Source organism: Sphingomonas sp. 22176 (genome assembly GCF_052045505.1).
Taxonomy (GTDB): domain Bacteria; phylum Pseudomonadota; class Alphaproteobacteria; order Sphingomonadales; family Sphingomonadaceae; genus Sphingomonas.
In genome coordinates, this window is record NZ_JBQEPL010000002.1 from 561710 (window position 1) to 677052 (window position 115343).

Here is a 115343-nt window from a genome sequence, read left to right on the forward strand (position 1 = left end):
GGGCTGCCCTCGCATCTCGACGTGGCGGCGCCGGCATTGGAGCGGCGTGGCCTGCGCGGCACCTTCTACGTCACCTGGGACAATATCGTCGACCGGGTCGGCGATTGGGAGAAGATGCCGGCGCGCGGCCATGAGCTCGGCGCACACACCGTGCACCATCCATGCAACATTGGTCCGCTCACGCCGCAGACCTATGCCGAGAAGGAGTTCCTGTCGCTGGAGGCCTGGCTCGACAAGGTGGCGGGCCCGGCGCGGCCGCATGATTTCGCCTATCCGTGCGACGTCACCAACCTCGGCCCCGGCAGCGCGAGTGCGGAGCGGACACGCTACGAGGCACTGCTCAAACGGCTGGGCATGATCAGCGCGCGCAACAGCGAGGGGCCGCCCAACCCGGCGACCTGGGTGCGGCGGCACCCGTATCGCCTGCAGGCGCTCGCGATCGGCTATGACGCGCAGTCGCTCGACGTGTTCAACTATCTCCAGCTGGCGCGGCACGAGCGGCGCTGGGCGATCCTGGTATTCCACCAGGTCGGCGCCGGGCCGGAGAGCGACGGCGCGGTGACTGCGGCGCAGCACGAGGCGCTGCTCGACATGGTGCTGGCGAGCGGGCTCGCGATCCGCACCGTGGGCGAACAGATGCGCCGTCTCGTTTTGGGCTGATCGGCGCGCATGCTTGCGCATCCGAAACCATGGATGGGCGTTTGACGGCCGATGAACGGTCGCTCCAGCGCAGGTTCAGCCTGGAACGGGCAGAAGCTGCGGCAAGGGGGCAGAAACTGAGGAGCTGTCATGTCCGATCTGTGGAAACGCCCCGCCATGCTTTCGGTGAGCGTGCTCGCCGTGGCGCTGGCCGCCTGCAGCCCGGGAACGCCGGCGCAGCAGGCGAATAGCAACGCATCGATGGCCAATATGGCCGATGCCCTGCCGGCGCTGCCGGCGGCGGTGCCGCTGCAGCCTGGCGCCGCGACGTCGCTCGCCTCGGCGCCGCCGGCCGCGGCTCTCCCTGCAACGCGGCGGGTGCGGGTGGCGCAGGTTGCCCAGCGTAGCGACGCCTATGCCTATCTCGATCGCGCCGAGGGCGTCGCCCATGCCATCGGCGACGCGCCGCCCGATTATGCCTATGACGACGGCCGCGTCTCGCCCTGGGTGTGGCAGACCAGCGTCGGCGACCGCCGCTATGCCGAGCCGGTCGACGGCGGCTATCGTTACTATTACTATCAGGCCGGCGCGGACCAGCCCTATCTCGTTCGCGATCCCGACTACAGCTATGCCTATTCGGGCGACGATCTGGTCGCGGTCTATGACGCGGGCGGCGACCTGCTGCCGGCGAACGCCTATGTTGGCCGCGCGGACATCGCCTCGCGCTATTATGACCGCGCGGAATATCTCTACCAGCTGTCGGCACAGCGCGAGCATCGCGGCGTGGTTGCGGCCAATTGGGCGGCGCGGCGCGCGGAGATCGCCGCTGCCAACGCGCAATGGGCCGAGGCGCAGGCGCGACAGGCCGAATGGCAGGCCTATCGCCAGGCGCATGCCGCGCAGGAACAGGCGGTCTGGCAGCAGGAACGTCAGCGCCGTGCCTATGCCGCCCAGCGCTTTGCCGCGTGGCAGAGCCAGGGCTTCCGTACCCCGGCACCGCAGCCGGTCGCCTATGTGCAGCCGCAGCCGCAGCCGCAGCCCCAGCGCGGTTGGCTGCCCAACTGGTTCGGCGGCGATCGCCAGGCCGAGGCACAGCGCCAGCAGCAACAGATCCGCGCCCAGCAGATCGCCCAGCAGCAGGCGGCGCAGCGCCAGGCCCAGCAGATGGCGGCGCAGCGGCAGGCACAGGCACAGGCCCAGCAGCGGCTCGCTTTCCAGCAACAGGCGCAGCAGCGCGCGAACCTGCAGGCACAGCAGCGCCAGCTCGCCGAGCAGCAGGCCCGGCAGCGTCAGGCGCAGCAGCAGCTCGCCCAGCGTCAGGCACAACAGCGGGGCGCACAGGCGCAGGCACAACAGGCTGCCCAGCAGCGGATGCGCCAGCAGGCGGCCGAGCAGCAGCGTGTCCGGCAGGCGGCGGCGCAGCGCGTGCAGCAGCAACAACAGGCCCAGCAACGGTCGCGCGAAGCGGCGGCGGAGCGCCAGCGTCAGGCGCAAGCTGCGCAGCAGCGCGCACGGGCGCAGATGGCGCAGCGCCAACAGGTCCAGCAGCAGGCGCAGCAACGCGCCCGCCAACAGGCCGCCCAGCGCGAACTGGCGCAGCAACAAGCGCAGGCGCGCGCCCGCGAGCAGCAGGCGGTGCGCGCCCAGGCCGAGCAGCGACAGCAGGCACAGGCGCGCCAGCAGGCGCAAGCCCGGGTACAGCTGGCGCAGCAGCAACGTGCCCAGGCTGCGGCGCGGGCGGAGCAGGCGCGGCCGCATCCGGAGCCGCAGCGTCCCGCCCGGCCGGAGCATCCGCGCGATCCGCACCAAGGCTGATCGCACGCGGGGAGGGCCGCCGTTTTCGGCGGCCCCGCTCGGTTCAGGCCTTGACGGTCAGTTCGTCGAGTGCCCGCGGCTCGTGCATGGGGCAGCCGTTGAACCGGCCACGATAGTCCGCCGAGAATTTGTACGGTTCCTTGCGGGCGCGGTTGACCCCGCCGAGCGGCTGGTGCGCGGCAAGGCCGTGCCAGGGCGCGAAGGACAGCCGGTCCTCGATCTTCTCGCTCTCGCCATATACCCAGCCGACCTGCGGCTCGACCTGGAGCGTCGCGACGGTGCGATAGGGGCTTTCGTCCTCGTCCCAGGCAACCGAGGCATCCTCGACCGGCATCTTCTCCAGATCGGTGCACAGCTGCACGCGCAGTTCCCAGGTGCCGCCCTGTTCGGCGAGCAGCTCGTTTACCGCTTCGCGGATCGCGTCGGGACGGCCGGTGGCGTTGATCGTATCCTCGGCAAAGTCCTTGATGCCCGACACCGGCACCAGCTGGAACTTGGCGATATGGTCGCCGTAGCGATAGGGCGTCTGGCTGTAATAGGTGGCGCCCAGCGGGTGCACGGGCCTGGCGCCGCCAAGGCTGCTCAGCAGCGCCGACTTGCCGCCGACCGCCTCGATCGCGGCTTCGAAGCTGCGCAGCACCGCGGACAGCAGCTTCTTCGCGCCTTCGGCCTTGTCGGTGGTGCCGGCGAGCAGCTTGAGATTGCCGAGGAATTTCTTGGCGTCCGGGGCGGCGAAGGCGGGTGCGTTGACCATCACGAAGTCCTGCGTCGTGTCGCCCTCGCTGCCCGGCAGGCGTTCGCCTTCGACGCCCAGCACCTTGAGCGCGGCGCCGCGGGGCAGGCGGATCGAATCGTCGAGGATGTCGCCGGCATTGGTGGAGAAGCGCAGGATCGCTTCATGGCTGCCCGGCGTCGCGAACAGGCCCTGGGCGAGTTCGGGCGGCAGGTCGTCGGCAATCGTGAAGGTGCCGCGCGCGAGGCCGTGCCCCTTGGCATGCACCGAGCGGACGGCGTGTTGATAGTCCTCGGAGGTGGTGTCGAGGATCTTCTTAAACTGTTCCTTCAGCCCGGCGATCGTCTCCGCCTCGTCGGGCTGCGGCTGTTCGACGGACGGCGAGAAACGGACGGGCTGCGACATGAGAATTTCCCTTCGAAAGTTCGAAGGGTTTCAACCGTTCGCCCGATCTGCCGTTCCGTCGGCGGTGCTCAGTGGAGCAGCAGGCTTTCCAGTTCGGCGGTGATCGCCTCGCGGCGCGCTTGCGCGTTGAGCGCGAGGCCGCCTTCGTCCCAGTTGATCAGCGCATCGCCCATCGCCAGCGTCGCGTCGGGAGCGACGGTGAGGCTCAGCTTGCGGCGATCCTTGGACTGGCGATCGACGATCTTGGCCTCGATGTCCTCGACCAGATCGGGGTGGACGCGCACCTGGAGTTCGGTGCCACGCGCCACCTGGCCGAGCACCCGGCCGATCGCCGCGTCGATCGCTTCGCCGGGGGCGCGCTCGATCGCACGCGCGGCGATATGGTCGGCGGCGGCGAGCGCGACTTCGGTCGCCTCGCTGGTCACGCGCTCGGCGATTTCGGTGAATTGGGCGTCGATCACCTCGATACCGGCGTGCAGCGCATCGACGGCGCTGAGCAGCGCCACTTCGCGCTCGGCGCGCGCCTGGGCGAGCCCCGCCTCGAAGCCCTCGGCACGGGCGCGGTCGATCACTGCCTGCTGATCGGCCTTGAGCAGCGCGATCTCGGCGCGCAGCGCGGCCAGCTCGATCAGCGCGTCCTCGTTGACCAGCTTCTTGTCCGGCACAGGGGCCGAAAACACACGGTCGAAGGCGAAACGTTCGACATGGATGCTCATGCTGCCATGCTCCTCAGATAATCATCGCGTCGTCGGACTTGGGATCGACCAGCAGGATTTCGCCGCGATCGGCAAGGTCCTTGGCCAGGCGAACGAGGCTCGACTGGGCCTCTTCGCAATCACGTGCGCGCACCGGGCCCATGCCGGACATATCCTCGCGCATCAGCTTGGCGGCGCGCTCGGTCATCGCGTTGAAGAACATCTGCTTCAACTGATCCGGAGCGCCCTTCAGCGCCAGCGCCATCTCGCGCTTGTCGGCATTGCGGACGATCGAGGCGATCGCCGGCGGCAGCAGGTTGGCGAGATCCTCGAAGGTGAACATCAGCGCGCGGATGCGTTCGGCGCTATCCGGCGCCTTGGCGTCGAGCGCGGTGAGCATCGCTTCCTCGGTCGAGCGGTCGAGCGAGTTGAACAGCTCGGCCATGCTCTCGTGCGGGTCGCGCTTCTGCGAGCGGGAGAGGTTGGTCATGAACTCGGTCTTGAGCGTCTGCTCGACCTGGTTGATGACTTCCTTCTGCACCGTGTCCATCCGCAGCATACGCATGATCACGTCCACCGCGAACTCGCGCGGCAGCTCGGCCAGCACGCGCGCGGCATGGTCGGGGCGCAGCTTGGAAAGGATGACCGCGACGGTCTGCGGATATTCCTGCTTGAGCGCACCCGCCAGCACGGTTTCGGAGACGTTGGACAGCTTGTCCCACATCGTCCGGCCCGAGGGACCACGGATATCCTCCATGATCTCCTTCACTTTGTCGTTCGGCAGGATGCCGGCGAGCAGGCGTTCGGTGGTTTCGTAGCTGCCGTGGAGCGAGGCCATGCTCGCCACTTCGCCGGTGAACTGGACGAGCAGATATTCGACGACGACGCTGGGGATGCGCCCCAGGCTGGAGATCGTCGAGGACAGCTCCTTGATCTCGTCGGTGGAAAGCTGGTCCCAGATCGGGGCGCCATGTTCCTTGCCGAGCGCGAGCATCAGCGCGGCCGCGCGCTGCGGCCCCGAGAATTTCTTCAGTTCGGGCGGTTCACCCACCGTGGCGACAGAAGCCATGCTCATCCCTGCAGAAAATGGTCCGCGCGCACCCGCAAGGCCGCGCTCTCCTCTATTATAGAAGTAAATGGGGCAGGGACGGATCGGATCATGGTTAATTTAACGGCAAACCTTATCGGACTGAGCGTGCTCACCGGGCAGGATGCGTTCTCCGCGGCCGCCAGTTCGATGCCGACCTTCGAGAGCAAGGCGGTGAAGACCGCCAAGGCACTGTTCGATACCGTCCCCACCGTCGCCCCCTGGAAGGATCCGGCCGGCACGGCCACCTCGTCGCAGCTCACCTCGATCCTGGCCGCACGCACGCTGATCCAGCCGGCGACCAGCGACAGCGCCGGCGACCTGTTGCCGGACGACGTGAAGACCACCTTCACCGCCTACAAGGCGCTCGACAGTCTGCGCGTGCTGGCCGAGGCCGCTGCCGACAAGACGACGTCGGATGCGCAGCGCGCCCAATATCAGAAGGCCTTCTCCAAGGGGATGACAGACCTTCAGAATTACCTGGTCGCCTCTCCCTCGGACAAGGTGAACCTCTCGTTCGGCAAGGCGGCCACCACGGTCAAGACAAGCGAACTCGCCGCCACGGCGCTCTATGAGACCGCCGGCAAGCCGCTGGTGAAGAAGTCGGACGACCCGCTGCCCGGGCTCACCGGCAACGAACAGTTCGTCGTCAGCATCAAGCGCGGCACCCAGTCGCAGAGCTTCAACGTCGATCTGTCTACCGGACCCCAGCCGCCGACGATCAATTCGGTGGCGGCGGCGCTCAACGCGCAGATCAGTTCGGTACCCGCCTACAAGGCCGACGGCACCGTACTGACCGACAGCAAGGGTGACACGGTCAGCAAGTGGCACGCCCGTTTTCAGCCAGAGTACAAGGACGGGATGTGGAGCCTGAACCTTGAGACGCCGGACGGACTCGAGCAGGTAAGTCTCGCCCAGGCGGGGGCCAAGGATTCACTGGTCGTCACCACTGGCCAGACCCCGCTCGATTCGCCCACCTCCACCCAGGTGTTCCGCCTCAACGACCCCGCCGGCGACAACACCAAGGTCAATATGGGCTCGATCCAGGCGCTGGATCGCCAGGGCACCGCCCAGAACGTGGCCGCGAAAAAAACCACCAATGTAACGACCACCGTGGATGGACCGGACGGCAAGCCGAAGCTGCAGACGACCCAGACCAACAACGCCTATGCCAGCACCACGGCGGCAGCCAGCGTCACCGATGCGCAGGGCTTCAGCTATGTGGTCGGCACCACCAAGGGCGACCTCGGCACCAATCTTTCCAACGGCAACGACAATCTGTTCCTCACCAAGATGGACAGCGCCGGCAAGGTCGTGTGGCAGCGCAACCTGGGTGCCAGCGGCACCGCCACCGGTGCGTCGGTATCGCTGGGGCAGGACGGCAGCGTGGTCGTCGCCGGTACGGTGACCGGCAGCTTCAACGGCATCACCGCCGATGGCGACATGGCCGTGGCCAAATATGCCACGAACGGCGACGAGCAGTTTTCCACGCTGGTCGTGTCCAAGGACGCCGACACGGCCCGTGCCGTCACGGTAGGCGCGGACGGGTCGGTCTTCGTTGCCGGCCGCGTCGCGAACAAGGATGGCGGCGACGCGATGGTCGTGCGGATCGATTCCACCGGCAAGATCGCCGAACGCCGCACCATCGATACCGGCGGCAGCGACACGATCAGCAGCCTGGCGACCGACAAGGACGGCAATCTGCTCGCGCTCATGTCCAGCCAAGGCGTGTCGAGCGTGATGAAGCTGCAGGCGAATTCACTGTCGACCACGCTGGGCAGCATCAGCCTCGGCACCGCCGATGCGCGCGCGCTGGCGGTGGCAGCGGACGGCACGATCGCAGTGGGTGGCGCCACCAGCAGCGCGATCGCCGGCACCCAGGCGAACGGCATGAGCGGCGGCCGCGACGGCTTCGTCACGCGCATCGATTCGGGCCTTTCCAGCGCCACTACCACCTATGTCGGCACCGGCGAGGACGACCAGATCGACAGCATCGCCTTCATGGGCGACAAGATCTATGCGGGCGGTCGCACGACCGGGGATCTGGGTGCGCCGCGTCGGGGCCCTGTCGACGGCTTCGTTACCCAGATCGATGCGGGGACCGGCGCGGTCGGCACCACCACCCAGTTCGGTCAGGCGCAGACCCGGACCGAGCCGGTGCGAGTGGCGGCGGATCTCGGCGGCGACACTGCTCTGGGTGCGCTGGGCTTCAACCGCGGCGTGCTTAACCCCACCGTCTCGGACAAGGTCACCACCCAGACGACGCTGCGCCCCGGCGACTATTTCTCGATCAAGGCCGACAATCTTTCCGTTCGCCGCGTGACGATCGAGAAGGACGATACGCTGAAGACCATTGCCGATCGCATCCAGAGCATGATCGGCGCGTCCAAGGGCACGGTGACGGCGACGACGGTGGACGGCGTACAATCGCTGCGCATCTCGATGAAGCAGGGCCATGAGCTGGAACTGCTCGCCGGCAGTGCGGACGCCGATGCGCTCTCCAAGCTCGGCCTGGAGCCGCAGCGCCTCGTCAACGCAGCGGCGGTGGTGGGCACGGCGCCCAAGGTGAAGCCGGGCGGCTCCTTCGGCCTCGAGCTGAACGAATCGCTGAGCCTCGCCTCGATCGACAACGCCAAGGCGGCGCTGGGCAAGATCAAAGATGCGATCTCGATGACCCAGACCGCCTATCGCTCTCTATATTGGGATGACAGCAAGGCGGCCTTTGTCGACGGCAGCAACGCGCCCAAATCGAGCAAGCCCGGTGCTTCCACCGCGGTCGAGCAGGCCCAGCTGAAAAATTACCAGGCGGCGCTGTCGCGGCTGCAGTCCGGCTCTAGTACCGCCACAAGCCTGTTGGGATTCTGAACCATGTCCGAGATGCCGACCATCTTCTCCGCGATCCAGATGCGGATGCAGAATCTGTCGCAGCGCCAGCAGGTGATTGCGCAGAATCTGGCGAACAGCGAAACGCCCGGCTACAAGTCGCGCGACGTGTCCGAGCCGAATTTCGGCGATCTGCTACAGGGTGCCGGGGGCATCAGCGTCGCCAAGCCGCGCGTCGAGCTGACCGGCACGATGAAGAATCTGGGCGCTGTGCAGCCGGTGGGCAGCGGCCTGGTGTTTGACAAGGACGTCACCGAGACCAAACCGGACGGCAACAACGTCACGCTGGAAGACCAGCTGCTCAAGATGGGCAAGGTGCAGGCCGATTTCAGCGCGATGACCAACATCTACCGCAAGCAGATGGTGCTGCTGAAGACCGCGCTGGGGAAGGGCGGGGGCTGACGCCTTCCGCGCCGTCCCGAGGACGACAAAAAGGGCCGCGAGCGGATGCTCGCGGCCCTTTCCGTTTGTACGCCGTGGCGTGCGATCAGGCGATCGCGACGCGCGCGGTACGGCGGCGACGCAGTGCGCCACCTGCCATGCCGAAGCCGGCGATCATCAGGCCCCACGCGGCCGGTTCGGGAACCGGTGCGAAGTCCAGCTGTGCGCTGTAGCCATAGTCCTTGGTCTTGGTGTTCTTCATCACCACCGTCAGCAGCTGCGGCGTGTTCGACGGGTTCACCGCGAACGAATACACGTCGCCCTTGGTGATGCCGGTCAGCGTCACGCCGCCGAACGACAGGCTCACCAGGTCGAGATAGAAGGACGAGATGCTGACGTGCAGCTCGCCCGGCGCCTTCAGCGTGAGCGCGAAGGACTGGGTCGCGGTCGTCTTCTTGGCGACCTTGACGTTGTTCCAGCCACCACCGAAGCCGTCGAAGCTGCAAACAGCAGCCGCGGAATCGACGCAAACGACCGTGGTCGCCTGCGCGGTGCCTGCCATGGTAAGAGCGCTGGCCGCCGTCGCAGCCGCGATCATCAGAGTCTTGAGCTTGTTCATCCACACCTCCCTAGAGCATACACAGCCGCTGGGAGCTGCTCGATGTTTCGAGACAGGTGACCCTCTTCTTCCCAAACGCGCTGTTCTTTTCTTTATAAACGAACGCGTGGAATTTGCCACTATATAGTTAACTGGAAGTACACCATTTATAAGGTGCTGTAAATCAACGAGTTAGGCGGCATTATTGGGGTGTTTCGGCGTTTCGCGACCTTGAAACGCCGCGGAAATATTCCGCGACGCAGCGTGGATCAGAGCGTAGGCCGAATCAAAAATACCTTCACAAACGTGCATTTACGGAGATGGGCGCAGGCGCGTCCATGCCGTAAAGACCGCCGCATGCGCTGTACGTCGTGCTGCGGCTGCCGGTAAGGCGCTGTGCCTCCGCCGCAATTGCTGCCATCATTTCTGAAGACAATTCGATCTGGCGGGACAATATTCGGGAGTTGACGACAGACGCGTCCCGCAGTGCGCGGCTTGCCTCCGACAATTGTTCGCGCGCATCCGGCTCCAGCGTCTCCAGCCAGTCTTCCGGATTCTCGCGCTTCAGCCGCGCGATTTCCGCTTCGATGCGGCCGGCGAGCCGCAACTTGGCATCGGCGATCTCGCCGAGTTCGCGAATGTAGGGCGTGCGAGCCAAACGTTCGCTCTCCTCCTCCATCAAAGCGGTAAGGGAAAGCATCGCATCGACGAGCTGCGTGATCATTTCTGTCCTTGCTGAAGCTTGAGGATCTGGTCGACGACGGCCGGCGCGAGGCCGATTCCGCCGCGGCGCGCCATGGCGGCGCCGAGCTTCTCGGCAAGTACGCCGCGGAAGATCTCTTCGCCGTTACCACCGCTAAACTGTTCGTCTTGTTGAACACTTTGCATCATGAGCTGGGTCATCTGGCCCAGAAACACGCTTTCGAATTCCTGCGCGGTCTTGGCGCTCTTCGGATCCACCTTGGGCAGCGGCTTGGCCGGGGCGGTCGCCCCGGCAAGGGCTGCCTGGGGCAGGGGCGTCGCGTCGGTCATCACTGCACCTCGATTTCGGCCTGGAGCGCGCCAGCCGTCTTGATCGCCTGGAGGATGGTGATCAGGTCGCGCGGCGAGACGCCGAGCGTGTTGAGTCCGCTCACCAGCGCCTTCAACGACGAGCCGTTGATCACGGCGAGGCTGGCGCCATTGCCGTCGTTCACCTGCACCTGGGTGCGCGGCACCGTCGTTGTCTGGCCCTGCGAGAAGGGCGCGGGCTGCGAGACCTGCGGGGTTTCGGTGACCGAGATGGTCAGGCCGCCCTGCGCGATCGCGACCGGCGTGATCCGCACGTCGCTGTTCATCACCACCGTGCCCGACGCTTCGTTGATCACGACCTTTGCGGGCTGGTCCACCTTCACCTCGAGGTCGCCGACCTGGGTGACTAGGTCGATCACCGATCCGGCGAACTGGTTGGTCGGGCGCAACTCTACCGTGGCGGGATCGAGCATCTGCGCGGCGCCGGGATAGCGGCCGTTGATCGCGCGGGCGATGCGGTCGGCGGTCGAGAAGTCCGGGTTCTTCAGCGCGAGCTTGAGGCTGTTGGCCGAGCGCAGCTGATAGGGCACCTCGCGCTCGACGATCGCACCGCCGGCGATCCGCGCCGAGGTGGTCACGCCGCGGCTGACGTTCGCCGCCGCACCCTGCGCCTTGAAGCCGGACACCGCCACCGGGCCCTGGGCCACGGCATAGATCTCGCCGTCGAGCGCGCGCAGCGACGAGGCGATCAGCGTGCCGCCTTGGAGGCTGGTCGCATCGCCGAGTGCGGAGACCTGCACGTCGATCCGCGAACCGGAGCGCGAGAAAGGCGGCATGGTCGCGGTGATCGAGACGGCGGCGACATTCTGCGTGCGCATCTGCGTGCCGCGAATGTTAACGCCCATCCGCTCGAGCATCGACTGCATCGATTCCTCGGTGAAGGGGGCATTGCGGATACGGTCGCCGGTGCCGGCGAGGCCGACCACGAGGCCATAGCCAACCAGCTGGTTTTCACGGACATTTTCGACGTCGACGATGTCCTTGATCCGGGTCTGGGCCATCGCCTGGGGCGCGCCAAAACAGGCCAGCGCGAGCGCCAGGAACGATGCGGAGAGACGATACATAAACCTCTCGGGCCAAGTGGAAAATTAACGCTACTCATCTTATAGGAAGAGGAGAGCCAACAAGGCTCGCGAGGGTCTGATTTCGTGCGTATCGACAGCCTGTCACCGATGATGGCGCGCAACCTGCTGGCGGCGTTGCCCAAATCTGTGCCCAGCCTGGCGAGCCGCCTCGACGAACAGGTTGCCGCAGCCCCGCATCCGCAGTCCGTGCCGGGCACCCTGCCTGCTACCAGCGTGCAGATGCTGGTGGCGATCGCCGCCAACAATCCCCTCGCCGAACGCCGCCGCAAACAGGCGCGCGACGTGGAGCGCGGCATCGACGCGCTCGACCGGCTGCACAAGGAACTGGTGGCGGGCGCCCCGAACGTCACGCGGCTGCGCGAGATCGTCGAATGGGCGGAAACGGTGCCGACTCCGGCGGAGCCCGAACTCGCCGCGCTGATGCGCGATATCGATGTGCGGGTGCGCGTCGAACTGGCCAAGCTCGACATCCAGGTCTGAAGCCAAATCTTACCCTGTAAGCGCCTGTCTGACGCTGTGGCTATTTGCTGCGGCGCAGTAAAATTCCGCCTCTTGCTGCCGTCAAACGCCTTGTCCGATCCCGCTACTTGGATCGCGCGCGCCGATCAGGTACAGCATGGTTAACAAGAGGGGATGTGTCATGAAGGCTTGCGCGCGATTTTTTGCGTTTATTTCCCTGTGTCTGGCGCCCGTGGCCGCTGAGGCGGGGCCGACCTATTCGGGGCTGTACGTCTTCGGCGACAGTCTGGTGGACTCGGGGAACCTCAATCTTGCCAGCGGAGGGGCGTATGCCAGCGCCAATGACGGCTATTTCGGTGGCCGTTTCTCGAACGGGCTTAACTATGCCGACTATCTGAGCCTGGCGATCACCGGCCATGCGGCAACGCCGCTCTACGCCGGCGGCACGAACCTGGCCTTTGGCGGTGCCACCGCGCAGACGGTGCCGGGCGAGCGCACCCCGAGCTTTCTCGCCCAGGTCGGCCTATATGCGAACCGCGTCGGCGCGCCGATCGACGGCAACGCCCTGGTGCTGCTCAATTTCGGCGGCAACGACGTGCGCGATACGAGCCTGACCGGCGGTCCGGTCAGCTTTCTCCCGGCGCTGACCGACTTCGACGATGCGGTGACCGCGCTCTACGGTCTCGGCGCGCGCCACTTCCTGATCGTCGGCGCGCCGGATGTCGGCCTGCTGCCGGACTCGGTCGCGAACGTCGGCGGCGTCACGGGCAGGCTCGACGAACTGTCGGCGCGTTCGCGGCAGATCAGCGAGGCCTTGCGGCAGATGGCGGCCGGGATCGGCAGCCAGCCGGGCCTCACCGCCGACTTCTTCGACCTGTTCGCGACCGAGCACGACCTGCTCGACTCGCCGTCGTCCTTCGGCCTGCCGGACACGCTGAACACGACGACGCCGTGCCAGATCCTCGGTGGCGGATCGCCGCAGCTCGCGAACTGCAGCAATGCGCTCTATTTCGACGAAATCCACCCAACCACGCAGGTCCATCAGGCAATCGCGGACACAATGATCCGCCAGCTGGGAATCAGCGCGGTGCCGGAAGGCGAGACCTGGGTGCTGCTGATCGTCGGCTTCGCCGGGGTGGGCGCCGTGCTGCGGCGCCGGCGGGCATCGATCGCGCTGGCGTGAGGGCAGGGGCCGCCGCCGCTCAGCGCGGCGGCTGCACCTCGCTCAGCCAGGCGGAGAGCTCGGCATAGGGAATCATCTCGATGAAGGCGACGCCGGCGGAGTCGCCTTCGGCCCAGCGGACGGTGCAGCTGCGCGGGCTCAGGCCAGGGACTACCAGCGTCATCACCCGATCGAGATCGGGCTGGTTCGACAGCCGTACCCGGGCACCGCTCTGCGAGATGTTTTCCATCGCCACGGCATGCGACACGCCGTTGCAGACGAGCCGGGCGTTGCCGGCAATGGCGAAGCGCGGCGCGCGCGGCACCGCGCGGCGCAGCCGTGCGGCGGGGGAACTGCCCTTGGCCGCCGCGAGGACGTCCTCGACGTCGATCGCCTCGTGGAACTGCACGCCGGCGCGCCCTTCGCTGATCCACATGATCTTGCCCTCGAGCACGGGACCGCCGCGCAGCTCGACGACGATCCGGTCGGCTTCGTGCAAGGGAAGGGGGCATTCCAGCATCATGCCGGTGGCGGAGATGTTGCGAACGCGGCACAGTTGTTCGCCCGTCCCGGCGCAGATCAGCTTGCCCACCATCAGCGTCGTCACCGTGCGCGGAGCACGTTCGGCCCAGGGAGCGGGATCGCTGCTGTCGTGATCAAACTGATGTTCGGCTGCGCCCACGGCGTACTTCTCCCCGTTCGACTGCAAACCGGCAGTCCCTATGCATATTATAGGATGAACGGACGTTCAGCTTCGCATCGGTAGTCGTACGAATATTTGGGGCGACGATCAGGCGGGGTTGGCGTTGGTCACCGCGATCTTGCGCACGACCTTGGGGCCGAAGGCTTCGGTGGCCGAGGTGTTGACCAGCTTCCGGAAGCCTTCCAAGTCCGGCAGCATGCCGTCGGGGCCCGCCGCCATCGGGGTGCGATAGGTGCGCATGTTGATGGCGTGGAGCAGCAGCGGCATGCGCTGGGTGACGAACTCGGTCTTGGCCTCATCGACCTCGAGCTGCACTTCCATCGAGGCGTAGCCGGCGAGATGGCCGTCCGGGAAGACGAGCGGCACCAGCACCTTGCCGGTGGGCACGAACTTGCCGGGCTCTTCCTTCTCCTCGGCCTTGGCTTCCTGCTTGGGGGCGCCGATGCCGAGCATCTTCACCATCGCATAGGCAGTGCCCCCGCCGGCGGCGAGGCCGGCGATCAGCGCGACGATGAGGAACAGCAGTTTCTTCACGATCCGCCCTTCAGAACTTGAAGCTGGAGTCACTCGGCAGCGCCGAGGTCTGGCCCTTGAGGACGATGCTGATGCGGCGGTTCTCGGCGCGGTTGGGCTGGTCCGGATAGACCGGCTGGGTGGCGCCCATCGCGACGACTTCGGCGAAGCGATCGGGCGTCACGCCGCCGGCGACCAGCGCCGAGCGGGCGGCCAGGGCGCGCTGCCCGGAGAGCAGCCAGTTGGCGTCGCTCTGCCCGCCGGCACCATCGGTATGGCCCTCGATCGCGATCTGCGCGCCCACGGTCGAGATCTTCTTCGCCAGCTTGGTGAGCAGCGTGCGCGCATAGGGATTGAGCTCGGCGGTGTTCGACTTGAACATCGGCTGCTGGTCGGTGTCCATCAGCGTGATGCGCAGACCCTGCCGGTCCTGCTGGACGTCGACATTCTTCTTGCCCTGCGACTGCGGCGTCGCTTCCAGCGCCACCATCAGTTCGGAGGCCATGACCCGCATCGACGCGGGCACATCGGCGGTGCCGCCGCGCGCGGAGCCGGCCGTCGTCACCTCGAAGGTCGGCTGGCCCTTGGCGGCGCTGGGGTCTGCCTCGGAACGGCGGGTCGGGCCGCCGGCACCTGGCGCGGAGTTGGTGACGGGGGTCGAAGGACCGCTATCGGCCACGGTGGGCGAGAAATATTTGGCGAGGCCCTTCAGCCGGTCCTTGTCCGGATTGGCGAGCAGCCACAGCAGCATGAAGAAGGCCATCATCGCCGTCACGAAGTCGGCATAGGCCACCTTCCACGCGCCGCCATGGTGCGCGGCCGCGCTCTTCTTGATCTTCTTGACGATGATCGGCCGAACGTCCCCCCCGCGGGCCATGTTACTGACCCTTCAGCGCGTTGCGCAGGCGTTCCTGGACGGCGCCGAGACGGACATGGCTGATCGCCGAGAGCGAATCCTCGCCGCCCGCGATCCGGTCCAGCAGGTTCACGCACTCGTCGGCGTGCTGGATCAGATAGTCGAACGCCTGGAGCTGCTCGAGATAATTGGCGGCGAAATGCTCATCGCAGACGAGCACTTCGGCCAGGCCTTCCAGCTTTTTGCTGATTTCGCGGATCTCGCCGGCCATGACGCTGTGCAGCACGCCCGCGAAGGGGTCGTAGCCGGGCAGGGCTTGGGGGTTCGACGGTTCCGACATGGGCAGGCACGACATCAGAAAAGCTCCAATTCTCCGTCGGGGGCGGCAACAGGCAGGGGGGCGACCGGACGTTCCTGGACACGCTCCGCTACCTTGGTGCAGCGGCTTTTGCCTTCGTGCGGCAGGAACTCGACCTTGCGGGCGAGCGTGCCACCGAGATCGCAATGCGCGATCGAGATACCTTCGGTCTCCATGAACCGGCGGGCAAAGGCGCCGTTGGAGGCGCCGATGTTCCCCAGTCCGGAGATGATGTTGGCACCACCGTACAGATGGGCCTGCAGCCGCTGGCGCGAGGCGCCCTTGGCCATCATGCTGTTGATCAGAAGTTCCATCGCATGCACGCCGTAGCGCGCCATGTCCGAGCTCGAGACCTTGTGGTCCGCGCCCGGCTCCCCGAGCAGGAAGTGGTTCATGCCTCCGACCTTGGCGACCGGGTCGTAGAGGCATGCGGCAACGCAGCTCCCGAGCAAGGTCGAAATCATGACATGGGGCTCCGCGATTACCGCGTTCTCGCCCTGTACGATGGAAACTCTGCGCATATCAGGTCAGCTCACCGAAAACGCGTTCGATCTTTTCTTTCAGCGCGGCGGGCGCGAAAGGCTTGACGACATAATTGTTCACGCCCAGCGCCGCCGCCTTCTGGACGACCTCGCGGTCGGACGAACCGGTGAGCATGATGAACACGGTCTTGCCGATCACCGGATCGGCGCGAACCGCCTCCAGGAACTGCAGCCCGTCCATCTCAGGCATGTTGTAGTCGGAGATGACCAGGTGGACGCGGTCGCTCTTGATCGACGAGAGCGCTTCCGGCGCGCTGGCCTTGTCGCGAACGTCCTTGAACCCCAGGTCCTGCAGCGCACGACGGATCATCGCCCGCATACTGGTCTGATCATCAACGACCATCACCTTGATTTGTGATGCAGCGGGCATTGTTATGCGCTCCCAACCTTAACCGTTTCTCGACAAGCTTTCAGGATGGCCTCCGGCATCGCCGACAGGCCGACCTCCCTCTCCACCGCACCCGCTTCCTTGGCGGCGCGGGGCATGCCCCACACCACGCAGGTTTCCTTGGTCTGTCCAAGCGTGCGGGCACCGGCCCGACGCATTTCCAGCAGGCCCTGCGCACCGTCGCTGCCCATCCCCGTGAGGATGACGCCGACGGCACCGGCACCCAGTTTGGCGACCGACCGGAACAGCACGTCCACCGAAGGACGATGGCCGGTAACCGGATCTGCCGCGATCAATTTGATCCGGCCATTGGCACCGCCCTGAAGTTCCATGTGTCGTTCGCCTCCAGGAGCAATATAGACGGTTCCTGGGGTGACCTGGGCACCATCCGTAGCTTCCACTACGTTGACCCGGCACTCGGCGTTAAGACGCTGCGCGAAGCTGCGCGTGAAGGTCGCCGGCATGTGCTGCACGATCAGGATCGGCGGCGAATCTTCCGGCAGCGCCGGCAGCAGCGAGAACAACGCTTCCACGCCGCCCGTCGACGAGCCGATCGCGATCATCTGGCCCGCGGCACCGCCGCCGGCAGCGCCGACGCTGGGCTGTGCGGGCAGGCGCTGCGGACCGGCGCGGGCAACCGACCGGGCCGCGCTCTTCACCTTCTCGCACAGCAGGCCGGCATCGCGCTCGATGTCCTCGGGCGTGCCGCTCGGCTTGGTGACATAGTCGACCGCGCCGAGGCGCAGCGCCTCGATCGTCACTTCCGCACCGCGGGCGGTGAGGGTGGAGCACATCACCACCGGCATTGGCCGGAGGCGCATGATGCGCTCGAGGAACGACAGGCCGTCCATGCCCGGCATTTCGACGTCGAGCGTCAGAACGTCGGGGTTGAGCGCCTTGATCATGTCGCGCGCCGCGAACGGCTCCGGCGCCATGCCGACCACTTCGATCTCGGGGTCGGCCGAAAGCATGCGCTTCAACGTCGCGCGCATCGATGCGCTGTCGTCGACGATGAGCGTTCGGACTGGTTTCATGCCCATTACTCCGGCTTCTGATAAATAGTGTGCCCGCACGAGCGCATCTTGCCCGCGGCCGGGCCGATCAGCCGTTCCGAGTGACCGATATACAGGAAGCTCCCCCGGGCGAGCTGCTCGACAAAGCGATGCTCCAGCTCTTCCTTTGCGGGATCTCCGAAATAGATCATGACGTTACGGCAGAAAATCACATCATAGGCGGCCTTGAGGGGCCACGGTTCGAACAGGTTCAATACTTTCGCGGTGACCATCTGCCGGGCTTCGTCGGCCATCACGAAGCCGCCTTGCGTCGGCTTCATCCAGGTCGAGCGATACGGCTCGGGCACCCCCGCGGCGACATTCTCCGCGTAGACCCCGCGCTGCACCGATTCGACCACATGCGGGGCGATATCGGTGGCGAGCAGGCGCACGTCGGCGTTGCGCAACCACGAGGCGCTGCTGCGGCTGGGCCCCAGCAGGCACATCGCGATCGTGTAGACCTCCTCCCCCGACGAGCAGCCCGCCGACCAGATCCGGATCGGACCCTGCTTCCGCTGGAGCGTGGGAATCACGGTCTCGCGGAAATGGTCGAAATGGTGCGGCTCGCGGAAGAAGTGCGTGTGGTTGGTGGTCAGCGCCACCACCATCGCGGCGCGTTCTTCCGCATCGCTGTGCACGAGGTCCACATAGTCGCTGAAGCGGTTGAGGCCGAACTTGCGCAGCCGGCGCGCGAGGCGCGACTGGACGAGGGTGGTCTTCGCCTCGCTGAGCGAGATGCGGGCATCGTCGTACATGATCGCGGCGATGGCCTGGAAATCGCGCGGCGTAAGCTCCGCGTTCTGGCCTGGTGCCATCGCGTTCCCGGCGCCGGCGGACGCCGTGGCGGCGCCACCGGCGGCGCTCATGCTGCGAGATCCAGGTGCTTGGTCAGGCTGAGCGCGTTGAGATCGAGCAGCAGGACCATGCTGCCATTCTCGTCGCGCGTGCCGTCCTTGGCGCGGGTGGCGATGCGGACGAGCCCTGCGATCACGCTTTCCTCCAGCGCGGTCTCGACCGCCGGTGCCGGCTGGATCTCGCCCACGTTGATGCCCACGATGTCGTTGACCTCGTCGACCAGGAAGCCCGCCTGCTTGCCCATGATGTTGACCACCAGGATGCACGAGCGCGCATGCAGCTGGCTCGGCTCCCAGCCCAGGCGCTCGGCCAGGCCGACCACCGGGATCACGTTGCCGCGCAGGTTGGTCACGCCCTTGACGAAGCTGGGCACGTTGGGGAGCGGCGTCGGCTCGTCCCATTCGCGGATTTCGATGAGCGCGCTCATGTCGATCCCGAAGATCTGCTTGGCCAGCGAGAAGGTTACGATCTTGCGATCATTGGCGGTGTCGGGGGTGCTCATGCTGCCAGTCCTTTGGGCGTGAAACGGGTGGGCGAGGAAACCAGCGCCTCGATGTCGAGGATCAAGGCGATCGAGCCGTCACCGAGGATGGTTGCGCCACCCAGGCCGCGGATCGGATGCAGGTTCTGATCCAGGCTCTTGATCACCACTTCGCGGCGGTCATCGATGGTGTCGACGACGAGGCCGACCTTGCCCGAGCTTTCGCTCTCGACGATCACCACGAGGGAGTCCTCGATGTTGCGGTCGTCGTTGAGGCCGAAGATCTCGGTCGCACGCTTCACCGGCAGATACTCGCCGCGCATGTCGATCACCTCGTGGTCGGGCGCGGTGCGCTTCACCTGGCCGGGCTCGGGCTGGATCGTCTCCAGCACGTGCGTCAGCGGGAGGACGAAGCGCTGGCCGGCGAGCCGCACGATCATGCCGTCCAGAATGGCCAGCGTGAGCGGGAGGATCATCGTGAAGGTCGTGCCTTCGCCCGGCACCGAGTGGATCTCGACGCGGCCGCCCAGGGCTTCCACGTTCGAACGCACCACGTCCATGCCCACGCCGCGGCCCGAGATGTTCGAGATCTTCTCCGCGGTGGAGAAGCCCGGGGCGCAGATCAGCTGGTCGATTTCCTCGTTCGTCAGCACCGCATCGGCGGTGATGATGCCCTTTTCGATCGCCTTGGCGCGGACGCGCTCGCGGTTGATGCCGCGGCCATTGTCCGCGACGCGAACGAAGATCCGGGCGCCCTTCTGCTCGGCCGACAGCTTGATCGTGCCGGCGGGGTCCTTGCCCGCCGCGATCCGCTCCTCGGCGCTTTCCAGACCATGGTCCGCGGCGTTGCGGATCATGTGGGTCAGCGGATCGCCGATCTTCTCGATCACGCCCTTGTCGACTTCGGTCGTTTCACCGATCGTCTCGAGGTTGATCTGCTTGCCGGTTTCCACCGAAAGGTCGCGGAGCATGCGCGGCACGCGGCTGAAGGCCTGCCGGATCGGCTGGGCGCGCAGCGACATGACGTTGTCCTGGATCTGCCGGGTGAGGCGGGCCAGTTCGGGCAGTTCGACGCGCTGGCGATCGGCCGGCGACAGCCGGTCGGCCAGGATCGAGTTGCGGATCACCAGCTCGCCGACCAGGTTGAGCAGCAGGTCGAGCTTGACGAGGTCCACGCGGATGGTCTGCGCGGCTTCGTTGACCGGCTTGGCCGGACCGCCGCCGCCAGCACCCGCACCACCGCCACCGGGGCCACCGGGCGTGCCGCCGCCACCGGCCGGCGGGGTCCCCGCCGCGGCAGGAGCGGGCGCGGCTTCAGGCGCCGCCGCCACGGGTGCAGGTGCCGGCGCCGGTGCAGGCGTTGCCGGGGCAGGGCCCAGATCCATGAAGTCGTCGACCGTTGCCGTCACCGGCACGAACGGGATCTCGTCGCCGTCCATCTCGGCCTCGGCCGCGCCCTCGGGCAGGGCCGCGTCTTCGCTGTCGCGCTTGATCTCGATCACCGAATCCGGCGCGACGAAATCGAAGCAGTCCGAGAGGTCGCTTTCCGGCAGCTCGGCCGGGGCGTGGATCACCCAGGTGAGGTAGCTGTCTTCCGGATCGATCTCGCGCAGCGACGGAAGCGTGCTGGTGTCGACCGAGACGACACGCGCGCCCAGGCCCTCCAGCTCGCGCACCGTCAGCAGCGGCTCACCGGCATTGGCGAGCGCGGCGCGGGACGGCTTGAAGCGTACGGTCCAGCCGCCGGACTCGTCCGGGCCGTTCAGATCGTCGAGCGACACGCCAACCGGGCGGAAGCCGAACTCGTCTTCCTCTTCCTCCATCGCCGGCGCAGGGGCCGGGGCGGCGGGAGCGGGGGCTGCCGCGGCAGGCGCGGCCGCAGCCGGCGCATCGCCGTCCGGCACGCCCTTGTTGGCGAGCACCTGTTCGAGCGCGCTCAGCGCGGCGCCGTCGTTCGGCCGGGACGCATTGCCCTTGGCCGCTTCGACATGGTCCGCCAGCACGTCGAACGAGCTCAGCATCACGCGGATTACGCCAGGCGTGGGGAAGATCTTCCCGGCACGCACTTCGTCGAGCACGTTCTCGAACTTGTGCGCGAAGGCGGTCAGATCCGAATGGCCGAAGGCACCGGCGCCACCCTTGATCGAGTGGATCGCGCGGAACACACCGGCAATGGTTTCGCCGGACAGATCGCCCGACTGCATCGCCGACAGCCCTTCTTCAGCCGTCGTGAGGCCTTCAGTGCACTCTTCGAAGAAGATTGCCTGGATATCGTCGAATTCGTCGCTCACGGGCAGACGCGGCGGATCGCCGCCCCCAGCTTGGTGGCCTCGAAGGGCTTGGTGATCCAGCCGGTGGCACCGGCGGAGCGGGCGCGCTGCTTCTTCTCGTCCGAGAATTCGGTCGACAGCACCAGGATCGGCACGCCCTTGAATTCGGGAACCTGGCGCACGGCCTCGATCAGCTCGAACCCGTCCATCTTCGGCATGTTGATGTCGGTGATGAGCAGGTCGGGCTTGACCTCGTGCATGCGCTCCAGGCCATGCTGCCCGTCGTTCGCGCTCTCGATGCGAAAGCCCTGCGAGGTCAGCGACGTCTTGAGCAGCATGCGCATGCTCGCGGAGTCATCGACGGTAAGGATCAGCTTGGTCACAGAAGTTCTCCGGTATCAATGCCGACCGCCGCTGCGAGCTGGCAACGGTTCACACGATCGGTGAAGGCAGTGCTGGGGTTGAGGATGGTGAAGGCCTTGCCGAGTTTGTCGGCTTCGGCCTTGGCTGCGACGAGCAGCTGCAGCACCGCCTGGCCGACACTCTCGACTTGCGAGGCATCGATCTCGACCGGAGCGTCGCCGTCGACCGCCTGGATGAGGCGGGTTTGAAGATCCGCGGCCGTCACGGTCGTACCGTGTGCGGGGAGCGCAAGCGCGTTGTCCGCGCCGGCCTCAAGCGGTGGCAGGGGAAAGTCCATTTTTGGCCTCGTCGAGAGCGGTTTCGAGTTGCTGGAAGCTCGGCGCGAACGCGGTGGGCGTCATGCGACGGGCGATTTCGATCGCGACCTGCACCGGCTGGTTCTGGGCATAGGCAACGATGGCGGTCTTCACGATCGTGAAGGGCTGGGAGTCGGCTTCGATCGTCTCGAGCAGCTTGCCGGCGAGCGGCGCAACCACGCAGTAGGACAGAAGCACGCCGAGGAAGGTACCGACGAGCGCGCCGCCGATCATCGCGCCGAGGATCTCGGTCGGCTGATCGATCGAGCCCATGGTCTTGATGACGCCGAGCACCGCCGCGACGATGCCGATGGCGGGCAGGCCGTCGGCCATCAGCTGCAGCGAGTGCTGCGGATGGGTTTCCTCGTGATGATGCTTTTCGATGTCCGCTTCCATCGCGGATTCCAGCTGGTGCGGATCCTCGAAGTTGACGGTCATCATCCGCAGATAGTCGCAGAGGAACTCGATCAGGTGATGGTCCTTCAGCAGCCGCGGATACGGCTTGAAGAGATCGCTTTCCTCCGGCTTGTCGAGGTGCGGCTCGATGCCGGTGGCGCCGCTCTTCTTGAACAGCGTCAGCAGGGTGAACATCAGCGTCAGCAGGTCGGTATAGTCGCTGGCCTTCCAGCGACCGCCCTTGAACGCGCGCATGATGCCGGCACCGGCCTTCTTCACCGTCGGCATCGAGTTGCCGACGATGAAGGCGCCGATCGCGGCACCGCCGATCGCCATCAACTCGTGCGGCATCGCTTCGGCGATGATGCCGAATTTGCCGCCCGACATGATGAAACTGCCGAACACGCAACCGAGAATGATGACGAAACCAACAGCGTTCAGCATGGCGGGCTCAAATTCTTTCCCTGGATCTTTCCAGAATTATAGGACGGTTTCGGGCCGCGCGGGCCTTCTGGGAAACTGCTTAGGCGGAAAGGCGGTCGCGCTCGCGATCCTGCCATTCGATGACCTTCAGGTAGTTACGCAGCCGGTTCTGCTCGAGCGACGCGAGCAGGGCGTTGTCGTGCCACGGAAACACCACGTCGGTGACCGCTTCGGCCCAGGGCGCGGAAGCGTCGAACAGGATGCCCATGCCGAAAACCGCCGGCACATGCGCGTAGGCGAGCTTCTGGCCGGCGGCGCGGCCCTGCTCGAGGAAATCCTCCACGGCGGTCAGCACGCCGTTGCGCGGGCCGCCCTCGTGCAATGCCCAGGCGAAGTGACCGTCGCCGCGGAAGCCCTCGCCGGGCGGCAGCAGATCCGCGCGGCCGAGCGTGCAGCCGCGATCGGTGCTGTACGGATGGCGGTGCTCGGCGGGGATCCGCTCGGGCGCGTAATACATGTCGCGGCGGCCGGTGGGCCAGCTCACGTCGTGCAGGAAGGCGAGCAGCGGGCGCTGGTCGCGCTGCGCCAGCGCGTTGGCGAGACGCAGCTCGTTGAACACCGTGTAGTAGTTATGGTCGCCGTCGATCACCCAGGCGTCGATGTTCGCCATCGTCGGGATCGCCTCCAGGCTCGGCAGCGGCACGTGGCGAACCTCCGGCGTCTGGTCCGCCCAGTCGAGGAATGCCTGTTTGGGCGCCGGATCGATGCTGGTCAGCGAGCCGCCGACCACCCGCGTATAGGCGGCGAGATGCTGGCTCGTTCCACCGAATTCGGCGCCGACTTCCGCGATGTGCCGCACCTCGGCCGCCTGGAGCGCGCCGAGCATGATGTCCCAGAACTCGGTCATCGAATGGATAAGAAGGTTCGTCATGCGTGTGCAGCCTGTGCATTCGAGAGAGCGGGGGCAGCCGACGCTGCGGCGGCCTGTCGATGGGCGATGGGGCGGAAGACCAGCGCCAGCATCATCGGCCGGTCGTCGGCGCGGGGCGGTGGGGGCACCATCATGAAGGAGAATTCGTCGGCGCAGTGGAACAGGTGCGGTGCAATCTGCTGCATGCCTTCCAGCGAGGGCAGCGCCTCGACTTCGTCGAGCCCCGCCCGCTGCAAATCCGACAGGAACCGCTCGACCGGCATGAACACGGCGCTTTCCACCTGCACCCAGTCGAACAGCTGGCCGAACTGCACGCCCACCGAGAAGCGGCAGTCGCCGATCGGGATCGCCGCCAGATAATAGCCGTCATGCGTCGGCGTGGCGGTGACGTTGCCGGTCGAGACGTTGACACCGTCGGCAACGATCAAGGGCAGCGAAATCGAGCTGTCGACGAAATCGGCATATTTCATCGGCATGCCGAACCGCTTCTGGGTGAGCAGGGTAAGCTTCACCGGCAAGCCTTCGCCGTCCAGCTCCGCCGGCAGATACATCCGCTCGCTGCCCTTCATGTAGAACAGCCCGCGCTGGCGCAGCCCGCGCCGGGAGATCGCCGGATCGAACAGCGCGACCGTATCGTCGACGCCTTCGTTGATGTCGTGTTCGAACTCCGCGAGCACCGCCAGTTCCTGCTTCATCGGCAGGTACATCAGGCGACCGAGCACCGCGGCCGCGGCGTGGCGCCACAGCGGCATCTCGTCCACCTCAGTACCACGCAGCCGCGCCGCCGCCTGCTCGCGTTCGAAGCGCAGCGTGCCTTCCTGGATGCGTTCGCGGGTCGCGCTCTGGCGGCCCTTGATGCTGTTGGCCTGGCGGATGGGGGTGCCGTCGGCCTCGAAGTCGACGGTCGAGCCTTGGGCCGCGGTGCAGATCTGCTCCAGCACGGCGACGTTGGCGGCGAACGCCTCCAGCGTGTGGCAGTCATAATCTGCCTCGCTGATCAGGCCCTTCTTGTCGCAGCCGGTGCTAAACTGCTCGCGCAGCAGCAGATAGCGCCCGGCGACGTGCACGCCGAGGCGGTCGCGCAGCAGCGAGTCCACCGCGTTCTGCACCGATCCGTTATAGCCGAGATCGACCAGCATCAGCGTGTCGCCCGGCTGCGGATCGACCGCGCGGCGGACATGCGCGATCAGCCGGTCGGCAAAGCCCTGACCTGCCTTGATGATCTGCTTCACCCGCTGCGGCTTGCGGACTTCCGCGAGGAAGGCGATCAGGCGCGTCCGGTCCTTGGGCAGGCCGTTCAGCAGAACCTTTGCCTCCTGCTTCGGCAGCAGCAGCTGGTGGGCGATCTTCTCCGGCGTGGAGCCGATTTCGAACTGCACATGGCGCTCAACCGCTTCCGCGTCGGTGAGCGAGGCGGCGACCGCGGTGAAGCGGCTGATCTCCACGGCACGGCCGGCATGGTCCGGCTGCGCGATCTGGTGGATCCGCATCGGCAGCAGGCCGTCGCGCATCATGAACAGCCAGTGGACGGTGCCGCCGCGTTCGGCCTGCAGCGCCGCTGCCTCCTGCTGGAGCCAGCGCTCATAGGCGTGGAAGATCGGGCCCATCACCGAAAAGCCCAGCGCTTGCGCCGGATCTTGGATCTGCGGCTCGCCCAGGGCGAGTGCTGCGCGGTGCGGCTGCTGCGCGGCGATCGTTTCCGGCAGGCGCAGGTGCAGCATGGCACTGACCGACGATTCCAGGCGCAGGCGCTGTTCGGTCTGCTCGGCGAACTGCTTGAGGTGCAGCGTCTGCACGCCGAACTTGGCGACGCCGTCGACGTCTGCCTTGAAGTTGTCTCCGATGTGCAGGATCGTCTGCGGCGCGCATTTCAGCGCCTTGAGCACGTCCGCATACAGTCCTTCGGACTTGGACTTGTGGTAGGTCGACGAGCAGAAGACGCGGTCGATCATGTTCGCCACCTCGGCGCCGGCGGCGCGCGCGATCAGGTCGCGCAGCTGCTTCGGATCGAGATAGGTGTCGGATACGATGATCACGCCGATGCCGCGGCGCTTGGCCTCGCGGATCAGCGCGACGGTGGGCTCAAATGCGAAACAGTGCCGCGCTTCGGCATCGAGTTCGTGCGCGACGGCAGCGGCGATCTCGGCCTTACGCGCATTCGGGTACATCTCGCGGTAGATCTGCTCGATCGTCACTTCCTTGTGGCGATGCTGGACCAGCGCGGCAGTGCGCGCGCGCGATTCCGCCCATTGCCGCTGCAGCACCGTCATGCCCGGCAGCGCGCCGAAAATGTCGATGGGGGCGTGGCTGTCGCGCCACAGCAGGGTATCGAAGCAGTCGAGCGATAGCAGCTTGACGTTTGCTCGCCCGTCAAACGCGGACGGCAAAGCATGCGGAAGGATGAAGTCGGTCACGGCACTGTCCCTGGAAAGCGTCCGCACCGAGGGGACGCAGGAATCTTATAGGAAGACGGCGGACCAACCCGGCAAAATCTTCCTACAATGGCGGCAGGAGCAAAGGAGCGACAATGACGATCAATGCTTATCAGGCTGCCCGGAGCCGGGCCGAGACCCCGCGTGCTGCGGAACTGCGGCTGATGCGCGAGATCACCGGGGAAATGCACACCGCACATGAAGCCGGCTTGAAGGGCGCGCTGTTGATGCCGTCGCTGTATCGCAACCGCGAGATGTGGACCGCATTCATGACCGACTGCGGTGCCCGCGGGAACAACCTGCCGGTGGAACTGCGCGCCAAGATCATCTCGCTGGGCCTGTGGGTCGATCGCTTCACCAGCGACGTCGTAGCCGGGCGTGAGTCGATCGGAGAGCTGATCCAGGTGAACCGCACGATCATGGAGGGTCTGGGCTTTCTGGACCGTGCGCCGGTGCCGCAGGCGGCCGCCGCCGCCTGATCCCTCGTTGCAGCGCAGACCGAAACGGCCCCGGAGCGATCCTCCGGGGCTTTTTCGTGTCCAGGGGGCGGCGGGGTAGGGGCGCGCATCGGGCTAAGGACCACTGTCCTTGCAGCGACGGCGGCAATCCAGCCGCCTGTGCGATCGCGGAAAGAGTCTGCCGCCAGGGCCTAGGGCCTTGGCCGTCGTGGGAATGCCACGTCGGTCCGGGATAGGCGATTGCCATGGATCGAGGGTGATCCGAACCTCGAAGCTTCGCAACGCATCGCAGGTGCCTAGCGAGGGCAGGGGCTACGTCCCGCCGGAAGCAGGCGCAAAAATGGGCGCCGCGGCATGGCCGGGCGCCCATTTTTTGGTGCGAGGGGCGTCAGGCGATCAGAACGACTTCCAATCGTCCGCACCTGCCGAGGCGGTTGCCGCCGGGGTCGCCATCGGCTTGACCGGCGAGACATAGCCGCTGCCCGACGCCTTTGCTGGGCTCTTGGCGCGGCTGGCGATCGGTTTGCTGCGGGTCCCGGCGGGCGTGCGCGCGCCGACGCTGCTCTTGCCGATGTTGAAGCGCTCGGCCTGCTCGGCCAGCGAGGCCACTTCGGAGGTGAGGTTGCGCGCGGCGGCCGAGGTTTCCTCCACCATCGCGGCGTTCTGCTGGGTCGACTGGTCCATCGTGCCGATCGTGTCCGAAATCTCGGAGATGGCCGAGGACTGTGCCTTGTTGTCGCTGGCAATGCGGCCGAGCAGCTGGTGCACCTCGCCGACGTCGCTCGAGATGTTGGACAGCGCGCCGTCCACCTTCTCGACCATGCCCACCGCGGTGACGATGTCGGCCTGGGTGGCGGTCAGCTGGTCGCGGGCGCGACCGGCCTCTTCCTCCGCCCGCATTGCGAGCGCCGAGACGAGGTCTGCGACGACCGCGAAGCCGCGGCCGGCCTCACCGGCGCGGCCCGCTTCCACTGCGGCGTTCATCGCGAGAACGCGGGTCTGGAAGGCGATCTTGTCGAGGCCCTCGATGACGCTGTCGATGCCCTTGGCGCTGTCCGCGACGCGGGTCATCGCCTGCACGGCTTCGTCGGCGGTGCTGCGGCCCGACGAGACGACGCTGATCGCTTGGTCGGCGCGCTGCACCGTGCCGCTGGCCGCGGTGGCCGTGGCCTTCAGCCGGTGGTCCATCTGGGTAACGGCGGCGGCGGTCTCCTCGAGCGCGGCGGCATTGGCTTCGGTACGGCGAGCGAGGTCTTCGCTGGCCTGGGCGATTTCGCTCGACCCGGTGCGAATACGATGGGTGGACGCGGTTACCGATCCGATCAGCTCGCGCAGCGACGCGAGCGCTTCGTTCAGGTTCGCCTTGAGCTCGGCATAGGTAGCGGGGAAGTCCGCGGTGACGTCGGCCGTCAGGTCGCCCTGGGCCACGCGCACCAGGCTCTCGCGGACGGTGTTGGTCACCATCTGCTGCTCGGCGGCGGCGCGCGCGTCGATCTGCGCGCGCTCCTGGGCGGAGAGGCGGAACTGCTCGACGGCGCGGGCGATCTCGCCCAGTTCGTCGCCGCGGCCCAGGCTCGGCACCGAGGCCGAACCACCTTCGGCGAGCGTCTTGGTGACGCGCGCGAGCGCCGCCATCGGCTGGGCGATGGTGCGGTTGATCACCAGCCACACCACGCTGAGCGCGGCGATCGAAATCAGCGAGAGGCCGATCGTCAGGACCAGCGCCGTGAAGGCAGAGGAATTGCCGCGCGCATTGGCTTCCTCGGACGCCTTGCGCAGTGCATCCAGGATCTTCTGCGCCTGGTCGAGCGCGTCGTGCGAGCGCTCCTTGCCCTCGCCCTTGATCAGCTTGAGCCCGGCGCCCTTGTCGACCAGGTCCGCCGCGAAGGTACGGCGGTTGGTGTCGTCGAGCTGCGCCTTAATCGACGTCATCCGCGCAATGTCACTGGCCATGGACGGATCGGCGACGGCGGCGAAGCCCTTGAGGTCCTTGTCGAGCTCGTCCGAGGCGGCGTCGAGGCGCTTCTGCAGCTTGGCGCGCTCCTCGTCGGTCAGCGCATTGTAGTGACTGTAGACGATGATCCGCATTTCTTTGATGTCGCTGATCACGTCGCTCATGTTCGACATGCCGGCGACGCTGACCTCGACATGCTTGCGCGCGATGCTGGTGAGATCGCGATTGGACATCCAGCCGTTGATGGCGAGGCCGACCAGCAGCAGGCCGAGGAAGCTGAAGGCTGCCAGCATCTTTTTGGTGAGCGGCCAATCATCGAGAAATGCGAACATGTGGCGTTCCATACGCAGGCTCCGACCTTGAATCGAAGCGGTTAAGGCGTGCCGCGAGAAGCGACGTGGTCCACATTATAGGCTGCTTTTCAGACGCTCCGGGCTGCGACGATTACGAATGGACGGTCAGCTACTTCCGGAAAACTCCTGGTACGCGCTCGCGCTCAGCCGAAACGGGGCTGCGCCTTCCTATAAATGCAACAAATAAAGGGCAGCAGGAGCGCGCACGTGTACGGCATTCGGAATGGTGAAAATTCGTTGCGCGGGGTTTGCTTTGCGCTGCTTCTCGTGTCCGGCACCGCACACGCGCAGACAAAACCGCCGGCGCCGGCACCTGCTGGTCCCAAGTTGAGCATCGAGGGCAGCATCCGCGCCCGGATGGAAGGCATTGACGGCCAATTCCGCCCCAAGGTGGACAACAGCATCGCCTTCGCGTCGCTGCGCACGCTGGTCGCCGCCAAGCTCGATTGGGGCGATCTGAACGTCACCGGCGAGTTGCTGGACGCCCGCGGCTATGGCGAGGGGCACAACAGCTCAGTCAAGGCGAGCGACGTCAACACGGTGGAGCCGCTCCAGGCGTTCGTCAGCTACAAGCTGCACAATGTTTTCGGCAAGAAGGACAGCCTTACCGCGCTGGCCGGCCGCTTCACCATGACCTTCGGCGCCCAGCGCCTGGTCGCGCGAGCGGATTTCGGCAACACCTTCCCTTCCTATCTGGGCGGTCGGGTCGAGTATCGGACCAAGAACAAGGACGAGTTGGTTCTGTTTTGGACCCATCCGATCGACGCGCTGCCCAATTCGCCCGACGGGATTTTCGACAACAAGGTCGAGCTGGATCACGTCCATACCGGGACCGTGTTCTACGGCGCGGATGGCAACCTGGCCGATATCGGTCACAAGCTGAGCATCGGCGGCTATATCTATCGCCTCGCCGAGCAGGATCGTCCCGGCTATCAAACGCGTGATCGCCGGCTGGTGACATTCGGTCTTCGCCTCCGCCGCGCGCCGGCCAAGGGCAAGTTCGACGTCGAGGGCGAAGCCGCGCTGCAGCGGGGTGAGACGCGTGTCACCAACGCGGTGACCGACCGCAAGGACCTGCCAGTCCGCGCCGGCTTCGTTCATATCGAGGGCGGCTACACCATGTCCACCAAATGGGCGCCGCGCATCTCCGGCTTCTTCGACTATGGCAGCGGCGATGGCGCCAACCCGGCCTATGGACGGTTCGATTCGCTGTATGGTGCGCGCCGAGCCGATTACGGTCCCGCCTCGCTGTTCGGCCCGGTCGGACTGGCCAACCTTGTCTCGCCGGGCTTGCGGATCGAGGCCAAGCCGTCCAAGCGGCTCGACCTGATGGGCGCCGTACGCGGCCTGTGGCTGGCCGATCGCACCGATACCTTCGCCTTCACCAGCGTGCGCGACAAGACCGGCGCCTCGGGCCGCCATGCCGGTACCGAAGTGGAAGTGCGGGTCCGCCGCTCGCTTATCCCCGATCGGCTGCGGGCCGAGGTCGGCGCGGCCTACCTGGCCAAGGGCCGCTTCCTCACCGTCGCGCCGAACGCGCCGCACAGCGGCGACGCGCGCTACGGCTATGCCGATCTGGTGTTCAAGTTCTGATCGTCGAAGGACCGGACCAAATCGATACCTGTGGCCATCCGCCACGATCAGGAATATGGTCGGGCACGAGTGCGTAACAAAGGTTGATAGCGATGGTGCTCAACATGCTGGTGATATTGATGGTCCGCGAGGCCAGCCTGCGCAGCATGCTCGCCGCGCGACTGGCGCTTTCGGGCATTGATGTAGTGAGCATGGAGCAGGTGGATGCAGGTCGCATCACCCGGCTGGGCGGCACCGCGCCGGTGCTGGTCGCCGATGCGGCTGCCACGGAGGACCATCCCGGCGGCCTCGCCGCGCTGGTGGCCGATCCGCTGTGGCACCGGCTGATCGTTCTGGGTGGTGACCAGGCGGTGACGGCGCCGCATCTGCACCATGTCACCGCCGAGGAACCCGCCGCCGCCATCGCCGCCTTGCTGCGCGATGGCGGGGCAGTCCACTAGCTTACCCCTTGGGGAACAGCCCCGCGGCGAAGGCGATTCGCAGCGCTTCGGACAGGCTGCGGACTTCCAGCTTCTCCATCAGATTGGCGCGGTAGATCTCCACCGTGCGCGGGCTGATATCGAGTTCATAGGCGATGATCTTGTTCGATCGCCCTTCGATCAGCCCCTTCAGCACGTCAGTCTCGCGCGGCGAAAGCTTGGCGATCTTGCTTTCGGCAGTCGCGGTGCGCGCGGCGGCCTCGCCATCCTCTTCCAGCTTCGAGAAGGCCTGGTCGATCACCTTGAGCAGGAATTCGGCCTCATAGGGCTTTTCGATGAAGTCCAGCGCGCCGGCCTTCATCGCCTGCACCGCAAGGCCGACATTGCCCTGACCGGTGAGAACGATCGGCACGAACGTAGGCGAGCGATCGAGTTTCAGCAGCACATCGAGCCCGCTCGAGCCCGGCATGTGGAAATCGAGCAGCACCACGCCCGGATCCAGCTCGGCCTCCTGTTCCAGAAACGCATCGCCCGAGCGATAGCCGCGCACAATCAGATCCGGGCGGACCGAGAGCAGGCTGTGCAAGGAAGCGCGGACGGCATCGTCGTCATCGACGATGTAAATCGTTCGGGTCATTATTCTTCACCTTCTTCGATACCAGGCAAGGTAAAGCGAAACGACGCGCCGCCCCCCGGCGCGTTTTCCGCACTTAGCATCCCCCCATGGCCTTCGATAATGCGTTTGCTGATCGAAAGTCCAATGCCCATTCCGCCTGCACCTCCCTTTGTCGTGCTGAACCGCGAAAAAAGAGTTTCCAAGACATGTTCGGGGAGGCCTGGTCCGCTATCCGTAACTGTGATCGCTATCATCTGGTCTGGCAGCTTCTCGGACGTGATCGTGATCTGTCGATCATCAGGCTCGACAAGTTTTAATGCCTGCACGGCATTGCGCAACAGGTTAACGAGAACTTGCTGTACCTGGATGCGATCGGCCAGGATGAAGCGCGCGGCGGGGTCCAGGTGGAAGCTCACCCGCAGGTTGAAATGGCCGGTGCCGACCAGCACCAGCTCCACCGCGTCGCGCACCGTGCGCTCCACCGACTCTACCCGCATCTCCACTTCGCCGCGCGCGACGAAGGCGCGCAGCCGGCGGATGATCTCGCCGGCGCGCTGGGTCTGCTCGGAGCCCATGCGCAGCAGGTCGGTGACCCGGGGGGCGCCTTCGCCGCGCTCGATCAGCATGCGGGCGGCGGCCAGGAAGTTGGCGGTGGCGCTCAGCGGCTGGTTCAGCTCGTGCGCGAGGTCGGCGGCCATCTCGCTCATCGCGCTCTGCCGCGAGACGTGCGCGATTTCGTTGTTGAGCTCGCTGAGGCGCTGCTCGGTGGCGACGCGCTCGGTGAGATCGCGGACGAACACCGTGATCAGGAGATGCCCGTCGCTGCGCGCGGCACCGGCGCGCATCTCGGCCGGAAAGCGCCGCCCGTCGGCAGTCTGGGCGGTGCCGACCAGCACTTCGCCGACCAGGCCGTCGCCGGTCTGGACGAAGCGTTGCAGCACTTCCTGATCGGTCTCCACCTCCTCGGCGGGGATCAGCAGGGTGAAGTCGCGCCCGACGACTTCCGAGGCGCGATAGCCCCAAAGCTCCTCCGCCGCGGCGCTGAACTGGAGAATGAGCCCCTCGCCGGAAAGCACGATCATCGCGTCCGGCACGGTTTCGAGCACGGTGCGCAGCTGCGCCTCGCGCCGGCGCAGCGCCGCCTCGTGCTCGTCGCGCTCGGTGATGTCGAGGGCTGCCCCGACGACGCGGATCAGTTCCCCGGCCGAATTGTAGAAGCACCGGGCAGAGCCTTCCAGCGTTCGCTCCGTGCCCTTGCAACCGGTGAGGCGGTAGCGGAAGGAGAAGCGTTCGGCGCGATGGGTGACGGCTTGGCTCACGGTCGCCCGAAGGCTCTCCAGGTCGCTCGGCTCGATCAGCTGCTTCCAGGATTCGAAGCTGGAAAGCGATCCCAGCGGCAGGCCCAGCCGCTGTTCGGTGCCCGGCGACCAGTTGATGTGATCGCTGCCGACGTCCCAGTCGAAGATGCCGAGTTCGTGCGCGGCGGTAGCCTGGGCGAGGCGCTCCTCGCTGGCCCGCAGCGCCCGCAGCGCCGAGACTCGCTCGGAGATGTCGAGAATGCTGTGGACGACGATCGCACCGCGGGTGGGCGTGGCAGAGCGCAGCAGCCGTTCGATGACGTGGAGCTGGCTGCCGTCCTTGCGCTGCTCGATCAGCTCCTGCGCGCCATCGGCGTCGGGCAGGGCATAGCTGCTGTTCCAATTTGGACACTGGGCCCGGAGCAGCATGTAGAGATTTTCGCCCAGCGCCTCGGCTTCGCTCCAGCCATAGAGCTGCTGGCAGCCGAGCGACCAGTGGATGATGCGGCCGCGCGCGTCGGTCATCACCACGGTCGCGCCGTCGAGCGCGAGGCTCAACTCGGCACGGGCAACCTGCTCGCGCCCGACCCGGTTGACCGCCCAATAGGCGATCAGGCCGATCGCGAGGATATTGAACACGCCGAGCACGAGATGGCCCATGATCGGCTCGCCCTGTGTGCCGCGCTCCAGGAGCAATTCGATCGTGGCGGGGAGGGCGGGCAGCAGGATCGCACCCGCCACGACCGTCTTGATTGCGACGGGATCCGATCGCTCGATCCGGCTCGATCGTTGCGAATCCACCCGCCAATGCCCCAGCAGGATCGCCGCGGTGAGCGACAGCGCCATGATCGTGCCGGGCACCGATGCCCGCAGGCCGAGGTTCACCGACGAGGGATTGTCGGACAGCATCATGCCCGTGGCGGATGCCAGCGCAAGGGCCAGCGGTGCGATCGCCACCAGCGGCGCCACCTCCCGGAGCAGGCGCCATTTGCTGCGCGACGCGAGCGCCGAAATCGGCAGCATCAGCAGGAAGACGAGGGCATTCACCCCCGGTCGCCCGGCGTGCTGCAGCTGCAGCGCGGCGACACGTTCGGCAAAAACCAGTCGGCCAAGGTCGAACCACGGCTCCAGCACGGGCTGGAGCGTGCCGACGGCTCCCAGCGCCATCGCCGCCAGGTAGAAGGGAAGCGCCAGGCGCGGCCGCCGGACCTGATCCCACAATACGCCCAGCGCTACGAAGCTATAGCCTAGCGCAGCCACCGGCCACATCGGATAGGCGCGGGGCAGGAAGCGATGCAGGATCGGCATGCCGAACGCCCAGCCCGCGAGGGTGGTTAGGCCACACGCCAAGGCGAAAGCGGCCAGAAGGATGGCCGTGGTGACGTTCTTGGACGGCGCGTTTCGGCTGGCCGCGTGTCGATCTATTCTTCCAACGTGCAAACCACCTGCCCCTGCACAGGTCGAAGCCGATGCTACGATTTGCTCAGCATCGGTTAATTCTGCGCGAAAAGCCATAGGGAGATGCACGGAATTCCGCCGATTCTATTATTGGCTTCGTGCAGGTCCTTGCCAAAGCGAATGTCTCCGGCAATCACTTGGATGGGGACCATCACAAGAACATCAGGGAGTCACGCTTGATCCGAAGCTTCGCCATGGCGGCCGCCTGCGTCGCCCTAACCGCCTGCGGGGGAAGCGGCGGCAAGCCTGCCAGCGTCTCCTCCACGCCCGCGCAACGGGGCCCGGGCCTCGGCAAGGGGTACAGTCACGATCCGTATCCCTCCACCTACCGCGCTTATCTGGGGGTGCCGACCCTGCTGACCAACGTGACCATCCTCGATGGCGAGGGCGGTCGGATCGACAAGGGGGCGGTGCTGTTCCGCGACGGCAAGATCGTCGCCCTCGGCCAGAACCTCACCGCCGATGCCGGCGTCACCGTGATCGACGGGCAGGGCAAATATGTCACCCCCGGCGTCATCGACATCCACAGCCATCTCGGCGACTATCCCTCGCCGGGTGTCGACGCGCTGTCGGACGGCAACGAGGCGACGTCGCCGGTCACCGCAGACGTCTGGGCCGAGCATAGCGTCTGGCCGCAGGATCCGGGCTTCAGCCGTGCGCTGGTCAATGGCGGCGTCACCACGCTGCAGATCCTGCCCGGCTCCGCCAACCTGTTCGGCGGCCGTTCGGTGGTGCTCAAGAACGTCTATGCCCGCACCATGCAAGGGATGAAGTTTCCCGGCGCGCCCTATGGCCTGAAGATGGCGTGCGGCGAGAACCCCAAGCGCGTCTATGGCAGCCGCGGCCGTGAGCCCTCCACCCGGATGGGCAACATCGCCGTCGATCGCCAGACCTGGGCCAAGGCGGCCGAATATAAGCGCCGCTGGGACAAGTATGAGAAGGACGGCGGCGAGATACCGGGCAGGGACATCGCGATGGACACGCTGCGCGGCGTGCTCGAAGGCGAGATCCGCGTGCAGAACCACTGCTACCGTGCCGACGAGATGGCCAATGTCATGGATATGGCCAAGGAGTTCGGCTACCACGTCTCGGCATTTCACCATGCGGTGGAAGCCTACAAGATCGCCGACCTGCTGAAGGCGAACGCCACCTGCGCCGCCGTCTGGGCCGACTGGTACGGCTTCAAGATGGAATCCTACGACGCGGTGCCGGAGAACCTCGCCATCCTGGAGAAGGAAGGCGCCTGCGCGATGATCCATTCGGATGATCCCAACGGCATCCAGCGGCTCAACCAGGAAGTCGCCAAGGCGCGTGCCTCGGCGATCCATGCGGGCTTCGACGTCTCCGAGGCGACCGCCTGGAAGTGGCTGTCGATCAACCCGGCGATCGCGCTGGGCATTTCCGACCAGACCGGCAGCCTGCGGGCGGGCAAGATGGCCGATGTGGTGCTGTGGAACGGCAACCCGTTCAGCGTCTACACAAGGCCCGAAATGGTCTGGATCGACGGGGCGCTGCTCTACGACGCCAAGGATCCCAAGCGCCGTCCGGTTTCCGATTTCGAGCTCGGCCAGCCGGGCGAGGGGGACGTAAAGTGAAGAAAACCCTGTTTCTCGCCGCAGCCGCCTGTGTGGCGCTCGCGGCGCCTGCGATGGCGCAGGATGTGGTGATCACCAACGCCAAGCTGGTGATCGGCGACGGTTCGGCCCCCGTCGAAGGCGGTACGGTGGTGGTACGCGGCGGCAAGGTCGTCGCGGCGGGCCGCGGCGTGGCGGTGCCGGCGGGTGTGACGGTGGTCGATGCTGCCGGGCGCTATGTGACGCCGGGCATCTTCGCCGGCTTCACCCGGATGGGCATCGTCGAGGTCGACGGCGTCGGCGTGACCAACGATGCCGCTGCCGGCAGCTCGCCGTTCAACGCCGCGCTCGACGTGAGCCCGGCGGTCAACCCGCGCGCGACGCCGATCGCGATCAACCGCGCTGACGGCGTAACCCGCGCGGTGGTCGCGCCGGACGTCGGCAAGGGCTCGATCTTCGCCGGTCAAGGCGCGGTAATCGACACGCGCAGCGACCTCCACGCCGTCGCCCGCCCGCGTGCCTTCCAGTTCATGGAATATGGCGAGAGCGGCGGCCGCGTCGCCGGCGGCAGCCGTCCGGCGGCGATCGCGATGCTGCGCAACGCGATACTCGAGGCGCGTGACTATGCCCGCAATCCGGCAAGCTTCACCGATCGCGGCAAGGATGCGCTGCTCACCCGCGCCGATGCCGAGGCGCTGGCGGCCGTGGTGCAGGGCAAGGTGCCGCTGCTCGTTCATGTCGAGCGGGCGTCGGACATTCTGGTGCTGCTCCAGCTCAAGCGCGAGACGCCGGGGCTGAAGCTGGTGCTGGTCGGCGCGACCGAAGGCTGGACCGTGGCCAGGGAGATCGCCGCGGCCAGCGTGCCGGTGCTCGCCAACGCGCTCAACGATCTGCCGGCGAGCTTCGAGCAGCTCGCGGCGACCCAGTCGAACATCGGCCGGATGCAGGCGGCGGGCGTGATCGTCGGCGTCGGCATGATCAACGACGACGAGGCACGCCAGGCACGGCTGGAGAAGCAGTTCGCCGGCAATCTGGTGGCGCTGACCCGCGTGCCCGGTGCCACGGGGCTCAGCTGGGATGCTGCCTTCGCGGCGATCAGCTCCAAGCCTGCCGAGGCGATGGGTATGGGGGACGCCTATGGCTCGCTCAAGGCCGGTCGCGTCGGCGACGTGGTGGTGTGGGACGGCGATCCGCTGGAAATCGGCAGCATGCCGGTGAAGCTGTATGTCGACGGGATCGAGCAGTCGCTCACCACCCGCCAGACGCGGCTGCGGGATCGCTACTGGAAGCCGGAGGAAGGCGCGCTGCCCAAGGCGTACCAACGCTGATACGACGTTTTCAATACGGAACCTTCACGATCGCGGAAGCTTTGGCGGTCAGGTGGAACGGGCTCGGCGCGGGATCCTCGCGCCGGGCGATCAGGAGTGACGAACGATGCGGAAACATATCCTTCTCTCCACCCTCGCGGCGCTGGCGCTCGCGGCATGCCATCCGGGCGGCGAGGCGACCGGCAACGCCGCGGCGGACGATGCCGCCGAGGCCAATGCGGTGGTCGAGAACGGCGCGGTCGGCAACAATGTCGCGGCTGAAGTGATCGCGATGAACGACGCGCAGCGCAACGTCGTGTTCATCCGCGCGATCATGGATGCCGGGCTGAAGTGCGACCATGTCGAAAGCTCGCAGCGCCTGGACGACCAGAACGGCAACCCGATGTGGCGCGCCAATTGCACCGGCGGCGTCGCTCACATGGTCACCATCACCCCCGATGGTACCGCGAAGATCGTCAGCCGCACCGATCGGTGACGTTGCAGCGGCCCTTTCCGTTCGTCGGGAGGGGTCGCTCGCCGCTGGCTTGAGGCCGCGGCAAAATCGCGCTTGCAGTTGACGCAGCGTCAAGCTGCATAGCAGCGCCATGATCGATTCCCTGGACATTGCCGAGGTCGCCCGCCGCACCGGGATCAGCGCGCGGGCGCTGCGCTTCTACGAGGCGCGCGGCCTGCTCAAGCCGTTGCGCACCGCATCGGGCCGGCGGCATTACGGGCCGGGCGAACTGGCCACCCTCCACCAGATCCTTGCGCTGAAGCGCGCCGGGTTGACGCTCGCCCAGGTCCAGCGGCTGCTGGATTCGCGCACGATCGATCTTGCCGGGCTGATTGATGCCCAACTCGCCATCCTGCAGCAACAGGCGGCGGCGGTCGACCGCGCGCGCACGCTGCTTCTGGAAACCAAGTCCCGCGTCGAGCGCAGCGAGCCCCTCGACGTCGCGACCTTTTGCTCGCTGATCGAACAAGGAGAACGACAGATGGACAACAAGGCGCAGTGGGATACGCTGGCCTCCCGCTACCTCACCGAAGCGGAGCGGGCGGATTTCGCCACCACGATGACGGACGTGCCAGCAGGCTTCGATCAGGCTGGCTATGCCGCGCAGTGGAAGGACCTGGGCGGCCGGATCAGGGCGGCCCTGCCGCTCGATCCGGGCAGTGCCGCGGCGCAGGCGTTCGCCGCCGAGTGGAAGGCGCTGCTGGCGCCGTTCACCGCGGTGGCGACACCGGCGATGCAGGCGGGCGTCCAGCGGATGTACGCCGATATGGGCAACTGGCAGGGGGAGGCCGATCCGGGCTTCGATGCCGAGGTGTTCCAGTTCATCCAGGCCGCGTGCCGGACCTAGGAGAGATGAAAGGGGAGGTCCGCCGGACCTCCCCGATCGTTCCTCGCTGCGGCCTCAGAGGCCGACGACGCCGCCGTCGGTCTTGGTGATCACCGCAACCGCCGAGCGCGGGCGCACGCTCGCGGCGACGGTGCCGCCCGGCTGGCTGTCCGGCCAGTGGCTGGTCGGGGCGGCGGGGGTGCCGCCCTCACCGGGGTGCTGGATGCCGACGAACAGCGTGCGGCCGTCCGGCGTCGAATCCACCCCGGTGATCTCGCATTCGACCGGGCCGACCAGGAAGCGGCGCAGGTTCGCGCCCGGCGCCGCGCCGATGCGGGTCGCCTGGGTGGCGGTCGCACCGGTCGAGCCGGTGTTGGTGATCGTCCGCGCGCCGCCATCGCCCACCGTGCCCGGCTGGGCGGCGAGCATCATGCAGTTGGTCACGTCGGTATAGGCGCCGTCGTCGGTCTGCAGCCACATCAGCGGCTTGCCCTGGCCACCGGCATGGGTGGCCCGGGCGAACGCCATGCCGTCGGGGCTCGAGAAGTCGTTGCTGTCGTCCAGCGCCGACAGGTTGATGTTGGTCTTGTCGAGGTCGGCGCCGGCACCGAAGGCATAGATGTCCCAGGTGAAGCTGGTCGCCTCGGTGCTGGCTTCCTTCATGCGGATGACATGGCCGTTCGGGTTGCCGTAATTGGCGGTCTGCGCGGGGCCATAGGGGTCGTTATAGTGGCGCGGATTGGCGGCGTCGGTGCCGTTCAGCGGACGGCCGGCGGCATTGTTGTTGGTCAGCGTGACATAAATCTCGCCGGTGACCGGGTTGACCGCGGTCCATTCCGGACGGTCCATCGGCGTCGCGCCCACCGCATCGGCGGCGAGGCGGGCGTTCACCAGCACGTCGGCCTGGTCGGTGAAGGCATAGGCGGGGTTGCTGCCGTCGATGCCGTTCTGGCCGAACACCAGCGGCAGCCAGGTGCCGGTGCCGTCGGCGGCGAATTTGGCGACGTAGAGCGTGCCCGCGTCCATATATTTGTCGCCCATCGCGAGGCGATCGCTGGCGTTGGCATCGGCCGCGACCCAGGCCGTCGCCGAGACGAACTTGTAGATATATTCGCGCCGCGAATCGTCGCCCATATACCAGGCCGGCTTCCGGCCGACGACGAAAGCGCCGGGCCAGCAGCCTTCATGGCCGAGACGGCCTAGCGCGGTGCGCTTGCGCGGCGTCGAGGTCGGCGCATAGGGATCGATCTCGACGACCCAGCCGAATTGGTTGGGCTCGTTGCGGAAGTCGCTCGTCGCCGTGCCGGTGCCGGCGCGCGCGTCCCAGCGGCGGAATAGCGTGTTCGTGCCGTCGGCCGGGGTGACGGTGGACCAGCCATAATTGCCGGTGCCGCTCGTCACGCCGTAGCGGCTGAGCGCGGTGAGTTCCTTCGCGCTGCGATTGGCATTATCCCCGCTGCGGCGGAAATAGCCGGCCCAATTCTCTTCGCAGGTGATCGCCGTGCCCCAGGGCGTGGTGCCGTTGGCGCAATTGTTGATCGTGCCGCGCCCCGCCACGCCGGTCGGCGAATAGACGGTCTTGAGCAGGTCCGAGCCCTTGGCCGGGCCGCTGAACGCCATCGCCGTCGCCGGGGTGATGCGGCGGTTATAGGCCGAATCCTGCTTCACGCTCCAAGCGCGCGCGGCGCCTTCGCTGGCTTCGGTGACCGACACGCCGTGGCAGTCGATCTCCTTTTGCGCTTCCGATTCCGGCCGCGCGCCGTTCACGGTCGTCGCGCCATTGGTGTGCAGATACTGCTGATTGATGTTCTCGTGGTTCTGCACGAGCAGGCCGCGGGTCGAACTGTTCGCGTCGCGCGCGGTGCCGTCGGTGCTCAGCCCGTACCAGTAGAGCGCATCGCCATGATCGCCGATGCGCTGGGCGAAATTGGTGTCGGATCCGTCATTCTTGTAGGCGGGCACCCCCGCGGCGATCGGATCGCCGGTGCGGTTGATCACGCTGACCGTGTAGCCGGTGGGCACGGTGACGATGTCGAGCTTGTTCTTGGCGACGGCGGTGAAGCCCAGGGCCGCGGGACCGACGGTCACGACGGCGTCGGCGGACGAGGTCTGGCCGCGCGAGTCGACGGCGGCAAAGCGGAACCGGAATTCGGTCGGCGTGGCGACGGGCGGGGCGAGGAAACTTGCCGTGTTGGTCGTCGCATTGGCGAGCGTGACCTGCGGGCCGGCGATCTGGGTCCAGGCGACGCTGGTGACCTGCCGGTCGTCCGTGGCGGTGCCGACGAGCGTCACGACCCGGCCTGCCGACGTGGTGATGGCGGCGCCGGCGGATACGGCGGGCGCGGTGTCGCTCCCGAAATTCTTGTCGTCGCACGCCGCCAGCAGCGAACCGCCCATCGTCGCCGCGACGATCGCGCTCGATCCGCGCAGCAGCTTCCGGCGCGAATAGCGCTGGTCGGCCAGCGCGTTGAGCGTTACGGCATCGCTGCGATTGGTGTCCACATCGCCGTCGCTATAGGCGAAGGGCGACTTGATCAGGTCGGTCATTGGATTCCCCTCTGTTGCCGGGCCTGCGCGCCCCGGCTCGACCCTGCCCATGGGGGCCGCGCATGAAACCGTGATGGAGTTCGCGTTACCGATCGGCGGCACATCGGCGGCGGTCATGTGACACTTGCCAGCGGGGCATCCGGCGCTAAGCGCAGCCGCATGACCTCGGACGCCGCAAACCGCGATGCTTCGCCGCCACCGAGCCTTGCCGCGCGCTTGAGCGGCTGGCTGCGCGCGCGGCGGCGCCCGACGTCCAGGGACGGCCAGGACGTGCCAACCGGCCCGGGTCGCCGTGCGGTGATGCTCGCGATCGCGGGGCTGATCGCGGCAGGCCCGCTCGCCACGCTGATCGGCGCGACGGTCCTGGCGCGGGCGGCGGAGCACGAGACGCGGCGGCTGGAAGCGGCGCGCGCACCGCGCGATGTCACCGAGCAGCGCCGTGCGGCGGCGCATGCGATGCTGGCTGCCGCGCTGATGCGTGCCGGCCCGGCCGCGCTGCTGGACGGGGTGGCGACCGCCCTGCCGGCGGACGCGGCACTGGTCCGCGCGGAGCAGCGCGACGACGGGCTGCTCGAACTCGAAATCGCGACCAGCGATCCCGATGCGCTGCGCAGCGCGCTGCGGCGGGTGCCGGCGCTCGCCGCCCTGCGCGACGTGCGGCAGCAGGAAGGCGAGGGGCGGACGCTGGTGCTGCTGCGCCAGGTGGCGCCGTGAGCCGGCGGCCGATCCTGTGGGGGGTGCTGATCGGGCTGCTGCTGGCGGTGCTGTTCGCGCCGTGGACAGGCACGGCACTCGGGCGGCTCGCCAAGGCGCGGGCCGCGCGGGCGAGCGCCGCGGCGGCGCTGGCGGCGCCGACATCGCTCTCCGCCCTTCTCAAACCCGAGCTCGCCTTTGCCGGCACGAATGCAGCCGCCGCGATCCGCGCCCGGATCGAGCGGCTGGCGCAGGGTGGGGGTGTGCTGGTGGAAGCGGTGGCGCCGATCGCCGCTCCGCCGCCGCTGGTGATGGTGCAGCTTCGCGTGTCGGGTCCGGAAAAGGCGGTGCTCGCGCTGGCCGACGCGATCGAGCGCGAACGGCCGCTGCTGCGCTTCCGCAGCTGGCGGGTCGCGCCGGCGGAGGGCGGCGGGGTGCGCCTCAGCGGCGTCTTGGTGGGAGCGATGCGATGATCCCGCGCGCACAACGCATCGCCTTGGGCGCTGCCGCGCTGGCGGCGGTCGCGCTGCCGATCGCGCTGCTGCAGCCTGGCGCCGTGGTGCCGGTGCGGACGCCCCGGCCGCTGCCGCCGCTCGTCGCGCCCACCGAGCCACCGCTCACCCATGTCTTCGACCGGCCGCTGTTCACCGCAAGCACGACTGAGAGCGAAGCGCTTCCCGCCGATGCGCCGCAGCTGACCGGCATCGTCGGCCGGCTGGGCAGCGACGCGGTGGCGCTGGTCCGCACCGCGCAGGGAAGCAGCCGCAGCCTGGCGATCGGCGACAGCGTCGATGGCTGGCGACTTGAATCGCTGTCGATCGATGCGGCGCTGTTCAGTCGGGGCGGGCAGCGGGCGCGAGTGCCGTTGCCCGCCGCCGATCCGGAGCCGGCGGCTCAGTAGATCCCGTCGATCTCCACCTTCAGCCGTGCGGGCGGAGGGGCGAGCAGCAGGCTGTTGCGCTTGGCGTTGTCCGCCTCGTCGGCGCGCAGCCGGGCATAGCGGTCCTTCGCCGCCGCGCTCGCATCGGCACCGTCGCGCAGGATCGTCGGCTTGAGGAAGATGAACAGCGTGCGCTTCTGGCGCTGTTCGCTACGGCTCTTGAACAGCTCGCCGATCAGCGGGATGTTGCCGAGCACCGGCACCTGCTGGCGCGTGTCCTGATAGTCGTCGGATGTGAGCCCACCCAGCACGATCGTCGATCCGTTGTCGGCCAGCACGGTGGTGTTGATCGCGCGCTTGTTGGTCACGAGATCGGATGCCTGTGAGACGGCGGAGGCGATCGAGGAGGCTTCCTGGTTCACCTGCAGGCGGATCGTATCACCCGCATTGATCCGCGGCAGCACGCGCAGGGTGATGCCCACATCCTTGCGCTCGATCGTCGTATAGGGCGTCGCTGAGGTGGAATTGGTGAGGATCGAGCCGGTGACGAACGGCACGTTCTGGCCCGCGATGAACTCGCCCGCCACATTGTCCAGCACCGTGATCTGCGGCGTCGACAGCAGGTTCGCGCGGCTGGAGGTGCCCAGCGCCTGGAGCAGCACGGAGAAATTGTCGCCGATCTTGAAGTTGCCGGTCAGGCCGCTGGCGCCGGTGCCGAGCAGCGATCCGGCGGGCACGCCCAGCGCGGTGAGGATCGCGCCGAGCGAGGTGCCGCCCGCGTTGAACGAGGTCGCGGCACCGGTCACCCGGTCGAGGACTGCGCCGCTGGAGCCCAGCTGCACCGCCAGCGCTTCGGCATCATTGCCGGTGATTTCGGCGATGGCGGCTTCGATCAGCACCTGGGGGCGCCGCACGTCGAGGTCGCGGATCAGCGGCTCGATCGAGGCGATCGCGCTGGGCGCGCCGCGGATGACGATCGCGTTGAGTTCGGGCGCCGGCTGCACCGTCAGGTCCGGGGTGGAAAAGCCCTTGGGCGTCTTCGGCGTGGTCGACTGCATCATCGGCGACGTGGTGCCGGTGGCAGCCTGCACGCCGGTGGCGCTCGTGCCGCCGGTCGCGCCCGTGGCGCCGGAGAGGCCGGCGGCGCCGGAGGTGCCGCTGGACATGCTGCTTTGCGAAGCGAGGCGCGAGAAGGGATTGTTCGAGCTATTCGACAGGCTGTTCGCCACCGGATTGTCGGTGCTCTCGCCCTGGCCCAGCACGCCGCGCAGCACGTCGGTCACCGTCTCCGCATCGGCATAGTTGAGCCGGAACATGCGGGTGATCGGGGTGGAGCCGCCGGGCAGGTCGAGCGAGGCGACGATGCGGCGGCCCTCGGTCACCGCAGCGGGGGTGCCGCGCAGGATCACGGTGTTGCTGCGCTCGTCGGCCGCGACGCGGGTGCCGCCGCCCTGGTCACCGCCCAGCACGTTCTGCACGGCTTGCGCCACTGCCGGCGCGCTGCCGTTCTTGAGCGCGATCGCCGCGAAGGTCGCCCCGCCGCCGCCGTCCAGCTGGCGGATGATCGATTCGATTCGGCGGACATTGTCGGCATAGTCGGTGATGACGACGGCGTTGGGCGCGGTCAGCGGCTCGACGCTGCCGAAGCTCGCCACCAGCGGCCGGGCGATGCGCGCGGCATCGGCCGAGGGCACGTTGGAGAGGCGGACCATCCGCGTCATCAGTTCCTGCCCCGCGGCGCCGCGGGCGGGCAGCCCGCCGTCGCGCACCGCATTGGCGGCGGGCACGACGCGCCAGGCGCGGCCCGAGCGCACCGCGGCATAACCATTGGCGCGCAGCACCGACTGGAACAGATCCCACACCCCGCCCGGCGTCAGCGGGCTCGACGAGGTGACGGTCACCACGCCCTTCACCGCCGGATCGAGGATCAGCGTGCGGCCGGTGATCCGCGAGATCTGGTCGGCGACGTCGGCGATCTCCACCCCGCGCATGTTGATCACCACATCGGCGGCGTCCTGCGGCGCGGCGGCGGTCTGTGCGGCGACCAGCACCGGATCCAGGAGCATCGGCGCAAGCGCGAGGCAGGCGAGGGCGGGGCGAATCTTCACGCGGTTTTCTTTCATCTAGCGCAGCGGGACGGTGAGCGAGATCCGCCGCCCGTCGCGCAATATCTGGATCTGGGCCGAGCCGGCGGCCTGCGCGGCGGCGAAGGCGGCATTGGCCGCCTGGCTGTCGGTCATCGGGGTGCCGTTGACCGAGGTGATCACATCGCCCGGCTGCATCCCCGGCGGCCCGTTCGTGCCGATCCGGACGCCTTCGGCGGTCTGGGTAGCGCCCAGCTTCTGCAGCGCGGCGGCGCTGTTGCCGGGCAGTGCCGGCGGCGGGGCGGCGGGCGGAGCACCGGGAACGGGCGCCGCACCCGGCGGCGCAGCGGCGGCTGCCTGGCGTTGCTCGGGCGACAGGCTGGGATCGGGAAAGGCAAGGAATTCGCGGCGGCCGCCATTGTCGAACAGCACCCGGTCGCGCTGGATCGCGGCGATGGTGGCGCCGTTCACCTGCTGGCCGACGCGGAAGCCGGTGGCCGGTGCGCCACTCACCGCGATGAACGCGGTGGAAAGCTCGGCCGGGATCGCCGCGACGATCCCCTTCAGCTCCAGCGGCAGCGAGGTCGGCTGGGGGGCGTCGACCACCACCGGCTTGCCGAACGGCGCGAGCGCGATGGCGGGCGCCATGTCCGGCGCGACGGCGGGGCCGCTGCGGCCGGAAGGCAGGGTGATCGCGCCGGTGCCGGCATGGCCCGCGATCCGCCAGGTAAGGCCGGCAAGCGCGACGGCGACCGAGACGACCATCGCGCCGGTCAGCAGGTCGAGCGCGGTGCGGGTCTGGCGCGGCGTGAGGGCGAGGCGGGTCATCCCGTGCGTCCGTCCACGAAGCCGTCGAGCGATGCAAGCGGCGTCTTCTCGGCCAGCGGAAACACGTTGATGCGGATGCGGAGGATTTCGGGGTCGTCGGTGCTGCGCCGGTCGACCGCGATCCGCCAGCGTTCGCCCAGCATCTCCACCTGCGGTTCCCCGGCGATTCCGGCTTCCAGCTCGGCGAGGCGGTTCTCGGCCACCCACATCGCCGCGGCGCGACGCTCGACCCCGCGGGTGGAATCGATATGCGTCTGCACCGTGCGCATCAGCCCCACCGTGGCGATGGCCAGCACCGCCAGCGCCACCAGCGCCTCGATCAGCGAGAAGCCGCGGTCGTCGCTCATCGCGTGGTCCCCGGTGGCGTCATCGGCGCGGGCAAGGCGGTGGCGGTTAGCCCGTCATAGCGGACTAGCCAGCGCTGGCTGCCATTGTCGATCGACGCGGCCATCGGCTTGCCCGATCCGTCGACGCCGAGGAACACCGGCGGGCGGGTGTCGAGCGTCAGCGTGATACCGCCCGGCAGGGTATGCGGCGCCAGCGCGCCGTCGGTGCGCGCGGCCATCCGGCCGTTGGCACCCATCGTCGCAAAGCCATAGCCGTGCTTCTCGGCGGTGAAGGCGACCAGCCTGTCGCCCAGCATCGCGTCGTCGGCCGCTGCCTGCAGCCGCGAGGCGAGGCGGCGTGCTTCGCTTTCAACGCTCGGCTTGCGCGTTGCGGCGCCGATCCCCAGCGTCACCGCGCCGGCGGCGACGCCGATGATCGCGAGGACGATCAGCATCTCGATCAGCGTCATGCCGGTTTGGCCGGGCACCACGGTAAAACTCCCCTCCCGCTTGCGGGAGGGGGCGGGGGAGGGAACGACGTGGAAGAAGCGCTGTGAAGTTTCAGCCCCTCCCCTAGCCCCTCCCGCAAGCGGGAGGGGAACGTAGAACGCCCCCCCGGCTGGCATCAGCCCTTGCCTTCGATGTCGGCGTCGACGCCTTCGCCGCCCGGCTTGCCGTCCTTGCCGAACGAGCGGATCGTGAAGCCGCCGCCTTCGGACTTGTACTCGTACGGCTTGCCCCAAGCGTCGAGCGGCGGCGCGGAGAGATAACCGCCCTGCGCCCAGTTCGCCGGCACCGGCGGGATGGTGGGCTTTTCGACCAGCGCCTTCAGGCCCTGGTCGGTGGTGGGATAGTCGCCATTGTCGAGGCGATACATCTTCAGCGCGCCTTCGATGCTGGAGATGCTGCCCTTGGTGGTGGTCACCCGCGCCTCGTCCGGGCGGTTGATCACGTTGGCGGTGATGAGGCCCGCGACCACGGCGATGATCACGAGAACGATGAGCATCTCGATCAGCGTCAGCCCGGCTTCGTGCTCGCCTACTGGCAAGAGCTTGCGCGGGGCGCGCTGCGATGCGATGTCACAAAATGGTTTCAAACTTATGCGCATCCCTGCCTCATGCGTCCCACCCATGAAGCTTCTGTGACACACGGCGCCCGAACGCCGGACCTGCCGCCGCCGCACGCCGGGGGTGTGTGGACGCTGGCGGGCGACCGCCTGATCATAGTCTCCGCCGAGGGGCCCGCAACCATCCTCGTGCCGACCGAGCGCGTGCGGCTGCTCGCCATCGACCTGCCGTTGCCGAATCGCGCTAGGCGACTGGCGGCGCTGCCCTTCGCGATCGAGGACCAGGTCGCCGAGCCGATCGACTCGCTCCATCTCGCGCTCGGCGCGCGGACGGCGCCGAGCGATGCACCGCATCGCTATCTGGTCGGCGTTGTGCGCGCCGAAACCATGGCCGAGTGGGTCGCGCTGGCGGAGGCGAACAGCCTGGGTGCCGCGCCGATGGTGCCCGACGTGCTGCTGCTCCCGCGCCCGGTTGAGGGATGGGCCGTGGAAGTGCGCGACGGCCGGGCGCTGGTGCTGGCGGCGGACGGGACCGGCTTTGCCTTGCCGGTCGGGCTGCTCGGCTCGGCCTGGGAAGCGGCCGGGCGGCCGCGCATCCACCATCTGGGCGAACCGCTGGGCGGTGACGTCGAGGCGCATGCCACGATTCCCGATCTGCGCGACGACGAGGCCCGCGCCGACGTGGCGGTGGCCGAGCTCGACCTGCGCCAGGGCATGTTCGCTACGCGACGCGAGCGCGGGTCCAGCGGCTGGCGGCGGCTGGGCTGGATCCTCGGCATCGGCGCGGCGGCGCATGTCCTGATCGCGGGCGGCGATGCGATCATGCTCCGGGTTATCGCCGACCGTCGGGCGGCGGAAACGCGTGCGCTGGTCACCTTGGCAGCGCCCGGTAGCGATCTTACCGGCGATCTCGAGGCCAAGGTCACCGATCTGCTGCCGACCGGCGCGAGCCGTGCGCCCGATCGCTTCGTGCCGCTGCTGGCGCGGCTGTCGTCCGCGCTCAATCCGCTGGCGGGCAGCATCGCGGTGCGGGCGGTGCGCTATGAGGGCAGCGTGCTGACGATGGAGTGCGATCCCGGCGCGCCCGATCTCGCCGCGCGGATCGCCGAGGCGCTGCGGGCCGGCCGCATCCAGGGGCAGGCGACGGCCTCGCCAGACGGCTCGATCCGTATTACGGCGAGCGCGGCATGAGCGATTTCCTCCGCACCCAGCTGCCGACGCTCGACACCGGCCTGTCCCGCACCCATGGCTGGTGGCAGGCGCGCAGCCCGCGCGAGCGGACGATGCTGGCGGGTCTCGCCGCCTTCCTCGCGGTGATCGTGCTGGTGTACGGGGTGGTGAAGCCGATCCAGGGCGCCCGCGCTTCGGCGCTCGCCGATATCCGCACCTATGAGACGCTCAACGCCCGCATCCGCGCGGCGGGGTCGCTCAGCTCGGTCAAGCCGCAGCGGCGCACCGGCGCGCCCGAGGTGATCGCCACCCAGTCCGCCGGCGCGTTCGGCGTCGCGCTGACCACCGCCCCGATCGCGGGCGGCGTGCGCGCGAGCGTGGCCGATGCGAGCTATGACTCGCTGGTCCACTGGCTGGCCGACGTGACCACGACCAGTGACTTGCGAATCCGCAGCGTCACCCTGCAGCGACTTGGTGTGCCGGGCCATGTATCCGGCACCGTGGAGCTCGCCCAATGATCCTCGAAATGCCGACCTTGCCCTACAGCTTCGCGCGCCGCCACGGCGTGCTGCTGCGCGAGACGCCGCAGGGGATAGAATGCGTCCATCGCGCCGATGCGCCGCTCGACGGGCTGCTCGAAGTGCAGCGGCTGGCACCCGGCGCGCGCTTCGTCCGGCTGGAAGGCGCGGCCTTCGATACCGCGCTGGGTGAGGCCTATGGCGGGGCAGGGGGTGCTGCCGCCGATATCGACCTCGGCGACATGGACCTGGCCGCGCTGGCCGACAGCGCGGCGAGCGTCGACGACCTGCTCGACACCCGCGACGATGCACCGGTCATCCGCCTGATCAACGCATTGCTGATGGAGGCGGTGAAGGAAGGCGCCTCGGACGTGCATGTCGAGACGCAGGAGAAGCGGCTCGTCGTCCGTTTCCGCGTGGACGGCGTGCTGCGCGACATGATCGAGCCGCCGCGCGCGCTGGCGCCGCTGCTGGTCAGCCGCATCAAGGTGATGGCCAAGCTCGACATCGCCGAGCGGCGCGTGCCGCAGGATGGGCGCGTGACGCTGCGCATCGGCGGGCACGATGTCGACGCGCGCGTCTCGACCATCCCGACCCAGCATGGCGAGCGGGTGGTGCTGCGTCTGCTCGAAAAGGGCTCGCTGAAGCTCGACCTGTCCGGCCTCGGCATGAGCGATCGCGATCAGGCAGTGTTCGGCCGGCTGCTCGAACGACCGCATGGCATCCTGCTGGTCACCGGGCCGACCGGTTCGGGCAAGACGACGACGCTCTACACCGCGCTTACGCGACTGAACGATCGCAAGCGCAACGTGATGACGGTCGAGGACCCGATCGAATATGAGCTGCCGGGCGTCGCGCAGACCCAGGTAAACCCCCGCACCGACATGACCTTCGCCCGCGGGCTGCGCGCGATCCTGCGCCAGGACCCCGACGTGATCATGGTCGGCGAAATCCGCGACCAGGAGACCGCACAGGTAGCGGTCCGCTCGGCGATGACCGGGCATTTCGTGCTGTCGACGCTGCACACCAACAGCGCGGTCGGTTCGGTGACCCGGCTGATCGACATGGGGGTGGAGCGCTATCTGCTCGCACCCATGGTGGTCGGGCTGTGCGCCCAGCGGCTGGTGCGGCGGCTCTGCCCGACCTGCCGACGCGAGGATGTAGCAAGCCCAGCGGATTCGGTGCTGCTCGGCGGCGCGGTGCCGGTGGGGGCGCCGGTGTGGCGCGCGGTCGGCTGCGACCAGTGCCACGACGAAGGCTATCGCGGCCGCGCAGGGCTGTACGAGGTCGTCGCGATCGACGACGCCTTCCAGAAGCTGATCCATGACGGCGCCAGCGAGGCCGAGATCGAACGCCATGCGCGGGCCGACAACCCCAGCCTGCTCGATGACGGCGTGGCCAAGCTCCAGGCCGGGGTGACCACGGTGGAGGAAGTCGCCCGCGTCGTGAGGGACGAGGCGTGAGGCCAATTTTCAATCCTCCCCTGCAAGGGGAGGTGGCGCGCGCCAGCGCGACGGAGGGGTGTCACCGCTCGGGACATGGTCCCTCGATTGCGGCCGGGACACCCCTCCACCACGCCTTCGGCGCGGTCCCCCTCCCCTTGCAGGGGAGGATCTGAATGCCCGCCTTCGCCTATCGCGCGGCCGACCGCACCGGTGCCGCCAAGCGCGGCGTGATCGAAGCCTCCAGCCCCGCCGCCGCCCGCGCGTTGCTGCGGGAGCAGGCCCTGCTGCCGCTTTCGGTCGAACCCGCCGCCGAGCGCGGCCGTTCGATCGGGTCGATCACCCTGCCGCGCTTCGGCCGCAGCGGGGTGAGCGCGCGCGCGCTCGCCACCGTCACCCGGCAGATCTCCACGCTGGTCGGCTCGGACATCGCGATCGAAGAGGCGTTGCGCCTCGTCGCCACCCAGTCCGAACAACCGGCGGTAAGCTCGCTGCTGCTCGACGTGCGCGGCGCGATCCTCGACGGGCGCAGCTTCGCGGCCGCGCTGGCGCAGCATCCCAAGGCCTTCCCCGAATTCTACCGCGCCTCGGTGGCGGCGGGCGAAGCCTCGGGCCGGCTGACCGACGTGCTCAACCACCTCGCCGAGTTCGTCGACAACCGCCAGGCCAACGGCCAGAAGCTCCAGCTCGCGCTGCTCTACCCGGCGCTGCTGGCGCTGGTGTCGTTCGGGATGATGGTGTTGCTGATGGTGTATGTCGTGCCGGACATCGTGAAGGTGTTCGTGTCGCGCGGCGCCGACCTGCCGCTGCTGACCCGCGCGCTGATCGCGATCAGCGCCTTCCTGCAAGGCTTCGGACTGTATCTGCTGATCGCGATAGGCCTCGGCATTATCGGGTTCGGGCGCTGGCTGCGGGTGCCGGCCAACCGATTGCGCGTCCACCGCTTCTTCGCCGAGCGCCGGCCGTTCCGCCGCTTCAGCCGCCAGATGAACGCCGCGCGTTTCGCCGGCAGCCTGGCGACGCTGGTAGGGAGCGCGGTGCCGCTGGTCGAGGCGCTGCATGCCGCCGCGGCGGTGACGCCCAACCATTTCGTCCGCGAAAAGGCGATGGGGGTGGCGATGCGGGTGCGCGAGGGGGTCAGCCTGCGCGCCGCGATGCAGGAGGCGGAGATCTTCCCCTCGATGCTGGTCGCAATCGTTGCCTCGGGCGAAAGCTCGGGCAAACTCGCGCCGGCGCTCGGCCGCGCTTCGGGCGAACTGGAGCGCGAGCTGGATGCGCTGGTCTCCACGCTGGTCGCGCTGGTCGAGCCGCTGGTGCTGCTGGTGATGGGCGGGCTGGTGCTGCTGATGGTGCTCGCCATCCTGCTGCCGATCATCAACCTGAACAATCTAGTGGGGGTGTAAAAGCCCGCAAAAGCCCTCTCCCGCCTCCGGGAGAGGGCTTTTAGGTCACATCTTTCCCTGAATCCGTGCTCCACCGGGCAGGCCTACGAACGGCAGCGCTGCGGCGCCGTCCTTGCTCATCCCCAGGTCGAGCATCCCGTCCTCGCCCAGCACTGCGTCCATCAACACCTGCCGCCGCTGCGTCGCGGGGGTCAGGCGGATCGTCGTGCGCGGGCCGACATGCTCGGCGGTCAGCAGCAGCGCCGGCACCGCGGTCGATCCGCCGCCGGCCTTGGGGCGGCAGCTGCCCGGGTCGGTGGTCACCTTGCCATCCATCATCTGGCTGCCGCCACGCACTGCGATCCGCGCCATCTCCACCTGCATCACCAGCTGGCAGGTGAAGGGCAGGTCGGGCTGGATCGCCTGGAGCATGCTGGCATCCGCCGCGCCGCTGACGTGGTCCAGCACCGTGCGCCCGCCCAGATGCACCAGCGCGCGGCCGCCGAGATCGGTATCCGGTCCGCTCGCCTTCCAGTCCGCCGCCAGCCCCAGGCTGGTCAGCGAGCGGAGGGGGGCGAGCTGCCATTCGAGCTTGCTGCCCCCGGCCACGCCCACTTCGCCGTTCCAGATCGTCCCCGCCACGCCGCTGCGCCAGGGCACGTTTCGGACGAGCAGGCTCGCCGGTGCGGTGGCCAGCATCGCCAGCGCATAGGCCCCTATGCCCAAGCCGGCGAAGAGGATAAGACGCCGCCGTGCCTCATTCGCTGAATCCGGAGTTCGCAATGGACCGTCGGTCCCTGCTGCGGCTGTTGCCCTCGGGCCTCGTCCTATCCGCGGCATCGCTATCCTCCAACGCATGGGCGGGCGAGAAGAAGGACAAGCGTCCGGTCGCCCTGTTGCTCCCGCTCGACGGACCGCGAGCGGGGCTGGGCCGTAGCATGCAGCAGGCCGCGTTGCTTGCGGAAAACGCCGACTATGTGCTGGCGTTCGATACCGGCGGCACCGCGGAGGGCGCCGCGCGCGCCGCCGCCGAGGCGCTGCGTCGTCATCCCGCGCTGATCCTGGGGCCGCTCAGCGCCGCAGAAGTGCCCGCCGTCGGCAGCACCGTGGCGAACCGGGTGCCCGTCATCGCTTTCAGCAACGATTCGGTGCTGCGCCAGCCGGGCGTGTGGATCTTCGGGATCACTGCTGCGCAGGTGACCAGCGCGGTGCTCCGCTATGCGCGGACGCGCGGCGTGCGATCGGTGGTGATGATCGACGACGGCTCGCCCTGGTGCGCCGCTGCCAGCCTCGCTGCGGGGCGGATGGAGAGCGAGATCGGTCTTTCCTTGCGCGTCCTCCAGGTGAAGCCGGGCGAGCCGCTGCCCCAGGCGGGCGACGCGCCCGATGCGGTGCTGCTCCCGGGAAGCGGCGAGGGCGTGCTCGCCGCCGCGCGGGCGCTGAAGGGCAGCGGCGTGCAGTTGCTCGGCACGCTGCAGGGGCTCGACAACCGGCCGGACGCGCTGGAAGCGCTCGACGGCGCCTGGCTGGCCTGCCCCGATCCGGGCGCCTTCGCTACGTTCGCCCAGGCCTTCGCGGCCAAGAATGGCGGCGACCCGGGCACGATCACCGCGCTGGCCTATGACGCGGCGGGCGTCGCCAACAAGCTGCGCGAGGCCAATGCGCTGAACATGAACGGGCTGGTCGACGCCAAGGGCTTCCACGGCGTTACCGGGCCGGTGCGCTTCCGCACCGACGGATCGGTGGCGCGCGACTTTGCGATCGTGGTCGCCTCGCGGGACGGCTATGCCAGCGTAGCGGTGAGTTCGGGATCGTGACCGACCAGCCCGAAGCCGGCGAGTCCGGCTTCACGCTGATCGAGTTGATGATCTCGCTGGGGCTGTTCGCGCTGATCGCGGTGGCGGGGCTGGCGCTGGTCGACGGCATCCTGCGGGTCAATGGCCGCACCGAGGCACGACTGGATCGGCTCGCGGCGCTCCAGCGGACGATGTTCGTGCTGACCAGCGATCTCGACCAGGTGGCAAGCGGCCCCATCCAGGGCGGGGCGGACCGCCTGTCCTTCGTGCGCAGCGCGACCGGAGCCGGCGGCCTTACGACGCCGGTGCGCTATGGCGTGGCCGGCGGCACGCTGGTTCGCCTGGCACCCGCACCGCAACTGCTGCTGCCGGGCGTGGTCCGTGCGCGCTGGCGCTTCTGGGACGGCGCCTGGGTCGACCGCTGGCCGCTGAACGACAGCGACGAAGCCAAGGCCCGCTGGCCGCGCGCGATCGCGCTCGACGTGGAGGCGGCGGGCCCGGGCGGTACGCCGGTCGCGCTCCACCGGGTGGTGACCTTGCCGTTCCGCGCACAGACGCAGCAGCCGCAATGAGCCGCCGGCCGGTCCGCGACGACGAACGCGGCATGATCCTGGTCAACGTGCTGATGTTCGTCGCCATCGCCAGCGGGCTGGTGCTGCTGATGATCGATCGCGAGGAACTGGCGCTCGATCGGGGGCTGCGCATGCGCGAGGCGGCGCGGGCGCAGGCGATCGTGCGCGGCGGCGAGCTTTCGGCGCTGGTCGCGCTCCGCCGCGACGGCGAGATCGCGCCCGATGTCGATCATGCCCGCGAGCCCTGGGCCAAGCTCGCCGCCACCGCCGCACCGATCGAGGGCGGCACCTTCGATCTCGCGATCGGCGATGCCGAGGGGCGGTTCAACATCAATTCGGTGCGCAGCGGCGAGGCAGGCGCGGTGGTGCTGCTCCAGGAAATCGCCAACGAGATCGGGATGCCGCCCGAACAGGTGGTGGCGGCGATCCAATATGTCCGCCTGCAGGGGCCGGTGACCGATCTTCGCCCGCTGCGGCTCGCCGGGCTGGAGCCCAAGGTGGCGGACCGGCTGGAGAAGGTGGTGACCGCGCTGCCGAGTGTCACCACGATCAACCTCAACGCCGCCGAGCCCGAGCTGATGGCGATGCTGTTCAAGGATCCGCTGGTCGCCAGCCGGCTGGTGCAGGTGCGCGCGCGACAGGGCTTCCTGACGCTCAAGGATCTCGACGACCAGCATGCGACCCTGCCCTGGGGCACCTCGTTCAAGTCGAGCAGCTTCTGGGTGCGCACCCGCGCCCGGATCGGCGGCACCGTGCAGCAGGAGGCGACGCTGATCCAGCGGCGCCGGACCAAGGAAGGCAAGCTGGAAACGGTGCCGGTCGAGCGCTGGCGCAATGCCGCGGTGCCGCCGGGCGTGCCAGCCTTCGGTACGGGCCGTTGAGATTGGCCGGCTTTTCTGGTCTGATCACCGCGATGATGCGAGCGTGTTCCCCATGGTGCTGATGCGATGGTTCGGTCGCGGCGAGATCCGCCGCTGGCGCGACCTGCACGTCGCGATGGCGCGCGCGGTGCTGCAGCAGGCGGCAGCCGACCTGGTCGAGAGCTTCGATGCCGATCTCTCCCAGGCCGATTGGCGCGACGGATTGATCGAGCAGACCCGCTTCGTCGCGACGCGGATCGCGCCCGTCGTACGCCAGGTTGCCGATCCGTTGGCGCGACGGGTGATCGAGGAGGCCGATCGCGCGCTGGCGCCGATCGCCTTCCACCATCTCCAATGGCGGCCGATGCCGGTCGACGCCAATCTGATGCGCGACATGATGGAGGAGCTGGGCGACTGGGCTGCGGCGGGTGGCGCCGCGCTCACCGGCCTCGTGCGCGGGGCCGCGACGGGGCTGCCGATCGCGGGCGGGCTGGGGCGAGGCGGTCCGGCGGGCGACTGGATGCGGCTGCGTGCCGAGGCGCGGCTGCGGGCGAAGGTCCACGCCTATGTCCATGCCTCGGTGGTGCAGGGGCCCAAGGGGCGGCCGGCACTGCTCGAACATGTCGTCGCGCTGCTGCAGGACACCGCGCGGCACGCGCAGCCGCTGTGACGCTCAGGCGATGATCCCGGTTACCGTTGCGGCGAGTAACGTCGCAGCGTCCTGCGGGGCGAGCCGCACCTGCAATCCGCGTTGCCCGCCATTGATAAAGACATAGGGTTCGCTGACAGCGGTTTCCTCGATCACCGCCGGTAGCGCCTTCATCTGCCCGAACGGGCTGATGCCGCCGACCTTGTAGCCGGAGAGGCGTTCGGCGTCCGCCGGCTTCATCATCTCGGCCGATTTGCCGCCTAGCGCCGCCGCGAGCTTCTTCATCGCCACCTGCCGGTCCGAGGGCAGGATCGCGAGCACCGGCTTGCCGTCGACCTTGGCCATCAGCGTCTTGAGCACGCGCGCGGGCGGCTCGCCCAGCGCCTCGGCCGCCTGGAGGCCGATCGCGTCGGCGTCCGGGTCATAGGCATAGCTGTGTACGGTGAAGGCGATCTTCGCCGTTTCTAGCATCCGCGTGGCGCGGGTGGCCTTGGACATGGTTTCGCTCCCCGATTCTCGGCTCGGTGGCATGCGCACGACCTACGTGCAAGCCCTGGGGCGTGATGAAGTCCTTGTTAACGCTTGCGGCCTAGCGTGCCGAAAGGTTGGGCAAGATTGGGCGGAGGTGGGCATGGGCCTGCTGGGGATGGCATTGTTCGCAGCGGTTGCGGGAAGCTCGCCGGCGGCGGCGCCGCGCGTCGCGATCATCGACAGCGGGGTGGCGGAAACGCCCGAGCTTCATGGCAAGCTGATCGCCGAATATGACATGTCGGGTGCTGACCGTCCCGCGTTCCGCCCGCGCTACGACCATGGCACGATGGTCGCCACCATCCTCAGCCGCGCGGCGGCGGGGGAGGTGGCGATCGTGTCGCTGCGGATCGACGATCCGGCCGGCTGTCGACCGGGCGCCAACCCGCCCTGCCAGCCGAGCGCCGCGCCGATCGTCGCTGCAATCCGCAAGGCGATCGAGTTGAAGGTGGACGCGATCAACATCTCGCTGGCGCTGGCCGACGATCCCGCGATCACCGCCGCCGTCCACGATGCCGCATCGGCCGGAATCGTGGTGGTGCTCGCGGCGGGCAACAACGGCCTGTCGCACCCGGGCAACCTTGCCATGGCGCGGCAGGGCTTTCCCAACGCGGTACTGGTCGGCGCGCTCGACGCCGCCGGGCAGCCCTGGACCGGCACCAACCGGCCCGAGCCGCAGGCGCAGGGCTATCTCTATGTCTGGCAGCGCGGCGTCGACGTGCCGACCACGCTGGCGGACGGCCGTGCGGTGACCGGCACCGGCACCTCTTTCGCCGCGCCGATCGAAACCGCGCGGCGGATCGCGCATCGCCGCCGCACCGCCTGATTGCGGGCTGAAATTTTCGGAAACACAGCCGTTATTGCGGAACTTTGAGGATCGGGTATGGTTCCGGCCCAGGAGAGGCTGGAACGTAAACATGCGCCGGGTCTGTCCTCGCTGCGGGTAAACCGTGGCGGGAACATGCGATAATGGAAAAACAAGTATGTATATAAGTTTGCTTGTCGCGATGCTGGTAGCAGCACCGCAAGCCGGAGAGGGTGTCGAAGGCCGCTGGAAGACCCAGACGCGCAATGCGATCGTCGAGATCCAGCGCTGCGGTCCTTCGATCTGTGGGCGGATTCTCACCTCGGATGCGCTGCGCACCAATCCCGATCTGCGCGATACCAAGAATTCGAACGCGCAGCTGCGCAACCGTCCACTGAAGGGGATGCAGATCCTGAGCGGCTTCACTGCCGATGGCGGCAATTGGAGCGGCGGCAAGATCTACAATGCCGAGGACGGCAAGACCTACACCGCCGACATCACCCTGGCGGGTGCCGACCAGCTCAAGATGCGCGGCTGCGTGTTCAAGCCCTTCTGCCGTACCCAGACCTGGACCCGGGTTCGCTGACGCCGCGCCACGGCGCCGTCCGCAACCCCAGTAGCGTGAGAAAAACCATGAAGAAACTGCATCTCCTCCTCACCGCCGGCACCACGCTGGCGGCCAGCGCCGGCTTTGCCGGTGCCGCCCATGCCCAGGCCTTCTACCTGCAGGAACAGTCGGCGCGCGGCGCCGGCCGCGCCTTTTCGGGCGAAGTCGCCGATACCGGCGCTGCCTCGCTGTGGTGGAACCCCGCCGCAATCGCCGATGCCGAGCGGACCGAAGTCAATCTCAACGCCGCGGCGATTCTGCCGCACGGCGATGTGGTGGATACCGGCACGCGGATCCAGCGCCCGGGCGGCCAGCCCTTCACCGCGATCGGCGGCGACAGCACCAGCCGCAACCCGATCAACAACGGCGTGCTGCCCTCGGGCGCGATCGCGTTGCCGCTCGGCCACCGCATCGCGCTCGGCCTGGCGGTGACGTCGCCGTACAGCTTCACCACCGATTATTCCTCGAGCAGCTGGGCGCGCTACAGCGCCGACAAGACCCGGCTGCGCACCGTCGACATCCAGCCCTCGATCGCCGTTTCGGTGACCGATTGGCTGCGTGTCGGTGCGGCGGCGAATGTCGAATATACCGATGCCACGCTCAGCAACGCGCTGCCCAACGTCGCCGCAAGTTTCGGCGATGGTCGCCAGGAACTGAAGGGTGACGGCTGGGATGTGGGCTGGAGCGCCGGTTTCCAGATGCACAGCGACCGCGTGACCGCGGGCTTCAGCTACAAGTCTGCCATCCGCCACAAGCTGAAGGGCGACCTGACGGTGAGCGGGCTGGTCGGGCCGCTCCAGAGGAACAACGTGGCGCTGTCGAACGTCGAGGCGGACTTCTACACGCCCGCCCAGGAGATTGCCGGCCTGCGCTGGCGCGCGACCGACAGGCTGACCCTCAACGGCCAGGTGGTGCACTATAACTGGGACAAGTTCGACGCGATCCGTCTCAGTGCGCCGCTCAACCAGGCGATCCCGGAGAACTATCGTGAGAGCTGGAGCTATGCCGGCGGCGTCGACTATATGGTCTCGCAGGCGCTGACTCTGCGCGCAGGCGTGCAGCGGGCGACCACGCCGACCCAGGACGGCCAGCGCGATGCGCGCGTGCCCGATTCCAATCGCTGGAATTTCGGCGCAGGCGGCTCCTACGCGGTCACGCGGAACATCGTGCTCGACGCCGCGGCCAACTATGTCGACTTTGCCGATGCATCGATCGACAAGGCGACGATCGCGGCCGGTTCGACAATCCTGACGCAAGGCCAGCTGCGCAATGCGCGGGCGTTCGTCTTCTCGCTGGGCGGCCGCGTCCAGTTCTGACGGATTGGTAGCAAGGTGGAATGCGCGACGCCGTCGGCCCCAGGCCGGCGGCGTTTCGCTTTTCTCACCCCCCCCCCCTCCTTCGAGAAGGGGCTTCGGAGCGGAGCAAACCCGGGACTATCGCCCGGGCGCGCGAACACCTATCCCGAGCGACCCGCATCGAAACCAGATCTTAAGGATGTTCCCGTGACCGACCTCGAGTCCCCCGATCGCCTGACCGAGGCCCGTACCGCACTCGCCGAGGCGATGGCGCTGCACGAGCAGGGCGACCTGGCGGCGGCCGAGCGGCGCTATCGCGGCGCGCTCGCGCATGGCTATCGTTCGGTGGAGATCCTGCCGCTGCTGGCTGGCCTGCTCGGGCGGCTCTCGCGTCCCGAGGATGCGCTGGCCGCCTGGGACGAGCTGCTCGCGATCGAACCCGATCACGCCGTCGCGCTGCACGAGAAGGGGCTGACGCTCCACTGGCTGGGCCGCAGCGATCAGGCCATCGCGCCGCTGGAGCGTGCCTGTGCGCTCGATCCGGACAACCCCACCGCGCTGGGCAACCTCGCGGTGGTGCTGGCCGATGTGGGCCGCAATCTGGAAGCGCTGCGGCTGTTCCGCCGCGCGCTCGCGCTCCAGCCGGATAATCTGCATCTGCGCCACCAGGTTCGGCGGCTGGGCTCGGGTGCGGTGCCCTTCTGGCACATCCCGATGATGAACGACACGCCGCGCAACGACGCGTTCGAGGCGGCGATCAAGGCGGCGCTTGCGGTTGCGGGTCCGGATGCGCGGGTGCTCGACATCGGCGCGGGCAGCGGGTTGCTCTCGCTGATGGCGGCGCGGGCGGGGGCGCGGAAGGTCGTCGCCTGCGAGATGGAGCCGCTGATTGCGGAGATGGCGCAGACCATCGTCGCGCAGAACGGCTATGCGGACCGCATCACCGTTCACGCCAAGCCTTCGACCGAACTCGCCATCGGCGCCGAACTGGATGCGCCGGCGGACATCCTCGTTTCCGAAATCCTGTCGAGCGACCTGCTGACCGAGAAGGTGCTCGATACCTTCGAGGACGCGCATCGCCGCCTCCTCGCGCCCGACGCGATCGTCATCCCGCGCGCCGCCACGGCAGTGGGCTGCCTGGTCGCCAGCGACAATCTCGCCGACTATGCCTTTGTCGGCGACGTCTCGGGCTTCGACCTCTCGGCCTTCACCGCCTTCGCGCCGCAGCGCCTGCCGATCCACGGCACGATGACCGGCTGGACGCGGCTGTCCGACGATCTGGAGCTGGTGCGGCTGGACCTGACTGAGAAGAAGCATGACGCGACGCTGGCGCGCCTGCGCATTCCCGTCACCGCGAGCGGGCGCGCGATCGGCATCGTGCAGTGGATGCATATCGATCTGTGGGAGGGCGTGGCCTTCGACAACCACCCGAACGGCTATCACGACGGCGGCTGGCTGCAGGTGCTGCACAGCTTCCCCGCGCCGATCGACGTGACGGCCGGCGAGACGCTGGACATCGCCGTCGGCCATGACCGGATCACGCTGATCCTGATGCCGCTCGAAAGCGGCTGAGGCGCGCGGCGCGGCGTTTCAGCGGAGGAGGAAAGGGGTAGCGGGCGACCCGAAGGTCACCCGCTGTATCCCAATGCAAGAAATGGTCGGGAAGAGAGGATTCGAACCTCCGGCCCCTGCCTCCCGAAGACAGTGCTCTACCAGGCTGAGCTACTCCCCGACGGAGTCCGGTCTACGATGCTTTCGGGAGCAGACCGGCTTGAGCTTGGAGGCGCGCCTATAAGGGTGGGTTGGCCGAGCCGTCAAGCGGTTCGTTGCAGCAAAAACGTAGCGACGTGCATTTTTTTCCGCGTTGCGTCGTTTCCCGCTCTCGACCGCCCCCCGGCGGACCGATAAGCCTCGCCACCAATGTCGCCGATCGAAGCCGTCGCCACCCTGCTGGGGCTCGCCAATGTTGCGCTGGTCGTACGGCGGAGCCTGTGGAACTATCCCTTCGCGCTGGCGATGGTGACGCTCTACGCGTGGATCTTCCTGCACGCGCGGCTGTACAGCGACGCGCTGCTCCAGGGCTTCTATTTCGTCGTTAACGGCTATGGCTGGTGGAACTGGAGTCGCGCCAAGGCGGAAGTGGGTGACGTGCCGGTGGTGCGTCTCGGCAACCGCGCGCGGCTCGGCTGGGCGGCAGGTGCTGCGCTTGCCGCGCTCTGCTGGGGCGCGCTGATGCATCGGCTGACCGATGCCGCCTTTCCGTGGTGGGACGGCACGATCGCGGTGCTGAGCATCGTCGCGCAGATCCTCCAGTCGCGCCGCGCCTGGGAATGCTGGCCGCTGTGGATCGCGGTCGACCTGCTTGCCATTCCCTTGTTCCTGGTGAAGGGACTGCATCTGACCGCAGGGCTCTATTGCCTTTTCCTCGCGCTTTCGGTGTGGGGAGCGATCGATTGGACCAAGGCCCGCGCATGAACCCCCGCACCATCTGCCTCCACGGCCCCGAGAGCACGGGCAAGACGACGGTCGCCGCGCGACTGGCGGCGGCGCTGGGCGGCACCGTGCTCGACGAATATGGCCGCGAATATGCCGAGGCGCGTGGCACCGACTTCACAATGCGCGACCTGGTCGAGATCGGCAAGACTCACGATGCCGGCACCCGGATGATGCTGGAGACGACCGCGCCGCCGCTGATCCTCGATACCGATCCGCTGATGACCGCCGTGTGGGCGGACATGCTGTTCGGCACGCGCGATCCGTGGTTCGACGCGTGGCAGGGCACGGCGGATTGCTATCTGCTGTTCGACATCGACCTGCCCTGGGTAGCCGATGGCACCCGGTTGTTCGGCACCCGCGAGGCGCGGCAGCGCTTCTTCGATCTGTCGCGCGCCGAACTCGAGCGCCGCGGCGTGCCCTGGGTGCTGGTCCAGGGGGAAGGGGAGGCGCGCACCGCCGCCGCGCTCGCCGCAATCGCGGCTTTTGGGCAACAGCCTTGAGGAACCGGCAGCTGCCGGAATTCCGTCACAGGAAGTTCACAATCCGAGCCTAGCGCCGCCCCCGACGGCAACGGGGAACTACAAAACAAGTCGTTAGGGTAGCCGGCGCAATGCCGGGGTGCACGCTCGCGCGCCGTCCGCACAGAAGACCAAGATATTCATTCGGGGAAAACCAATGCTGAATCTCGCGCGCGACAAGCGCAGCCTGCTGATCGGCGCCGCCCTTGGCGCGCTGTTCACGTCCGATCTCGCCTTCGCCCAGGATACGCAGGCGAATGACGGCCTGAGCGAAATCGTCGTCACCGCCGAGCGCCGCCCGGAAAACCAGCAGGATGTGCCGCTCTCGGTGGCGGTGCTGCCCGCCGCGCAGGCGCGCGACTACACCGCCGGCGGCGACGACACGCTGCTCGCGCTCTCGGGCAAGGTGCCGGGCCTGTACGTCGAATCCTCGACCGGCCGCATCTTCCCACGCTTCTATATCCGCGGTCTCGGCAACACCGATTTCTACCTCGGTGCCTCGCAGCCGGTCTCGATCATCCAGGACGACATCGTCCTCGAGCATGTCGTGATGAAGTCGAACCCGGTGTTCGACGTGAACCAGATCGAAGTGCTGCGTGGGCCCCAGGGCTCGCTGTTCGGCCGCAACACCACGGCGGGCATCATCAAGTTCGATTCGGTCCGCCCCTCGCAGCAGTTCGAAGGCCGCGGCACCGTCAGCTATGGCAGCTTTAACAGCGTCAATGTCGATGCCGGCGTCGGCGGCCCGATCATCCAGGACAAGCTCGCCTTCCGCATCTCCGGGCTCTATCAGCACCGCGACGATTATATCGACAACAGCTACACCGGCCCCAGCGCCGACGGCACCCGCGTCGGCCGCAAGGACGCTGCCGGCGGCTTCAACGAGCGCGACGTGCGCCTGCAGCTGCTCGCCACGCCCAGCGAAGACCTGTCGATCCTCGTCTCCGGCCATTCCCGCTGGTATGACGGCACGGCCACCGTGTTCCGCCGCGCGGCGCTGCCGCTCGGTTCGAACCAGATCACCGGCGTGCAGTTCACCCGCGCGCGCTGGGACGAAGGTGCGGACAACCCCCAGAACTACAAGACCGCAGGCGCCTCGGTGCACGTCAACTGGGATCTGGGCCCGGTCACGCTCACCTCGATCACCGGCTACGAGACGCTGTCGGGCTATAGCCGCGGCGATACCGATGGCGGCGCGGGCGCCGATTTCGGCAACGCCGGCTATGGCGAGTCGCTGGGCCGGGTGAAGGGGCTCGACCAGTGGACCGAGGAATTCCGCGTCGCGAACAGCGGCACCGGCCCGCTGAAGTGGCAGGTCGGCGCGATGTACTTCGATGCGCGGGACATCACCGAATTCTACCAGCGCGCCTATTTCCTGAGCGCGCCGAACAACAATCCCAACAACTGGGTGCGGCTGCACAACCAGAACACCAGCTGGGCCGTGTTCGGGCAGGTCAGCTACGAAATCGCGCCGAAGCTGACGATCACCGCCGGCGGCCGCGTCACGGAAGATACCAAGACGACCGATCTGCTGAAGACGGCCAACAATGTGAACAACGTGTCCAGCTACAAGGGGCGCACCCATGCGCGCCTCTCGGACACGCAGCCGAGCTGGGATCTGAGCGCGCGCTACGAGATCGATCCGGACGTGAGCATCTATGCACGCGTCGCCAAGGGCTTCCGCGGGCCGACCATCCAGGGCCGTTCGGCGGTGTTCAACTCGGACTTCTCGACTGCCAATTCCGAGAAGATCCTGTCGTGGGAAGCGGGCGTGAAGAGCCAGATCGGCCGTACGCTGCGCGCCAATCTGTCGGGCTTCTACTATACGGTCGACGACATCCAGCTGAACGGCAACGATATCAACGGCAACGGTATCTTGCTCAACGCCAACAAGGCCAAGGCTTACGGCGTGGAGGCCGATTTCGACTGGCGGCCGGTGCGCAACCTCTCGATTCAGGCCGGCGCGAGCTGGCTGCACAGCAAGATCGAGGACAAGAATGTCGAGGTGCAGACCTGCGCCTTCGCGGGCGCGCTGGCCTGCACCGTGTTGGCCCCGACGCGCACCACGATCCTGTTCGGCGCACCGGTGTTCCTGACCAAGATCGACGGCAACCCGCTGCCGAACGCACCGGAATATAACTTCAACATCAACGCACGCTACGACATCCCGATGGACATCGGCGGCAAGCTGTTCCTCCAGACCGACTGGAACGTGCAGGGCTACACCAATTTCGTCCTGTACAAGACCAAGGAGTTCACCGCGAACGGCAACTTCGAAGGCGGCCTGAAGATCGGCTACACCGCCGAGAACGACGCCTGGGAAGTCGCGGGCTTCATCCGTAACCTGACCGGCGAGAAGAACCTGAAGGGTGTGATCGAGAACTACCGTGCCGCCGTGCTCAACGAGCCGCGCGTGTTCGGCGTCTCGCTGAGCGGCAAGTTCAAGTAAGCTGAACCGGCTGTACCTCCCCCTTCGGCGGGGAGGTGCGACGGGCAAGAGAAAAGGGCCGCCGCGGGATCTCCGCGACGGCCCTTTTTGTTCGCTGCGTCCGATCAGTTCGACGGGGAGAGCTTGGTGTTCAGCACCCAGCCGACATTGTCGTTCTCGTCCGCCACTTCCCACCACAGGCCGTCCTTCTTGCCGGTGGGGTAGAGGATCGCGCCGACCGGGACCGTGCGGATCACCTTGCCGGTCGCGGCGGGCATGCTGCGCATCGCCACCGGCGCCTGGGCGGTGAAGGTCTTGGTCGGGGCCGCCTGCGCGGTGCCCTCGTCGCCCGGGCGGACGAGGCCCAGTTCGTTGACCATCTTCGAATAGGCGTCGATGAACGCCAGCGTCACGATGCGGCCGATATCGGTGTTGTCATAGCCGCCGCCGACCGCGCCCAGGCCCCCGCCGATGAAGCCGACACCGCCGCCGGCACCCCAGCTCACGCTGTTCTTCGAAGCATAGCCTTCCTGCGTCGCGATCGTCTCGGTGGTGCGGACGTTGGTGAGCGACAGGACGGTGTTCGCCTCCATCTTGCGCGACTTGATGCCGCCCAGCAGGCCGCCGATCGGGCCGCCCAGCACGCCGCCGGCTGCACCGGCAATGCCGCTGCCCGCCGCGTTGCGGTTCGAGGCCTGCACTTCGGCGACGAGGACATAGTCCGCCGCCTTGATCTGGCCCTGGCCGACATTCGCGCCGCGCTGATGGCCGAGATCGCCGCCGATGTTGCGCTCCAGCTGCGCCGCCTGCAGGCCCGAGCCGCGATCGACGAGATTGAAGCAGCCCGAACGCTGAACCAGCACCTTCAGCAGCTTCTGCGGCGGGGCCAGCGAATACTGCGTCCAGCCGCGGGGATCGTCGCCGTCGACGATCGACAGCGTGCCCAGCTTGCGTGCACAGTGCGGCACGTCCTGCACGGCCTGTTCCTGCGTGCGCTGGGTCTTGGTCGGCTTGCTTTGGGCGAGCGCGGGAACGGCGCCCACGCAGAGTGCCATCGCCCCGGCGGCGCCGAGCAACTGCTTCATCATCGTACTAAAACCTCCCTGTACAATCAGGCGGTCCGATTGCGAAAAGACCGCGCCCCGCCTTTGTCCGTAACAGAATGGATCGTCATGGCCTAGCGCGCTTGCGATGGCCTGCATTCCGGTACTTTGGCTTTTGCCCGCAGCCTGCTATCGCCCGCGGAATCATGGCCACCGACATCACCAAGATCCGCAATTTCTCGATCATCGCGCATATCGACCATGGCAAGTCGACGCTTGCCGACCGGCTGATCCAGCGCACCGGCGGCCTGGCCGACCGCGAAATGTCCGAGCAAGTCCTTGATAACATGGACATCGAGAAGGAGCGCGGGATCACCATCAAGGCGCAGACCGTGCGCCTGGAATGGAAGGGCCATGTCCTCAACCTGATGGACACGCCCGGCCATGTCGACTTCGCCTATGAGGTGAGCCGCAGCCTCGCCGCCTGCGAAGGCGCGCTCCTCGTCGTCGACGCGGCGCAAGGCGTGGAAGCGCAGACGCTGGCAAACGTCTACCAGTCGATCGAGCATGACCACGAGATCATTCCCGTGATCAACAAGATCGATCTGCCCTCGGCCGAGCCGGAGAAGGTCCGCGCCGAGATCGAGGACGTGATCGGCCTCGACGCCTCCAACGCCGTGCTCGCCAGCGCCAAGGCCGGCATCGGCATCGACGAGATCCTCGACGCGATCGTCGAGCGCATCCCGGCGCCCAAGGGCGACGCGAACGCCCCGCTCAAGGCGATGCTGGTCGATAGCTGGTACGATCCGTATCTCGGCGTCGTCATCCTGGTCCGCGTGATCGACGGCACGATCAAGAAGGGCCAGCAGATCAAGTTCATGGCCGCCGGCACGACCCATCTGATCGATCGCGTCGGCGCCTTCCGCCCCAAGATCGAGCAGCTGCCCGACCTCGGCCCGGGCGAGATCGGCTTCATCACCGCGCAGATCAAGGAAGTGGCCCAGGCCCGCGTCGGCGACACGCTGACCGACGCCAAGAAGCCCGCCGCCGAGGCGCTGCCGGGCTTCAAGGAAGTCCAGCCGGTGGTGTTCTGCGGCCTGTTCCCGGTCGACGCCGCCGACTTCGAGAAGCTGCGCGAGAGCATCTCCAAGCTGCGCCTCAACGACGCGTCGTTCAGCTTCGAGATGGAAACCTCGGCCGCATTGGGCTTCGGCTTCCGCTGCGGCTTCCTCGGGCTGCTGCACCTGGAGATCATCCAGGAGCGGCTGATGCGCGAATATGACCTCGACCTCATCACCACCGCGCCGAGCGTGGTCTACAAGATGCAGCTCACCAAGTCCGCCGGCGAAGCCGAAGGCAAGGAAATCGAGCTCCACAACCCCGCCGACATGCCCGATCCCAACCGGATCGAGGAGATCCAGGAGCCGTGGATCCAGGCGGTGATCTACATGCCCGACGAATATCTCGGGCCGATCCTCAAGCTCTGCCAGGATCGCCGCGGCATCCAGAAGAACCTCACCTATGTCGGCGGCCGCGCCCAGGTGACCTATGAGCTGCCGCTCAACGAAGTGGTGTTCGACTTCTATGATCGCCTGAAGTCGATCAGCCGCGGCTATGCCAGCTTCGACTATGAGCAGATCGGCTACCGCGCCGGCGACCTCGTCAAGATGGGCATCCTGGTCAACAACGAGCCGGTCGACGCGCTGAGCATGATCGTCCACCGCTCCACCGCCGAGAGCCGCGGTCGCGGCATGTGCGAGCGGCTCAAGGACCTGATCCCGCGCCACTTGTTCAAGATCCCGATCCAGGCGGCAATCGGCGGCAAGGTGATCGCGCGCGAGACGATCGCCGCGATGCGCAAGGACGTGACCGCGAAATGCTATGGCGGCGACGCCAGCCGCAAGCGCAAGCTGCTGGACAAGCAGAAGGAAGGCAAGAAGCGGATGCGCGAGTACGGCAGCGTGCAGATCCCGCAGGAAGCCTTCATCGCCGCGCTGCGGATGGGCGAAGAGTAAGGGTAGGGGCGGGGCTCACATTCCCCGCACCATGCCTCCCGCGGGAAGGGCGGGCGCTTGCATATCGCCAAAATAGGTCGTCATCCCTGCGGAGGCGGGGATCCATTGGCGCTGAATGGGCGGTTCATTCCCCCAGCGCCGAGGGCAATGGATTTCCGCCTTCGCGGGAATGACGATGGCTTGGGTGGCGCCGCCGTCCCGTCGAATTCGCTCCCCGTGCGGGGGAGGAATTTAGGTCACCGCCCGTGCGCCGCCTTCCATTCCTCCCAGCTGTCCGTCCGCGCGGCGGCTTCCCATTCGACCTGCGCCGCGGCCATGCGGCGTTCGGCGTCGCGTTGTGCGCGCTGGCGTTCGTCCCAGTCGGGCCCGCACACCGTCGAGGTGCCCGGCGACCGCGCATATAGCGGCAGCGGCGGCCGCTCGGGCTCGCCGCACTCGGCCCAGACCTTGCGGCGCATCGCGTCGAGCTTCGCGCTCATCGGATGCGCAAATTCCCGCTCGCGGCCGTGCGGGCCATAATCGATCGTGAAGAAGTCGATCATCGCGTCCGACATGCCGGCATTGGCGAGGATCAGCTCGATATGGGTGAGCTGGCGCAGCGTATAGTCGGCGGCGACGATCTGGCCCTCCAGCCGCAGCTGGCGCTCGCTGCGCACCTTGGCGGCATAGCGGGTGAACAGCGTGTCGAGGACCTTGCGCATCTCCTCAGGCATCTTCGCATCGGGCTCGGCCAGCGCCATATATTCCGCCTTGCGCCGCGCGCAGACCGGGCAGGGTGCGGGGGCCTCCTCGCGCGCGACCGTAGCGGGATGGCGGGTGCCGGGCGGCAGCGCGGCGGGGGCGCCGTACTTCTCGGGATTGCGGTGGCGGAGGATGAACATCAGCAGGCGATCATTGTACCAGCGCTTCTCGCCGCACTGCTCGCCCTTGTAGAAGACCGGCACCGGCACGCCGTCGATCGCGCGTTCGAGCGCGATGTCCTGCAGCCGATCGAGCCCGGCGGTGAGCGCCGCCTCCCAGGCGGCGCGAAAGCCGGCCCCCTCGGGGTGAAGGCGCAGCATATAGGCGCCCTCCTTGGCCATGTTGATCGACCGCGCCGCCGCGGTGACCGATCCGGTGACGGCAAGCGCGGCGATGAACGCGCGCTGCCGCTCGGGCGTCCAGCCGTCGACACGGTGTTTGCGGGGTACCGGCGTGAAGTCCGGCACGACGAAGTCGGGGTTCGAGCGGTTCTTCATGTCCGCGCATATAACCAAATAGGTTCGTGTAGGAAAGAGCGAGAATGAGTGGACGAGACGAGAATGCGGTCGCTCAACCTGCGGTTTGGGATTGGCGCTCTTCCACCCGTAGGCTAAGGGGCTTTCATCAATATAGGGACTAGCATGGCCTTCGCTGCTGAAATCAAGGCATCTGTTAATGACTACGTTCGCGGCCATATACCTGACGATACGTGGCATTTGAAATATTTTGATTTTATAGACGACCCTAAGCTCGCTAAGCGGCTAGGCGAGGAATATCTATCAGCAAGGTATCTTTATAAAATACTTGAAGGCATGGCTGCCGAGGAATGGCTTCTTCGGGCGCAAATTAGGCTACAAGTCCTTTCATACGCGTCTATTTATGAAGCTGCTCTTCACCATATATTATTCGTCAATATGGCCAATAATCCTAAAGTTGTATCTCTCACAGAGTTTCCTATGAAGAAGGAAATATCTGTCCCGAAAAGGGTCATGGATATGCTTGCCAGCCATCTTCATCATGATGGAAAAAAGATCATACCAACATACGAAGGAGTTGGTAAAACTGATGAGACGAAAGTTAGGTTCGACAAGAAAGCTGAGTGTGCATGCTCGTTGGGTATTATTCAGGATCGGCTAAAAGATGATCTCATAGAGTTCTACGAAGCTAGAAATGCTATACATATTCACGCGGAGATCCGCAAATCTTTAGACTATGAGTTAGATCTTTCTAGAAGATCATATAGGCGGCTTGAGCCTTTCAAGGAGCAAATTGTGGCTTGGCAGCGATCTTTAGTGATATAGTAATGATATCATTTACGTAGTGCGACTTCACGATATACTGCTCTTACCATTTTGAATAAATAATGGAAGTCGCTACGCGAAATGGGAGCGTGGCGAAATATTCCATACTTGTTTTCAGGATGCATTGTCATGATCCGATCGGTATAAAATTCTTCGAAAAATCGCATTCCTGACTGGGTTTCGTTGAATATATTGTGCACATATGCTTGTGCATCATATGCTGATGGATCGGTGTTCCCTGTTCGGATTAGGCGTCGTCGAACTGTTGAAAATAGCGCATCTAGCGAAACGTATAGGGCGTAATTTGCTTCTTCCACGAACTCGGCATGAGTTGCCATCATTTGACACTTAATAAGTGCTTGTAAGCCCCTTAGCAGGAGGTCATCGGCCGATTCTACTGCTGAAAATATCTTTTTTAAGCGATGAAAATTTAGTTCTCCATGATGATACTCGAAAAGGTTTCTGCTCGACGCGATAATTGGTGGCGCCGTGGCAAGACGATGCATTGCTGCAACTTCACCTCGCAATGTTATTGCGGCTGTGTGGAGGAAGTTAGGGTCTGATAGATCCCCGTCGTATTCGCAAGCGAACGACTCGGATGCTGGGTAAGGGGAAACCACACCGTCATCAAAGTCGACAGCCATAATCATTGCAGCGAGAAATCTGACTTCTATATCCGATAGATTATCAAATTCCGTATAGTATTCTCTGTGATTGGGGCTTGTTACGTTGCGGCAGGCGGTAAACAGCATGCCTTGGCCCTGGTGAGTGACGGCCTCACCAAGCTGAATAGGCTCTGCCCAATAGCGGCCAAATGTCGACATGGGCCTAATGACGACGTGAGGCCGATCTTCCCAACGTGGCACATGGCGGAGGGTGAGGTTCACAGCCTTAGATTTGCACATTCAAGACAATAAGTCACGCTTGCTAACAATGTACGATCTGCTCGCCATTGCCACTCTGAAGTGCGAGAAATCATGTGCCCGCAGGGGCAGAGTGGTAAGCTTGTTCGAGTTCGGCTGAGCCGGATGTCATTAACGTGCGGCGAACAGCTCATGTGAATTCCCTACCCCACACCCCCACCACGCCGCGCCGCCCGCACGATCACCGCCGACCCCAGCAGCGCGGCCGAGACGATCGCCGCCACCGCCACCAGCCCGCCCGTCGTGATCCGCGCCTCCAGCGCCACCGTGTCGCCGACGCGCAGGGTTGCATGGGCGCCGCTCGGGGCGGCGCCGGGCGGCTGGGTGGGAAGGGGATCGGCCATGGCCGCTTCTACCGCGAATCCCGTTTTGAGGCACGCGCCGCGTGTCGCGCGCGCGATCGTTCCGCCGCCGATTGAACCATTCCGGCAGACCAACGTTATTGGGCCGTCCTTATCAGATGGTTTCCAGCGTGAGTCAGAACGTGTCGCATCCCCGTCTTTCCCAGCCAGCGCGGTATCGCCGCTGGGGGATCCCGGGATTCGCGGCGGCACTGGTCTGCGCCGCGCCGGCCTTCGCGCAGGGCTATGCCGCCAGGCAGCTCGGCGACTGGACGGTCGCCGCCAGCAAGGACGGATCGGGCTGCTTCATCAGCCGCAGCTTCGACCAGCCCGGCGGCACCACGCTGCTGCTCGGCATGGACCGCGACGGCAGCAACCATTTCTCCGTGCTCAACGAGAATTGGTCGATCCGCCCGCAGGACCGGCTCAAGCTCACCTTCCGCCTCACCCAGGGCGGCTACCCCAATCACCAGGCGATCGGCATCGTCGCGGACGGCAAGCAGGGCTTTGTCGCGGCATTCGATCCCAAATTCCCCACCGCCTTTGCCGGATCCAAGGCGCTGCACATCGATCGCGGCACCACCCCGGTCGCGCGGCTGCCGCTCGACGGCAGCGGGGCGGCGGTGGCGGAGCTCCAGCGCTGCGTCGCGACCCAGCACGGGCAGCCCAAGGCGGCGGCGAGCGACGACGGGATTCCCCGCGACCCCTTCGCCGAGCGCCCCAAGTCGAGGCGCAAGCGGTGATGCGGGAACGTTTCGCCCTGCGTTCGGCTCGGTCCGACGGACATCCGGCACAGCCGGACCGAATCGGGATTGTTGCGGGCCCGTTGCTCCGGCTTGGTGAAGAGGCCTTAAGTTTCATTAACGAGTGAAAGGTGTGTTTATGCGTACTGGTATGAAGTTTGCTCCCCTCGCGGCCCTGATGATCGGCAGCGTCGCGCTGAGCGGTTGCGCCACCAAGAAGTTCGTCCGCGAGCAGATCGCCCCGGTCAGCCAGCGCGTCGATGCGCTCGAGACGCGCCTCCAGGAAACCGACGGCACCGCCAAGCAGGCGCTGTCGCAGGCCCAGGCCGCTGCCGGCCAGGCCCAGCAGAACGGCCAGCGCCTCGACCAGCTGAACGGCCGCGTCGACACGATCGACCAGCAGACCCAGGCGCTTTCGCAGCAGGTCCAGCAGCAGAACGCCAAGCGCAAGCGTCCGCGCAACTAAGCGGAACCTTGCTGCCTCGGCAGTTTGCCAGGGTATTCGGGTGGCCGCGCTTCGGGGCGGCCACCCTTTTTATTGAGCGAAACCATCGATGATCCAAGGCTTACTCGCGCTGGCTGGGCTGACGCTGCTCGTTCCCCCCACCGCCGCCGTTCCCCTCCAGGATGCCAAGCCCAAGGTCGCCGCGCCAAAGAAGGCGGCGCCCAAGAAGGGCAAGCACGCGCCCGCCAAGCCGAAGGCTGCGGCTGCCAAGCCCGCCGCGCCCGTGCTCCAGCCCTCGGCCGAGGCGCTGCGGGTGCAGGACTGGGTGTCCTCGGCGGGTGACAATCACGGGCTGCCCTATCTGATCGTCGACAAGCCCCATGCCGCGCTGTTCCTTTACGATCGGAGCGGCAAGCAGCTGGCGGCAGTACCGGTGCTGATCGGCATCGCCCCGGGCGATGATGCGACCCCGGGGATCGGCGCCAAGCAGCTCTCCGAGATCGGCCCCGCCGAGAAGACCACGCCGGCCGGGCGCTATCTCGCCAGGTTCGGCCTCGCGATCGGCAAGGAGCGGGTGCTGTGGGTCGATTACTACACCTCGGTCGCGCTGCACCCGGTGCCGACGGGGGCGGCGGCGCGCAAGGAGAAGCGCCGCGAGCGGCTCGCCTCGCCGACGCCCGACGACAACCGCATCACCTTCGGCTGCATCAACGTGCCGACCAGCTTCTACACCAAGCTGCTGAGCCCGATGTACAAGGGCAAGGGCGGCTATGTGTACATCCTGCCCGACAGCAAGCCGATCGAGGACGTGTTCCCCGCACTCCACGTCCAGTCTGCCGCCGCCCGCTGAGGCACAAGAAAACGCCCGGCCGCTGGGGAGCGACCGGGCGAGGTGGGTTCTTCGGGGGGACGAAGATCAGAAGTTGAAGCGTGCCGAGGCTGCCAGCGTGCGGCCCTGCACCGATCGTGCCCAGCCGATCCCGGTGGTGGGCATGCTCGCCTGGTTGATGTCGAGGAAGCCTTTGGCGTTGAACAGGTTGGTGCCGGTCAGCGCGACGTCGATCGCCTTGGTCGGGTGCGCGATCACGAAGGCGCCGACGGTGGTGAAGCCCGGCATCTTCAGCTGGTTGATGTCCTGCGAATAGCTGCTGGTGATCGCCACCACGCTGGTGCCGACGGTGACGTGTTTCAGGTCGACCTGCGGGGTCGCCTGCAGCGTCCAGGCCGGCTGGTGGCGCGGTTCCTTGCCGGTCAGGGTCGGGTCGAAATAGTCCTTGGTGATCTTGGCCTTGGTGTAGGTCGCGCCGCTCGTCATGCTGAACGGGCCGCGGCGGATGCCGCCTTCCAGCTCGAGGCCATAGGTGCGGTACTTGCGATAGGTCTGCGTCGCCAGGCCGTTGAGCTGGTTGTGGTCGTCGGCATAGGCGAGGAAGGCGGTGGCGTTGAAGGTGATGCCGTTCTTGCGGAACTTCATGCCGCCTTCGAGCTGCCGCACCGCATCATAGGCCTGGCGGCTGTCCACCAGCTTGCCGGTGGCGTTGTCGATCGCGCTGGTGAACAGGATCTTGTCCGCATTGACGCGGCCGCCGCGGCTGTAGCGCGCAAAGAAGGCCAGCGGCTCGGCGGCGCGGTAATTGACCCCCACCGAATAGCTCAGATAGCGGAAATCATAGTTCACCGGCGCCGGATTGCCGAGCGGCAGCGCGGAGACGCGCGTTTCCGCCGCGCTCAGCTTGCCGTCGCCGTTCATGTCGTAGCTGACCGTGCCGGTGCGGCCGCCGCCGAGGTCGGCGCCGATCATGTTGCCGCGGGCGTGGCCGGTATCGTAGCGCAGGCTGCCGCCGATCGCGAGCTTGCCGACATGGTAGTTCACCGAGGCATAGGGCGCCAGGAAGCTGTAATCCATGTCGAACGAGCGGCGCAGCTTGGGCCCGTTGCGGCTATAGGCATAGACGCCGTCCTGGGTCTGCGCGACGCCCGCCGCATTGGTGAGGGTGACCAGCGAGCTGGCGCCGCCCCCGGCGACATCGGTGACCATCGAGATCTGCAGCGCGTCGACCGCGACGCTCTGGGTAGCCACGTACAGGCCGGCGGTGGTCGTCAGGTCGCCGGCGCCGACCTTCCACACGCGGGTGGCGCGGAAGTCGTTGGCGAAATGGTCGGCAGTGTTGAGCTTGTAGACGTTCGCGAAGTAGTTCGCGAGCAGCCCGTTGCCGTTCGCAGTCGCGGAGACCGGCTTTCCGGCATTCGGACCGTTGAAATAGGTCGCCGTGGCGCCCGCGCCGGCAAGCGACGCCGCCAGCGTCGCCACCGGGGCGACGGTGCTGGGGAAGGCGCGCAGGAACTCGCCCGAATTCTTCGAGAAGCGCGCACGATCGGTGAACGTCCAGCCGGCGACATCGAACTGGCCCTCGAAGCCGATCGACTTGGATTCGACGCTCTGGCCGCGCTTGATCGAGAAGGCGTGGGGCTGGTTCTGCCCGTCCAGCGTCAGCAACGTCGGCACGTTGGGCGAGTACATCGAATCCTTGAGGATATCGAAGCCCGGCACATTTCCGATCACCGGCTTGTCGTTGGTGCCGGTCAGCGTGACCGGATAGGTGGCATAGCTCGGCGCGCGGTCCTGGAGCAGGCTGCCGTAGAGCCGGACATAGCCGTTCGAGAATTCCTTGGTGACGTTCAGCTTGACCTGGCCGCCGTTGAACGAGGTCATGCCGGTCGCGCGCGGGCCCTCGCCGACGCGGTAGAAGCCGCCGACATGGAAGCGGATCGTCTTGCTGAGATGCGCGCCGTAATCGAGGTCGACGCGCTTCGAGTCATAATCGAGCCCGGTCGAGACCTGGATCGCGCCGCCCTCGACGTCACCGGTCTTGGAGATCAGGTTGATCAGGCCGCCCGGCGAGTTCGAGGCGAAGGTGGAGGCCGAGCCGCCACGGATCGTCTCGATCTGCGCGATGTTGAAATCGGCGCGGAAGAAGCTGTCGCCGGCGATGTTGAACAGGTCGTTGAACTCGACGACGGGCAGGCCGTCCTCTTCGAGCAGCACGTACTTGGAGCCGCCCGAGCCGATCGGCAGGCCGCGCACGGTATAGTTGTTGTTGCCCTCGCTCACGCCGTTCTCGACGCGGATGCCCGGCATGGTGCGCAGGATGTCGGCGAGTCCGACCGGGCCCAGCTTCTGCGCCTCGGTGCCCTTGAGCGAACTGGTGGAGGTGGCGCTGTCCAGCCGGTCGCGGCCCTTGGCGACACCGGTGGAGAAGACCTCCTTCTCGGCGGCGGGCTGCGATTCCTGCGGCTTGGCCGCGCGGTCCGCGGTGGCCTTGGTCTGGGCCAATGCTTGCGTGGAAACCGAGGTCGTTGCGATCAACGTCAACAGCAGCGCAGAAATCTTCACCAGTGCACCCTTTATTCGTTTCGACTGCGATCCCTCTTGCTGCTCTTATAGAAGGTGGCTCCGCTGCGATGATTGCACCAAGGTGCAGTTTAGGCCGTAATTGCCATAGCTTAGGTACTTAAACGGAGGTCTGATCGCGGGAACTATTGGTGGTTGTTACTGTGCAGTATCCAGATAAAACTGTTGCGTTGCTTGTTCTTGGAATGCGTTGTGAGGATGGCGGCCGGCGCACCGCGGCGCGCTGCCCGCTCGGGGCATGTCGGTGATGCACGCCGCCGGATCGCGGGGGAGGCGCATTTTACGGTTTTCTAAGCCCGCTCTGCCATGGTCCGCCCCTCCGCCGCTTCCGGCGAAGCAGCATCTGGGGAGATGACCATGCAGCGCCTGCCGCTGATCGCGCCGCAGCCGCCGCGGTTGAGCCTGATGACCGACGAACTTCGCGCCATCGAGGCGCGGGGCACCTATTCGAACGGCGGCCCGGTGGTGCGCGGGTTCGAGGCGGCGGCGACGGCGCTGCTGTTCGGCGGGCAGGGCGCGTGCCTCGCGGTCGCGAATGCGACGATCGGGCTGATGCTGGCGATCCGCCATGCTGCCGGCCCCCGCGCGGGAAGCGATGCGCTGGCGCTGGTCCCCGCCTTCACCTTCGCCGCGACCGCGCAGGCGGTGCAATGGGCCGGGCTGACCCCGGTGCTGTGCGACATCGACCCCGAGGACTGGACGATGCGCGCCGATGCCGAGGCGGCGGCGTTCGCGCGCTATGGGGACCGCATTGCTGTGGTGGTGCCTTATGCCACCTTCGGGACGGGCATGGATCTGGCGCGCTACCGCGACTATCACGCCCGCGGCATCGGCGTGGTGGTCGATGCGGCGGCCTCGCTCGGCACGATCGATGCGGCGGGGCAGCAGTTCGGCGCGGGGGCGCCGTTTCCTGTGGTCTACTCCATGCACGCCACCAAGGTGTTCGCCACCGCCGAGGGCGGGCTGATCCACAGCGGCGACACCGCGCTGATCGAGACGCTGCGGCGGATGACCAATTTCGGCTTCGACGGCGGCCGCTCCGCCGAAGGGCCGGGGCTCAACGCCAAGCTGCCCGAGGTGCTGGGCGCGCTCGCCATGGCGAAGCTGGGCGATCTGGAGCGGATCGCCGCGCATCGCGCCACGCTCGACCGCGTCTATCGCGAGCGGCTGGGCGGCTTTGCCGATGTGCATGGCTTCCAGTTCCAGGCGCTCCGCGGATCGCGGCCCGCGCTGCAATGCCAGTCGCTGCTGCTGCCGCGCGCCTTTGCCGGGCACCGCGCGGCGATCATTGCGGCGCTGGCCGAGCAGGGAATCGGCGCGGGTCAATATTTCAGCCCGCACTTGGGCGAGCAGCCCTGGTTCCGCAGCAGCTGCGTGATCGATCGCGCGTTGCCGGTGACGGACGAGATCGCCGGGCGCATCCTTTCGCTGCCCGTCACCGACGGGATGACCGAGGCCGATGTCGACACGGTCTGCACCGCGCTGATCGATGCCTGCCGCACCGCCGGGCTCGACGGGCTGCGCGTCGAGCGGCGCGGGCAGAAGGTGCATTCGGCGCTGATCGTCGGCGGCGGCCCGGCAGGCACCGCCTTGCTCACTGCCGCGACCAAGGGCGACCAGCTGGTGACCTTGGCCGAGACCGGCCTCGCGATCGTCGAGCGCGACGCGGTGCTCGGGCGCGGCGAGATCGGCAGCTACGCGATCACCTCGGACAGCACCGCCGAGACCTTCCTCACCGCGGTGAAGGACAATGTGCATGGCGACATCGCCGCGCTGACCGAGCACCATTCGGGCCGCGAGGTGGCGCTCTATGCCGGGCGGCTGGGCGTGCCGCTGGCGCGCTCGACCCCGCTGCTGGAGGCGACCGGCGCGCGGTTGGGCACCTTGGTCGCGCAGCACGGCGGCGTCGTTGCCACACGCTCCGAGGTGGTGGAGGCACGCCGTACCCCGCAGGGCGACTGGGCAGCGCGGGTGCGCAATTTGCTTACCGGCGACGAGCGGGTGATGCGCGCGGCCAATCTGGTGATCGCCACCGGCGGTTATCAGGATCCCGCGCAGGTCGCCGCCGAGGTGATCGCCGGCGCACCGATCGGTGACTTGGCGGGCGACCGGCTGGTGCTGGGCGACGACTTCCTGCGGCTGGGCGGGCTCGACCGGCTGCGCGCGCGGCTGGCGGACGTCCGCGCCCCGCGCATTGCAATCGTCGGCGGATCGACCAGCGCGATGGCCGCCGCGGTGCTGCTGCTCAAGGCGAGCCCGGCGCTGCCGCTGGGGGCAGGGGCGCTGCGGCTCTACCATCGTCGGCCGTTGCGGCCCTTCTACCGCTCGGCCGAGGAGGCGCGGGCGGATGGCTTCACCGATTTCGGGCCGGACGACATCTGCCCCCTGAGCGGCTTCGTCTATCGCCTCGCCGGCTTCCGCCTGGAAGCGCGCGAGCTGGTGCTGCGGATGCTCGGTGTCGGCGGCCGTGCGCCCGATCCGCGCATGGCGCTGTGCCGGCTGACCGGCGACAACGACGCGGCGATGCGCGCCGAGCTCGAAGCCGCCGATGTAGTGATCGGCGCGCTCGGCTATCGGCCGCGGGCACTGCCGCTCTACGACGTTGACGGCGCGCGCATCGCCTTGATGGCGGACCATCCCGGTCGGCCGCGGCTGGTGGACCAACGCTGCCGCGTGCTCGATGCCGAGGGGCGGGTGGTGCCCGGCGTCTATGGCCTGGGGCTCGCCTCGGGGCATGTCCCCGACGGGCCGCTGGGCGGCGAGGCGAGCTTCAGCGGCAAGGCCAATGGGCTGTGGCTGTGGCAGAACGATATCGGCCGGATGATCGTCGACCAGATCCTCGCCGACCGGGCGCGCGCGGCGGCATGACCACGCCTCCGATTCTCTCGGTGGTGATGGCAACCTATAATGGCGCCGCGCTACTGCCTGAGACGCTGGCGAGCTTGCAGGCGCAGAGTTTCGGCGACTGGGAGCTGGTCGCGGTCGACGACGGCTCGCGCGACGATACCGTGGCGGTGCTGCGGGGCGCGGGCGATCCGCGCATCCGGGTGATCGAGAGCGCGGTCAATGGCGGCCCGGTGGTGGCGCGCAACCGCGCCTTCGCCGCAGCGCGCGGGCGGTACATCGCCGGGCTCGACCAGGACGATCTCTGCCTGCCGGAGCGCTTCGCCCGTCAGGTGGCGTGGCTGGATGCGCATCCCGAGACCGTGCTGGTCAGCACCGCCACCGATTGCCTGGTCGAGGGGCGGGTGCGGGCGGGGCAATGGGTGCGTCCGCTGACGCCCGGGCTGATCGACTGGCTGATGCTGGTGCAGAACCCGCTGGTCTGGTCCTCGGTGCTGTTCCGCGCCGATGCCGCGCGCCGGCTGGAGATCTTCGAGCGGCCCGAATGCCGCTATGTCGAGGATTTCGACCTCTACCACCGGCTGCGCGCCTTCGGCCGGATCGACCAGATCGACACGGTGCTGACGCTCTACCGCCAGCATGCCGGCGGTGCCTCGCAGGTGTTCAACGGCACGATGACCGCCCATGCGGAGGCGCTGCTCCGCGCGCGCCACCGGGCGCTGCTGGGCGAGGGCGCGCCGGACATTGCCGGGCTGCTGGTCCGCTATGTGATGGCCAAGACACCGATCGGTGACCGCGCGCTGCTGCGCCGGCTGTTCGACGGGATCGCGGTGCTCCGCGCGCATTTCGGGGAGCAGGGCCATGATGCCGCAACGCTGGCGCGGGTGGACCGGGAGATTTCGCGGCTATGGTGGCGGCTGTGCCGCACGGCGGTGCGCTCCGGCCGCCTGAAGCTGCGCCATGCGCTCGCCGCGCGGCCGGCGGCGGCAGGGCTGGGGGATGCCAGGCCCGTCGACCTCGCGGCGAGCGGGCTGATCGGCGCGGTCCGGGCGCGCCGCGGCTAGCATTCCTCCCCCGCCGTCGCAGCAGGGGAGGAACAGCGGGATTATAGCGTCGCCGAAGCCATCAGCGCCCGGGCATCGTCGGCCAGCTGGTCGAAATAATGCAGCCGCGGCGCGTCGAAGGTGACCATGTAGAGCTTGCCGTCGACGATTGCCGCGCGCGCCTCGCCCTTGCGGGTCAGCCCGTCGGCGTCGGTCACCACATAGGCGAAGGTCACGCCGTCGCGGCCGAGGAACTTGCCCGGGGTCGCGCCGCTCAGCTGGAAGTCGCGCGCGTCCTTGCCGGTGCGGTAGGTGCGCTCCAGCAGTTCGGGCACTTCGGCCAGCAGCATGTCCTTGCGGAACTTGGGCAGCGGCTCCTTCTTCTTGCTCCGCTCGCGGAGCAGCGGCTCGCCGGGCTCGATTGCTGCGTAGAAGGTCACTTCGTCGAGCTGCTCGCCGTCCAGCGTCCAAGCCTCGGCGTGCTTGCCGGGCTTGCCCGAAAGCCGGTTCCAGTCGCGCGTCGGCGTGATCGACAGCGTCGAATCCGCCACCGTGACGGCCTTGCCCTTCTCGGCCAGCTTGTGCGCATCGGCGGGCACGGACAGGGTGGCGACGGCGACGGCGGCGAGCGCGAGCGCCATGCGCAGGGTGTTGAACTTCATCATTTGGACTCCCCCGGAATCATCATCTTGATCATGCCCGCATCCGCCGCATCGGGGCGCAGGCCGAGATAGGTTTGCAGCGGTGCCACCGCTTCGCTCGCGCGGCCGGTCTTCATCAGCGACAGGCCCAGCCCGCGATGCGCCTCGGCCAGCGTCGGATCGAGCTTGACCGCGTTGGCATAGAACTCGGCGGCGGCGATCAGGTCGCGCGGGTTGCCGCGGGTGCGGTAGAGGTCGCCGCGCTTGCACCACAGCGTCCCCGTCCAGCCCGTCGTCGCCAGGTTCTGGATCAGATAGTCGCTGGCGCCGAAGTCGTTCAGCTTGATCTGATCGTCGAGAAACTGGCCTAGGAACGGCGCCAGCGCGGTGCGGTACCGATCGGCCCCGGTCTCGCGACCTGCGCCGTCGGGCGTGGCCAACGCGGCGAGATAGCTGGCGCGTTCGGCATAGGGCGGGTGCGAGGCGGCAAAGGCGATCAACCGGAAGTTGGGTTTTCTTAGCCCCTTCGCACTGGCCGATGCTTCGGCTTCCTCCATCATATGCTGCCAGATCGCGGAAGCCTCCTGTGGCCTAAGGCGGCTTCGATTAAGATAGGCGACGCCGAGCCGATCCGCCTCGCGTTCCTGGTCCCGCCCGTGGCGATAGAACCCGCCATAGACTGCCAACTGGAAATTCTGGAAGCTACGCACGGACTGGTATGTCGCGGCGAAGCTGGTCAGAACCGCCATCCAGGCCACCGCATCCGTTCCGGAGCGCTGTTCCTTGAACGCCGCCAAGGTATGCCGGCTCTCGTAATGGCCGAACTCATGACCGAGCACCGTCGCCAATTCCGCTTCATTGCGGACTCGAAGCAGGAGGCCGGAATATACGCGCATCGTGCCATTGGGCATCATGCTTGCGTTGAACATCGGCGCGCGGATCACATAGACCCGTACCGAGCCGCAACGGTCCGCGCCCACCGTGTCGCACAACACCGACTTCACATAGCCGGTCAGCCGCTCGTCGCGGATCACAAGGTTCGAGGCGGTGAGTTCGCGCTCTTCCTCGTCCGCCTCGTGCCACAGGCCGATCTCGTCCACGCCCTTGGGCTGGTACACGCCCTGATAGGGCGGGAGCAGTGCCGCCTGCTGTGCGACGGCCGGGCTGGCGAGGAGCAGCCCGATGCCGGCGCCCAGCGCATGCATCCGGCGCCGGCTCATGGCTTTGCTGGCGCTGGAGCGACCGCCTGCGCGAGCGTTTGCGCCTTCGGTGCCGTGCTGCCGGGGAAATCCTCGAGCAGCTGGTGGACGCGCTTCTCCGAGCCTTCCGGCTCGCGCACGTCGCCGCCCATCTCGGCATCGGCGTTCAGCCACAGCAGGTCGCCGGTGTGCAGATCGACCAGCCCGGCATAGCCCTGGTGCACGCCCGACTTCACCGAAACGCCGCCGAACGCCGCGAACACCTGCAGCATCTTGCGGCCGGTTGAGCCATAGGCGTCCTTGGTGAACAGGAAGAGGCCGTAATCGGCATCCTTGGCGCCCGGCAGATCGGCCACGCCCTTGCCGAGTGACCAGTCGAACACTGCGTTCTTGTTGTCGCGCTTCTTGGTCGGCAGGCGGTTGCCGACGAAGAACTGGTACTGGATCACCGCGTCCGAGACGGCGGCGAACAGTTGCATATGCTCCTGCAGCATCTGCGCATCCTCGCCGTACGCTTCGGGGGCGGCCACCACGGTGTTGCCTAGCGATGCCTGCGCCTTGGACAGCGCCGCCTCGAGATTGGCCTTGGCCTTTTCGGTCCATTCGCCGTTCGGTTCGAACATGCCGCCGGTCGATTGTGCGCCGACGCTGATCGACGGGCGGAATACCAGGATCTTCTTGCCGCTGTTGGCGGAGAGTTCGAAACCCTGCTTGGTCGCCGAGCGTTCTTGTGCTTGTGCTGCACCTGCGAACAGTAAGATGCCGGCCGCAACCGCGACCGCCTTAGTAAAGCCGTTCATCAAGCCCCCCCCCCTTTTGTCACGCGCCCCTGCGTGACAGGATCAATTTAGACGCTCCGATGAAGCGGCATCAACTGTGATTTTGGAAGATCATCATTGAAGTGGACGGATCTCTCCCGAGATCGTTTCTGCGCCGTTACCTGACGCTACGGCATGCTCGGGTGGACCGGCGCGCCCTCGGGACGGTTCGCTTGACAGGTCGCGACCGACCCGCGAACCGGACCCTATCGCTTCTCCGGAGGTTTCGCGTCCATGCCCGTTTCGCCGACCCCGACTCGCCGCTGGCTGCTCGCCGCGCTCGCCGCCACGCTTGCCGTTCCCGCGCACGCCGCACCGCGCGCCCCGCTGGTGCTCGCTGCCGCCAGCTTGCAGGAATCGATGAACGCCGCCGCCGATGCCTGGGCGCGGCTGGGGCATGCGCGGCCGGTGCTGTCCTTCGCCGCCTCCTCGGCGCTCGCCCGGCAGATCCAGTCGGGGGCGCCGGCGGACCTGTTCGTCTCGGCCGACGAGCCGTGGATGGACACGGTGGACAAGGCGGGCAGGCTCGCCCCCGGCACCCGCGTCGCCTTTCTCGGCAATCGCCTCGTCCTCGCCGGTACAGCGGCGGATCGGCGGACCGTGCCGCTCGACCGCGCCGGGCCGCTGCTCGCCGCACTCGGCCAGGCGCGGCTGGCGATGGCCGATCCCGACGCCGTACCCGCCGGGCTGTACGGCAAGGCGGCGCTGCAGAAGATCGGCGCCTGGGACCGGCTGGCGCCCAAGGTCGTGCGCGCCGAGAATGTCCGTGCCGCGCTGGCACTGGTCGAGCGCGGGGCGGCGCCGTTCGGCATCGTCTACGCCACCGACGCGCTGGCCTCCGCCAAGGTGCGGATCGCCGGCACCTTCCCGGCGTCGAGCCATCCGCCGATCCGCTATCCCGTCGCCCGGCTGAAGACCGCCGCCAGCCCCGATGCCGAGCCCTTCCGCCGCTTCCTGATCAGCGCGCGCGGCAAGGCGATCTTCGCGCGCTACGGCTTCACCCCCCTATGAGCATGGCTGCGTGCTGAGCGCCGAGGAATGGGGCATCGTCCTGCTCTCGCTCAAGGTCGGGGGCGTGGCGGTGCTCGCGGTGCTGCCGCTCGCCTTCGCGCTGGCCTGGCTGCTCGCGCGGGGGCGCTTTCCCGGCAAGCTGCTGCTCGACGCGCTGGTCCATTTGCCGCTGGTGGTGCCGCCGGTGGTGACCGGCTGGATGCTGCTGCTCGCCTTCGCGCCGGCCGGGCCGATCGGGGGGCTGCTCGAGCGCTGGTTCGGGGTGACCGTGCTGTTCCGCTGGAGCGGCGCGGCGATCGCGGCCGGGGTGATGGCGCTGCCGCTGATGGTACGCGCGATCCGGCTGTCGCTGGAGGCCGTAGACCAGCGGCTGGAGCAGGCGGCGCGCAGCCTCGGCGCGGGGCCGGTGCGGACCTTCGCCACCGTCACCCTGCCGCTGGCGCTGCCGGGCGTGCTGGCGGGCTCGGTCCTCGGCTTCGCACGCGCGCTGGGCGAGTTCGGCGCGACCATCTCCTTCGTCTCCAACGTGCCCGGCGAGACGGAGACGCTGCCGCTCGCCATCTATTCGGCGCTGCAGGTGCCGGGGGGTGAGGGGCAGGTGCTGCGGCTGGCGGCGGTGTCGATCGCCATCGCCTTTATCGCGCTGCTGGGCTCCGAACTGGTCGCGCGGCGGACGGGCAGGGGCAATCATGTCCTTTGATATCGACGTGCGCCGGACGCTGGGCGACACCGAGATCGTCTGCCGCATCGAGCCCGGTGCGGGCGTGACCGTGCTGTTCGGCCCGTCGGGCGCGGGCAAGTCGAGCGTACTCAACATGGTCGCCGGGCTGCTCCGCCCCGATGGCGGGCATATCCGGGTGGGCGGGCGCACGCTGTTCGATGCCGCTACGGGCGTGGACCTCAAGCCCGAGGCGCGCCGTGCCGGCTATGTGTTCCAGGAGCCGCGGCTGTTCCCGCATCTGCGCGCGCGGGCCAACCTGCTCTATGGCTGGCGAAAAGGTGCGGCGGTGGACGTGGACGGCGTGATCGCACTGCTCGGCATCGCCCATCTGCTCGATCGCTGGCCGCGCACGCTTTCCGGCGGCGAGGCCAAGCGGGTGGCGATCGGCCGCGCGCTGCTCACCGACCCGGCCTTCCTGCTGCTTGACGAGCCGCTGGCCTCGCTTGACCGCGCGCGCCGCGAGGAGATTTTGGCGCTGCTCGAACGCCTGCGCGACGGCATCGGCCTGCCGATCCTGCTTGTCACCCATGACCGCGGCGAGGCCGAGCGGCTGGGGGACCGGATCGTGGCGTTCGGGGAGTAGGGGGGGGCGACGCTCAGCCGATAGCGTTCATGCGCACGGCGCGGGTGAGCTGGTGGGGCCGGTATGGCTTTGGCAGGAAAACGGCGCCCAGTGCATCGTCCTTGAGGACCGACGGATCGTCTCCGGAGGAGATGATCACATGCACCAGCGGGTCCGTGGCGCGAATTTCCGCCGCCAGCTGCAGGCCGTCGAGCGAGCCGGGCATGTGCAGGTCCGTCAGCAGGACGTCGATATCGTGCTTGGCTGCCAAGGCCAGCGCTTCCGCAGTGCCGGATGCCTCAAGAACATGGAAGCCTTCCTCTTTAAGCAGGGAAGATGCCAGTATTCGGATGTAATCCTCATCGTCTACGATAAGGATGGTCGAGGAGAATTCGTGTCCCATCTTCGCTCCCTTAGCAGGTGAGAATGAAATGGAGGTGCGCTCGTTCCACAACCTAAGTTTACTCGACGCGCATTAACCACGTCTTGTCTGGGAATGATGCTGTCGAACGCTCCTAACGCTTAGTTTCTCCAAGGCATGGTCTTAGTACCTAATTGTCGAGCCCGCCGAAATTCGGCAGAAGGCCGCTACCGGGAAAGTCTTTCCGACAAGCCGGGTCGCAACGGCGCCGGAGCATCCCCCCACCAGCTCCGCGCGGCACAAGGAAGAGCCCGCCCCCCCCCCCCTCGGCGGGCTCTTCTGGCGATCGCACGGGGGTCAGTTGGATCACGGCGATGCAGCTCTACTATTTTCACGTGCACGACGGTAACGGCGCGCTCCTCGATCCCGAGGGGACCAACCTTCGCGACGACGACGCGGCGCTGCGGACCGCCATCGGGTTCGTCCGTTCGCTTCTCTGCGAGGATCTGGCCAAGGGCCTCCTCGACCTGCGCGGGCGCATCGACGTGGTGCGGTCGACCGGCGAGCTTCTGCGGGCCGTCCCGTTCGCGGATTGCATACGCGTGGTGCCCCACGACGTTTGAAGGCGGTGCGCGCCCGTCTTCTCTCAAGTCGATTTCGATGTGGATACAGCCGCTTCCGGTAAAATCCTTAGACGCAACTGGCCGTGTACCGAAACGTTGACGTGCTGGAGGCAATTATGACCAGCTCGGAAGAACCCGTGGTTCTCGTCGTCGAAGACGAGACCTTTGTGCGCATGATCGCTGCGGACGCCCTGGCGGAAAGCGGCTTCCAGGTTCTAGAGGCGCCCGACGCCATGGAGGCGCTCGCGCTTCTGGAAAGGCACGAGGTTGCGGTGGTATTCACCGATATCAACATGCCGGGGGAGATCGACGGACTGCAACTGGCGGATATCGTCGCCGTGCGTTTTCCGCGCGTGAGAGTGATCATCACCTCGGGGAAGCAATGGCTGGAGCCGGAGCAGTTGCCCGACGACAGCCTCTTCCTCCCCAAACCCTATCGACCCAAGCAACTGGCCAAGCTCGTCGGTCAGCAGGCGGGGCGCGCAGCCTAGGAAAGCAGCGCTCAGATCGTACAGCCGAGCAATCGTTCGCGTACGACTTCAGACCCACGCCTCCTCGCTAACCACCGCAACGCTCGCCACCGGCAGCGCATAGGAAGGGCGTGCCGCAGCCCGCGCCGGCGATGCAGTTGCGCCGTCCTCGATGCGGAACTGTGCGGCCTGCTCCACCAACTGGCCGATCTCGGCCATCAGGTTGCGCGCGGCGGCAGAGGTCTCCTCCACCATTGCGGCGTTTTGCTGGGTGGAATAGTCCATCACCCGGATCGTCTCGCTCAGCCGCGAGATGGATTCCGACTGGACGCGGTTGTCCGCCGCTACCTGGCCGAGCAGCCTGTGCACCGTCTGGGCATTCTCCGAGATCGAGCTGAACGCGCCGTCGACATCCTCGACCGCGGCGACCGCGGTGCCGATCTCGACCTGGGTGACGGTCAGCTGGTCGCGGGCGCGGCCGGCTTCTTCCTCCGCCCGCATCGCCAGCGCCGAGACGAGATCGGCGACGACGGCAAAGCCGCGGCCCGCCTCGCCGGCGCGGCCGGCCTCGACCGCGGCGTTCATCGCAAGGACGCGGGTCTGGAAGGCGATCTTGTCAAGGCCCTCGATCACCGCGTCGATGCCCTTGGCGCTTTCGGAGACGCGGCTCATCGCGGTCACCGCGTTGCTCACGCGCGAACGGCCGGTGCTGACCGCCTCGATCGTCTGGTCGGCGCGGCCGACGGTTTCGGTGGCGGCCTGGACCGAGGTCTTCAGGCGCTGGTCGATCTGGCGCACCTCGGCGGTGGTCGTCTCGAGGCTCGCCGCATTGGCTTCGGTGCGGCGGGCAAGGTCTTCGGAGGCGGCGGTGATTTCGGTCGAGGCACGGCGCAGCGAACCGGCGCCGCTATGGACCGAGCCGATCAGGGTGCGCAGGCTGTCCACCGCGACGTTGAAGTCCTGCTTGAGCCGCGCGAACGGGCCGCTCAGATGGGCTTCGACATGGGTGGTGAGATCGCCGCCCGCCAGCTTCTGCAGCCCCGAGCCGACCGTCTCCACGATCAGTTCGGTCGTCGCCTGCTTCTCGGCATTGGCGGCTTCGACCTGCTGGTTGAACTGCGCGATCGCGCGGGCGAGGGCGCCGAGTTCGTCCTGGCGATCGGTTTCGGGCAGCGGCGTACCGGGTTCGGTGACCAGCCGCGCGACCGAGTCCGACAGGGTGATCAGCGGATCGACCAGCCGGCGATTGGCGAGCCGTGCGGCATAGAGCGCACCGCCGATCGCGGCGAGCAGCGTCGCGACCAGCAGCCCGGTGGTGATCCAGCCGAGCGTTGCGCCAGCCTTTGCCGTGCCATCGGAATAGTGCTCGATCGCGTCCGACGCGGCGGCCATCGAGTCTTCGAGGACCGAGAATTGCTGGAAGAAGCCGGGCAGCAGGCGCTTGGCCGCGGCGGGGTTGCCGGTGGCGGTATCGGCGATCTGCTGGGCGGCGTTCGCATAGGCGACCATCGGGTTGCCGACCTTCGCGGTGGCCGCTTCGATCGCGGTGTCGCCCTTGAATGCGACATCTTCGGCGATGTGCTTGCGTAGCGTGGCGAGATGCTCGCCGAGATCCTTGCGCACATCGTCCAGCTTGATGCCGATGCCCGGCTCGCTGGAGGCGAGGATGGCAAGCACGTCGCTGCGCACCGCATCGTGCATCATGTCCGCTTCCATATGGTTGCGAAGCAGCGCCGACGCCGCCGCCTGCTTGTCGAGTGCGGAACCCAGCAGCCAGGACGAGACGATCCCGGTACCCCCGCACAGCAGGAACAGCAGGATGATGGCGATCGTTAGCTTGCGGGTTGAATACGCGATCGACTGCACGATGTGACTCCGGGCTTGTGACGCAGCTGCAATGAGCAGCATCCTCTTCCAGAAAAATTATAGACAAGATTCCGTAAAGTAGAGTCCTTCATCCTAAAACGTTGGTCGAGGGGTGATGGGATGCTTGGTGATGAAGCGCTTTGTTTTCGCCCTGATGCTGGGTTGTACGTCGCCGACCTACGTATTTGCCCAGAGGGCGGTCGACGTGCACTTGGAGGAGGCGATCGACATCGCCAGCGTTGCGCGCGGCGGTTATCGCGATCGAACCTATGTGCTCGACGATACCCACCTTACCGCCGATGCCGATCTGGCGCGGCTGGTGGGCTGGCAAGGCGCTACCGCGCATTTCGATGTGATGAGCACGATGGGCGGGCGTCCCAACGCGGCGGCAGGCACGCTGCAGGGCGTCGACAACATCGAGGTGGCGAGCCACCATGTCCGGCTGTTCGAGGCCTGGGTGGAGCAACGTATCGGCGAGCACAGCACGGTGCGCGCGGGCGCCTATGACCTCAACAGCGAGTTCTATGCCAATGGATCGGCAGGCCTGCTGATCTCGCCCTCGTTCGGCGCGGGATCCGAACTCGCCGCCTCGGGGCCCAACGGTCCGTCGATCTTTCCCTCGACCGCGCTGACGGTGCGGGTGGAGCATCGCTTCGATCACCTCGGCTATATCCGGGCGGCGGCGCTCAACGGCGCGGCTGGCTGCCTGGGGGACCCCCAAGGCCTCGACTTCAGCTTCCGCCAAGGCCTGCTGCTGATCGGCGAGGCCGGGGTCGAGCGGCCGGGCCTCAAGATCGCCGGCGGCTATTGGCGCTACACCCAGCGGCATGACGACTATACCCGGGTCGATGCCGACGGCGTCCCCCTCCAGCATGTCGACCATGGCGGCTATGCCATTGCCGAGCTGCAGCTGACGGGCGGGGAGGGCAAGCGATCGCTCACCGTGTTCGGTCGCGCAGGCATGTCCGGCGGCGCCTCGACGCCGTTCCAGGGCGGCTGGCAAGCGGGGTTCCTGCTCGAGCGCCTGGTCGCCGGCCGCCCGGACTCGCAGGCTTCGTTCGGCATGAGCCGCGGCGTGACCACCCCCGGCTACCGGGCGATGCTGCTCGACGCAGGTACGCCTCCTTCGCGCGCGGAAACCAGCTTCGAACTGACCTATTCGGATCGGCTCGCCAAATGGCTGACCGTCCAGCCCGACGTGCAGTTCATCACCGATCGCGGCGGCGTGGAGAAGGCGCGCGGAGTGCTGGTGGGCACGCTGCGGCTGACGATCGCCCTCTGATTGCCCGCCGCAGGCCGCGCCCTTGCTTCAGGCTGGGGCCTGCGCGTGCCGGCGACGGCGCAACAGGCCGCCGATCCCTGCGAAGCCGAACAGCAGCATCCCCCAACTCGCCGGTTCCGGTACTGCACTGCCATTGGTATCGAACCGGATCGGGGTCTGGGTGAGGTTGACCGTGGTCTGCCCGATCACATCGAAGGTCAGCCCGGTCACGAAGGCGTTGGCATTGTCGGGATCCAGCCCCAGCGCCGGATCGATGCCGGCGATGCGGAAGCCCGACACGCCGCCGATCGACGCGAAGTCGACGAGAAACGGATTGCCGCCGGCACCCACATGCGTGGCATAGGGGTGGACCAGATCGCTGAGCAGGAAGATGGTGTAGCCGTCTGCGTCGCCGAGGTCGGGGAACAGCGCGCTGAGGATGTTCGGGCCGCCTGCGGCGACCTCGAAATCATAACCGCTCGCAACGATGGGATCGACGAACACCCGCTGGTTCTGCTGGACCTGGAACTGGAAGCCGAAGCCCGGTCCGCCATTGCCGTTGGTGATGTTGCTCGGCAGCAGCGGCGTCGCCGGCGAGGTGCCGTCGGCGAGCACCGCGCCATTGCGGATCGAGAATTTGAACACGCCCGATTCCCCGCCCGACGCGTTCTTGATGTTGGTGAAATTGAGCGCGCCGGTGGACGAGAAGGACCCCGGCAGCGAATAGAAATGGGTGCCGTCACCGGCATCGAACCCGGCCTGTGCGGGCGTGCCGCCCAGGCCGGCGAAGCCGCCGCTGGCGTCGCCTGTGGTCCATTCCAGCCGGTTGTAGCGGAACTCGATGTCGAAATCGCCGGGATTGGTCGCGCCGGCGAGCGTCATCTGGAAGTTGTTCAGCTTGCTCGAATTCGCGGAATAATAGCCGACATTGTTCCAGGTTACGGTGAAGCTGTTGGGCGATTGCGCGCCGAGATAGACCGCGCCGCAGCCGCTGCACCGGGTGTCGACATCCGCCCAGAAGGGCGCGATCAGCGGTGCCTCGGCGTGCCCGTTGAACGGCACCGGCGTGAAGCTGGAGATCCCAGCGCCGAAACTGATATTGCCGTTGTTGTTGACGAAGAACGACCGACCCGAATAGCCGAAGAAGTTGATCTGGAACGGGCTGTTCTGCACCGCGCTGAAATTGTCGTCATTCGGCTGTAGGACGAGATTGCCATAGCCTGCCGGGCCGCCCATGCCCCCGCGCAACGTCGCCGCCCCCGCCGATGATGCCGCGACGAGCGCCAGCGCGCTCGCCATGGCCGTCGCCATGTACCGCATGATCCTCTCCCACCCCTGTTGTTCCATATTGGGTAGCAAAGCCTGCGGCGGCTGTTGATTCCCCGCGCGAGGCAACTGTCTCCGCCGCGGACGGGATCGCCGCCTGCGCCTATGTCGCGCGGTTCGCTTCGGAAAAGCGGGGGCAGGGGCCACGCGACCGCGTCGCGGCGGCAAAGTGGATCGACTTCGAACCTTTCGGGCGCGGGCAGGGGCAACGAAAAAGCCGCCGCCCGGCATCCCGGACGGCGGCTGTTTTCGTCTTGCGTTCGGTCAGGCTGGAAGCCCCCGAACGGGGCGGATCACTCCGCCTCGTTCAGATACTCGCCAGCATCCGCATCGGTGCCGTGGCCCGAGGGCGTCACCGACGCCAGGGGATCATCCCCGGTGCCGGCCGAGTCCCGCGTGCTGCGGGCCAGTTCCGCCGCATGCTCTTCCGCCGCGCTCGCCGGAGCGACGAGCGAGACTTCCTGCATCCGGCGCTGGGCGACGCGGAGCGCCGCATCGCGCGAGTTGGCAGCGACGCGCAGGCGACCCATGCCCGCACCGGTACCGGCGGGGATCAGGCGGCCGACGATCACGTTCTCCTTCAGGCCCTGCAGCGTGTCCTTCTTGCCCTGCACCGCAGCTTCGGTGAGCACGCGGGTGGTCTCCTGGAACGACGCGGCCGAGATGAAGCTGCGGGTCTGCAGCGACGCCTTGGTGATGCCGAGCAGGATCGGCTTGCCCTGCGCGGGCGCCTGGCCCGGCTGGAGCTTCTCGTTGTGCTCGTCCATCTCGTCGCGATCGACCTGTTCGCCCGCCAGCAGCGTGGTGTCGCCGCCGTCGGTGATCTCGACCTTCTGCAGCATCTGGCGAACGATCACCTCGATGTGCTTGTCGTTGATCTTAACGCCCTGCAGTCGATAGACTTCCTGGATTTCGCTGACCAGATATTCGGCCAGCGGCTCGATGCCGAGCACTTCCAGAATGTCGTGCGGATCCGGCGAACCGCCGATCAGGTTGTCGCCACGCTTGACGTAGTCGCCTTCCTGAACGTCGATCACCTTCGACTTCGGGACCAGATACTCCACGACCTCGCCGCCGTCCTCCGGCTGGATGCCGATCTTGCGCTTGGCCTTGTAGTCCTTGCCGAACACCACGCGGCCCGAGACCTTCGCGATGATGGCATTTTCCTTGGGCTTGCGCGCTTCGAACAGCTCGGCGACGCGCGGCAGACCGCCGGTGATGTCGCGGGTCTTGGCGGACTCGCGGGCAACACGGGCAAGCACGTCACCGCCCGAAACCGTGGCACCGTCCTCGACCGAGATCACCGCGCCCGGCGCCAGCATGTAGCGGGCGGCTTCGGCGGCATTCTCGCCGGTGAGGGTCATGCGAGGACGCAGGTCCTCCTTCTTGCCCGCACCGCGGAACTCGGTGACGACGCGCTGGGCGATGCCCGTCGCTTCGTCGACCTGCTCCGTCATGGTCTTGCCTTCGATGATGTCCTGATACTTCACGACACCACCGGTTTCGGTGATCACCGGCATGGTGAACGGATCCCACTCGGCCATGCGATCGCCGGCGCTGACCAGATGGCCATCGTCGAACATCACATAGGCGCCGTACGGGATCTTGTGCACGGCCAGCTCGCGGCCATCCATGTCCATGATCGCGATCTCGCCCGAGCGGCTGAGCACCACGCGACGGCCGCGCTGATCTTCGATCAGGCGCAGGTCGCGGAACTCGGCCTTGCCGTCCACGGGGGCTTCGAGGTTCGACTGCTCGTTGAGCTGCGCCGCGCCGCCGATGTGGAAGGTACGCATGGTCAGCTGCGTGCCCGGCTCACCGATCGACTGGGCCGCGATGACGCCGACTGCTTCGCCGATGTTCACGGGGGTACCGCGGGCGAGGTCACGCCCGTAGCACTTGGCGCACACGCCGAGCTTGGCTTCGCAGACCAGCGGCGAACGGATCTTCACCGCCGGGGTGCTGAGCGCCTCGATCTGCGCGATCATCGGCTCGTCGAGCAGGGTGCCGATCGGGATCACCACCTGGTTGGTCTTCGGATCGACAATGTCCTCGGCCGTGGTGCGGCCCAGGATGCGCTCGCCGAGCGAGGCGATCACCGAACCGCCCTGCACGATCGCCTTCATCTCCAGCGCGCGCTCGGTGCCGCAATCGTCCTCGAGGACGACGCAGTCCTGCGACACGTCGACCAGACGACGGGTGAGATAGCCCGAGTTCGCCGTCTTCAACGCGGTGTCCGCGAGGCCCTTACGGGCGCCGTGGGTCGAGTTGAAGTATTCAAGAACGGTCAGACCTTCCTTGAAGTTCGAGATGATCGGCGTTTCGATGATCTCGCCCGACGGCTTGGCCATCAGGCCGCGCATGCCGGCCAGCTGCTTGATCTGCGCCGCCGAACCACGGGCACCGGAGTGCGCCATGATGTAGATGGCGTTGTCGGGCATCTGACGGCCGGTCACCGGGTCGGTCTTCACCGCCTTGATCTCGTCCATCATCGCCGCGGCCACCTGGTCACCGCAACGGCTCCAGGCGTCGATCACCTTGTTGTACTTCTCCTGCTGCGTGATCAGGCCGTCCTGATACTGCTGCTCGAAGTCCTTCACCAGCGCCTTGGTCTCGTCGACCAGACCCACCTTGGCGTCCGGGATGATCATGTCGTCCTTGCCGAACGAGATGCCGGCCTTGAACGCGTGGCGGAAGCCCAGCGACATGATCGCGTCGGCGAACAGCACGGTCTCCTTCTGGCCGGTGTGACGATAGACCTCGTCGATCACGTCGCCCACGTCCTTCTTGGTGAGCAGGCGATTGACGACGTCGAACGGCACCTTGTGGCTGTGCGGCAGGCACTCGCCGAGCAGCATGCGGCCCGGGGTGGTCTGGTAGCGCTTCAGGTACGAATTGCCCTGCTCGTCGGTCTGCGGAACGCGGCTGGTGATCTTGGTATGCAGCGTGACCGCGCCGGCATGCAGGGCCTGGTGGACCTCCGCCATGTCGGCCAGCAGCATGCCTTCGCCAGGCTCGTTTTCCTTCTCCATGGTGATGTAATAGAGACCCAGCACCATGTCCTGCGACGGCACGATGATCGGCTTGCCGTTGGCGGGGGACAGGATGTTGTTGGTCGACATCATCAGGACGCGCGCTTCCAGCTGGGCCTCGAGGCTCAGCGGAACGTGAACGGCCATCTGGTCACCGTCGAAGTCGGCGTTGAAGGCCGAGCAGACCAGCGGGTGGAGCTGGATCGCCTTGCCTTCGATCAGCACCGGCTCGAACGCCTGGATGCCCAGACGGTGAAGCGTCGGCGCGCGGTTCAGAAGAACCGGGTGCTCGCGGATCACCTCGTCCAGGATGTCCCAGACTTCCTTGCGCTCCTTCTCGACCCACTTCTTCGCCTGCTTCAGGGTCATGGACAGACCCTTGGCATCGAGACGGGCGTAGATGAACGGCTTGAACAGCTCGAGCGCCATCTTCTTCGGCAGGCCGCACTGGTGCAGCTTGAGCTCCGGACCGGTCACGATGACCGAACGGCCCGAATAGTCGACGCGCTTTCCGAGCAGGTTCTGACGGAAGCGGCCCTGCTTGCCCTTGAGCATGTCGGACAGCGACTTGAGCGGACGCTTGTTCGCACCGGTGATGGTGCGGCCGCGGCGGCCGTTGTCGAACAGCGCGTCGACGGCCTCCTGCAGCATGCGCTTTTCGTTGCGGACGATGATGTCCGGCGCGCGCAGCTCCATGAGGCGCTTGAGGCGGTTGTTACGGTTGATCACGCGGCGATACAGGTCGTTCAGATCCGAGGTCGCGAAGCGGCCGCCGTCCAGCGGCACCAGCGGGCGCAGCTCGGGCGGGATCACCGGCACGACGTCCAGGATCATCCATTCCGGGCGGTTGCCGGAATCGATGAAGCTCTCGACGACCTTGAGGCGCTTGATGATCTTCTTGGGCTTCAGCTCGGACTTGGTGACCGCGAGCTCTTCGAGCAGCTCCTTGCGCTCGCCCTCGAGGTCGAGATCCATGAGCATGATCTTGACCGCTTCCGCGCCGATGCCGGCCGAGAACGCGTCCTCGCCATATTCATCCTGCGCGTCGAGCAGCTCGTCCTCGGTGAGGAGCTGGAACTTCTCGAGTGGGGTGAGGCCCGGCTCGGTGACGATGTAGCTCTCGAAGTACAGCACGCGCTCGAGCTGCTTCAGCTGCATGTCGAGCAGCAGGCCGATGCGGCTCGGCAGCGACTTCAGGAACCAGATGTGCGCAACCGGGGCGGCCAGTTCGATATGGCCCATGCGCTCGCGACGGACCTTCGAGACGGTCACTTCCACGCCGCACTTTTCGCAGACGATGCCCTTGTACTTCATGCGCTTGTACTTGCCGCACAGGCACTCGTAGTCCTTGATCGGACCGAAGATGCGCGCGCAGAACAGGCCGTCACGCTCGGGCTTGAACGTGCGATAGTTGATCGTCTCGGGCTTCTTGATCTCGCCGAACGACCAGCTGCGGATACGGTCCGGCGACGCGATCCCGATCTGGATCTGGTCGAAGGTTTCCGGCTTGGCGAGCGGGTTCGCGAAGTTGGTAAGTTCGTTCATTTCTTCACTCCATCGCCCTCCCGCGGACGGGAGGGGCTAGGGGAGGGGATATCTTTACGTCGGCAGGCGGGTGGCTGCCCCTCCTCCCAAAGGAAGGAGGGGCGCCGGTCCCCTTACTCCGCTGCGATCTGCACGCCGTCCTCGTCGAAGCCGAGCTCGGCATTCTTGAGTTCGACGTTCAGGCCCAGCGAGCGCATTTCCTTGACGAGCACGTTGAAGCTCTCCGGGATGCCGGCCTCGAAGGTGTCGTCGCCCTTGACGATCGCTTCGTAGACCTTGGTGCGGCCGACTACGTCGTCCGACTTCACCGTCAGCATTTCCTGGAGCGTGTACGCCGCGCCATAGGCTTGGAGCGCCCACACTTCCATTTCACCGAAGCGCTGGCCACCGAACTGCGCCTTACCGCCCAGCGGCTGCTGGGTGACGAGGCTGTACGGCCCGATCGAACGCGCGTGGATCTTGTCGTCCACAAGGTGGTGCAGCTTGAGCACATACTTGTAGCCAACCGTCACCTTGCGATCGAACGCGTCGCCCGTGCGGCCGTCGAACAGCGTCACCTGGCCGGATTCGTCCAGGCCCGCCATCCGCAGCATCGCCGAGACGTCGGCTTCAACCGCGCCGTCGAACACCGGGGTGGCCATCGGCACGCCCGAGCGGACGTTCTGCGCCAGATCGACCAGCTGCTCGGTCGTGCGGCGATCCAGCTCGGCCTTGTAGTTATCGCCATAGACGGTGGTGAGCAGTTCCTTGACCGCTTCCGGCGGTTCGCCGGCCTGCGGGTTCGGGTTGGCTGCACGCCATGCATCGAGCGCATCGCCGATCTTCCGGCCCAGGCCGCGTGCGGCCCAGCCCAGATGGGTCTCGAAGATCTGCCCGACGTTCATGCGCGACGGCACGCCCAGCGGGTTGAGCACGAAGTCGACCGGCGTACCGTCCTCGAGGAACGGCATGTCCTCCTGCGGCAGGATGCGGCTGATGATGCCCTTGTTGCCGTGGCGGCCGGCCATCTTGTCGCCCGGCTGCAGCTTGCGCTTCACCGCGACGAACACCTTGACCATCTTCAGCACGCCCGGCGGCAGCTCGTCGCCCCGCTCCAGCTTCTCGCGGCGGTCCTCGAACTTGTCCTTGATGCGCTTCACGGCCTCGTCATACTGGCCCTTCACCGCTTCCAGGTTGCCCTGCATGGTGTCGTCCTGCACCGCGAACTTCCACCACTCGTGGCGGTCGACGCTGTCGAGCAGGTCGTCGTCGATGGTGACGCCCTTCTTCAGGCCCTTCGGCGCAGCCGTGGCGACCTGACCCAGCAGCATCTCGCGGAGACGCGACCAGGTCGCACGGTTGAGGATGTTGCGTTCGTCGTCGGCGTCCTTGCGCAGGCGCTCGATTTCCTCGCGCTCGATCGCCAGGGCACGCTCGTCCTTGTCGATGCCGTGACGGTTGAACACGCGCACGTCGACGATCGTGCCGGCCACGCCCGGGGGCAGACGCAGCGAGGTGTCGCGCACGTCGCTGGCCTTTTCGCCGAAGATGGCGCGGAGGAGCTTTTCTTCCGGCGTCATCGGGCTTTCGCCCTTCGGCGTGATCTTGCCGACCAGGATGTCGCCCGGCTCCACTTCGGCGCCGACATACACGATGCCCGCTTCGTCGAGGTTGCGGAGCGCTTCCTCGCCGACGTTCGGGATATCGCGGGTGATGTCTTCCGGCCCGAGCTTGGTGTCGCGCGCCATCACTTCGAACTCATCGATGTGGATCGACGTGAACACGTCGTCCTTCACGATGCGCTCGTTGATCAGGATCGAGTCCTCGTAGTTGTAGCCGTTCCACGGCATGAACGCGACGAGCACGTTGCGGCCCAGCGCCAGCTCACCGAACTCGGTCGACGGGCCGTCGGCGATCACGTCCCCGGCCTGCACGATCTCGCCCACCTTCACCAGCGGACGCTGGTTGATGCAGGTCGACTGGTTCGAGCGCTGGAACTTCATCAGCGTGTAGATGTCGACGCCGCTCTCGCTGGCATCGACGTCACCCGTCGCGCGGACAACGATACGGGTCGCGTCGACCTGGTCGACCACGCCCGAGCGCTTGGCGGCGATCGCGGCGCCGGAATCCCGGGCCACGGTCGACTCCATGCCGGTGCCGACGAAAGGCGCTTCCGCCTTCACGAGCGGCACGGCCTGGCGCTGCATGTTCGAGCCCATCAGTGCGCGGTTCGCGTCGTCCTTCTCGAGGAAGGGGATCAGCGAAGCGGCGACCGAGACGAGCTGCTTCGGCGACACGTCCATCAGCGTTACCTGATCGCGCAGCGCCATCAGGAATTCGCCGGCCTGGCGGGCCGAGACGAGATCGTCGACGAAGCCGCCGGTCGCGTCGAGCTCGGCCGATGCCTGCGCGATCGTGTGCTTCTGCTCTTCCATCGCCGACAGGTAGACGACCTCGTTGGTCACCTTGCCGTCGATGATCTTGCGGTACGGCGTCTCGATGAAGCCGTACTTGTTCACGCGGCTGAACGTCGCGAGCGAGTTGATCAGACCGATGTTCGGGCCTTCCGGCGTTTCGATCGGGCAGATACGGCCATAGTGGGTCGGGTGAACGTCGCGGACTTCGAAGCCTGCGCGCTCACGGGTGAGACCGCCCGGCCCGAGCGCCGAGACGCGACGCTTGTGCGTCACTTCGGAGAGCGGGTTGGTCTGGTCCATGAACTGCGACAGCTGCGACGAACCGAAGAACTCGCGCACCGCGGCGACCGCAGGCTTGGCGTTGATCAGGTCGTTCGGCATCACCGTCGACACGTCGACCGACGACATGCGCTCCTTCACGGCGCGCTCCATGCGGAGCAGGCCGACGCGGTACTGGTTCTCGAGCAGCTCGCCCACCGAACGCACGCGGCGATTGCCGAGATTGTCGATGTCGTCGACTTCGCCCTTGCCGTCCTTGAGGTTCACGAGCGTCTTGACGACCTCGAGAATGTCCTCGGTGCGCAGCGTGGTCACCGTGTCCGGGGTGTCGAGGCCCAGACGCATGTTCAGCTTCACGCGGCCGACGGCCGAGAGGTCGTAGCGCTCCGGATCGAAGAACAGGCCGGCGAACAGCGATTCCGCGGTCTCGAGCGTCGGCGGTTCGCCGGGGCGCATGACGCGGTAGATGTCGGACAGCGCCTGCTGGCGCTCTTCGGCCTTGTCGACCTTGAGCGTGTTGCGGATCCACGGACCGGTGGCGATGTGATCGATGTCGAGCAGCTCGATCCGATCGATGCCGGCCTTGTCGAGCTTCTCCAGGTTCTCGGCCGAGACTTCGTCGCCGGCTTCGATGTAGATCTCGCCGGTCGCCTCGTTGATCAGATCATAGGCGCTGTAGCGGCCGAAGATTTCCTCGGTCGGGATCAGCAGCGTCTCGAGACCGTCCTTCGCCGCCTTGTTGGCTGCGCGCGGGGAAATCTTCTGGCCAGCCGGGAACACGACCTCGCCCGACTTGGCGTCGACAATGTCGAACATCGGCTTCGAACCGCGCCAGTTTTCCACCTGGAAGGGGATCTGCCAGCCGTTCGGACCACGCAGGAAGGTGACGTGGTTGTAGAAATAGTTGAGGATCTCTTCCGACGTCAGGCCCAGCGCGTACAGCAGGCTGGTGACCGGCAGCTTGCGCTTGCGGTCGATACGGACGTTGACGATGTCCTTGGCGTCGAACTCGAAGTCCAGCCACGAGCCGCGATACGGGATCACGCGCGCGGCAAAGAGATACTTGCCCGAAGCGTGGGTCTTGCCGCGGTCATGGTCGAACAGCACGCCCGGCGAACGGTGCATCTGGCTGACGATGACGCGCTCGGTGCCGTTGATGAAGAACGTGCCGTTCTCGGTCATGAGCGGCATGTCGCCCATGTACACGTCCTGCTCCTTGATATCGAGCACCGACCGGGCTTCCGTATCGGGATCGACCTCGAACACGATGAGGCGGAGGGTAACGCGCATCGGCGCCGCATAGGTGATGCCGCGCTGGCGGCACTCGTCCACGTCGAACTTCGGATCCTCGAGCTCGTAGGTCACGAAGTCGAGCTCGGCGGTGCCGGCGAAGTCGCGGATCGGGAACACGCTGCGGAGCGTCTTCTCGAGGCCGGAGACATAGCCGATCGAGGGGTCGGACCGCAGGAACTGTTCGTAGGATTCGCGCTGAACCTCGATCAGGTTCGGCATCTGCACCACTTCGTGGATGTCGCCGAACACCTTGCGGATGCGGCGCTTCAGCGTGCCGCCCTCGATTGCCTTGGTAGCCATAGGTGTGTTTTGCCTCGTCAGCCGTAAACTCGGTGCCCCTGTCCGGGAGCCAGGACGTGCAAATCGACGCCGAAAGGCCGCGCGACCCCCGATGCTCGGGATTCGGCAGCTCTACAGGCGTCTGACAAGCCGTTCCGATCCATTCGTACGACACGCTGCGCGACGGCGCGTCATTTCCCGATCGGAGGGCTAGAGCGGGGATATAGGGCGTGGGGGCGGGGATGTCAAAGCCGGCGTTGAGCGCCGACCCGGGGTGAATCGGAATGAGCGATTTTCAACAACGCCACGCTAAAAATTTGCGCTGCAACAATTCGCAACAATCGCGGATGATGATATGGGAATGATGAGGTCGATTCCAAAGGGGGGAGTCGATGGGGGCAAATCATCATGGGGCTGGTGGTCACCGACGACCTTTTGCGCGCGGATCGCAACAATCTGACGATGGTGCGGCTGATTCTGGCGGCGACCGTAATCTACACGCACGCGCTGGAGTTGCTTGGAAGGGTAGACGAAACCTCGGCCATCTTCGGGGTGCCGATCTCCTGGGTCGGTGTGAACGGATTCTTCTCGCTATCGGGATTTCTGATATACCGAAGCCTCGAGCGTAATTCATCGCTTGGCCAGTTCGCGCTTTCCCGATTCTTTCGCGTCTGGCCCGGCATGTTCGCCATGTGCGTCATCGTAGCCATCGCGTTCGCGATGTTCAGCACGGTGCCGCTGACAAATTATCTGCTCGGCCGTGAAACATTATCCTTCGTCTTCAAGACGCAAGTGCTGTCGCCCAGCTATTTCGTCACCGGCGTCTATTGCAGCGAGCCCGGGGGCGGGCCTTGCGTCATCAACGGGTCGCTATGGACGATCCGCTGGGAGGTGAGCTGCTATGTCGTCATCGCGATGCTTTCCGCGGCCGGCATGCTGGTACGGCGACGCTTCACCTCGTTCGTGCTCCCCGCGATCCTGCTCTATGCGCTGATCTTCGCCTATCCGCCGGTCCATACGTGGCTCGCGGCGAAATGCGGAAGCCATCTCTATTTCCTGGATCGCGTTGCGCGGCTGTGGACTGCCTTCGCCATCGGCGCGGGGGCCTATGCCTGGCGCGACCGCATTCCGCTGTCCTGGGCAGGGGCTGCGCTTGCGTTCACCGTCACCTTTCTCACCCGCGGCTTCTTTTTCGACGATGTCGTGCGCGCCCTGGCCATCTGCTACTGGGTGCTGTGCCTGGGCTTTCTCACCGCCAAGGCGTTCCCCACGCTGCACAAGATCCCCGACTATTCCTACGGCATCTACATCTACAGCATGCCGGTGACGGATGTGTTCCGGATTCTCACGCCGCGGATCGAGCCGCATGTGCTCGCGATCGTCGCGCTGGTCGCGGTACTGCCGTTTGCGGCCTTCTCCTGGCACTTCATCGAAAAGCCGGCGCAGGCGCTGCGGAAGTCGCTGCCCGGTTTGCGGTTTCCGCAACGGCAGTTCGGCTGACGCGCCAACGACGAAAGTCAGGTCGGGTCGCGGCTCTGCAACAAATCTGTTTGCGTCGTGCAGTGAAGGTTTAACAAACTACCCGCAACCGCCCTCCCGAACCAGGGAGGGAAACCATGAACAAGAAATCGGGTCTCATCGTCGCGTTGCTGGCCACCGTCTCGGCTACGGCCGTCCATGCGCAGGAAACGGCGCAGGCAGCCGGGCAGGAAAGCGCACGGGACGGGGCGCTGGGCGGTGACATCATCGTCACCTCCCAGAAGTTCGAACAGAAGCTGCGGGACGTGCCGATCACCATCACCGCGGTGACGCAGGAGCAGATGAAGCGGATCGGCGTCGACGATCTCGACGAGCTGGCCGCCTATGTGCCCGGGCTCAACATCCAGGAGCAGAGCGCCAACAATCCCGGCATCGTGATCCGCGGCATCACCTCGGACAGCGGCTCGGCGCAACAGGCGGCGCGCGTCACGCTCTACTATAACGGCGTCGACATCTCGCGCTCGCGCGGCGCCTATCAGGCGATCTACGACGTCGATCGGATTGAAGTGGTGAAGGGCCCGCAGGCGACGCTGTTCGGCACCGCCTCGACGGTGGGCGCGGTTAGCATCATCTCGGCCAAGCCCAAGCCGGGCGTGGATGGCGAAGTCACCGCAGGCTATGGCAATTACAACGCCTATCTGGCGGGCGGCCACCTGAATGTCGGCAACGACGTGATCGCCGCGCGCATTGCCGGCGAGTGGAAGAAGCGCGACGGATATGTGAAGAATCTGTCGACCACCCAGGGCGATCTCTACGCACAGAACCAGCTCGGCCTGCGCGCCTCCGTGCGCTACACCCCGACCAGCGCGCTCACGGTCGATCTGGTCGGCACCTATGACCGCCAGCGCAACAGCGGCACGGCGTTCGTCTCCAAGCGGTTCGCGACCTCGGAAGGGCCCGGAAACCCGTTCGGTGCCGCCAACCTGTCCGGCTCGCCCTTCTCCAAGCAGGTGCTGGGCAGCGACAAGCTGGGCCTGCACCGCGACGTGTACGACGTGAACCTCACCGCCCGCTACGAGATGGGCGACGGCTGGAGCTTCACCACGGTGAACGGCTATCGCGCGTTCAATTCGCTCGAAGTGTTCGATGCGGACGGCTCCGCCGCCTGGTGGCTGGAATTCGCCGAGGGCGCCTATGGCTCGCAGCTCAGCCATGAATCGCGCTTCGCCTATAGCAGCGACCATGTCCGCACCAGCTTCGGCTGGAACGTGTTCCACGAGAACAACCGTCAGGAAGTGCCGTTCTCGACCGAAGAGGGCATCTACCTGCAGTGCGCGGCCAATGTGATCCCGGGGCTGGGCTGCATCTCGTCCACCGGGGTGGTGACGGCGGCCCAGGCGACGTCGATCCTAACCAAGGGCGCGGCGACGCAGATCCCTTACAGCTCGATCTTCACCAACAAGGGCATCAACGATCAATATTCGATGTTCGGCGAAGCGACCTGGATGCCCAGCCACAAGCTGGAGCTGACCGCGGGCCTGCGTGCGCTGATCGAGCAGCGCAAGTCAGGCTTCGTGTCGGTCGCGCCCAATTCGGTGCTGTCGAAGGCGCCCCTGATCCCGGGCCAGACCACCACCAAGGGCACGTTGTGGAGCCAGGACAGCTTCCAGGCCTTTCTGCCGCGGTTCAATGCGCTGTACCGGGTGAACGACGCGCTCAACCTCTACGCCACCATTTCCAAGGGCCGCCGCTCGCCGGTGGTCAGCCAGGGTGCCGCCGCTATCGCGCCGATCATCCCGGAAGAGACGGTGTGGAACTATGAGGGTGGCGCCAAGCTGTCGCGCGGCATGTTCAACGGTTCGATCGGCGTCTACTATCAGAAGTACCGGAACTTCCAGATCAGCCGCACCGTCACGGACGCGAACGATCCCTCGGGCAAGCCGGTGGGCACCAGCATCACCGAGAGCGCAGGCACGGCGAGCAACCTCGGCTTCGAGGCGGAAGGCCAGCTGCGCCCGACGAACTGGCTGACGGTGTTCGGCAATGTCGGCTTCATCGACGGCGGCATCGACAACACCAAGGCCAACGGCATCTACGCCAACAACCGTTTCCGCCTGCAGCCCCGTACGCAATGGGCGGCGGGCTTCACGGTGGACGCGCCGGTCGGCAACGGCATGCGGGTCTTCGCAACGTCGAGCGTGACCTATCGCAGCAAGATCTTCTTCGAGATCCCGAACAAGGAAGCCATCTCGCAGACCAAGTACACGCTGGTGAATTTGAAGGCGGGCCTCAGCTTCGCCAACGGCAAGTATGAGGTCGCCGGCTATGTGCGGAACGCGTTCAACGAGAAGTATCTGCTCGACGCCGGCAACACCGGCGGCGGGTTCAACGATCCGACCTATATTCCGGGCGAACCGCGCTTCTACGGGGTGCAACTGACCGGGCGCTTCTGATCGTTTCCCTGGCGTAGCAACAGGGCAGGGGCTTGCCGCCGGTGTGCAGCAAGCCCCTTTCTTTTCAACGAGTTGCTGAAGTGTTTCAGGCGATTTGAGGGCAAGAACCATGCCTGAATGCCTGGTGAATGGCTCGATTCGTCTGGCGGGCCTCTCGGCTCGCCGCAGGGGTTGGAGCCGAAACCGTGGTTCCATCCGTTGAACCCACGTTATGAGACAGTGTCAGACCCCGCTCCGCCCCCGCGCCGCACTGTTGATCAGTGCCGCGTTCCTTGCCACCCCCGCCTTCGCTCAGGAGGCCGCGCCCCAGCAGACGGTGACCCCGCCGCCGGCGGTAGAGGCATCTGCGCCGCAAACCGCGGCGCCCGCCCCGGAAGTACGGATGGCGCCCGCGGCGCCCATCGTGCAGTCGGTGCCGCCGGTCGAGCAGCAGATGGCCGGCAGCGCCAATCAGGCGCCGTCGACTACCGATGCCGCGCCGACCCGGACTGCGCGTGCCGAGCGTAGTGCCCCCCGTGCGGAAGCGCGCGCCGCCGCCCAGCCGCGTCAGGCCGCGCCCGCCCCGCAGTCTGCCGCCGCACCGGCGCAGCAAGCCGCTGCCCCGGCTCCCGCATCGGTACCCCAGCCGCAGCCTGCTGCGCCTGCAGCACAGGAGGCCGCCGCGCCTGCCGCGCCCACCGCGGAAGTGACGCAGACAACGGACACCACCACCGAGACGACGCGTTCGACCTCGCTGGTCCCCTGGATCCTCGGCGGGCTTGCCGTGATCCTCGCCGCTGCCGCCGCGATCTTCCTGTTCCGCCGCCGCCGTCCGGACGACGATCTGCTGGTGCGTGAGACGGCCACCACCACCGAGCCGGTGGCCCACCGCCCGGTGCCGCAGCCCGTGGCACCGCGCAGTGACATCGGTCTCGCCGCCGCCGCTGCCGCGCCGGTGATGGCGCCGGTCATGGAGCGCCAGCCGATCGTCGAGCCGGTCGCCGAAGCCCATGTCGAGGCCAAGCTGGCCGCGGCGGACGAGGCGGTGCTCGAGCATGTCGTCGATGCGCCGGCGCCGGTCGCCAATCGTCCGTGGCTCGAGCTGGGTCTGCGCCCGGTGCGTGCTGGCACCAGCGAGGAAGAAGCGCTGGTCGATATCGAGCTGACGGTCGGCAATTCGGGTGACACGGCTGCCCGCGACGTGCGCATCTCGACCTTCCTGCTCGCTGATGCCGAGACGAGCGAGATGGAGCAGATGCTCACCAGCCATGGTCCCGCCGCAGATGTTCCGCCGGTGACGATCGATGCCGGTGACGGCACCCGCGTCGACGCCCACCTCGCAGTGCCGAAGGGCGAGCTGGGTCGCACCTTCAACCCGGTCGTCGTCGCCGAGGCTCGCTATCGTCTGCCCGATGGTCGCGAAGGCCGCACCAGCGCCGCCTTCCGCATCGGCCGCGCCGCGCCGGCGGCGGACGGGGTTGGCCCGATTGGCGCCACCCGCCCGCATCTGGTCGAGGATCTTGAGGCCGAACTGCTCGGCACGCCTGCCCACGCCTAACCGCCCGATGTTCAACCGGCCCGCGTTCCCAACGGAGCGCGGGCCTTTTCACGCGCCCGCTTCCCATCGCGCCGAGGTAACACTATCACCCCAGCCTTCGGTTCTCTGGGGAGACACTATGCAGTTTCGTAACTTCGTCCTCGCCGCCCTCGCGACGACCGCGCTGATCCCGGCCGCCCAGGCCCAACAGGCCCAGCCGTTCAACGACATTCCGGCAAAGTTCGTGCTCCCGGAAGGCTCGAAGGACTATATCCGCCGCGAGGTGATGGTGCCGATGCGCGACGGCACCAAACTGTTCACGACGATCGTGATCCCCAAGGGCGCCAAGAACGCGCCGATCCTGCTCACCCGCACGCCGTACGACGCCTACAACCGCGTCCGCCGCACCGACAGCAACAAGATGCTCTCGGTGCTGGCCCAAGGCGACGAGGTGTTCACCCAGGCCGGCTATATCCGCGTCTTCCAGGACATCCGCGGCAAATATCGCTCCGAAGGCGACTTCGTCGTCACCCGCCCACCGGTGGGCCCGCTGAATCCCACCAAGGTCGACGACACCACCGATGCCTGGGATACGATCGACTGGCTGGTGAAGAACCTGCCGGAATCGAACGGCAAGGTCGGCATGCTCGGCTCGTCTTATGAAGGCTGGACGGTGGTGATGGCACTGCTCCACCCGCATCCGGCGCTCAAGGTCGCAGCACCCGAAAGCCCGATGATCGACGGCTGGATGGGCGACGACTGGTTCCACCACGGCGCGTTCCGCCTGCCCAATATCGGCTGGATCTCGGGCATCACCGGCTACAAGGCCGGCGGCCCGACGCCGCCCAATGGCGGCTGGGACGATTACGATACCTTCCGCAAGGTCGGCTCGGCGGGCGACTGGGCCAAGCAGTACGGCTATGACCAGCTGCCCTTCTGGCAGAAGCTCAGCCAGCATGTGTCCTACGACGCCTTCTGGCAGGGCCAGGCGCTCGACAAGATCCTCGCCGCCAATCCTTCCAACGTGCCGACGCTGTGGGAGCAGGGCCTGTGGGATCACGAGGACATGTACGGTGCGATCCACGCCTGGGAGGAGCTGCAGAAGACCCCGCAGGCGACCAACAATTTCCTGCTGATGGGCCCGTGGCGCCATTCGGGCTTCAACTATAACGGCTCGAAGCTGGGCGAGCTGAACTTCGACGGCGACACCGCGCTCCAGGCGCGCCGCGACATCCTGCTGCCCTTCTTCAACGCGCATCTGAAGGACGGCTCGCCGGCCTACACCCCGCCGGTGGCGAGCATCTACAACACCGGCGAGAACCACTGGGACTTCCTGAACAAGTGGCCGCTGGGTGCGCAGCTTGCGCCGCTCTACCTCGGTGCGGGCGAGGCCGCCGGCTTCGACAAGCCCGGAGCAGGGGAGGACAGCTATGTCTCCGATCCCGCCAAGCCCGTTCCCTATCTGCCGCGTCCGATCAACTTCAACGACGGCCGCTGGGGCACCTACCTCGTCACCGACCAGCGCTTCGTCGACGGCCGCCAGGACGTGCTGACCTACGCCACGCCGGTGCTGACGGCACCGGTGCGGCTGTCGGGCACGCCGTTGGCGGACATCTTCGCAAAGACGACCGGCACGGACGGCGACTTCGTGGTGAAGGTGATCGACGTCTATCCGGACGAGATCGCCACCACCAAGGAGATGGGCGGCTTCCAGTTGCCGATCGCGATGGACATTTTCCGCGGTCGCTACCGCAACTCGTTCGAGCATCCCTCGGCGATTCCGGCGGGCAAGGTGCAGGAATACAAGTTCCGCCTGCCGGTGGTGAACCACACCTTCCTGCCCGGCCACCGCATCATGGTGCAGGTCCAGTCGACCCTGTTCCCGGTCTATGATCGCAACCCGCAGAAGTATGTGGAGAACATCTTCTTCGCCAAGCCGGGCGATTACCAGAAGGCGACCGTGACGATCCTGTACGGCGGCAAGCAGTCCAGCTCGGTGCTGCTGCCGGTGGTGCCGGTCGACCAGAGCGCCGCAAAGGCGCGCTGATGTGCGGGCCCGCTTTCGCGCATGCGAAGGCGGGCCTTGCCTCGGTTTACAGCGGAATACGGATAAGTACGTAGGGTTAAGTAAAAATCCGGGAGCGTGTTCTGCGCATCTGCATCATTCTTTAAGCTTATTCGGGTTGAGTCGACTCCGGAACAAGCAGCTACGCCATCGCTGTGTTTCGGGAGCAGGGCCATGAACGTCGCGGCTATTCGAGGCTATCTTCGCGAGACGATAGAGTTCTTCGTCTACTTCGTGTTCATGACCGGAATCGGCGCGGCGATGTACGTGCTGGTCAATTATGCGCCCCAGGCTAACTCCGATTGGTACATCAACACCTGCATCGGCATGGCGCTGTTCAGCGGCATCTATGCCGTGCGGATGTTCCGCCGGTATAAGCGCGCCATGCGGCGCCTGGCGATGCTGCCGGACGACCTGATCGTCGAACTCGCGCAGATGACCGAGGAGGAGCGGCGCACGCTCCGCTGGTCCGAGCGAATCGCGGCCGAGCGGCTGGAGGCACGTGGCGGGGATGCCGAGCGGGTGCGCCTGCTCGAACGGCTCGAAGCGTTGGAGCGCGCCTATCGCGAGCGCTGCGCGGCGCTGGGGATCGACCCGGATGAGGAGGGCGGTGAGTTCACCATCGATCCCAACATGACGGTCGAGGCGATCCGCGAGCGCATCGCCGATCGCATGATGAAGAAGGAACTGGACGACGAGGAGGACGAGCGCCCCCCCATTTTCCGGAGCTGAGCCGCGATCGTTTCACCTTCGGTTAGGATTCGTTAACGCGCTTGCTTCATGGTGCAGCGCCGAAGCGTGGCGGTGGTGCGTGGGATGCGCGCCGCGGTGCCGTCGATGGGGATTGCGTTCATGAAGTCCGATGTCGTTCGACACTATCTCATGATGTCGTTGGAGTTCGGCGCTTATTGCGCGCTGATGACGCTGATCAGCTATCTCATGGTGTTGTTGGTGCTGCGTGCGCCGCAGCCGAACAGCGGAATCTATATCGGCGTGGGGCTGCTCACTGCGCTGCTCACCGGACTGCATGCCCGCAAGATGTTCCGCCTGTATCGCATCGCCCTGCTGCGGATCCAGAACCGTGGGCCCAGGGGCAAGAAGCAGACACCCGCCCGACACTGGTCGGACCGTATCGCGGCGGAAGAGACGCTGGCGCGCCACGACCGTGCGCGCAAGCAGGCAACGGGCGAACCGGCATCTCCCGAACTCGAGGCCATCCGGCTGCGGATTGCTGAGCGCATGGCGCGCGAGGATCGCGAACGGGAGGAACAGGCGCGGGAGGACCGCGACCGCATGGAACGTGAGCGTATCGACCGGATGGAGCGCGCCCGCTCCGAGCGCATCCGCAACGAATCGCGCGCTTCCCGCCACAAGAGCTGAGCGGCCCGGCGACGGCGCCGAACGGATCGTCGCGCAAGGCCGCCTGCGGTCCGGCGAGTGCAGCCACGGTTCAGCTTTGCCGGGTCAATGCTGATGCGTGATCAGGGGTCGGCATTGCGCAGCATTGGGATTGATGGCGTTGGGCGCGGCCGCTGCGCCGGCCCGGGCGCAGGACGCCCCGTCCGCTGATCCTACGCCGCAGACGATCCCGGGCGTGTTGCCGGAGCGATTTCGTCTGTCGGGTGCGCCGACCCCAACTCCGACGCCTCCCTCGTCCCCTTCGTCAGCGCCGACTCCCCTGGTGCAGCCGGTGATCGTCCCCACGGGCGCACCGGCCGAGAAGGCTTCGGCGCCCCGTCCTGCGCCAAAGCCCGCACCCACGCCAAGGTCTGTGACCACACCGTCTCCGCACGCGACCAACACGGCACCAGCGGCCACACCACCCGCCCCGAAACCCACGCCGTCGGTGACCGCCTCGCCGCAGCAGGCGGCGCCGGCGCCCTCCGACGAACGGCTTGCCTGGTCCTGGTTCGCTGTGGGCCTGGTCGGTATCGCCGCAGTGGCGGGGGCGAGCTGGTGGCGCTGGGGCCGGGGGCACGCAATGCCCGAACCCGCTCCGCCGATACCGGTAGAACCGGCCACGCGCACCGCGCCGCTGGCCAAGCCGCCGGTGCCGCGTGCGGCGATCACCGAACCGCTCGAGGTTCAAGTCGTTACCGCCACGGTCGCCTTCCTGGCGGATGCGGTGGTGTTCGACCTGGAGTTAGACGTCGTCAACGCGCAGGCCCAGTCGGCCGAGGGGCTGCGTCCGGCCCTCGCGCTGATCAGTGCCAGCACGGCGCAGGACCAATGGCGCCAAGCCTTCCATTCCGGGCCTCCCGGTCAGAACCCGGGCGCGCCGGTCGATCTCGCGCCGGGCGCCCGGCTGCACGTCCCCGCCCGGCTTACGTTGGCGCGAGAGCAGGTGCACGTTGTGACGCATGCCGGCAGGCCCATGTTCGTCGCGATGCTGCTCTGCGACCTGCGCTGGCGTGGCGGGCTGAGTGTCCACCGCTTCGGTGCCGATTTCCTGCTAGGCACGCCGGGGCAGGGCGCCCGGCCCGGTCCGATCTGGCTGGATCGGCCGGCACCTTCGGCGCTGGCCGCGATCCGCTATCTTCCGCCGCAATCCTGAAGACTGCCACAAATGAAAAGAGGCGGCCCGTTGCCGGACCGCCTCCTTCCAATATCCAAGCCTTGAAACAGGCTGGGAAGTGCTTACTTGATCTCGACGGTCGCGCCAGCTTCTTCCAGCTGCTTCTTGATCTTCTCGGCTTCGTCCTTCGACACGCCTTCCTTGACCGGCTTCGGAGCGCCTTCGACCAGCGCCTTTGCTTCGGTGAGGCCGAGGCTGGTGATGGCGCGGACTTCCTTGATGACGTTGATCTTCTTGCCACCGTCGCCGGTGAGGATCACGTCGAACTCGGTCTGCTCTTCAGCAGCCGGGGCAGCGGCGCCACCAGCGGCCGGGCCGGCAACGGCGACGGCAGCGGCGGCCGAAACGCCCCACTTCTCTTCGAGCAGCTTCGAGAGCTCAGCGGCCTCGAGCACGGTCAGGGCGGAAAGCTGGTCGACGATTGCGTTAAGGTCAGCCATGATAAACTCCAATCAGTTCAATAGTTTCGGGATAATAAAGGTCGCTCGAAGCCGAAGCTCAGGCAGCCTGCTTTTCGCTGTACGCCGCAAGCACGCGGGCGATCTGCGCCGCCGGTGCCTGGGTGATGGTGGCGAGCTTGGTCGCGGGTGCCACGATGAGCCCCACGAGCTTGCCGCGCAGCTCGTCCAGCGACGGCAGCGAGGCGAGTGCCTGCACGCCAGCCGCATCCAGCAGCACATTGCCCATCGCGCCGCCGACGATTTCGAGCTTGTCGTTCGTCTTGGCGAACTCCGCGACGACCTTGGCCGCAGCCACGGGATCGACGGAGGTGGACAGTGCCGTCGGACCCGTCAGCAGGTCCGCGAGCACCGCATAATCGGTGCCCTGGGTGGCAATCTTGGCGAGCTTGTTCTTCGAGACCTTATAGGTCGCGCCGGCTGCACGCATCTTGTTGCGCAGGTCCGTCGACTGCTTGACGGTCATGCCGAGATTGCGGGTGACAACCACCACGCCAACCTCGTTGAAGGTGCGGTTCAGCTCGGCAACGGCGTCGGCCTTCTGGGTACGATCCATGCCGGTCTCCTCATACATGAGGCTGCCCATTCCCCGCACGAAGCGGACAAGGGGGCAACCCCGGTTCACGACCCGCGCGCGAACGCGGGCCAGGCGCAATTTGTCCGAGGGGAAGGATCGTCACGAGGCCGGGGCTTTAGTCCCTGGGGCGTGACCCGGAACGCTTGGGCCGCCCGCGCATCCGCGCTAGAGGCCGGCCAAGCCGCCGGTAAATTCTGTCCCCGTCTAGGCGAGTTTATCAAGACCGGCAAAACCCGGTCCCTCGCTGTCTCGGACGGATTCCTTCCGAAGAAGGAGCGCGCCCAATAGCGGATTCGGCCGCCAAGTCAAGGGCGGGGCGGGGGCTTGCGATCCTCCCCTGCAAGGGGAGGTGGCAGGCCGCAGGCCTGACGGAGGGGTGTCCCCGCTGGAATGGCGGACCTCCCTGTCGGGGCGAACGCCTCGACTCAAGATCCTCCCCTGCAAGGGGAGGTGGCAGGCCGCAGGCCTGACGGAGGGGTGTCCACGCGCGTGGGGCGGACCTCCCTTCGACCGGCGACACCCCTCCACCACCGCCTTCGGCGGCGGTCCCCCTCCCCCTCCGGGGGAGGATCTGAAGGCTGCCCTTGCAGAACAAAAACGGAACACCCATCTCCCCGCCGACCAACCGGGGCAACAGGGAGGGCACGGCCATGCGCGGCACCAGGAGCGATCGCACGCGGGAGAATACCCGCTTCCTCAAGGCGCTGCGCCGCACCGCCAACGTCACGCTCGCCGCCGAGGAGGCGGGGCAGACGCGCAAGACCTTCCAGAAGCGCCGCGCGCGCAACCCCGATTTCGCCGCGCACTGGGATGCGGCGCTCAGCTTCGCCCAGGCGCAGCTCGCCGCGAGCGCGCGCACCGCCACCCCCGAGGGTGAGGCCGCGCGCACCGGCGGCGGCGAGTATAGCGTGCGCGCCTCACGCGGCCGCATGGTGCAGGTGCGCCGCGCCCCCAAGGGGGTGCTGACCACCGAGGGCGAGCGCCGCTTCCTCGCCCATCTCGCCGCCACCGCCAATGTGCGGCTGTCGGCAGCGGCAACCGGCATCGGCTGGAACGCCATCTATGCCCGGCGCCGGCGCTCGGCGGAATTTGCCCGGGCGATGGAGGCGGCGCTGGCCGAGGGCTATGAGCGGCTCGAACTCGCGCTGCTCGACAATGCGCTGCGCTCGCTGGACCCGACCGGCGAGGACCTGGGCGCGTGGCGCGAGACCGTCGACGAGACCGACCCGCTCACCCTGATGACCCCGCGCGAGGCGCTGCTGCTGCTCGGCTATCGCCGCCCGGAGATCGTCGAGGGGCGGCCCCATAGCGGCTTCGGCGTGCCGCGCATCCCCCGCGAGCAGGCGCTGGCGCGGCTGTCGCGGGAGCTGGACCGGGTGGAGCGGCGGTTGCAGCGGGATGGGTGAGATTTAGCGAGGCCCATTCCGTTCAACTGACGCGAATGTGCTATGCTCATCAATTGTCGGGCACTCTTCTGTAATTTCTTTTTTTGAGTACGCCGCGCGGTCAAGGCGAACGATGCTTGCGTCTTCGTTATATTTCGAGCAGTCAATTACACCTAATGGAACATCATCAATTTGGGCCAAGGTAAAGATAGCCCGTAATTCGTCTTGCTTGTTCTCTTGCATCCACTGCCACGGTCTTTCAGACCATTGTGCGGCATTAACAACAAACTTAATTGCATCCTCAGCGGATCGGGAGCCAGCTTCCAAATGTTTAATCACGTCATTCAAGTGCGAGCTGTGTGAGCTGTGGTTATTGTAAGATGATGAGCGTTTAGTAAACTCATGGTCCGCGTTGAATAGAGTCTTTCCGGGTAAAAGTGCACAGAATAGATGCGATAAATCCGACGGGAACGTTGTCGTATTTCCACTTACCTTATCATTGATCATCCTCATATCAGAAATTGAGTCCCAGGTTACACCAAGCATCTGTCTCGTCATGGAGCCGGACTGTACTACCAAGCGCCCGCCGCAATAGAGATGATGGAGGGCGAAATTTAGACTCTCATCGTCTAAATATACCGGCATTGCCTCGGCACGGTCGTCCATCATCTTCATATGTTGGTTAGCCCATGTGTGAAATGAAAGACGGCCCACGGAGATGATAGGCTGATCTAACAATGCGCATCTCGCCAACTTTGAACCGAAGGGTCGGACGACCCAGGCTGGTTGCTCCCTCAAGACCTGCTGCATCCGTGATGGTGGTATAAACGCGTAAGCGACATTCAGCTCATTGAACAAAGATTGATTATGGTCATTTAGAAAATTTAGCCACGCGTCAATTCTAAAAGATTTCATAAACTGGAACGTATCTGTATCTAATTTGCCGATAATTTTCGACCTATCTGCCATGACAGCAAAATGGGACCGTAAATCTAAATCAAACAGACAATCGTCGATTCTTATTAAATTATCGACAGAGATGCCGTGGAGTGATGTGCGATTATCAATTGTAGGATGCTTGAAGCAGTGTTCTCTCCACAAAAACTCAAGATTATTATCTATAGACTCCACGAAAATATTCGAGTTGTGCCCGAAAAAGTCAAAGGAAGGAATCGAGCATCTGAGCACGCCCTTTCCATCTGGAAGTTGTCTTTCTTGCGCGGGTGTCCAATTAATGGTCGCTCGCGACTGAGCTATCATAGCCTCTTTAAATCGAATTACGTCACTCTGCAGTGCGACCTCTTCGCGAATTAATAAACTATCGCCAATTGCGCCTTCTTCAAACATTGAAAACGTCAGATAATTATCATGGGAATTGGCTTCCTCGGCCCAGCCAGGGCCAATGTGAATCTGAGAAACTTTATCAAATTCTCTTCTAAGTACTAATCTGCACGGCAGCCATCTAAAGGTAGACCTAATATACTCTTCTAGCTTACTGTAGAAATGATTTGCGTCTTTGCCTATTACTTCGGGTTTAAGTTCTAAGGTTACGCTTGTTCCACGACTAGACCGAGAATCGGACGTAAGTTCACCGAAGCCATCGACGCCAGAAATTGTGAATTGCCACGACGCAACATCAGGATCTCCAGCTTCTTGGCTACGTCTGGTTGAAATTGAAAGAGAGTCGGCCAGCATAAAATAGCTTAGAACGCCGATTCCGAACCTGCCTGTGCGTTCTACGGCGAAACCGCGTTCTTGTGCTGCTCGTTCAAGCCGTCGAGATTCGCCTCGTATGCCGGATCCAGAAATCAATAGATGCCGTTCTATTATGGCCCTTGTCATGCCGGTACCGTTGTCTTCGCATTTTAGAAAAATGCGATCGCCATCTTTAGTTAAAGATACAGTTACATGATGAAGGTTGGCCAGGCTCTGGATAGCATTTGGTTCCATCGGATCGGTAAATTGCAAGCGTGTATACGCGATTTGCTCCCGAACGGCATCCAGTGCGTTCTGGATTAGCTCCCGGACGGCTGATAGATTGCTTTCATAAAGCGCGGTTCCCGAGAGAGTTGCGAGCAGCTTCTGCGTGTCGGGGCGGAAGCTTCCATCGATGTAGGTGAAGCGCCCAGGAATTTCTCGAATATCCGACACTAGCCGGCTTGGCCATGGCCAGTCATATGATGATCGGTGCGCTTCCGAAATTACGCCACTAGCAAATAGATTTTCTTGCTGAAGAGTAGCCGCTAACGCTAATTCGTTATCTACCCACTCTGCGGTTTGAAGGACTGCTTTATGTATTGCGGCGTTCGGTGTTTGTGCGGAAAAGAATAGGCGCTTTGACGCGTGATCTATATTGAAAGAGATCGAGTGATCTTTGTACCAATATATACGACTCGATGGTGCTATATTTCTATTGCGCAGTATTACTGATGGCGTGCGCTCTGGAGCGAATTCTAAAATATCTGATACCCGCAATATTGCTGCTAGATATCTTAAGTTAACTGGAGAGGCTGGGGACCCTACGTATTTGGTGGAAAATTTATCTTGCCGGAGTTGCACTAAGCCTTCATGATGACTACGGCAAAGTGTTACTAGATCGTGTATCCACCCTGCATATAGGGAAACGTTCAGATCGGCAACTTGATCCCTGATAAATTCCTCGCTCCAGTCGTTGTGCTTGCTTCTAGCGTAGTACGCGATAGCTTCATCAGCTATCTTTATGCCAGATAGGCTAACTCGATTCACTTCCACCGGGGCAGTTATGCCGGAGCGGTTGGTGTCGAGCCAAGATTGGAATTGGTTCTGCTCTACAGATGAGAGAAGATTTCTTTCTGCTGTAAGTAACCAATCGTAATGATTCTTTACTTTGTCTCGGCGCGGGGACATGCCGATGTCATGACAATACGACGCCAATAGAAGCATGGATAGTTCAATTGCCGACAGTCCGTCTGCGCCTTCGGAAATTAATTCGTAGCCAGTCTCTGCTACGCGGAAACCATGCTGATCGTCGTGCAAAGTAAAATCTAAAGACGCCGGTGCTGCGGAACGGAGTACGGTTTCGACTACCGGCATCACCGTCCTTAAGACATGCAATTCGTTTTCAGTACCGACCCGATTGATTAACGACCGTACGATTTTGGTGTCGTCCCAATTGCCCATTGCTACGCCGAAACCTCCCAATAGATAGTTTTAGAGCTAAACCTTTCCACTTATCCCACTCAATATGGAGTCGTAAATTCCCTTAGAATGAAAAACGGAAAACCATAATGTGACGGCACTGAGTGGCACAACCTGCTTGGAAACTGCAAAATGGCTTTCGCAGCAAGAATCGTTTCCTGTGGGACTCCACAGCTTTGGCCCCCCAAAGTGCGCCGCGCGAAATGCTAAACGAAGCGTGGCTCGCGAGGCGGGTGGCTAATGGTAGATGAGCACCCAGCAGTGGATCAAGGTTCGGCGCTGGCGTGTCCCGGCAGCAACACAATTTCAATCTTTGTCAAAGGTGCGCAATCACCCCCTTGCCAACCCCACTCCGTGCGTCAGTTTTGTTGCAAACAGACCGAGAGGGTGTCGCACGGAAACGGCTTGGATCGAGGGGACAAACATGCACGCATCGTACCGACGTACCACCTGCAGTCTCGCCGCACTCGCGCTCGCCATGGGGATGGCAGCGACGCCCGCCTTCGCGCAGGATAGCGCCGCCGGCGCCTCCGCCGATGCCGGCACCCAGGGCGAGATCGTCGTCACCGGCTCGCGCATCCGCCGCGATCCGCTCGCCGACGAAAGCCCGGTGGTGCGCATCGACCAGTCCAGCGTCGCGCGGACCGGCCTGTCCTCGATCGCCGATGTGCTCCAGCGGATCCCCAGCGCCAGCGGCGGGCTGAACAGCAAGGTCAACAACAGCGGCAATCTCGGCAACCCGCCCGACGGCGGCGGCGTCGGCGCGGGCTCGGCGGAGATCGACCTGCGCTATCTCAGCTCGAAGCGCACGCTCGTGCTGGTCGACGGGATCCGCTATGTGCCGGGCACCAGCGGCAGCGGCATTCCCGCCACGGTCGACCTCAACACCATCCCCGGCAACATGATCGACCGGGTCGAGGTGCTGCAGTCGGGTGCCTCGTCGCTCTACGGCTCGGACGCGATCGCCGGGGTGGTCAACATCATCACCGTCGCGCAGCAGGTGGGCCTGCGCGCCTCGGCGCAGTTCGGCACCTTCCGGCAGGGCGACGGCCACACCCAGGATTATGCGCTCAGCTACGGCATCAAGGGGCCGACGACGAACTTCGTGTTCGGCGGCACCTATGTGAAGCAGGAGGCGGTGCGCTCGGGCGATCGCGCGATCTCGCTGTTCCCCAATCCGGGGCAGGGGGCGTGCACCGATCCGGTGGGCGGGTGCAGCAGCGCGGCGGTGAACGGGCGCTTCGATACCCGCACCAATGCCGGGCCGCTGCCGGGGCTCGCCTTCGGCAACTTCACCATCGCCAATCCGCCCAACAGCAGCCCGACGCTGGC

The 115343-nt window shown here is 66.3% G+C and carries 102 protein-coding genes and 1 tRNA gene (2 of these 103 running past the window's edge); 53 read left to right on the top strand and 50 right to left on the bottom strand.

Going from position 1 to position 115343, the window contains the following annotated elements; all coding sequences use genetic code 11:
* Positions 1-660, top strand: the 3' portion of a protein-coding gene (locus tag ACTJKY_RS10445) for a polysaccharide deacetylase family protein (protein WP_440845902.1). The gene continues 123 nt to the left of window position 1, outside the view; only the last 660 of its 783 coding nucleotides appear in the window; its start codon lies off the left edge, out of view; its stop codon occupies positions 658-660.
* Between the two features lie 129 nt (positions 661-789).
* Complete coding sequence (locus tag ACTJKY_RS10450) at positions 790-2454, top strand: hypothetical protein (RefSeq protein WP_440845903.1); 1665 nt, start codon at positions 790-792, stop codon at positions 2452-2454.
* 43 nt (positions 2455-2497) lie between these two features.
* On the opposite strand, the gene ACTJKY_RS10455 is transcribed toward ACTJKY_RS10450, so the two are convergent.
* From ACTJKY_RS10455 to ACTJKY_RS10465, 3 genes are all read right to left on the bottom strand, one after another.
* Positions 2498-3592 carry a catalase family protein gene (locus ACTJKY_RS10455; protein WP_440845904.1) on the bottom strand — a complete coding sequence of 365 codons (1095 nt, stop codon included), beginning with the start codon at positions 3590-3592 and terminating at the stop codon, positions 2498-2500.
* 68 nt (positions 3593-3660) lie between these two features.
* Positions 3661-4308 carry a FliH/SctL family protein gene (locus ACTJKY_RS10460; protein WP_440845906.1) on the bottom strand — a complete coding sequence of 216 codons (648 nt, stop codon included), beginning with the start codon at positions 4306-4308 and terminating at the stop codon, positions 3661-3663.
* 13 nt (positions 4309-4321) lie between these two features.
* On the bottom strand, positions 4322-5356 hold the full coding sequence (locus ACTJKY_RS10465) for a flagellar motor switch protein FliG (RefSeq protein WP_440845908.1): 1035 nt from the start codon (positions 5354-5356) through the stop codon (positions 4322-4324).
* Positions 5357-5446: 90 nt separating this feature from the next.
* Between ACTJKY_RS10465 and ACTJKY_RS10470 the strand changes: the two genes are divergently transcribed.
* Both ACTJKY_RS10470 and ACTJKY_RS10475 read left to right on the top strand, forming a co-directional pair.
* Positions 5447-8239: a hypothetical protein gene (locus ACTJKY_RS10470; RefSeq protein WP_440845909.1), complete on the top strand. Its 2793-nt coding sequence runs from the start codon at positions 5447-5449 to the stop codon at positions 8237-8239.
* 3 nt (positions 8240-8242) lie between these two features.
* Complete coding sequence (locus tag ACTJKY_RS10475; RefSeq protein ID WP_440845910.1) at positions 8243-8659, top strand: flagellar basal body protein; 417 nt, start codon at positions 8243-8245, stop codon at positions 8657-8659.
* Positions 8660-8744: 85 nt separating this feature from the next.
* On the opposite strand, the gene ACTJKY_RS10480 is transcribed toward ACTJKY_RS10475, so the two are convergent.
* The 4 genes from ACTJKY_RS10480 to ACTJKY_RS10495 form a co-directional block, all read right to left on the bottom strand.
* The gene (locus tag ACTJKY_RS10480; protein WP_440845912.1) at positions 8745-9257 is read right to left on the bottom strand and encodes a PEPxxWA-CTERM sorting domain-containing protein; all 513 of its coding nucleotides are present in this window, start codon (positions 9255-9257) and stop codon (positions 8745-8747) included.
* Positions 9258-9534: 277 nt separating this feature from the next.
* The gene (locus ACTJKY_RS10485) at positions 9535-9960 is read right to left on the bottom strand and encodes a flagellar protein FlgN (RefSeq protein WP_440845913.1); all 426 of its coding nucleotides are present in this window, start codon (positions 9958-9960) and stop codon (positions 9535-9537) included.
* Entirely contained in the window at positions 9957-10268 is a 312-nt protein-coding gene (locus tag ACTJKY_RS10490) for a rod-binding protein (RefSeq protein ID WP_440845915.1), read from the bottom strand. The genes ACTJKY_RS10485 and ACTJKY_RS10490 overlap by 4 nt, the downstream gene beginning before the upstream one ends.
* The gene (locus ACTJKY_RS10495) at positions 10268-11371 is read right to left on the bottom strand and encodes a flagellar basal body P-ring protein FlgI (protein ID WP_440845917.1); all 1104 of its coding nucleotides are present in this window, start codon (positions 11369-11371) and stop codon (positions 10268-10270) included. The genes ACTJKY_RS10490 and ACTJKY_RS10495 overlap by 1 nt, the downstream gene beginning before the upstream one ends.
* A gap of 84 nt (positions 11372-11455) precedes the next feature.
* On the opposite strand from ACTJKY_RS10495, the gene ACTJKY_RS10500 reads away from it, so the two are divergent.
* Together ACTJKY_RS10500 and ACTJKY_RS10505 are read left to right on the top strand one after the other, a co-directional pair.
* Positions 11456-11872 carry a flagellar assembly protein FliX gene (locus tag ACTJKY_RS10500; protein WP_440845919.1) on the top strand — a complete coding sequence of 139 codons (417 nt, stop codon included), beginning with the start codon at positions 11456-11458 and terminating at the stop codon, positions 11870-11872.
* A gap of 211 nt (positions 11873-12083) precedes the next feature.
* Positions 12084-13034: an SGNH/GDSL hydrolase family protein gene (locus ACTJKY_RS10505; protein WP_440845921.1), complete on the top strand. Its 951-nt coding sequence runs from the start codon at positions 12084-12086 to the stop codon at positions 13032-13034.
* A gap of 19 nt (positions 13035-13053) precedes the next feature.
* On the opposite strand, the gene ACTJKY_RS10510 is transcribed toward ACTJKY_RS10505, so the two are convergent.
* The 15 genes from ACTJKY_RS10510 to ACTJKY_RS10580 all read right to left on the bottom strand — a co-directional run bounded on the left by ACTJKY_RS10510 (position 13054) and on the right by ACTJKY_RS10580 (position 25914).
* Positions 13054-13695 carry a PilZ domain-containing protein gene (locus ACTJKY_RS10510; protein ID WP_440845922.1) on the bottom strand — a complete coding sequence of 214 codons (642 nt, stop codon included), beginning with the start codon at positions 13693-13695 and terminating at the stop codon, positions 13054-13056.
* A 108-nt stretch (positions 13696-13803) separates the two neighbouring features.
* On the bottom strand, positions 13804-14250 hold the full coding sequence (locus ACTJKY_RS10515) for a hypothetical protein (RefSeq protein WP_440845924.1): 447 nt from the start codon (positions 14248-14250) through the stop codon (positions 13804-13806).
* 10 nt (positions 14251-14260) lie between these two features.
* Positions 14261-15106, bottom strand: coding sequence for an OmpA family protein (locus ACTJKY_RS10520; protein ID WP_440845925.1), 846 nt, complete (start codon positions 15104-15106; stop codon positions 14261-14263).
* Between the two features lies 1 nt (position 15107).
* Positions 15108-15440 carry a hypothetical protein gene (locus ACTJKY_RS10525; protein ID WP_010545187.1) on the bottom strand — a complete coding sequence of 111 codons (333 nt, stop codon included), beginning with the start codon at positions 15438-15440 and terminating at the stop codon, positions 15108-15110.
* The gene (locus tag ACTJKY_RS10530) at positions 15440-15964 is read right to left on the bottom strand and encodes a chemotaxis protein CheD (protein ID WP_440845927.1); all 525 of its coding nucleotides are present in this window, start codon (positions 15962-15964) and stop codon (positions 15440-15442) included. Before ACTJKY_RS10530 ends, ACTJKY_RS10525 begins: the two co-directional genes overlap by 1 nt.
* 1 nt (position 15965) lies before the next feature.
* The gene (locus ACTJKY_RS10535) at positions 15966-16355 is read right to left on the bottom strand and encodes a response regulator (RefSeq protein ID WP_175488075.1); all 390 of its coding nucleotides are present in this window, start codon (positions 16353-16355) and stop codon (positions 15966-15968) included.
* 2 nt (positions 16356-16357) lie between these two features.
* Positions 16358-17407, bottom strand: a complete 1050-nt coding sequence (locus tag ACTJKY_RS10540) for a protein-glutamate methylesterase/protein-glutamine glutaminase (RefSeq protein WP_440845928.1) — start codon at positions 17405-17407, stop codon at positions 16358-16360.
* Positions 17408-17412: 5 nt separating this feature from the next.
* Positions 17413-18291 (bottom strand): CheR family methyltransferase, encoded by an 879-nt coding sequence (locus tag ACTJKY_RS10545; RefSeq protein ID WP_440845930.1) that lies wholly within the window; start codon positions 18289-18291, stop codon positions 17413-17415.
* Complete coding sequence (locus tag ACTJKY_RS10550) at positions 18288-18782, bottom strand: chemotaxis protein CheW (protein WP_440845932.1); 495 nt, start codon at positions 18780-18782, stop codon at positions 18288-18290. The genes ACTJKY_RS10545 and ACTJKY_RS10550 overlap by 4 nt, the downstream gene beginning before the upstream one ends.
* A complete protein-coding gene (locus ACTJKY_RS10555; RefSeq protein WP_440845934.1) occupies positions 18779-21052 on the bottom strand; it encodes a chemotaxis protein CheA in 2274 nt (757 codons plus the stop codon). Before ACTJKY_RS10555 ends, ACTJKY_RS10550 begins: the two co-directional genes overlap by 4 nt.
* Entirely contained in the window at positions 21049-21414 is a 366-nt protein-coding gene (locus ACTJKY_RS10560) for a response regulator (RefSeq protein WP_064313997.1), read from the bottom strand. Before ACTJKY_RS10560 ends, ACTJKY_RS10555 begins: the two co-directional genes overlap by 4 nt.
* Positions 21411-21731 carry an STAS domain-containing protein gene (locus ACTJKY_RS10565; protein WP_440845935.1) on the bottom strand — a complete coding sequence of 107 codons (321 nt, stop codon included), beginning with the start codon at positions 21729-21731 and terminating at the stop codon, positions 21411-21413. Before ACTJKY_RS10565 ends, ACTJKY_RS10560 begins: the two co-directional genes overlap by 4 nt.
* Complete coding sequence (motA, locus tag ACTJKY_RS10570) at positions 21706-22590, bottom strand: flagellar motor stator protein MotA (RefSeq protein WP_440845937.1); 885 nt, start codon at positions 22588-22590, stop codon at positions 21706-21708. Before motA ends, ACTJKY_RS10565 begins: the two co-directional genes overlap by 26 nt.
* Positions 22591-22669: 79 nt before the next feature.
* A complete protein-coding gene (locus ACTJKY_RS10575; protein ID WP_440845939.1) occupies positions 22670-23500 on the bottom strand; it encodes a class I SAM-dependent methyltransferase in 831 nt (276 codons plus the stop codon).
* Positions 23497-25914, bottom strand: a complete 2418-nt coding sequence (locus tag ACTJKY_RS10580; RefSeq protein WP_440845941.1) for an HAD family hydrolase — start codon at positions 25912-25914, stop codon at positions 23497-23499. The genes ACTJKY_RS10575 and ACTJKY_RS10580 overlap by 4 nt, the downstream gene beginning before the upstream one ends.
* A 113-nt stretch (positions 25915-26027) precedes the next feature.
* Here ACTJKY_RS10580 and ACTJKY_RS10585 point away from each other — a divergent pair, with 113 nt between their 5' ends.
* Positions 26028-26411 (top strand): flagellar biosynthesis regulator FlaF, encoded by a 384-nt coding sequence (locus ACTJKY_RS10585; protein ID WP_440845942.1) that lies wholly within the window; start codon positions 26028-26030, stop codon positions 26409-26411.
* Between the two features lie 375 nt (positions 26412-26786).
* Here ACTJKY_RS10585 and ACTJKY_RS10590 read toward each other — a convergent pair whose 3' ends face one another.
* Positions 26787-28676: a methyl-accepting chemotaxis protein gene (locus ACTJKY_RS10590; protein WP_440845943.1), complete on the bottom strand. Its 1890-nt coding sequence runs from the start codon at positions 28674-28676 to the stop codon at positions 26787-26789.
* 288 nt (positions 28677-28964) lie between these two features.
* Between ACTJKY_RS10590 and ACTJKY_RS10595 the strand changes: the two genes are divergently transcribed.
* A complete protein-coding gene (locus ACTJKY_RS10595) occupies positions 28965-30290 on the top strand; it encodes an alginate export family protein (RefSeq protein WP_440845945.1) in 1326 nt (441 codons plus the stop codon).
* A gap of 92 nt (positions 30291-30382) precedes the next feature.
* On the top strand, positions 30383-30730 hold the full coding sequence (locus tag ACTJKY_RS10600; RefSeq protein ID WP_440845946.1) for a hypothetical protein: 348 nt from the start codon (positions 30383-30385) through the stop codon (positions 30728-30730).
* Position 30731: 1 nt separating this feature from the next.
* Here ACTJKY_RS10600 and ACTJKY_RS10605 read toward each other — a convergent pair whose 3' ends face one another.
* Positions 30732-31346 (bottom strand): response regulator transcription factor, encoded by a 615-nt coding sequence (locus tag ACTJKY_RS10605; protein WP_440845947.1) that lies wholly within the window; start codon positions 31344-31346, stop codon positions 30732-30734.
* On the bottom strand, positions 31346-33931 hold the full coding sequence (locus tag ACTJKY_RS10610) for a PAS domain S-box protein (RefSeq protein WP_440845949.1): 2586 nt from the start codon (positions 33929-33931) through the stop codon (positions 31346-31348). The genes ACTJKY_RS10605 and ACTJKY_RS10610 overlap by 1 nt, the downstream gene beginning before the upstream one ends.
* A 344-nt stretch (positions 33932-34275) precedes the next feature.
* Here ACTJKY_RS10610 and ACTJKY_RS10615 point away from each other — a divergent pair, with 344 nt between their 5' ends.
* The 4 genes from ACTJKY_RS10615 to ACTJKY_RS10630 all read left to right on the top strand — a co-directional run bounded on the left by ACTJKY_RS10615 (position 34276) and on the right by ACTJKY_RS10630 (position 38323).
* Entirely contained in the window at positions 34276-35676 is a 1401-nt protein-coding gene (locus ACTJKY_RS10615; RefSeq protein WP_440846327.1) for an amidohydrolase, read from the top strand.
* Positions 35673-36983, top strand: a complete 1311-nt coding sequence (locus tag ACTJKY_RS10620) for an amidohydrolase family protein (RefSeq protein WP_440845950.1) — start codon at positions 35673-35675, stop codon at positions 36981-36983. Before ACTJKY_RS10615 ends, ACTJKY_RS10620 begins: the two co-directional genes overlap by 4 nt.
* Before the next feature lie 106 nt (positions 36984-37089).
* Entirely contained in the window at positions 37090-37458 is a 369-nt protein-coding gene (locus ACTJKY_RS10625; protein ID WP_440845951.1) for a hypothetical protein, read from the top strand.
* Positions 37459-37567: 109 nt separating this feature from the next.
* The gene (locus ACTJKY_RS10630) at positions 37568-38323 is read left to right on the top strand and encodes a MerR family transcriptional regulator (RefSeq protein WP_440845952.1); all 756 of its coding nucleotides are present in this window, start codon (positions 37568-37570) and stop codon (positions 38321-38323) included.
* 54 nt (positions 38324-38377) lie between these two features.
* Here the strand turns inward: ACTJKY_RS10630 and ACTJKY_RS10635 are convergent, their stop codons facing one another.
* The gene (locus ACTJKY_RS10635; RefSeq protein ID WP_440845954.1) at positions 38378-40849 is read right to left on the bottom strand and encodes an alkaline phosphatase PhoX; all 2472 of its coding nucleotides are present in this window, start codon (positions 40847-40849) and stop codon (positions 38378-38380) included.
* 159 nt (positions 40850-41008) lie between these two features.
* Between ACTJKY_RS10635 and ACTJKY_RS10640 the strand changes: the two genes are divergently transcribed.
* Genes ACTJKY_RS10640 through ACTJKY_RS10650 form a run of 3 tightly spaced genes read left to right on the top strand, consistent with a single transcriptional unit; the run spans position 41009 to position 42443 of the window.
* A complete protein-coding gene (locus ACTJKY_RS10640; RefSeq protein ID WP_440845956.1) occupies positions 41009-41563 on the top strand; it encodes a hypothetical protein in 555 nt (184 codons plus the stop codon).
* On the top strand, positions 41560-42015 hold the full coding sequence (locus ACTJKY_RS10645) for a hypothetical protein (protein ID WP_440845957.1): 456 nt from the start codon (positions 41560-41562) through the stop codon (positions 42013-42015). Before ACTJKY_RS10640 ends, ACTJKY_RS10645 begins: the two co-directional genes overlap by 4 nt.
* Entirely contained in the window at positions 42012-42443 is a 432-nt protein-coding gene (locus ACTJKY_RS10650) for a hypothetical protein (RefSeq protein WP_440845959.1), read from the top strand. The genes ACTJKY_RS10645 and ACTJKY_RS10650 overlap by 4 nt, the downstream gene beginning before the upstream one ends.
* Here ACTJKY_RS10650 and gspD read toward each other — a convergent pair.
* The 5 genes from gspD to gspG all read right to left on the bottom strand — a co-directional run bounded on the left by gspD (position 42437) and on the right by gspG (position 46708).
* Positions 42437-44530, bottom strand: coding sequence for a type II secretion system secretin GspD (gene gspD / locus ACTJKY_RS10655; RefSeq protein ID WP_440845961.1), 2094 nt, complete (start codon positions 44528-44530; stop codon positions 42437-42439). The two genes, ACTJKY_RS10650 and gspD, sit on opposite strands and share 7 nt — an antisense overlap.
* A 15-nt stretch (positions 44531-44545) precedes the next feature.
* Positions 44546-45334 (bottom strand): type II secretion system protein N, encoded by a 789-nt coding sequence (locus tag ACTJKY_RS10660; protein WP_440845963.1) that lies wholly within the window; start codon positions 45332-45334, stop codon positions 44546-44548.
* Positions 45331-45681 carry a type II secretion system minor pseudopilin GspI gene (gene gspI / locus ACTJKY_RS10665; RefSeq protein WP_440845964.1) on the bottom strand — a complete coding sequence of 117 codons (351 nt, stop codon included), beginning with the start codon at positions 45679-45681 and terminating at the stop codon, positions 45331-45333. Before gspI ends, ACTJKY_RS10660 begins: the two co-directional genes overlap by 4 nt.
* A complete protein-coding gene (locus tag ACTJKY_RS10670) occupies positions 45678-46151 on the bottom strand; it encodes a prepilin-type N-terminal cleavage/methylation domain-containing protein (protein ID WP_440845965.1) in 474 nt (157 codons plus the stop codon). Before ACTJKY_RS10670 ends, gspI begins: the two co-directional genes overlap by 4 nt.
* Positions 46152-46285: 134 nt before the next feature.
* A complete protein-coding gene (gene gspG / locus ACTJKY_RS10675) occupies positions 46286-46708 on the bottom strand; it encodes a type II secretion system major pseudopilin GspG (RefSeq protein ID WP_440845966.1) in 423 nt (140 codons plus the stop codon).
* Between the two features lie 93 nt (positions 46709-46801).
* On the opposite strand from gspG, the gene gspL reads away from it, so the two are divergent.
* From gspL to ACTJKY_RS10695, 4 genes are all read left to right on the top strand, one after another.
* Complete coding sequence (gene gspL / locus ACTJKY_RS10680) at positions 46802-47917, top strand: type II secretion system protein GspL (protein ID WP_440845967.1); 1116 nt, start codon at positions 46802-46804, stop codon at positions 47915-47917.
* Entirely contained in the window at positions 47914-48414 is a 501-nt protein-coding gene (gspM, locus tag ACTJKY_RS10685; protein ID WP_440845968.1) for a type II secretion system protein GspM, read from the top strand. Before gspL ends, gspM begins: the two co-directional genes overlap by 4 nt.
* Positions 48411-49877: a type II secretion system ATPase GspE gene (gene gspE, locus ACTJKY_RS10690; RefSeq protein WP_440845969.1), complete on the top strand. Its 1467-nt coding sequence runs from the start codon at positions 48411-48413 to the stop codon at positions 49875-49877. The genes gspM and gspE overlap by 4 nt, the downstream gene beginning before the upstream one ends.
* Before the next feature lie 155 nt (positions 49878-50032).
* Complete coding sequence (locus tag ACTJKY_RS10695; RefSeq protein ID WP_440845970.1) at positions 50033-51259, top strand: type II secretion system F family protein; 1227 nt, start codon at positions 50033-50035, stop codon at positions 51257-51259.
* 45 nt (positions 51260-51304) lie between these two features.
* Here ACTJKY_RS10695 and ACTJKY_RS10700 read toward each other — a convergent pair whose 3' ends face one another.
* Positions 51305-51964, bottom strand: a complete 660-nt coding sequence (locus tag ACTJKY_RS10700) for a hypothetical protein (protein WP_440845971.1) — start codon at positions 51962-51964, stop codon at positions 51305-51307.
* Positions 51965-52020: 56 nt separating this feature from the next.
* On the opposite strand from ACTJKY_RS10700, the gene ACTJKY_RS10705 reads away from it, so the two are divergent.
* The 4 genes from ACTJKY_RS10705 to ACTJKY_RS10720 are packed head-to-tail and all read left to right on the top strand — an operon-like array spanning position 52021 to position 55136.
* Positions 52021-53055: an ABC transporter substrate-binding protein gene (locus ACTJKY_RS10705; protein WP_440845972.1), complete on the top strand. Its 1035-nt coding sequence runs from the start codon at positions 52021-52023 to the stop codon at positions 53053-53055.
* Complete coding sequence (locus ACTJKY_RS10710) at positions 53052-53606, top strand: PulJ/GspJ family protein (protein ID WP_440845974.1); 555 nt, start codon at positions 53052-53054, stop codon at positions 53604-53606. The genes ACTJKY_RS10705 and ACTJKY_RS10710 overlap by 4 nt, the downstream gene beginning before the upstream one ends.
* A complete protein-coding gene (locus ACTJKY_RS10715) occupies positions 53603-54487 on the top strand; it encodes a general secretion pathway protein GspK (RefSeq protein ID WP_440845975.1) in 885 nt (294 codons plus the stop codon). The genes ACTJKY_RS10710 and ACTJKY_RS10715 overlap by 4 nt, the downstream gene beginning before the upstream one ends.
* A gap of 52 nt (positions 54488-54539) precedes the next feature.
* Positions 54540-55136 carry a hypothetical protein gene (locus tag ACTJKY_RS10720; RefSeq protein ID WP_440845976.1) on the top strand — a complete coding sequence of 199 codons (597 nt, stop codon included), beginning with the start codon at positions 54540-54542 and terminating at the stop codon, positions 55134-55136.
* 3 nt (positions 55137-55139) lie between these two features.
* Here the strand turns inward: ACTJKY_RS10720 and ybaK are convergent, their stop codons facing one another.
* Complete coding sequence (gene ybaK, locus ACTJKY_RS10725) at positions 55140-55613, bottom strand: Cys-tRNA(Pro) deacylase (RefSeq protein WP_440845978.1); 474 nt, start codon at positions 55611-55613, stop codon at positions 55140-55142.
* A gap of 133 nt (positions 55614-55746) precedes the next feature.
* Between ybaK and ACTJKY_RS10730 the strand changes: the two genes are divergently transcribed.
* From ACTJKY_RS10730 to ACTJKY_RS10745, 4 genes are all read left to right on the top strand, one after another.
* On the top strand, positions 55747-56469 hold the full coding sequence (locus ACTJKY_RS10730) for a S8 family peptidase (RefSeq protein ID WP_440845980.1): 723 nt from the start codon (positions 55747-55749) through the stop codon (positions 56467-56469).
* Between the two features lie 157 nt (positions 56470-56626).
* Positions 56627-57034 (top strand): DUF2147 domain-containing protein, encoded by a 408-nt coding sequence (locus ACTJKY_RS10735; protein WP_440845981.1) that lies wholly within the window; start codon positions 56627-56629, stop codon positions 57032-57034.
* Between the two features lie 47 nt (positions 57035-57081).
* Positions 57082-58371, top strand: a complete 1290-nt coding sequence (locus tag ACTJKY_RS10740; protein ID WP_440845983.1) for an OmpP1/FadL family transporter — start codon at positions 57082-57084, stop codon at positions 58369-58371.
* Between the two features lie 186 nt (positions 58372-58557).
* Positions 58558-59922 (top strand): tetratricopeptide repeat protein, encoded by a 1365-nt coding sequence (locus ACTJKY_RS10745; protein WP_440845984.1) that lies wholly within the window; start codon positions 58558-58560, stop codon positions 59920-59922.
* An 83-nt stretch (positions 59923-60005) separates the two neighbouring features.
* Here ACTJKY_RS10745 and ACTJKY_RS10750 read toward each other — a convergent pair.
* Positions 60006-60082 (bottom strand) — tRNA-Pro (locus ACTJKY_RS10750).
* Between the two features lie 188 nt (positions 60083-60270).
* Between ACTJKY_RS10750 and pnuC the strand changes: the two genes are divergently transcribed.
* The 3 genes from pnuC (at position 60271) to ACTJKY_RS10765 (ending at position 63813) form a co-directional block, all read left to right on the top strand.
* Positions 60271-60825 (top strand): nicotinamide riboside transporter PnuC, encoded by a 555-nt coding sequence (pnuC, locus tag ACTJKY_RS10755; protein ID WP_440845985.1) that lies wholly within the window; start codon positions 60271-60273, stop codon positions 60823-60825.
* On the top strand, positions 60822-61346 hold the full coding sequence (locus tag ACTJKY_RS10760; protein ID WP_440845986.1) for an AAA family ATPase: 525 nt from the start codon (positions 60822-60824) through the stop codon (positions 61344-61346). Before pnuC ends, ACTJKY_RS10760 begins: the two co-directional genes overlap by 4 nt.
* Before the next feature lie 175 nt (positions 61347-61521).
* Positions 61522-63813 (top strand): TonB-dependent receptor, encoded by a 2292-nt coding sequence (locus ACTJKY_RS10765; protein ID WP_440845987.1) that lies wholly within the window; start codon positions 61522-61524, stop codon positions 63811-63813.
* Between the two features lie 104 nt (positions 63814-63917).
* Here the strand turns inward: ACTJKY_RS10765 and ACTJKY_RS10770 are convergent, their stop codons facing one another.
* Entirely contained in the window at positions 63918-64880 is a 963-nt protein-coding gene (locus tag ACTJKY_RS10770) for a CsgG/HfaB family protein (RefSeq protein ID WP_440845988.1), read from the bottom strand.
* 161 nt (positions 64881-65041) lie between these two features.
* Between ACTJKY_RS10770 and lepA the strand changes: the two genes are divergently transcribed.
* Positions 65042-66850 (top strand): translation elongation factor 4, encoded by a 1809-nt coding sequence (gene lepA / locus ACTJKY_RS10775; protein ID WP_440845989.1) that lies wholly within the window; start codon positions 65042-65044, stop codon positions 66848-66850.
* Between the two features lie 236 nt (positions 66851-67086).
* Here the strand turns inward: lepA and ACTJKY_RS10780 are convergent, their stop codons facing one another.
* Complete coding sequence (locus ACTJKY_RS10780; RefSeq protein WP_440845991.1) at positions 67087-68088, bottom strand: hypothetical protein; 1002 nt, start codon at positions 68086-68088, stop codon at positions 67087-67089.
* Positions 68089-68232: 144 nt separating this feature from the next.
* On the opposite strand from ACTJKY_RS10780, the gene ACTJKY_RS10785 reads away from it, so the two are divergent.
* Positions 68233-68892: a hypothetical protein gene (locus ACTJKY_RS10785; RefSeq protein WP_440845992.1), complete on the top strand. Its 660-nt coding sequence runs from the start codon at positions 68233-68235 to the stop codon at positions 68890-68892.
* An 8-nt stretch (positions 68893-68900) separates the two neighbouring features.
* Here ACTJKY_RS10785 and ACTJKY_RS10790 read toward each other — a convergent pair whose 3' ends face one another.
* Both ACTJKY_RS10790 and ACTJKY_RS10795 read right to left on the bottom strand, forming a co-directional pair.
* Positions 68901-69779, bottom strand: coding sequence for a hypothetical protein (locus ACTJKY_RS10790; RefSeq protein WP_440845993.1), 879 nt, complete (start codon positions 69777-69779; stop codon positions 68901-68903).
* Between the two features lie 179 nt (positions 69780-69958).
* The gene (locus ACTJKY_RS10795) at positions 69959-70159 is read right to left on the bottom strand and encodes a hypothetical protein (protein ID WP_440845994.1); all 201 of its coding nucleotides are present in this window, start codon (positions 70157-70159) and stop codon (positions 69959-69961) included.
* Positions 70160-70299: 140 nt separating this feature from the next.
* Between ACTJKY_RS10795 and ACTJKY_RS10800 the strand changes: the two genes are divergently transcribed.
* From ACTJKY_RS10800 to ACTJKY_RS10810, 3 genes are all read left to right on the top strand, one after another.
* A complete protein-coding gene (locus tag ACTJKY_RS10800; RefSeq protein ID WP_440845996.1) occupies positions 70300-70899 on the top strand; it encodes a hypothetical protein in 600 nt (199 codons plus the stop codon).
* 151 nt (positions 70900-71050) lie between these two features.
* The gene (locus tag ACTJKY_RS10805) at positions 71051-71365 is read left to right on the top strand and encodes a hypothetical protein (protein ID WP_440845997.1); all 315 of its coding nucleotides are present in this window, start codon (positions 71051-71053) and stop codon (positions 71363-71365) included.
* A gap of 88 nt (positions 71366-71453) precedes the next feature.
* Complete coding sequence (locus ACTJKY_RS10810) at positions 71454-72194, top strand: hypothetical protein (RefSeq protein WP_440845998.1); 741 nt, start codon at positions 71454-71456, stop codon at positions 72192-72194.
* A 66-nt stretch (positions 72195-72260) separates the two neighbouring features.
* On the opposite strand, the gene ACTJKY_RS10815 is transcribed toward ACTJKY_RS10810, so the two are convergent.
* On the bottom strand, positions 72261-74738 hold the full coding sequence (locus tag ACTJKY_RS10815; protein ID WP_440845999.1) for a TonB-dependent receptor domain-containing protein: 2478 nt from the start codon (positions 74736-74738) through the stop codon (positions 72261-72263).
* 375 nt (positions 74739-75113) lie between these two features.
* On the opposite strand from ACTJKY_RS10815, the gene ACTJKY_RS10820 reads away from it, so the two are divergent.
* Together ACTJKY_RS10820 and ACTJKY_RS10825 are read left to right on the top strand one after the other, a co-directional pair.
* Positions 75114-77624 carry a DegT/DnrJ/EryC1/StrS family aminotransferase gene (locus ACTJKY_RS10820; protein WP_440846001.1) on the top strand — a complete coding sequence of 837 codons (2511 nt, stop codon included), beginning with the start codon at positions 75114-75116 and terminating at the stop codon, positions 77622-77624.
* On the top strand, positions 77621-78664 hold the full coding sequence (locus ACTJKY_RS10825; RefSeq protein WP_440846002.1) for a glycosyltransferase family 2 protein: 1044 nt from the start codon (positions 77621-77623) through the stop codon (positions 78662-78664). The genes ACTJKY_RS10820 and ACTJKY_RS10825 overlap by 4 nt, the downstream gene beginning before the upstream one ends.
* A gap of 41 nt (positions 78665-78705) precedes the next feature.
* Here the strand turns inward: ACTJKY_RS10825 and ACTJKY_RS10830 are convergent, their stop codons facing one another.
* From ACTJKY_RS10830 to ACTJKY_RS10840, 3 genes are read right to left on the bottom strand one after another with little or no spacing between them, the layout of a single operon-like run.
* The gene (locus ACTJKY_RS10830) at positions 78706-79305 is read right to left on the bottom strand and encodes a hypothetical protein (protein WP_440846003.1); all 600 of its coding nucleotides are present in this window, start codon (positions 79303-79305) and stop codon (positions 78706-78708) included.
* Positions 79305-80504: a M48 family metalloprotease gene (locus tag ACTJKY_RS10835; RefSeq protein ID WP_440846005.1), complete on the bottom strand. Its 1200-nt coding sequence runs from the start codon at positions 80502-80504 to the stop codon at positions 79305-79307. The genes ACTJKY_RS10830 and ACTJKY_RS10835 overlap by 1 nt, the downstream gene beginning before the upstream one ends.
* Entirely contained in the window at positions 80501-81283 is a 783-nt protein-coding gene (locus ACTJKY_RS10840; RefSeq protein WP_440846006.1) for a hypothetical protein, read from the bottom strand. Before ACTJKY_RS10840 ends, ACTJKY_RS10835 begins: the two co-directional genes overlap by 4 nt.
* A gap of 252 nt (positions 81284-81535) precedes the next feature.
* Here ACTJKY_RS10840 and modA point away from each other — a divergent pair, with 252 nt between their 5' ends.
* The 3 genes from modA to ACTJKY_RS10855 are packed head-to-tail and all read left to right on the top strand — an operon-like array spanning position 81536 to position 83616.
* Positions 81536-82312: a molybdate ABC transporter substrate-binding protein gene (modA, locus tag ACTJKY_RS10845; RefSeq protein WP_440846008.1), complete on the top strand. Its 777-nt coding sequence runs from the start codon at positions 81536-81538 to the stop codon at positions 82310-82312.
* 10 nt (positions 82313-82322) lie between these two features.
* Positions 82323-83012: a molybdate ABC transporter permease subunit gene (gene modB, locus ACTJKY_RS10850; protein ID WP_440846010.1), complete on the top strand. Its 690-nt coding sequence runs from the start codon at positions 82323-82325 to the stop codon at positions 83010-83012.
* Positions 83002-83616, top strand: coding sequence for an ATP-binding cassette domain-containing protein (locus ACTJKY_RS10855; protein ID WP_440846012.1), 615 nt, complete (start codon positions 83002-83004; stop codon positions 83614-83616). The genes modB and ACTJKY_RS10855 overlap by 11 nt, the downstream gene beginning before the upstream one ends.
* 13 nt (positions 83617-83629) lie before the next feature.
* Here the strand turns inward: ACTJKY_RS10855 and ACTJKY_RS10860 are convergent, their stop codons facing one another.
* Positions 83630-83998, bottom strand: a complete 369-nt coding sequence (locus tag ACTJKY_RS10860) for a response regulator (protein ID WP_440846013.1) — start codon at positions 83996-83998, stop codon at positions 83630-83632.
* A gap of 332 nt (positions 83999-84330) precedes the next feature.
* Here ACTJKY_RS10860 and ACTJKY_RS10865 point away from each other — a divergent pair, with 332 nt between their 5' ends.
* Both ACTJKY_RS10865 and ACTJKY_RS10870 read left to right on the top strand, forming a co-directional pair.
* Entirely contained in the window at positions 84331-84579 is a 249-nt protein-coding gene (locus ACTJKY_RS10865; RefSeq protein ID WP_440846014.1) for a DUF6894 family protein, read from the top strand.
* Positions 84580-84695: 116 nt separating this feature from the next.
* Complete coding sequence (locus ACTJKY_RS10870; protein WP_440846015.1) at positions 84696-85070, top strand: response regulator; 375 nt, start codon at positions 84696-84698, stop codon at positions 85068-85070.
* 48 nt (positions 85071-85118) lie between these two features.
* On the opposite strand, the gene ACTJKY_RS10875 is transcribed toward ACTJKY_RS10870, so the two are convergent.
* Complete coding sequence (locus ACTJKY_RS10875; RefSeq protein WP_440846016.1) at positions 85119-86915, bottom strand: methyl-accepting chemotaxis protein; 1797 nt, start codon at positions 86913-86915, stop codon at positions 85119-85121.
* Positions 86916-87045: 130 nt separating this feature from the next.
* Between ACTJKY_RS10875 and ACTJKY_RS10880 the strand changes: the two genes are divergently transcribed.
* Positions 87046-88197, top strand: a complete 1152-nt coding sequence (locus ACTJKY_RS10880; protein ID WP_440846017.1) for a carbohydrate porin — start codon at positions 87046-87048, stop codon at positions 88195-88197.
* Between the two features lie 27 nt (positions 88198-88224).
* Here ACTJKY_RS10880 and ACTJKY_RS10885 read toward each other — a convergent pair whose 3' ends face one another.
* From ACTJKY_RS10885 to rpoB, 3 genes are all read right to left on the bottom strand, one after another.
* Positions 88225-89487, bottom strand: a complete 1263-nt coding sequence (locus ACTJKY_RS10885; RefSeq protein WP_440846018.1) for a nidogen-like domain-containing protein — start codon at positions 89485-89487, stop codon at positions 88225-88227.
* A gap of 308 nt (positions 89488-89795) precedes the next feature.
* Complete coding sequence (gene rpoC, locus ACTJKY_RS10890) at positions 89796-94079, bottom strand: DNA-directed RNA polymerase subunit beta' (protein WP_440846019.1); 4284 nt, start codon at positions 94077-94079, stop codon at positions 89796-89798.
* A 113-nt stretch (positions 94080-94192) separates the two neighbouring features.
* A complete protein-coding gene (rpoB, locus tag ACTJKY_RS10895; protein ID WP_440846020.1) occupies positions 94193-98347 on the bottom strand; it encodes a DNA-directed RNA polymerase subunit beta in 4155 nt (1384 codons plus the stop codon).
* A gap of 441 nt (positions 98348-98788) precedes the next feature.
* Here rpoB and ACTJKY_RS10900 point away from each other — a divergent pair, with 441 nt between their 5' ends.
* The 7 genes from ACTJKY_RS10900 to ACTJKY_RS10930 all read left to right on the top strand — a co-directional run bounded on the left by ACTJKY_RS10900 (position 98789) and on the right by ACTJKY_RS10930 (position 108393).
* A complete protein-coding gene (locus ACTJKY_RS10900; protein WP_440846329.1) occupies positions 98789-99826 on the top strand; it encodes an acyltransferase family protein in 1038 nt (345 codons plus the stop codon).
* A 116-nt stretch (positions 99827-99942) separates the two neighbouring features.
* Positions 99943-102258 carry a TonB-dependent receptor gene (locus ACTJKY_RS10905; protein ID WP_440846021.1) on the top strand — a complete coding sequence of 772 codons (2316 nt, stop codon included), beginning with the start codon at positions 99943-99945 and terminating at the stop codon, positions 102256-102258.
* 253 nt (positions 102259-102511) lie between these two features.
* Positions 102512-103795, top strand: a complete 1284-nt coding sequence (locus ACTJKY_RS10910) for a hypothetical protein (protein ID WP_440846022.1) — start codon at positions 102512-102514, stop codon at positions 103793-103795.
* 118 nt (positions 103796-103913) lie between these two features.
* On the top strand, positions 103914-105821 hold the full coding sequence (locus ACTJKY_RS10915) for a CocE/NonD family hydrolase (protein ID WP_440846023.1): 1908 nt from the start codon (positions 103914-103916) through the stop codon (positions 105819-105821).
* Between the two features lie 192 nt (positions 105822-106013).
* Positions 106014-106571, top strand: coding sequence for a hypothetical protein (locus tag ACTJKY_RS10920; RefSeq protein ID WP_440846024.1), 558 nt, complete (start codon positions 106014-106016; stop codon positions 106569-106571).
* A 48-nt stretch (positions 106572-106619) separates the two neighbouring features.
* A complete protein-coding gene (locus ACTJKY_RS10925; RefSeq protein WP_440846025.1) occupies positions 106620-107219 on the top strand; it encodes a hypothetical protein in 600 nt (199 codons plus the stop codon).
* A 391-nt stretch (positions 107220-107610) separates the two neighbouring features.
* The gene (locus tag ACTJKY_RS10930) at positions 107611-108393 is read left to right on the top strand and encodes a hypothetical protein (protein WP_440846026.1); all 783 of its coding nucleotides are present in this window, start codon (positions 107611-107613) and stop codon (positions 108391-108393) included.
* Between the two features lie 83 nt (positions 108394-108476).
* On the opposite strand, the gene rplL is transcribed toward ACTJKY_RS10930, so the two are convergent.
* Positions 108477-108854 carry a 50S ribosomal protein L7/L12 gene (gene rplL, locus ACTJKY_RS10935; RefSeq protein ID WP_084580284.1) on the bottom strand — a complete coding sequence of 126 codons (378 nt, stop codon included), beginning with the start codon at positions 108852-108854 and terminating at the stop codon, positions 108477-108479.
* A 58-nt stretch (positions 108855-108912) separates the two neighbouring features.
* Positions 108913-109428, bottom strand: coding sequence for a 50S ribosomal protein L10 (gene rplJ, locus ACTJKY_RS10940; RefSeq protein ID WP_440846027.1), 516 nt, complete (start codon positions 109426-109428; stop codon positions 108913-108915).
* 671 nt (positions 109429-110099) lie between these two features.
* On the opposite strand from rplJ, the gene ACTJKY_RS10945 reads away from it, so the two are divergent.
* A complete protein-coding gene (locus tag ACTJKY_RS10945) occupies positions 110100-110855 on the top strand; it encodes a hypothetical protein (protein WP_440846028.1) in 756 nt (251 codons plus the stop codon).
* Between the two features lie 3 nt (positions 110856-110858).
* Here ACTJKY_RS10945 and ACTJKY_RS10950 read toward each other — a convergent pair whose 3' ends face one another.
* The gene (locus ACTJKY_RS10950; protein WP_440846029.1) at positions 110859-113906 is read right to left on the bottom strand and encodes an HD domain-containing protein; all 3048 of its coding nucleotides are present in this window, start codon (positions 113904-113906) and stop codon (positions 110859-110861) included.
* A gap of 529 nt (positions 113907-114435) precedes the next feature.
* On the opposite strand from ACTJKY_RS10950, the gene ACTJKY_RS10955 reads away from it, so the two are divergent.
* Positions 114436-115343, top strand: the beginning of a protein-coding gene (locus ACTJKY_RS10955; RefSeq protein WP_440846031.1) for a TonB-dependent receptor domain-containing protein. 1969 nt of this gene lie beyond the right edge of the window; 908 of the gene's 2877 nt are visible here — the first part of the coding sequence; its start codon is at positions 114436-114438; its stop codon lies beyond the right edge, outside the window.

Bases quoted from the DNA above. Each gene is read 5' to 3' on its own strand.
- ACTJKY_RS10480 (WP_440845912.1), bottom strand. From the start codon at position 9,257: ATGAACAAGCTCAAGACTCTGATGATCGCGGCTGCGACGGCGGCCAGC.
- ACTJKY_RS10900 (WP_440846329.1), top strand. From the start codon at position 98,789: ATGGTGCGGCTGATTCTGGCGGCGACCGTAATCTACACGCACGCGCTG.
- ACTJKY_RS10605 (WP_440845947.1), bottom strand. From the start codon at position 31,346: ATGACCCGAACGATTTACATCGTCGATGACGACGATGCCGTCCGCGCT.
- ACTJKY_RS10950 (WP_440846029.1), bottom strand. From the start codon at position 113,906: ATGCCGGTAGTCGAAACCGTACTCCGTTCCGCAGCACCGGCGTCTTTA.
- ACTJKY_RS10660 (WP_440845963.1), bottom strand. From the start codon at position 45,334: ATGACCCGCCTCGCCCTCACGCCGCGCCAGACCCGCACCGCGCTCGAC.
- ACTJKY_RS10860 (WP_440846013.1), bottom strand. From the start codon at position 83,998: ATGGGACACGAATTCTCCTCGACCATCCTTATCGTAGACGATGAGGAT.
- ACTJKY_RS10825 (WP_440846002.1), top strand. From the start codon at position 77,621: ATGACCACGCCTCCGATTCTCTCGGTGGTGATGGCAACCTATAATGGC.
- ACTJKY_RS10640 (WP_440845956.1), top strand. From the start codon at position 41,009: ATGACCTCGGACGCCGCAAACCGCGATGCTTCGCCGCCACCGAGCCTT.
- ACTJKY_RS10475 (WP_440845910.1), top strand. From the start codon at position 8,243: ATGTCCGAGATGCCGACCATCTTCTCCGCGATCCAGATGCGGATGCAG.
- rplL (WP_084580284.1), bottom strand. From the start codon at position 108,854: ATGGCTGACCTTAACGCAATCGTCGACCAGCTTTCCGCCCTGACCGTG.
- ACTJKY_RS10805 (WP_440845997.1), top strand. From the start codon at position 71,051: ATGAAGTTTGCTCCCCTCGCGGCCCTGATGATCGGCAGCGTCGCGCTG.
- ACTJKY_RS10780 (WP_440845991.1), bottom strand. From the start codon at position 68,088: ATGAAGAACCGCTCGAACCCCGACTTCGTCGTGCCGGACTTCACGCCG.
- rpoC (WP_440846019.1), bottom strand. From the start codon at position 94,079: ATGAACGAACTTACCAACTTCGCGAACCCGCTCGCCAAGCCGGAAACC.
- ACTJKY_RS10630 (WP_440845952.1), top strand. From the start codon at position 37,568: ATGATCGATTCCCTGGACATTGCCGAGGTCGCCCGCCGCACCGGGATC.
- ACTJKY_RS10920 (WP_440846024.1), top strand. From the start codon at position 106,014: ATGAACGTCGCGGCTATTCGAGGCTATCTTCGCGAGACGATAGAGTTC.
- ACTJKY_RS10855 (WP_440846012.1), top strand. From the start codon at position 83,002: ATGTCCTTTGATATCGACGTGCGCCGGACGCTGGGCGACACCGAGATC.
- ACTJKY_RS10870 (WP_440846015.1), top strand. From the start codon at position 84,696: ATGACCAGCTCGGAAGAACCCGTGGTTCTCGTCGTCGAAGACGAGACC.
- ACTJKY_RS10585 (WP_440845942.1), top strand. From the start codon at position 26,028: ATGACGATCAATGCTTATCAGGCTGCCCGGAGCCGGGCCGAGACCCCG.
- lepA (WP_440845989.1), top strand. From the start codon at position 65,042: ATGGCCACCGACATCACCAAGATCCGCAATTTCTCGATCATCGCGCAT.
- ACTJKY_RS10905 (WP_440846021.1), top strand. From the start codon at position 99,943: ATGAACAAGAAATCGGGTCTCATCGTCGCGTTGCTGGCCACCGTCTCG.
- ACTJKY_RS10590 (WP_440845943.1), bottom strand. From the start codon at position 28,676: ATGTTCGCATTTCTCGATGATTGGCCGCTCACCAAAAAGATGCTGGCA.
- gspM (WP_440845968.1), top strand. From the start codon at position 47,914: ATGAGCGATTTCCTCCGCACCCAGCTGCCGACGCTCGACACCGGCCTG.
- ACTJKY_RS10465 (WP_440845908.1), bottom strand. From the start codon at position 5,356: ATGGCTTCTGTCGCCACGGTGGGTGAACCGCCCGAACTGAAGAAATTC.
- rplJ (WP_440846027.1), bottom strand. From the start codon at position 109,428: ATGGATCGTACCCAGAAGGCCGACGCCGTTGCCGAGCTGAACCGCACC.
- ACTJKY_RS10530 (WP_440845927.1), bottom strand. From the start codon at position 15,964: ATGCGCAGAGTTTCCATCGTACAGGGCGAGAACGCGGTAATCGCGGAG.
- motA (WP_440845937.1), bottom strand. From the start codon at position 22,590: ATGCTGAACGCTGTTGGTTTCGTCATCATTCTCGGTTGCGTGTTCGGC.
- ACTJKY_RS10835 (WP_440846005.1), bottom strand. From the start codon at position 80,504: ATGAGCCGGCGCCGGATGCATGCGCTGGGCGCCGGCATCGGGCTGCTC.
- ACTJKY_RS10820 (WP_440846001.1), top strand. From the start codon at position 75,114: ATGCAGCGCCTGCCGCTGATCGCGCCGCAGCCGCCGCGGTTGAGCCTG.
- ACTJKY_RS10615 (WP_440846327.1), top strand. From the start codon at position 34,276: ATGGCGGCCGCCTGCGTCGCCCTAACCGCCTGCGGGGGAAGCGGCGGC.
- ACTJKY_RS10635 (WP_440845954.1), bottom strand. From the start codon at position 40,849: ATGACCGACCTGATCAAGTCGCCCTTCGCCTATAGCGACGGCGATGTG.
- ACTJKY_RS10740 (WP_440845983.1), top strand. From the start codon at position 57,082: ATGAAGAAACTGCATCTCCTCCTCACCGCCGGCACCACGCTGGCGGCC.
- ACTJKY_RS10575 (WP_440845939.1), bottom strand. From the start codon at position 23,500: ATGACGAACCTTCTTATCCATTCGATGACCGAGTTCTGGGACATCATG.
- ACTJKY_RS10885 (WP_440846018.1), bottom strand. From the start codon at position 89,487: ATGGCGACGGCCATGGCGAGCGCGCTGGCGCTCGTCGCGGCATCATCG.
- ACTJKY_RS10795 (WP_440845994.1), bottom strand. From the start codon at position 70,159: ATGGCCGATCCCCTTCCCACCCAGCCGCCCGGCGCCGCCCCGAGCGGC.
- ACTJKY_RS10840 (WP_440846006.1), bottom strand. From the start codon at position 81,283: ATGAACGGCTTTACTAAGGCGGTCGCGGTTGCGGCCGGCATCTTACTG.
- ACTJKY_RS10625 (WP_440845951.1), top strand. From the start codon at position 37,090: ATGCGGAAACATATCCTTCTCTCCACCCTCGCGGCGCTGGCGCTCGCG.
- ACTJKY_RS10695 (WP_440845970.1), top strand. From the start codon at position 50,033: ATGCCCGCCTTCGCCTATCGCGCGGCCGACCGCACCGGTGCCGCCAAG.
- ACTJKY_RS10550 (WP_440845932.1), bottom strand. From the start codon at position 18,782: ATGAGCACCCCCGACACCGCCAATGATCGCAAGATCGTAACCTTCTCG.
- pnuC (WP_440845985.1), top strand. From the start codon at position 60,271: ATGTCGCCGATCGAAGCCGTCGCCACCCTGCTGGGGCTCGCCAATGTT.
- ACTJKY_RS10915 (WP_440846023.1), top strand. From the start codon at position 103,914: ATGCAGTTTCGTAACTTCGTCCTCGCCGCCCTCGCGACGACCGCGCTG.
- ACTJKY_RS10565 (WP_440845935.1), bottom strand. From the start codon at position 21,731: ATGGACTTTCCCCTGCCACCGCTTGAGGCCGGCGCGGACAACGCGCTT.
- ACTJKY_RS10865 (WP_440846014.1), top strand. From the start codon at position 84,331: ATGCAGCTCTACTATTTTCACGTGCACGACGGTAACGGCGCGCTCCTC.
- ACTJKY_RS10765 (WP_440845987.1), top strand. From the start codon at position 61,522: ATGCTGAATCTCGCGCGCGACAAGCGCAGCCTGCTGATCGGCGCCGCC.
- ACTJKY_RS10535 (WP_175488075.1), bottom strand. From the start codon at position 16,355: ATGCCCGCTGCATCACAAATCAAGGTGATGGTCGTTGATGATCAGACC.
- ACTJKY_RS10460 (WP_440845906.1), bottom strand. From the start codon at position 4,308: ATGAGCATCCATGTCGAACGTTTCGCCTTCGACCGTGTGTTTTCGGCC.
- ybaK (WP_440845978.1), bottom strand. From the start codon at position 55,613: ATGTCCAAGGCCACCCGCGCCACGCGGATGCTAGAAACGGCGAAGATC.
- ACTJKY_RS10610 (WP_440845949.1), bottom strand. From the start codon at position 33,931: ATGCCGATCCTGCATCGCTTCCTGCCCCGCGCCTATCCGATGTGGCCG.
- ACTJKY_RS10770 (WP_440845988.1), bottom strand. From the start codon at position 64,880: ATGATGAAGCAGTTGCTCGGCGCCGCCGGGGCGATGGCACTCTGCGTG.
- ACTJKY_RS10810 (WP_440845998.1), top strand. From the start codon at position 71,454: ATGATCCAAGGCTTACTCGCGCTGGCTGGGCTGACGCTGCTCGTTCCC.
- ACTJKY_RS10720 (WP_440845976.1), top strand. From the start codon at position 54,540: ATGGTGCTGATGCGATGGTTCGGTCGCGGCGAGATCCGCCGCTGGCGC.
- ACTJKY_RS10520 (WP_440845925.1), bottom strand. From the start codon at position 15,106: ATGGCCCGCGGGGGGGACGTTCGGCCGATCATCGTCAAGAAGATCAAG.
- ACTJKY_RS10540 (WP_440845928.1), bottom strand. From the start codon at position 17,407: ATGAAACCAGTCCGAACGCTCATCGTCGACGACAGCGCATCGATGCGC.
- gspI (WP_440845964.1), bottom strand. From the start codon at position 45,681: ATGAGCGACGACCGCGGCTTCTCGCTGATCGAGGCGCTGGTGGCGCTG.
- ACTJKY_RS10760 (WP_440845986.1), top strand. From the start codon at position 60,822: ATGAACCCCCGCACCATCTGCCTCCACGGCCCCGAGAGCACGGGCAAG.
- ACTJKY_RS10470 (WP_440845909.1), top strand. From the start codon at position 5,447: ATGGTTAATTTAACGGCAAACCTTATCGGACTGAGCGTGCTCACCGGG.
- modA (WP_440846008.1), top strand. From the start codon at position 81,536: ATGCCCGTTTCGCCGACCCCGACTCGCCGCTGGCTGCTCGCCGCGCTC.
- ACTJKY_RS10945 (WP_440846028.1), top strand. From the start codon at position 110,100: ATGCGCGGCACCAGGAGCGATCGCACGCGGGAGAATACCCGCTTCCTC.
- ACTJKY_RS10455 (WP_440845904.1), bottom strand. From the start codon at position 3,592: ATGTCGCAGCCCGTCCGTTTCTCGCCGTCCGTCGAACAGCCGCAGCCC.
- ACTJKY_RS10880 (WP_440846017.1), top strand. From the start codon at position 87,046: ATGAAGCGCTTTGTTTTCGCCCTGATGCTGGGTTGTACGTCGCCGACC.
- ACTJKY_RS10545 (WP_440845930.1), bottom strand. From the start codon at position 18,291: ATGAGCGCCGCCGGTGGCGCCGCCACGGCGTCCGCCGGCGCCGGGAAC.
- rpoB (WP_440846020.1), bottom strand. From the start codon at position 98,347: ATGGCTACCAAGGCAATCGAGGGCGGCACGCTGAAGCGCCGCATCCGC.
- ACTJKY_RS10705 (WP_440845972.1), top strand. From the start codon at position 52,021: ATGGACCGTCGGTCCCTGCTGCGGCTGTTGCCCTCGGGCCTCGTCCTA.
- ACTJKY_RS10650 (WP_440845959.1), top strand. From the start codon at position 42,012: ATGATCCCGCGCGCACAACGCATCGCCTTGGGCGCTGCCGCGCTGGCG.
- ACTJKY_RS10450 (WP_440845903.1), top strand. From the start codon at position 790: ATGTCCGATCTGTGGAAACGCCCCGCCATGCTTTCGGTGAGCGTGCTC.
- ACTJKY_RS10735 (WP_440845981.1), top strand. From the start codon at position 56,627: ATGTATATAAGTTTGCTTGTCGCGATGCTGGTAGCAGCACCGCAAGCC.
- ACTJKY_RS10925 (WP_440846025.1), top strand. From the start codon at position 106,620: ATGGTGCAGCGCCGAAGCGTGGCGGTGGTGCGTGGGATGCGCGCCGCG.
- ACTJKY_RS10525 (WP_010545187.1), bottom strand. From the start codon at position 15,440: ATGTCGTGCCTGCCCATGTCGGAACCGTCGAACCCCCAAGCCCTGCCC.
- ACTJKY_RS10730 (WP_440845980.1), top strand. From the start codon at position 55,747: ATGGGCCTGCTGGGGATGGCATTGTTCGCAGCGGTTGCGGGAAGCTCG.
- ACTJKY_RS10785 (WP_440845992.1), top strand. From the start codon at position 68,233: ATGGCCTTCGCTGCTGAAATCAAGGCATCTGTTAATGACTACGTTCGC.
- ACTJKY_RS10715 (WP_440845975.1), top strand. From the start codon at position 53,603: ATGAGCCGCCGGCCGGTCCGCGACGACGAACGCGGCATGATCCTGGTC.
- ACTJKY_RS10600 (WP_440845946.1), top strand. From the start codon at position 30,383: ATGGTGCTCAACATGCTGGTGATATTGATGGTCCGCGAGGCCAGCCTG.
- gspE (WP_440845969.1), top strand. From the start codon at position 48,411: ATGATCCTCGAAATGCCGACCTTGCCCTACAGCTTCGCGCGCCGCCAC.
- ACTJKY_RS10485 (WP_440845913.1), bottom strand. From the start codon at position 9,960: ATGATCACGCAGCTCGTCGATGCGATGCTTTCCCTTACCGCTTTGATG.
- ACTJKY_RS10830 (WP_440846003.1), bottom strand. From the start codon at position 79,305: ATGAAGTTCAACACCCTGCGCATGGCGCTCGCGCTCGCCGCCGTCGCC.
- ACTJKY_RS10495 (WP_440845917.1), bottom strand. From the start codon at position 11,371: ATGTATCGTCTCTCCGCATCGTTCCTGGCGCTCGCGCTGGCCTGTTTT.
- ACTJKY_RS10490 (WP_440845915.1), bottom strand. From the start codon at position 10,268: ATGACCGACGCGACGCCCCTGCCCCAGGCAGCCCTTGCCGGGGCGACC.